We start from the raw sequence: 110,643 nt of genomic DNA, 5'->3' as shown, positions 1-110,643 counted from the left end.
ACCTCGGCGTCCTCGCCCAGCACCCGGGCGGTGTAGCTCGTCTGCTCGACGCTGGTGGCGGCGTTGATCTCGCCGCCGACATTCTCGATGTCCTCGGCGATCTGGCGGGCCGAGCGGGTCGCCGTGCCCTTGAACGCCATGTGCTCGATCAGGTGGCTGAGCCCGTGCTCCTGCGGCCGCTCGTTGCGCGACCCGGCCCCGACCCAGACCCCGAGGGTCGCGGTGGCGACGCCGGGCATCGCCTCGGTGGCGACGGTCAGGCCGTTGGGCAACCGGGTGACCTTGAGGTCGGGCGAGGCGCCGAGCGTCGCGAAGTGCTGGTTCACGCGACGCTCCTCAGGATGCGGGCCCGCTCGCGGATCGCCCGCTCGACCGCCGCCTCGTCGTTCGGCAGCACGGTGAATCGCTCGCGCCGGTCCAGGAGGTCGGCGAGATGCGGCGGCAGGGCCGGGCGGATGCCGGTCGCGGCCTCGACCGCGTCCGGGAACTTCGCCGCATGGGCCGTCGCCAGCGCCACCACCGGCGTCGCCGGATCCTCGGCCACGAGCCGGCGGGCGGCGCGCACGCCGATGGCGCTGTGGGGATCGATGATCTGGCCGGTGCCCCGGTAGACGTCGCGGATCTCGGCCACGACCTCGTCCTCCGGCACCGCCGCGGCGTCGAACTCGGCCCGGATCCGCTCGAGCGTCGCCGGGTCGAGGGTGAAGGCGCCGGACTGCTTCAGGCCCGCCATCAGCCGGTTGACGGCGGACGCGTCGCGGTCGAGGGCCTCGAACAGCAGGCGCTCGAAGTTCGACGAGACCTGGATGTCCATCGACGGCGAGGTGGTCGGCGCCACGCCCCGGACCTCGTAGGACCCGGTGGCGAGGGTGCGGGCCAGGATGTCGTTGGCGTTGGTGGCGATCATCAGCCGCCCGACCGGCAGGCCCATGCGCTTGGCCGCCCAGCCGGCCAGGATGTCGCCGAAATTGCCGGTCGGCACCGAGAACGAGACCGGGCGGTGCGGGCTGCCGAGCACCACCGCGCTGGTGAAGTAGTAGACCGCCTGCGCGGCGACCCGGGCCCAGTTGATCGAGTTGACGCCCGAGAGCCGTACTTCTTCCGCGAAGCGCGGGTGCTGAAAGAGCGCCTTCACGATCGCCTGGCAATCGTCGAAGGTGCCCTCGACCGCGAGCGCGTGGATATTGTGCGCCTCGACCGTGGTCATCTGCCGGCGCTGCACCTCCGACACCCGGCCGTGGGGGTAGAGGATGAACACGTCGACGTTGTCGAGGCCGCGGAACGCCTCGACGGCGGCGCTGCCGGTATCGCCCGAGGTGGCGCCGACGATCGTTGCCCGGCTGCCCCTGGCCTTGAGCGCGTGGTCCATCAGCCGGCCGAGGAGCTGCATCGCCACGTCCTTGAAGGCGAGCGTCGGGCCGTGATGCAGTTCGAGCAGGAACAGGTTGTCGCCGAGCTGGGTCAGCGGGCAGACCGCCGGGTGCCGGAAGGTGGCGTAGGCCTCGTCGATCATCCGGTCGAAGTCGGCTTCGTCGATCTCGCCGTCGACGAGGGGCGCGAGCACGGTCTTGGCGGCGTGCGCGTAGGGCCGGCCGGCGAGGCCCGCGATGGTCTCGAACGGGATCTGAGGCCAGTCCTGCGGGATGTAGAGGCCGCCGTCGCGGGCGAGGCCGGCGAGCAGCGCGTCGGTGAAGGTCAGCGGCGCGGCGGCGCCGCGGGTCGAAACATGGAGCACGGTGATCTGTCCTGAGGCTGCCGCAGGCCCTACACGAAACCGCGAGCCCCGTCAGCCGATCCCGGCGCGGGTCAGGTCAGGCGCCCACGCCCGGGGCCTTTCGCAGGCGGCAGCCGGTGATCTGCCACGCGCCGTCCGCCCCGCGCTCCAGGGTATAGAGCGCCTCCCAGTCGGTGCCGTCCTGGTCCTGGATGCGCACCCCCTGCGCCAGGCTGCCGTCCGGCAGCTCCTCGTCGGCCCCGAACTCGAAGCGGCGGTTGCGGTAGACCGGGGCGTAGCCCTGGCGGACCATGCCGATGAAGGTCTCGGGGCTGCCGAAGATCGACCGGATGGCGGGTGCCGCCTCGGCATAGGCGGCGGCCGCGTCGTCGTGCCGGAACGCGTCCTGCTGGCGCAGGATCACCGCGCGGGCCGCGTCCCGGTCGTCCGTGCCGGCGGCGAGAACTCCCGGGCTGATGGCGAGGAGGGTCATCAGGGCGACGAGCGTGCGCACGGGCCGGGCCCTCCGGAGCGGATGCCTCAAGGTATCAGGCCGGTGTCGTGCGCACAACTTCAAGTCGTCCCACCCCTGATGGACGAGAGCAGGTGGCGGGGCCTGTTCTGAGGGGGCCACGTGGCTGCGCCGATGACGGACGATGCGGCGCGAAAGGCCCTCTCGGAGAGCAGGACCTGACGGCATCCCCCCGGCCCGGCGCGGGCGAGACATGTGCGGCAGGCACCACACCCGCGCCGCCAGCGTGGGCCGCCGGCGCGGCGAGGGCGAAGCCGGCATAGGCCGGCGCCGGGGCCTGGGTCTCCATGTCGCAGGCCGGAAGCCCGATCCCGCCGATCAATCGCCGTGCTCATCCTCGCCGGGTGCCTTGACGACCGACACGCCTCGCCATGTGCTAACAAACTTGGGCGTTGCCGACGGCCGGCCGTCTTGTCCGGTCACCGGCAGACGCCCGCCATCCGATGTGAATGCCGGAGAGCATTCCGCGAGGGGGGAGACGAATGGGCGATCTGACGCGTCGCGCGTGGCTCGGCGGCCTGTCCGCGACAGGAATCCTGACCGCGACCGGTGTCGCGCGGGCCGCGATGGGCCCGAACGACAAGTTCGACCTCGTGATCAAGGGGGGCGAGGTCCTCGACCCGAGCCAGTCGCTGCGCGCCAGGCGCGACGTCGGCATCCGCTTCGGCGTGATCGAGGCGCTCGACCCCGAGATCCCGGCCACGCGCGCGCAGCGCGTGCTCGACGCCTCGGGCAAGCTCGTCCTGCCCGGCCTCGTCGATCTTCACGCCCACACCTATCCCTACGGGTCGGCCATCGGCATCCCGGCCGACGAGACGGTGCCGTTCTCCGGGGTGACCACCGTGGTCTCGGCCGGGGATGCGGGGGCCAACAACCTCGCGGCCCTGCGCCGGCACATCGCCGCCCAGACCCGCACGCGCATGTTCGCCTTCGTGCACATCGCCAATAACGGCCTGTCGGCCTTCCCGGTCGCGGAACTCTACAACATCGACCACGCCCAGGTGGAGGCCTGCGCGCTGGCGCTCGCCGAGAACCCGGACTTCGCGCTCGGCGTGAAGGTCCGCATGTCCGAGAACGTGATCTTCAAGCACGGCGTCGAACCGCTCAAGCGCGCGATCCAGGCCTGCGAGATGTCCGGGCGGCCGGCCAAGATCATGGCGCATATCGGAGGCGTCGAGACGGCCGAACTGATGAGCCGGATCCTCGACCTGCTGCGGCCCGGCGACATCCTCACCCACTGCTATTCCGGAGCGCCGAATATCGGCGGCCAGTTCACGAACATCGTCCAGGGCGGCAAGCTGCTGCCGGCCGCCCTCGAGGCCAAGCGGCGCGGCGTCGTGTTCGACATCGGCCATGGCGGCGGCTCGTTCGATTTCACCGTGGCGGAGGCGGCGATCGCCCAGGGCGCCCCGCCGGACACGATCTCCTCCGACCTGCACGTCTTCTCCGGCAACACGCCCGGCATGCCGTTCCTGCCCTGGGTGATGAGCAAGTTCCTGCCCCTCGGCTTCACCCTCGAGCAGGTCGTGGCGATGACGACCGCCGCCCCGGCCCGGGTGATCGACCGCGGCGCCAAGCTCGGCACGCTCCAGGTCGGGGCGCCGGGCGACGTGTCGGTCATGGAATGGGTGGAAGGGCCGGTCGGCTTCGTCGACACCCGCAACAACACCCGCAGCGGGAGCGCCTATCTCAAGCCGGTGCACACGGTGAACACCGGGGTGGTGTTCGGGCGGCCGTTCCAGTCGCCCTTCGCCGTCCGTTAGGACGGCCGTCAGGGCCGTTCCGGCGGAGATCTCGCGGAAAAGACCGCCGACCGGGGTGCCGGTCGTCCCGATCCGCCGGGTCCCGGTCTGCGGTTTCCCCTCCACCTCAGGGAGGGAAGGCGCGTTCCGATGACGGGACGAGATCAGGCAGCCCCGTCGTGGGAATGCGGCAGCCCGCAGGGGAGAGGGGATCCCGCGCCTCTTCGTCGAGAGGGTCGCGCTGTTCGCACCCGGCCGCGCCGCGCGACCGCCGATGCTCACTCTCACGCCGCCGCCTTGTCCGCCGGGACGACGCGTCCGGCCGGCGCCTCCGCCAACGCCTCGTCCGGCACCGCGTCCATCTCGCCCTGCCAGCGGGCGACCGCCGCGGTGGCCAGGCCGTTGCCCAGCACGTTGGTGACGGTGCGGCCCATGTCGAGGATCTGGTCGACGCCCATGATCAGCAGGATGCCGGCGGCGGGCAGGCCGAACATCGGCACGGTGGCAGCCACCACCACCAGCGAGGCGCGCGGCACGCCGGCGATGCCCTTGCTCGTCACCATCATGACGAGGAGCATGGTCAGCTGCTCGGTGAGGCCGAGTTCGATGCCGAAGGCCTGGGCGATGAACAGCGAGGCGAGCGCCTGGTACATCATCGAGCCGTCGAGGTTGAACGAGTAGCCGAGCGGCAGCACGAAGCCGGTGACGCGGGGCCGCACGCCGAACCGCTCCAGCACCTCGACGGTGCGCGGGAAGGCGGCCTCGCTGCTGGCGGTCGAGAAGGCGACGATCATCGGTGTGCGCAGGAGGCGCAGCAGCCGCAGGGTGCCGTTGCCGAGCACCAGCCAGCCCGCGCCGATGAGGAGCGCCCACAGGACCGCCAGCCCGAGATAGAACACGGCGATGAACTTGCCGTAATCGATGAGCACGCCGAGGCCCTGGATGGTGACGACCGAGGCCATGGCGGCGAAGACCGCCAGCGGCGCGACCTGCATCACCGCGTCGGTGACCTTGAACATCACCTGCGCGAGCCCGTTCAGCAGGTGGACCATCGGGTCGGCGTAACGCCGGTCGATCGCGCTGAGGCCGAAGCCGAAGAACACCGAGAAGACCAGGATCTGCAGCACCTCGTTCGTCGCCATCGCGGACACGATGCTGGTCGGGAAGACGTGGGTGATGAACTCGCGCAGGTTGAGCGAGGCGGCCTTGAGGCCGGTCTGTGCCGAGGCGTCCGGCAGCGGCAGCCCGAGGCCGGCGCCGGGCTGGAAGAGGTTGGCGACGAGGAAGCCGAGCGACAGCGAGACGATCGAGGCTGTGAGGAACCAGCCCATGGCGAGGCCGGCGACGCGGCCGACCGCCTTGGTGTCGCCGAAGCTCGCGATGCCCGACACGATGGTGGCGAAGACGAGCGGCGCGATGATCATCTTGATCAGCCGCAGGAAGATGTCGGTGCCGATGGTGAAGTATCCGGCGATCTCCTTCGCCTCGGCGGGACCGGCCGCCATGCCGTGCAGCCCGGCGCCGACGACGACGCCGAGGGCCAGCCCGATCCCGGTATAGAGCGTCAGCCGGCCCGAGCGTCCGGTCGGTTCAACCTGTGCCATGTTCCGTGTTCCTCCCTGGGATGAATGGATGAGCGGAAGGTCCCGGACACGACGGCGCCCGGGTTCTTCCGCGATTGTCGGCGTTTCCGTGCGAGACTCGGCGACGGGCCTTCAGGCCACCGTCAGGGCCTGCGGGCGCGTCAGACGGTCGGGTTGCAGCACCTGATCGAGCTGGTCGCGGGCCATCAGCCGCTTCTCGAGCACGAGGTCGTAGACGCCCCGACCCGTGGCGTGCGCCTCCATCGCGACAGCGGTGGCGTTGCGGTAGCCGATATAGGGGTTGAGGGCCGTCACGATGCCGATCGAGTTCTCGACGCTGGCGCGCAGGCGCTCGCGGTTCGCCGTGATGCCGCGCACGCAGTGGAGGTCGAGGGTGCGGCAGGCCGCCTCCAGGTGGGCGAGGCTGCGAAACAGGCTGTAGGCGATCACCGGCTCGAAGGCGTTGAGCTGGAGCTGGCCTCCTTCCGCCGCGAAGCTGATCGTGACGTCGTTGCCGATCACCTCGAAGGCGACCTGGTTGACGACCTCCGGGATCACCGGGTTGACCTTGCCGGGCATGATCGACGAGCCGGCCTGGCGCGCCGGCAGGTTGATCTCGCAGAAGCCCGCCCGCGGGCCGCTGGAGAGCAGCCGCAGGTCGTTGCAGGTCTTCGAGAGCTTGACGGCGACGCGCTTGAGCACGCCGGAGACCTGCACGAAGGCGCCGCAATCCTGCGTCGCCTCGACGAGGTCCTCCGCCGTGATGAGCGGGATCCCGGTGATGGCCGAGAGCCGCTCGCGCACGAGGCCGGCATAGAGCGGGTGGGCGGTGATGCCGGTGCCGATCGCGGTCGCACCGAGGTTGATCTCGCGGATCAGGAGTTCCGCCTCGCCCAGCCGCGCCTCGTCCTCGGCGAGCATCCGGGCATAAGTGCCGAATTCCTGGCCGAGCGTCATCGGCACGGCGTCCTGCAACTGGGTGCGGCCCATCTTGAGCACGTCGCGGAACTCCTCCGCCTTGGCCTCGAAGCTCCCGCGCAGACGCGCCATGGCGTCGACGAGGCGGCGGATCGCCCCGATCCCGGCGATCTTGAGCGCCGTCGGATAGACGTCGTTGGTGCTCTGGCCCATGTTAACGTGCTCGTTGGGGTGGAGCCGGCCGTAATCGCCGCGCTCCGCCCCGAGGATCTCGAGCGCCCGGTTGGCGATCACCTCGTTGGCGTTCATGTTGGTCGAGGTGCCGGCCCCGCCCTGGATCTGGTCGACGACGAACTGGCCGTGCAGGGCGCCCGACCGGATCTCCAGGCAGGCCGCCACGATGGCGTCGCAGCGCGCACCGTCGAGGAGCCCGAGTTCGCGGTTGGCGAGCGCCGCCGCCTGCTTGATCGCGGCGAGCGCCCGGATCAGGTCGGGGCAGGTGGCGAGCGTCGTGCCGGTGATCGAAAAATTCTCGACGGCCCGCAGGGTGTGGATGCCGTAATAGGCATGCGCCGGCACCTCCCGGTCGCCGAGAAGGTCGTGCTCGATGCGGGTCGATAGGGCGGTCACGGGACGACTCCTGGCGTGAGGCTTCTGGCGCGCGGGCGCGATCCGGCACGCCGGATGGCGGGCCGGCGGCGGGGCCGCGTCAGAGGGATGGATCGGGCCGGGGTCGGGCCGGTTCCTGAAAAACCGTGGCGCCGTCACCGGATGGCGGCGGGATAATCCCGGGGCTCGCGCCGCGCCAATGCTATGTTCGCCAGGAACTATTCCGCATCCGAATAGTTTGGCGGGTCCTCCGCCGCGACGGCCCAGACCTCGTCGAGAAACGACCGGTGCCGCTCGGCGCTGCGGAAGAGCCGGATCTCCATCGGCATCTCGCGGCCGAGCACCGTGAGCGCCCCGGCGCGGATCTCGGGCGCCACCAGGCTGCGCGGCAGCCAGGCGATGCCGTGGCCGCCGAGGGCCATCGAGCGCAGGGCCTCGGCCATCGAGTTCTCGTTGGTGTGGACCGGATAGGTCGCCGGCGCGTCGTCGGCTTCCTGCGCGATGCCCGCGAGGCGGCCAAGGAAGGAGCCGCGGGAATATTGCAGCAGCGGCAGGCGGCCGCGCGCGTCCGGCACCAGGCCGCGCGGGGCGGCCACCGCCGCCAGGCTGTCATGCCCGACGACCCGGAAAGGGTAGCGCTCGGGATCGAGCGGGATCGGGATGCCGGGATGGTGGTAGGTCAGGAGCAGGTCGTAGCCGCCCTCGACGAGTGCCTGGACGCAGATGTTGAAGTTGTCGGGCAGCACCCGGCTCGCCACCGGCCCGAGCGCGTCGCGGATCCGGCTGAGCCACCGCGGCAGGAACGACAGGCACAGCGAGTGCAAAGCCGTGATCGTCACCACCGGCAGCCCGGCGCCGTCGCTGCGGGCGCGGAAGTCGGCCCGGCTCAGGGTGAGGAGCCGCACGACCTCCTCGGCGGTCTCGAGGAACTGGCGGCCATCGGCGGTCAGGGTGATCGGATAGGTGCTGCGGTCGAGGAGCGCGGCGCCGAGCCAGACCTCCAGGGAGCGGATGCGCCGGCTGAAGGCCGACTGCGTGACCGCGCGCAGTTCCGCCGAGCGCGAGAAGCTGCGGGTCTCGGCGAGGCTCAGGAAGTCCTCGATCCACTTGAGTTCCATCGCGGTCGTCCGTGCGGGCGGGGCTTGCCGCCCCGATCTCGCTTCTTCCTCGCTCCCATCGTACGGCAAGGCGAGGGCCGGGACAGCGGCCCGAACCGCTTCGGGTGTACCGGGACCGGTTCAGGCCACAGCCGACGGGCTCCGGTGCTGGGTGCGGGATCGGACGATCCGGGAACCCGCCCGCTGCCGCGCCGATCCGCCCGCTGCGTCGAGGCGCCGGTTCCCGGCCGCCGGGGAATGACCTACATCGGGTCACCGGCGCCACGCCGTCCGCCGCCGCACCCTCGAGCCGATGACCGACCCGCTGCTCTCCGTCCAGGACCTCTCCGTCGTGTTCCGTCAGGGCGGGCGCGAGACCCGCGCCGTCGACCGGGTGTCCTTCGCCATCGCGCCGGGCGAGACCGTGGCCCTCGTCGGCGAGTCGGGCTCGGGCAAGTCGGTGACCGCCCTGTCGATCCTGCGCCTCCTCGACGGCGCAGGCCCGGAGGGCCGCATCCGGTTCAAGGGCCGCGACCTGCTGACCCTGTCCGAGCCCGAGATGCGGCAGGTGCGCGGCGCGGACATCACCATGGTGTTCCAGGAGCCGATGACCTCCCTGAACCCGCTCCACCGCATCGCCGACCAGGTCGGCGAGGTGCTGCGGCTGCACAAAGGGATGAGCGGCGAGGCGGCCCGGGCGCGCACCCTCGAACTCCTGAACCTCGTCGGCATCCGCGACGCGGAAAGCCGCCTCGGCGCCTACCCGCACGAGCTGTCCGGCGGGCAGCGCCAGCGGGTGATGATCGCGATGGCGCTCGCCTGCGAGCCCGACCTCCTGGTCGCCGACGAGCCGACGACGGCGCTGGACGTCACCGTGCAGGCCCAGATCCTGGCGCTGCTCGCCGACCTGAAGGCGCGGCTCGGCATGGCGATGCTGTTCATCACCCACGACCTCGGCATCGTGCGCCGCGTCGCCGACCGGGTCTGCGTGATGCTCCAGGGCCGCATCGTCGAGGCCGGCCCGGTCGCCGAGGTCTTCTCGAACCCCCGCCACGACTATACCCGCCGCCTCCTCGCCGCCGAGCCGAAGGGCCGCGGCAACCCGGTCCCGGACGGCGCTCCGATCCTGGTCGAGGCCGGGCCGATCCGCGTCCACTTCCCGATCCGCACCGGGCTCCTCCGGCGCACCACCGGCCACGTCAAGGCGGTGGACGGCGTGAGCGTGCGCGTGCGCGAGGGCGAGACCGTCGGGGTGGTGGGCGAATCGGGCTCCGGCAAGACGACGCTGGGCCTGGCCATCCTGCGCCTCACCGCGTCCGAAGGGCCGGTCGTCTATCTCGGCCGGCGCATCGACGGGCTGTCGGCCGGCGCCATGCGCCCCCTGCGGCGCGAGATGCAGGTGGTCTTCCAGGACCCTTACGGCTCGCTGTCGCCCCGCATGTCGGTGGCCGAGATCGTCGCCGAGGGGCTCGCGGTCCAGGACAAGGGACGCAGCGACGCCGAGCGCCGGGACATCGTCGCCCGGGCCCTCGACGATGTCGGGCTCGATCCCGCCGCCATGGACCGCTACCCGCACGAATTCTCCGGCGGCCAGCGCCAGCGCATCGCCATTGCCCGCGCCATGGCCCTCGATCCGCGCTTCGTCGTCCTCGACGAGCCGACCTCGGCCCTCGACATGTCGGTGCAGGCCCAGATCGTCGAGCTGCTGCGCGAACTCCAGCGCCGGCGCGGCCTCGGCTACCTGTTCATCAGCCACGACCTCAAGGTGGTGCGCGCGCTCGCCAACCGCGTGATGGTGATGCAGGGCGGCCAGGTGGTGGAGGAGGGCGCGGCCGAGGAGATTTTTTCCTCACCGCGCACCGCCTATACCCGGGCCCTGTTCGCCGCCGCTTTCGACCTCGCGGCGGCGCCCGCCGGGGCGGTGAGCGAATGAGCCGGGCGCTCCTCATCGTGCTCGATTCGGTCGGCATCGGCGGCGCGCCGGATGCCGGCGATTTCGGCGATGCCGGCGCCGATACGCTCGGCCACATCGCCGAGGCCTGCGCCGAAGGCCGCGGCGACCGGGCGGGGCTGCGTCACGGCCCCTTGCGCCTGCCCCATCTCGCCGCGCTCGGCCTCGGGCTGGCCGCGGAAGGGGCGAGCGGCCGGCTGCCGCCCGGCCTCGCGCCGCCGGGGCCCGTCGAGGGCGCCTTCGGGAACGCGGTCGAGTGCGCGCGCGGCAAGGACACGGTCTCGGGTCACTGGGAGATCGCCGGCGTGCCGGTGGACTTTGCCTGGGGCCACTTCCCGGCGACCCGGCCGGCCTTTCCGCCGGAACTGACCCGGGCCCTGATCGCGGAGGCCGGGCTGCCGGGCCTCCTCGGCGATTGCCACGCCTCCGGCACCGCGATCATCGAGGAGCTGGGCGACGAGCACCTCCGCACCGGACGACCGATCGGCTACACCTCCGTTGACAGCGTGTTCCAGATCGCCGCCCACGAGGAGGCGTTCGGCCTCGACCGGCTCTACGCCGTGTGTGCCATCGCCCGCCGGCTCTGCGACCCGTACCGCATCGGCCGGGTCATCGCCCGGCCGTTCACCGGCGACGCGAGTACCGGCTTCACCCGCACCGCGAACCGGCGCGACTACGCCGTGCCGCCGCCCGGCGACACGCTCCTCGACCGCCTGGCCGCGGCCGGCCGGCCCGTGGTGAGCGTCGGCAAGATCGGCGACATCTTCGCCCATCGGGCGACCGGCCGCGAGGTCAAGCCCGGCGGCAACGACGCCTGCCTCACCGCGTCCCTGGCGGCCCTGGCCGATCTCCCCGAGGGCGGGTTCGTCTTCGCCAACCTCGTCGAGTTCGACACCGAGTACGGCCATCGCCGCGACGTGCCGGGCTACGCCGCGGCGCTGGAGCGCTTCGACGCCCGCGTGCCGGAGATCCGCGCCGCCTTGCGCCCCGGCGACCTCTGCCTCGTCACCGCCGACCACGGCAACGACCCGACCTGGACCGGCACCGATCACACCCGTGAGCAGGTGCCGGTGCTCGCCTTCGGGCCGGAGATCGCCCCCTTTCCCCTCGGCCGGCTCGGCTTTCCGGCGATCGGCCGGATGATCGAACGCCATCTCGGCTTGGCGGTGGCCGGCGGCGGGCCGCTCGCGTAAAGCTCGGTCTTGCGCATCATTCCGCCGGTCGCGAACGACCGCTGCCGAAGCGGTCACCGGTTCGGCGGTGAAAACGATGCCAAAACAAGAAGCTAGGCAGAGTTGCGCCATGCCGCTCCGCTGAAGCGCCACCGAAGGATCCGCTTCTCGATGATGGCTTCCGGCACGCTGACCCCCGACGCTCACGCGCCGCCGGTGCCGGCCCTCGCCGAGCGGGTCGGCTGGCTGCGCCTCCTCGGCGCCTTCCGGCGCAACACCCTCGAGGCGTTCCCCCGCGCCTGCCTCGACGAGCCGGCGGTCACGATCCCGCTCCCCGGCGGCGGCCGGATGGTGCTGTTGTCGACACCCGCCGGCGCCCGCCACGTCCTGCTCTCGGCCACCGACGACTTCGTGCGCCTGCCCGCCGGCCGAAGGGTGATCGGGCCCATCGCCGGGCGCGGCCTGGTCCTGGCCGACGGCGAGGCCTGGCGCCACCAGCGAAAAGTGCTCGCCCCCGCCTTCACGCCCCGAACCCTGCCGCTGATGCTGCGCTTCGTCGCCCGCATCGCGGAGGAATCCTGCCGCCGGCTCTCGGCGGATCCCGGTGTGCCGGTGGATCTCCGCTCCGAGATGCAGCGCGTCGCCCTCGACATCGCCACCACCTCGATGTTCTCCCTCGAGACCGGGGCGCTCGGCGCCGAGATCCGGGCGCTCGTCTCCGGCTACCTCGACCGGTTGGGCCGGCCGACCGTGGCCGACTTCCTCCTGCCGCCGGGCTGGCCGACCCCGTCGAGCCCGCGCCGGGCGCTGTTTCGCCGCCGCTGGCTCGCGATCGTGCGGGCTGTGCTGGAGGCGCGACGCGGGCAGGGCGCCACGGGCGCCCCGCGCGACCTGTTCGACCTCCTGGTCGAGGCCCATGGCGACGCGCCGGGCGGGCTCTTGGCCGACGAGGTCGGCACCCTGATCGTCGCCGGCCACGAGACCACCGCCTCGACCCTGTTCTGGGCCTGCACGCTGCTGGCGCGGGAGCCCGCGCTCCAGGACGCGCTGGGCGCGGAAGCGGCCGGGCTCGACCTGTCGGAAGCGGGCGCCGCCGCGTCCCTGCCGAACTTGCGCCTCGCGAAGGCCGTGGCGCAGGAGACGTTGCGGCTCTACCCGCCGGTCTACGTCATCGCGCGGCGCGCCGCGCGGACGAGCATCGTCGAGGGGGCCGAGATCCCGGCCGGCAGCATCGTGATGATCCCCACCTGGGTGCTCCACCGCAACCCGCGCTGGTGGGACCGGCCGGAGGCGTTTCGCCCGGGCCGTTTCCTCGACGGGCCGGAGCCGGACCGCTTCGTCTACCTGCCGTTCGGCGCCGGCCCGCGGATCTGCATCGGCGCGCAGCTCGCGCTCTCCGAGGCGACCCTGGTGCTGGCGCGCCTGATGCGCGACGTTCGGCTCTCCCTCGACGGCGACCGGCCGGTCCTGCCGGTCGCCACCACCACGGTGCGGCCGGACCACGTGCCGCGCTTCCGCCTGGAGCGGCGCAACGGCTGAAAAGTCTCCGCCGCTTCGGGAAAATGCTCTATGGGCTGCGGGGCGGCCGGCCTGAAGCCCCGCGAAAGAGTAACGACACGGTGCGACCCTGGCGCAGCGGCCCGTCCGACCGGCGCGGCTACCATCACGGCAACCTCAAGGAGGCCCTGATCGAGGCCGCGCGCCGCTTCATCGCGGAGCGCGGGATCGGCGGCTTCACCCTGGTCGACGCGGCGCGCCTCGTCGGCGTCTCGCCGGCCGCGCTCTACCGCCATTTCCGCGGCCGCGAGGCCCTCCTGGAGGAGGTGGCCGAGCGCGGCTTCACCGAGCTCGCCGCCCGCCTCGCCCGGGCGCTGCGGGGGCCCGGCACGCCGCTCGAGCGCTTCACCCGCATGGGCGAGGCCTACCTGACCTTCGCCGAGGAGGAGCCGGGCTACTACGCGGCGATCTTCGAGGCCCGGCCGGTCGGGCCGGACGATTGCGGGCCCGACGGTGCGCCGGTGCGGGGCCAGCGCGACCGCGACGCCTTCGGGCTCCTGGTCGAGGCCCTGCGCGCGACCTTCCCGGACGGCTTTGCCGCCGGCGTCGACCCGCGCTTCGTCGCCCTCGAGGTCTGGGCCCTCTCCCACGGCATCGCGACGCTCGCCGCCGCCGGCCGCCTGCCGACCGGCCCCGGCCTGCCGACCAAGTACGACCTCCTGCGCGCCGGCGTGCTCGCCATGGTGCACGGGGCGATGCCGCGAGCGACGTAGGGACGCGTCTCCCGGAAAGACGAGGGGCGCGGCTCCCGCCGCGCCCCCCAAGCGGAGGTGCATCACAGTCCACGCCACTGCCGATCTGTCTGCGGCGACGCATCCCCAACCCACACCCTCATCCTGGGGTGACCGGCGATCGAAGATCGCTGCGCGTCGGCGTGACTCCGGCGAATGATGCTTGGTCGTCGGTGCGCGCCGGCTCAGAACCGGTAGGTGAAGGTCCCCTTCACGGCGTGGTCCTCGGCCCGCGACCCGACCTGGCCGGTATACGACACGCCGAGCGTCGCCGCCGCCGAGACCCGCAGGTCCACGCCCGCCGAGGCGATCAGCGCGTCCCGGGTGATCGGGATGCCCGCCGTCACGAAGCTCGGGCCGCTGCCGTAGGCCAGGAGCGCGGTCGGGATCACGTCCCCGAAGGCGCGTCGGTAGCCGACGAGGCCGTGCAGCGACACCGGCGCCCCGAAGCCGAGATCCACCTCCGTCTGTCCGCGCACGCCCACGGTCAGGGTCGGGATCTCCGAGAACCACGACGCGCCCGAGAGCGCCGCGACGCCTCCCGTCTCCGCGAACCGGTCGCGGTCGATGCCGACGTAAGCGCCGCCGACGAACGGCTCGATGTACGACACCGACGCCGGCACGACCGGCGCCAGCGGGTCCTTGCTCACGATCCCGGGCGTGGAGCCGAACACGAACCGGTAGCCGATCTCGCCGAAGCCCTGCACCGTCGCGCCGCCGTAGCGCGACGCCTCCGTCTCCGACAGGCCCGGGAACACCACGCTGCGGCGCAACCGGAGGCTGTTGTCGGCGTAAACGGCGCCGAGCCGCAGCGCGAACGGGCCGGCCTCGTAGCCGCCATAGACGCCCCCGAACCCGCTCTCGATCGTGCCGCTCGCCGTCCGGCTGGGCGTGTCGAGGTTGGTGGTGGTGTAGCCGCCGGCGACGCCGAGCCTGATGCCGTTCTCCAGCCGCAGGTCGGCGCCGAGCACGAAGCCGGCGGTGTCGCGGTTGAGGGTGACGGCGTTGCCGTGCGCGATGGCTCCGCCATCGCCCCTCGCCTGGCCGAAGCTGCCGAAGCCCTGGCCCCAGAGGCCGAACACCCGCGGGTCGAGCACCCGCACCGGCACCGGCGCCACGGGGGCGGCCCGGCCGGGCAGGTCGGCCGTGAAGGTGGCGGGCGGGCGGCCGTAGTCGCGGGTGCCGTCGCCGGACCAGCGCAGGCGGTCGAGGATCGCCTCGCGCACGAAGAAGGCGGTCTCGTAGGCGGCGGAGACCGAGCTGGCGTGGATGTCGCCGGTGAGCGCCTGGAAGGCGGTGATCGCCTCCGGCGTGGTGAGGCCGACCGTGCGGTCGTAGATTCCGGCCCCCGCGCCGGCGCCCTGGATCGCGGTGGCGACCGCCGCCTGGTTGCGGGTCCGGGCGATGGTGGCGAACGGGATGTCGTTGCGGGTCAGCGTGAGGTCGACCTCGGTCGGCTGGTAGCGCAAGGTCGGGGTCAGGAAGGCGAGGTTGGAGGAGACGCCCGCGAAGGTGCCGGTGACGCCGGCATTGGCCGACAGGATGGCGTACTGGGTGCGCGGGGTGTAGGCGCCGTTTTGCGCCAGCACCTGGACCGTGCCGCCCTGGAGGGTGGCGGAGCCGGTGGCGGCGAGGCGGTCGGATTGGCCGGCGGCGTTGGTCTCGACCTGGAAGGTCGAGCCCGCCGCGAAGGAGGCGTTGCCGGCGACCGTGAGGGTGCCGATGGAGTTGCCGGGGGCAACGGTGCCGCCCGATTGCGCCACCACCCCGCCGACCGTGCCGGTGCCGCCGAGGAGGCCGCCGGAGCCGACCGTGACCCGGCCGGTGATGGTGCCGTTGGCGTAGAGCGCGCCGGTGTTGCCGACCGTCACGTCGGTGGTCAGGCGGTCGGACGAGGCCATCTGCAGGGCGCCGATGACGTTGCCGAAGTAGCCGGCCGCCGCGTAGAGGTCGACGCGGCTCCAGTAGCTCAGCGGGGTCCCATAGAGCGCCGCGATCGCGTTCGACTCGGTGTTGACGACGATCTGGTTGATCGTGCCGGTCTGCAGGGTGCCGTAGAGGCCCCCGTTCGGGGCGATCGTCTGGGCCGCGCTCGTGCTGCCGCCGTAGAGCGGGGCGAGCAGGATCGAGGCGTCGGGCCCGCCCGCGGGCGCAGCCTCGCGCGGGGCCTGCGCGAAGGTGAGCGTCGGCAGGCCGAAGGTCTGGCGCTGCTGGTACAGAGTCTGGCTGGCCGCCGACGGGACGTAGGGGTTGTTGGCGGTGTTGGCCGCGCTCGCCGCGCATGCCGCGACCGAGGCGCCGCACTGGGCCGAGAGATAGCTCTGCATCTGGCCGTAAGCCTGGTTGTACAGGCTCGGCAGGTCGATGGCGGTGCCGGTGGTGGTCGCGTTGTTGATGTAGAGCGGGTTGGTGAAGGCCTGCGCCAGTTCGTAGTAGGACAGGGCCCGGCCGCCGATGATGTCGAGCGGGTAGTGCACGCCGAGCACGATGCGGCTCTCGCCGTACTCGGAGGCCCGCAGCACCATGCTCTGGTAGGCCTGCGGTGTCGTCATCGCGAGCAGCGTGCCGTCGGTGAAGCCGTAGGTGGCGTGGCCGCTCGGGAAGGACGGGTTGGTGGCGATGCCGTTCAGCGCCGTCGGGTCGAAGATGGTGTAGCGGCTCTGCGCGACCTGAAGCGGGCGCGACGAGCCGTAGACGTTCTGCCCGGGCTGCGTGTTGGTGACGCCGTAGGCGAGGTCGTAGACGCTGTCGCGGGTGTTGGGCAGGCCGTTGAAGGTCGGCACGCTGGTGCCGGCGGGCGCCACCGCCGGGATCGGCACGTAGCCCGCGGGCGTCGTGCTCGGGTTGGTGGCAGCCCCGTTGGCGAAGTAGTTCTTGGCGACGCCGAGGTCGTTGCCGGTGAAGGTGTAGGCCCGCGCGAGCAGGTTCACCACGTTGCCGAGTGGGCCGCTGGTGCCCGCGGCGCTGCCCGCGACGTAGATCGGGCCGAGCACCGGGCCGAGGCCGCCGACCGGCTGCTGCGGCGTGACACCGTTGATCACGGTCTGCGCCGTCAGGCCGCCCGCCAGGTTGGCGCCGGCGCCGTAGGTGCCGAGACCCACCGACGACAGGGTGTTGGTGGCCGAGCCGAGCAGGTTCTTGTCGCTGATCGCGAGCTGCTGCTGCCGCAGGGTCGCGGTGTTGTTGTAGAATACCGCCTGGTCGAGGTTCGACTGCAAGGCCGCCCGGCCGGTCGGCGTGGCGTTCAGGCTCAGGAACGGGCTGAGCAGGTTCAGCACGTTGGCGCTGGTCGGCGCGATGTTGGCGGTCTGGGCGCCGGCGCCCTCCGCCGAGAGCGACGCGGCGGCGAGCGCGATGATCGAGACGCTGTGTCGAAGGAGCATGGCGTGGTCCCTTGAAGCGGCCAGCCATCCGGCTCATCCGCCCGTGGCGCACGCTTAGGAAATGGTCACGCTGTCCGCATGTTCATAATCTCGTCACATTTATACTTCCAGCCGGATGTTGTTACGGCGACACGTTTTGTTGCCGAGATGTAGAAATTTCATTTCTGCTCGGCATGACGCTGCGGAAATATTTGCCGGCAACTTCTGGTTCTGCGATTGCAGGGCCGAGGCTGCGGTCGTGGTGGACGCGGCCTCGCACCGGCCTGCGGGGGAGGCGGAGAGCGGCGAGGCACGCGGAGATCGCTCACCGTGGCCCAGGGCGCCCGGTCGACGAGGCGACCTCGGGCAGCACCGGCGAGCTTGTCTTCCGCCGTCTACACCAATGACACGATCAATCGTCTCAATTGCGCGACATCGACATGGAACGGCTCACGATTGGGATTCGCTTTGGAGGAATTTTTTCCATAGATGACATGGTAGGATTGTTTGCGCGCGCATGCCAGATCCCAGAAGAAGGGATCGTCCCAACCCTGCACGGCCAAATGGACGACCGGAATGCCGGGCGAACAGAACATCGTGTTGGTCATCGCAGCGCCCATCACGCCGACGACGACGCGCGCATCCGCGAAGACGGCGATCTGCTGGCGGAACGTCATGAGAAGAGGATCGACGATCTCGAAGCCGAACTCGGACAGCATGCTCGCGACAGCATCACGATTGACCAATTTTCTGTCGTAATCCGAATGGCGTTCGACAAAGATCTTTCGGCGCAGGCCGCCCGGCCCCTTGTTCAGAACCGATCGGAGAAGGATCTTTATCCGTGGCTGAAGCGCGTAGCGCCGCATCTTGGAGGAAACAGATCGTAACGCCTCAGGAGACTTGATGACGGGCGGGACGGCAATCGGGCTTGCATAGTATAGTTCTTTGAAGGAACGCGCCTCTTCACGATTTATTCTCAATATCGAATAATTTCTGTCCGATCCCAGGAATGCCTTGATGGATTGCAGCCGCACCTGGTCGATGATCGGGTTGTAAGTCCGGAAGATGATATTGATGTGTCTGTTCGGAAATTTTTTTCGAAGAATGAAGAAAGCTTTCAATCGAGGAAGATCCTCGGTTATCCAGTGTCCATAGTTGAATGATCCCCCGCTGCTGAAAGCAAGGTTGATCCCATCGGGATGATCGTCGGTAAAATTGACGACCGGATCCGACAGCGAAAGATGCTCGAGATCCTGAGGTCTGAACGTTTCATAGACAGCGCATGTCGCACCGTCTTTATTCGTATAAATGCCGTTATCAAGAATGATTGCGTCACTTAACAGGAAAAGTGCGGAGGTGATCCCATTCCTCATGGACTTATTGAGATCGTTGAGAAAATTCACACGATCTTCTGCGTATTGCTTATCGGGCGCATAAATCGAAGACGGGAGCGGTCGCGCGTATCCCGGATTTTCGTAGATTTTGCATATAAATTTTGCCGCATTATTGCTTGAGGCTATTTGCCCAGATAAACTTCCGTCTTCGGAAAAGCCGCCATGAATATAGAGAAGATCCATATCGCAGGATGCATAAGTTATATTTTCCGATTTCAGCATTCTCTCAAACTGTGTCGGTCAGACGCATGGTCGTTTGCTGGCTGGCTGGCATGAGGCGCGTGCAGGCGAGAGGCGATGGCATGACATCAAGTCTGACCCGGTTGCGCCGTCACGCGGATCCTCGTGCTTCTCGCCTGAGCGACGCGCTCGCCCTCCGATGCGGAAGATCCGCTTCGCCGCCCGATCAGGCGGCCTCACGCCGATCGAAGGCCACACCCCCGGGTTCAACCCGCTTCGGCCGTGGCTGTCAACGGGTCGCCTCCGATGGCGGCCCAGGTCCGCGAGAGGGATCTGATTCCGATCACGCATCGTCGGGCTGCGGCCGGTTCTCTCCATGCCGGAGTGATCCGGGTCCACCTTCTGCCCGCGGGCGGACGTGACGGCCGGGATGGAGCAGCGTTCGACGCGAGCGTGCCGCGCAGGGAAGCCGCGTCGCCGTTCCCCGGACACCGTCCGGCCCTCCATCGTCGCCGGCGGCAAGCGGCTGCATTTCCCTGCCGTGCCCTCCTTGAAACCACCGGGGCGACCCCGCATGTAAATGTCGTTCACATTCACATCCTGCGGGAGATCGTGACGTGTCGTTTTCCTCTGCCCCCTGGTCGAGCGGCCGCGCCTGCCGCAATGGCCCGTTCCCGCGCCGTTCGCTCGAGATCGGCGCGATCGTCATCGGTTTCATCTACGCGTGGCCTCTGGCCGCCGCCTACGTGGTGTGGAAGCTCATGGGATACCCGGCCTTGAACGAGATGAAGTCCTTCGCCGAACGGTCGTTCCGGAACGGATTTTCGGGGTTCTCGGGCTTCGGTACCGCCCGCCGCGACAGCGGCAACTGGGCCTTCGAGGAGTATCGCCGCAAGGAGATCGAGCGCCTCGAAGAGGAGCGCCGCCGCCTCGAGGAGGAGAGCCGGGCCTTCACGGAGTTCGTCGACGAGCTGAAGCGCGCCCGCGACCGCGAGCAGTTCGACGCCTTCATGGCTCGCCGCCGCGCCGGCTCGAACTACTGATCGCCTCGCTGGAGGGCAGCCTGCCGCGAGGATGAGAGGCGCGCCTCGGCCTTGCGCTTGACGCGCCGAATCGCGCAAGGCTACCCTCCACAAGGTCAAGCACACGACAGGCTCCCCGCGGCCCCCGCGGGGAGCCTTCTCCGTTGAAGGACGGCGCGGCCGCATGACCACTTCGAACCGCTCGACGCATATCCGGCTCACCTCGCATCCGGAGCCGGGCGCCGCCCGCTGGCCGATCCGCTGGGGCGCCGCCGACCCGCGTGAGCGCGGACCCATCATCGGCACCGTGACCAACCCGGCCGACCGCAACGTCATCGGGGCCAATGGCGGCGCCTACTCGCTCTACCGGGCGCTCGCCATCGCGGGCCGGGCCCTCAACCCGATGGCGCGGCCGGACCTGACCAACACCCACCCGGTGGTCGGCATCGGCCCGCACCCGCAATGGGCCGACCCGGACAAGATCGTCTCCCTCGACCCCTGGGGGCATATGCCCGGCGAGGTCTTTCGCGAGGCGATCGCGTCCGGCACCGACATCCGCCCGACCATCGCGGTCACCAAGGCGCGCTTGAGCCTGCCCGAGATCCTGGCGGCGATGGGCGCGCACCGGCTGGCCGCGGACGGCACCGTGCTGCACGCGACCGGCGACATCTCGGTCACCAAGATCGCGGTCGATCCGGTCTGGTACCTGCCGGGCGTCGCCGCCCGCTTCGGTACCAGCGAGACGGCGTTGCGCCGCACCCTGTTCGAGCAGACCGGCGGCATGTTCCCGGAACTCGTGACGCGGCCCGACCTCCAGGTCTTCCTGCCGCCGATCGGCGGCTGCACCGTCTACGTCATGGGCGAGGTCGCCGGACTGTCCGACCCGCGGCGGCGCATCGCCTGCCGGGTCCACGACGAGTGCAACGGCTCGGACGTGTTCGGTTCCGACATCTGCACCTGCCGGCCCTATCTCACCCACGGCATCGAGGAATGCGTGCGCGAGGCGCAGGCGGGCGGCACCGGCGTCATCGTGTACAACCGCAAGGAGGGGCGGGCGCTCGGCGAGGTGACCAAGTTCCTGGTCTACAACGCCCGCAAGCGCCAGGAGGGGGGTGACTCCGCCGCCACCTACTTCGAGCGCACCGAGTGCGTCGCCGGCGTGCAGGACGCCCGCTTCCAGCAGCTGATGCCCGACGTGCTGCACTGGCTCGGCATCCGCCGCATCGACCGGCTGATGTCGATGTCGAACATGAAGTACGATGCCATCACGGGCTCGGGCATCGAGGTCGGCGAGCGGGTGCCGATCCCGCCGGAGCTGATCCCGCCGGACGCCTCGGTCGAGATGGAGGCCAAGAAGGCCGCGGGCTACTACGCGCCGGACGGCACCGCCGAGTCCCTGGAGGCCGTGAAGGGGCGCGATCTCGAGCGGTTCTGACGAACCGAGCGGTTCCGACGGACCGCCTCCGGCGCCCGCGCGACAAATACCTGTGGAGATGCCCGTGCCTGAGTTTTCGACCGCCCGCAGCCTGCTCTCGGCCCGGGCGGTGCGTGCCCGCGCCGAGACCCTGCTCAAGGCCGGGCTCGACGGGCGGCTCGATCACTTCGTCGTCGACCTCGACCGCCTCGGGCCTTGCGCCGACGCGGTGGTGGAGACCATCCGGGCGGCCTATCCCGACCTCGCGATTCCCTACCACGCCCGCTGGCGCCACTTCTCGGTCGGCGGGTTCGAGCGCTGGGGCTCCCTCGTCCACGCCGCACCCTTCGACGACGCGGCGGAGCAGGCCCGCGCCGCCTTCGACCTCGTGGTGGTGAGCGTGCTGCTCGATGCCGGCGCCGGCCCGACCTGGCGCTACGAGGAGGGCCGCACCGGCGAGACCTATGCCCGCTCCGAGGGGCTGGCGGTCGCGAGCTTCGACATGTTCGTGTCGGGCCTCTTCTCCTCCGCGCCCGAGGATCCGTTCCGGGCCGATGCGCGGGCGCTGGCGAGCCTGACGGAAGCGGAACTCGGCGACGGCTTCCAGGCCTCGCCGACCAACCCCCTCGTCGGCCTGTCCGGCCGCACCGCGCTCCTCAACCGCCTCGGCCAGGTCGCGGCCGCCGATCCCGAAGGGTTCGGGCCGCAGGCCCGGCCCGGCTTCCTGTTCGACCGCATCAAGGCCAGGGCCCGCGACGGAGAGGTCGCGGCCGAGACGGTGCTCGAGGTGCTGCTGACGCATCTCGGGCCGATCTGGCCCGGCCGCATCGTCCTCGACGGGGTCGATCTGGGCGACACCTGGCGCCACCCGCTCGCCGGCGGCACGGGCCCGACGGAAGGGCTGGTGCCATTCCACAAGCTGTCGCAGTGGCTGGCCTACTCGCTCCTCGAGCCGCTGGAGGAGGCGGGTCTGACCGTCACCGGCCTCGACGCGCTCACCGGCCTGCCGGAGTACCGTAACGGCGGCCTCTTCCTCGATACCGGCGTGCTGGCCCTGCGCCGCCCGGAAGAAGCATCGCAGCCGCACGAGGTCGGCTCGCGCCTCGTCGTCGAGTGGCGGGCGCTCACCGTGGCGCTGCTCGACCGGCTGGCGCCGCTGGTGCGCGAGCGGCTGAAGCTCGCGGACCCGGCCGAACTGCCGCTCGCCAAGGTGCTGGAGGGCGGCACCTGGGCCACCGGCCGGCGGCTGGCAAAATCCTTGCGGCCGGAGGGCGCGCCGCCGCTCGCCATCGCCAGCGACGGCACGGTGTTCTGAGGGCTATAGGGTAGTGGTGCAGGTGGACGCGATCGTGAACGGGGAGACGGCGATGCAGGGTGCGGGTGCGCGCGGGGAGACGGGGCTGGCGCCGGTCACGGTGGTCGATCACCCGCTGGTGCAGCACAAGCTGACCCTCATGCGGGACAAGGCCCGCTCGACCAAGGGCTTCCGCCAGCTCCTGAACGAGATCGGGACGCTGCTCGCCTACGAGGTCACCCGCGACCTGCCGCTCGAGCCGGTGGAGATCGAGACCCCCCTGGTGACGATGCAGGGCGCGCAGATCGCCGGCAAGAAGCTCGTCCTGGCGCCGATCCTGCGGGCCGGCGTCGGCTTCCTCGACGGGATGCTGTCGCTCCTGCCCTCCGCCCGCGTCGCCCATGTCGGGCTCTACCGCGACCCCGATTCGCTCGAGGCCGTCGAGTACTACTTCAAGGCCCCGTCCGACCTCGCCGACCGCACCGTGCTGGTCCTCGACCCGATGCTGGCGACGGCGAACTCGGCCGTCGCGGCGGTCGACCGGCTGAAGGAGCGCGGCGCCCGCGACCTGCGCTTCGTCTGCCTGCTCGCGGCGCCCGAGGGCCTGGCCCGGTTCCAGGGCGCCCATCCGGACGTCCCGGTCTGGACCGCCGCCATCGACAGCCACCTCAACGAGCACGGCTACATCCTGCCGGGCCTCGGCGACGCGGGCGACCGGATGTACGGCACGCGGTAGCTGTCGCCCGCGACCGGCAAGCGCGGCGGCCGGTCGGCACGGGCGACATCGACGCGGGTGCGGCACGGCACAGTGGCGCGCCCGCCGTCCTGGCATGGTTCGGATGTGGATCACACCGGCCACCAGGAGACGACGATGCTCAAGATCCAGACCAAGCCGACCCAGTCGGCCCCGACCGCGCAGGCCGCCCTGTCCGACGCCGATCTCGACACCGTGACCGGCGGGCTGAACCCGCAGCCGCTGCCGCCCAAGGAGTCGTTCAAGCTGTTCAGCCTGTCGGCCCTGAAGGTGCAGCCCTCGTTCTTTCTTCCGAGCGTCTTCCGGTTCTGAGCCACAGGCGTCGTGCGCCGGACCACCGTCACCCTCCCGGGAGGCGCGGCCTCGCGCAGGCACGGCTCGCGCGGGTCCGCGCCCCCCTTGCCGCCCCTCTTGCCGCCCCCCTTGCCGGATCCGAGCCTCCGCGGCAGGTAAGGGCGCTCACCCTGCCACGCGGAGCCGCCCCATGCCGTCGATCCCCGCCACCATGCGCCAGGTCCGCTTCAACGGGGCCGGCGGTCCGGAGGTGATCGGGATCGAGACCGCGCCGGTGCCGCGCCCGGGCCCCGGCCAGGTGCTGATCGAGGTCGTGGCGGCCGGCGTCAACCGTCCCGATTGCCAGCAGCGCGCGGGCAAGTACCCGCCGCCCCCCGGCGCGACCGAGGTGCCGGGCCTCGAGATCGCCGGCCGCGTCGTCGCCCTCGGGGAGGGCGTGACGGATCTCGCCGAGGGCCAGGAGGTCTGCGCGCTGACGATCAGCGGCGGCTACGCCGAGTACTGCGTCGCGGATGCCGCGCTCTGTCTGCCGAAGCCCGGCCCGCTCTCGCTGGTCGAGGCGGCGGGCCTGCCGGAGAATTACTGGACGGTCTGGACCAACGTGTTCGAGCGCGGGCGCCTGAGGCAGGGCGAGCGCTTCCTGGTCCATGGCGGGTCGAGCGGCATCGGCTCGACGGCGATCCAGCTCGCCAAGCGGTTCGGCGCCACGGTCTACGCCACCGCCGGCTCGGCCGAGAAATGCGCCTTCTGCGCGTCGCTCGGGGCCGACCACGCCATCAACTACCGCGATGCCGACTTCGCCGCCGAGGTGAAGCGCCTCACCGACGGGCAGGGCGTCGACGTGATCCTCGACATGGTCGGCGCCGCCTATCTCGAGCGCAACCTGAAGTCTCTGGCGCTCGAAGGCCGCCTCGTCATCATTGCCTTCCTGCAGGGCTTCATGGCCGAGAGCGTGAACCTGACTCCGGTGATGATCCGGCGCCTGACCGTCACCGGCTCGACGCTGCGCCCCCGCACCGTGGCCCAGAAGGCCGCCATCGCCGAGGGCCTGCGCCGGGAGGTCTGGCCGCTGCTCGAGGCCGGCACCGTCAAGCCGGTGATCCACGCCACCTTCCCGCTCGAGCAGGCGCGGGAGGCGCACGAACTGATGGAATCGAGCGCCCATCTCGGCAAGATCATGCTGCTGACGGGCCAGTAGAGCCCCCCTTGTCGGGCCTCCTTGCGGAGCCCCCCGCGGCGGGACGCGTCAGGAACCTCGGCCGAGCGGTGACGTTGGCTGCTCACAACGATCACGGCTCGGCGCGACCTTTCGCCGAGCGCCATCACCGAGGTGCCTCATGGAGACCAACCGCCCCGTCGAGACCCCGACCGCGGCCCGTCAGGGCGCGAAGGGCCGTCCCGTCCTCTACGTGCTGCTCGGCAGCCTCGCGCTGCTCGCGGTCGCCATGGTGGCGCTGCTGGGCTGGAACGGCGCCAACGCACCCAAGGATTACGCGAGCCAGAGCCAGGACGCCTCACGCCAGCAGATCACCGGCTCGCCGACCGGCAACGCCAACGGCACCTCGTCGTCGAACAGCGCCGGCGTGCCGGCCGGCAACCCGGCCTACCCGACCCCGGCCGAGCCGAAGTCGACGGGCTCGACCAACGCCAAGTAAGCCGACCAACGCCAAGTAAGCTCGGTCAACGCCAGGTAAGGTCGACCCCGGACCCGCGAAAGGCCGTCTCCCACCCGGGAGCGGCCCTTTCGCTTAAGCGGGCTTCTCCGCCGGACGACATCCTTGCACCCGCATCGCGATGGGCCGGCCGAGATCCCTGGGAGGTTTCGCACGGGAATGTGATTCCGTCGGGCCCGGCCCCTTCCATAGGGTGTCCAGCGCTGCCCGGGGGATGTTGTCGTAGCGATGCGACGCTTGATGAAGTTCCTTCACACGATGGGGGCGATCGGCCTGATGGGCGCGATGGCGTCCCTGATCGTGCTCCTGGGCCTCATTCCCCCGCCATCGTCCCTGTCCGGCTACGCATTGATCCGCGGCGCGATGGCGGCCGTGGCGACGTGGATCTTCCTCCCGTCCCTGGCGCTGATGCTCGTGGCCGGGCTGCTGGCCATCGCGCTCAACCGCGCCTTCCACAATGCCGGCTGGGCCTGGGTGAAGCTCGCGACCGGCGTGCTGATGTTCGAGTACGGCTTCGTGGGCGTCCAGGGGCCGATGCAGCGGGAAGCCGAGCGCAGCGCGCAGGCGCTCGCCGGCCGCCTCGACCCGGCGACGCTGGCCGAATCGCTCGGCGCCGAACGGGGAACATTGTGGGTGCTGCTCGCGGTCGCGACGGCGAACGTGGTGCTGGGGGTCTGGCGGCCGCGCATCCAGATCCGGGTCCGCTGACCCGGTCGCGTCGCCTCGAGACGTACCGCGTGCGAGCGGGAGCGGTCCCTCGCCCCCGGCTGACGGACGCTACTCAGCGGGTCGGAACCGGCTCCGCGCCGCGGTAATCGTAGAAGCCGCGCTTCGTCTTGCGGCCGAGCCAGCCGGCCTCGACGTATTTTACCAGGAGCGGGCAGGGCCGGTACTTCGAATCGGCCAGGCCCTCGTAGAGCACCTGCATGATCGACAGGCAGGTATCGAGGCCGATGAAGTCGGCCAGCTGCAACGGGCCCATCGGGTGGTTGGCGCCGAGCCGCATCGCGGTGTCGATCGAGTCGACCGAGCCGACGCCCTCGTAGAGGGTGTAGATCGCCTCGTTGATCATCGGCAGCAGGATGCGGTTGACGATGAAGGCCGGGAAGTCCTCCGACACCGTCACGATCTTCCCGAGCCGCTTCACGAAGGCCTTGGCCGATTCGTAGGTCGGATCCTCGGTGGCGATGCCGCGGATCAGCTCGACGAGCTGCATCACCGGCACCGGGTTCATGAAGTGGATGCCGATGAACCGCTCCGGCCGGTCGGTCGAGGCGGCGAGCCGCGTGATCGAGATGGACGAGGTGTTCGTCGCCACCATCGTCTCGGGCCGCAAGGACGGGCAGAGCGCGCTGAAGATGCTGCGCTTGACGGTCTCGTCCTCGGTCGCCGCCTCGATGACCAGCTCGCAGGGGCCGAATTCCTCGAACGAATCGACCGCCAGGATCCGCTCGATCGCATTCCGGCGCTGGTCGTCGGTGATGGCGCCCTTCGAGACCTGGCGCAGCAGGTTGCCGTTGACGGTCGCCAGGCCGTTCTTCAGGCGCTCGGGGTCGCGGTCGTTCATCCGCACGTCGAGCCCGGCCAGGGAGCAAACATGGGCGATGCCGCTGCCCATCTGACCGGCCCCGATGATCCCGACCGTCTTGATCTCGATGCCCATCACACTCCGCCTTCCCGCTCCGCCGTCCCGAGCGTTCATATCATCGCGCCTTCGCATCTGCGAAGGACTTCCGGCGCCGTGGCGCCGGCGCCCGGCCCCCGCCCCGCGCAATCCACGGCGCGGGGGCCGGGCGGTCAGCCGTCCCGATCAGCCCTCGGACGATCAGCCTTTGGCCTTCGCGATCTCCTGCTGCAGGTCCGGCACTACCTGGAAAAGATCGCCGACCAGGCCGTAATCGGCGACCTGGAAGATCGGCGCCTCCTCGTCCTTGTTGATGGCGACGATGACCTTCGAATCCTTCATGCCGGCGAGGTGCTGGATCGCTCCCGAGATGCCGACCGCGACGTAGAGGTCCGGCGCCACGACCTTGCCGGTCTGGCCGACCTGCCAGTCGTTCGGGGCGTAGCCCGCATCCACCGCCGCGCGCGAGGCGCCGACGGCGGCCCCGAGGGTGTCGGCCAGCGGCTCGATCAGCTCCTTGAACTTGTCCGCCGAGCCGAGCGAGCGGCCGCCCGACACGATGATGCGGGCCGCGGCCAGTTCCGGCCGGTCGGACTTGGCGATCTCCTCGCCCTTGAACGACGACTTCGCCTCCGAGGCGGCCGCCGCGGCGGCCGCCTCGACCGGGGCGGCCGACCCGCCCTCCGGCGTCGCCTGGAAGGCGGCGGTACGCACCGTGATCACCCGCTTGGCATCGGTCGCCTGCACGGTCTGGATCGCGTTGCCGGCGTAGATCGGCCGCTCGAACGTGTCGGGGCCCACCACCTTGATGATGTCCGAGACCTGCGCGACGTCGAGGAGGGCGGCGACGCGCGGCAGCACGTTCTTGCCCTCCGTCGAGGCGGCGGCGATCACGGTGTCGTAGGCGGCGGCGAGTTCCGCCACCAGCGCGGCGGTCGGCTCGGCGAGCAGGTGGTCGAGGGCGGCATCGGACGCCACCAGCACCTTCTCGACCCCGTCGAGCTTGGCGGCGGCCTGCGCCGCGCCCTGCGCGTCGGCGCCGACCAGCAGGGCGTGGACCGGGGCGCCGAGCTGCTTGGCCGCCGTAAGGGCCTTGGTGCTGGCGTCCTTCACGGCGCCGCCGGCATGCTCGACCAGCAGGAGGGTGGTCATGGCGTGTCGTTCCTTCCGTTCGAGGGAGGCGTGGGCGTCCTCAGAGGACGCCGGCCTCGACCTTCAGCTTGTTGACGAGCTCGGCGGCGCTGGCGACCTTGACGCCGGCCTTGCGGCCGCCCGGCTCGACGGTCTTGAGCACCTTCAGGCGCGGGCTCACGTCGACCCCGAGGGCCTCCGGTTCGACCGTGTCGAGGGGCTTCTTCTTCGCCTTCATGATGTTGGGCAGTGACGCGTAGCGCGGCTCGTTGAGGCGCAGGTCCGTGGTGACGATCGCCGGCAGCCTGAGATTCAGGGTCTGGAGGCCGCCGTCGATCTCGCGCACCACGTCGAGGCTGCCGTCCCCGATCTCGAGCTTGAACGCGAAGGTGCCCTGCGGCCAGCCCAGCAGGGCGGCGAGCATCTGGCCGGTCTGGTTCGAATCGTCGTCGATCGCCTGCTTGCCCAGGATCACGAGGTCCGGGCTCTCCTTCTCCACCAAGGCCTTGAGGAGCTTGGCGACGGCGAGCGGCTCGACGGCGGCGTCGGTCTTGACCAGGATGCCGCGGTCGGCGCCCATGGCGAGCGCGGTGCGGATCGTCTCCTGGGCCTGCTGCGGGCCGATCGAGACCGCGACGATCTCCGTGACCTTGCCCTTCTCCTTGAGGCGGATCGCCTCCTCGACGGCGATCTCGTCGAAGGGATTCATCGACATCTTGACGTTGGCGAGCTCGACGCCGGAGCCGTCCGGCTTGACCCGGATCTTGACGTTGTAGTCGACCACCCGCTTGACGGGCACCAGGACCTTCATGATCGTCGCATCCTTCAGGAGACGAAGGGACGATCGCGGCCGCGCCCTCCCTCGGCCGGCCCGCGATCATCCCTGATGGAGCAAGGTGGCGCGGACCGTAACGGCCGATTTTCCGAATTGTCAACGCGGGCCTCCGGGCCGCGCGCCCCGTCCGGTAACGGGGGGTCAGGTGCGGGTCTTGCCCGGCACCCACAGCACGTCCGCGGCACCGCCGTCATTGGCGACCCGGGCGGCGACGAACAGGAAGTCGGACAGGCGGTTGAGGTACTGGATCGCCACCGGCGAGACGGTCTCGCCGGGCGTCCCCGCGAGCGCCACGGCCAGGCGCTCGGCCCGCCGGCAGACCGTGCGGGCGAGGTGCAGGGCCGCCGCCGCGGCCGAGCCGCCCGGCAGCACGAAGGAGCGCAACGGCGAGAGGCCGGCATTGAGCGCGTCGATCTCGCGCTCGACCCGCTCGACCTGTGCGGCCACGACCCGCAGCGGCTCGTAGGCGAGGGGCTCGCCGGTCTCCGGGGTGGCGAGGTCGGCTCCGAGATCGAACAGGTCGTTCTGCATCCGCCCCAGCATCGCGTCGAGCTCGCCCGTGGTATGCAGGCGGGCCAGTCCCAGGCAGGCATTGGTCTCGTCGACCGTGCCGTAGGTCTCGACGCGCAGATCCGCCTTCGAGCGGCGCTCGCCGCTGGCGAGCGCCGTCGTGCCGGAATCGCCGGTGCGGGTATAGATGCGGTTGAGCACAACCACGGGCTTTCTCCCTCTGACGACGGGCCCGCGCGGGCCGCTCCCGGAACGGCAGCGGGGCCCCGCGACCCTATACCGGAACCGCCGGCCCCTGCCGAGATTCGGCGGTCGTCAGAAAGTATAGGAGATCTTGCCGCCGTAATTGGTCAGGCCGCGGTTCTCGACGCACAGGCCGGCATTCGACATGTGCTCGATCGTCGCCATCACGCTCCAGTGCTCGTTGAGGCGGAAGCCGATGGCCGCGGCCTCGCGGAACAGCGGCGAGCAGCCGAGCGAATTGTAGATTCGCGGCACGTAGAGCTTCGGCCCTGTATAGCCGTCGTGGAAGCCGGCGCCGAAGAACCCTTCGACGAAGATCCGGTCGGTGATGTCGATGGTCCAGGTCGCGCCGAGATAGGCGTAGCTGGTGCGGCCGTCGACGTTGTAGCTGCCGCCGACCGTCGGGCGCGGCACGAAGGCGGCCCAGAACCGGTCGAGGCCGGTCACCGGCTTGGCGAACAGCAATTCGCCGTTGATGTTGCTCGTGTTCTTCTCGTTGCTGCCCGGATCCTGGGCGGAGCCGCCGATGCGGAACTCCGAGACGATGCTCAGCGGCTGGACCGGCGGCCGGTAGGAGGGGACCAGGGCCGAGGGATCGGCGGCCTGAGCGGCCGGAGCGGCCGCCATGACGATCGCCGCGGCGAGGCTCGGAAGGGATACGCGCATCTGTCTGAACGGTCCACCGCCCCGTTGCTGGGACGCCCGGCACCCTAGACAACCGGCACGCGTCCCGTCTCGCCTCGCAATCCGTCCCGATCCGGTTTTCCACCCCGTGCGGCGACCCCGCCACAGTGCCGCTAGGTCACGCGCCGCGCCACCACAGCACTCCCATGATGACCACGATGGCGATGAACTGGAGCAGCACCCGCAGCCGCATCAGGCGCTGCGAGAGGTTGGCGCTGCCGCCGCGCAGCATGTTGCCGAGGCCGACGAGCAGCACCGCGGCGACGGCGAGGCAGGCGATGAGGACGATGGCGTTGGTGGACATCCGGGAGAGGCTCGCGAGGTGGAACGGCCTGATAGGGCGTATCGGGAGCGTCCGGCGAGGCGGCCCCGCGACGCAGGCGCGGGCCAGGGCCGCCGCGTCAACATCATCGCCACCTCCAGTCGAAACAAGTGACGGAAGGCGAATGACCTTTGGGCAGTTCGGGTATTGAGGATTGCCTCATGTTGAATTTTCTTTTTCTGTGTTGCCAAAATGCAATAGACCCGGACGACCCGACGTGGTTGTTTGCCAGGGCTGGACGGCTCCCGATCTGAGCCCTCGTGCATCGGGCGAGTTTCGGAGCGGGTCCGGAACGAACTCTTGTTCGAGACCTGGCTGCTGTGCTGCCGGGGCCAGACGAGGACATCTTTGGGGGTCAGTCACGTGAAGTCCACCCTGCTCGCGGCCGCCAGCCTGTTCGCGCTGATGGGCGGCGCCCAGGCCGCAGACCTGCCGCGCCGCGCCGCGCCGCCGCCGGTCATCGCTGCCCCGCCGGCCTTCACCTGGACGGGCTTCTACGCCGGCGTGAACGCGGGCGGCGCCGTCGGCGGCGATTTCCGCGTCGCGACGACCGCCCCGCGCCCGGCCGCGCTACCGCCGTCGCGGGCCGAGGTCTCGGCCGCCGGCTTCGAGGCGGGCGGCACCGTCGGCTACAATTACCAGTTCACGCCCAATGACGGCTTCGTGGTCGGCGTCGAGGCCGATGCCGGCTACTCGGACCTCCACAGAGCGTACCGCGTCTCGGCGGGCGCCACCCAGACCGCCATCGGCGGCATGAAGACCGACACCTACTTCGTGACCGTCCGGGGACGCGTCGGCTATGCCTGGGGCCCGCTCCTCGCCTACGTCACCGGCGGCTGGGCCTTCACCGAGATCGGCGCGCGCGGCACCGTCGCGGCGCCGGGCCGGATCCCAACGACGCCGTTCAACACCACGATCCCGGTCGACGGCTACACCGTCGGCGCCGGCCTCGAATACTTGATCACCCCGAACCTCTCGGTGAAGGGCGAGTACCTCTACGCCGACTTCGCGCGCGACATCCGCTTCCGGGCCTTCGGCACCCAGTTCGGCGTGCGCACCGGCCTCGACGTCCACCAGCTGAAGATCGGCATCAACTACCACTTCAACCTGTTCAACTGACCGCGAAGGAGGAGCGCGGCAGCGGCCGGGCTCCGCCTCAGCGGACAGTTCGGTCACGGCGCGATCCCGGCGGATCGCGCCGTTCGTCTTTGATGGCCCGGATCAGTTCCGCCGCAGCAGGCGCTCGAAGTAGTCGAGTTCCTCCGCCGGGCGGCTCGGGTCGCCGAGCTTGCGCCGCAGTTCCTCCAGGATGCGCCGGGCCCGCTCGACGCCGGATTCCTCGGCGGTCGGCACGCGGACGCGGCCGTCGGAGAAGTCGCGGCTGCGGGTCGGGCGGCCGAGGGGGTCGTTGTCGCGGGCGCCCTGGCGGCCGGGCTGGTTGGGGTTGCCCTGGCCCTGCTGCCCGTCGGCGGCCTGCTGGCCCTCGCCGTCCTGGCCCATCTGCTGCATCTGCTGGGCCATGCCCTGCGCGCCGCGCTGCAGCCCTTCGAGGGCGCGGCCCTGCGCGTCCACGGCGGAGCCGTCCTGGCCCTGGCCGAGGGCGTTCTCGGCCTCGCGCATCGCCTGCTCGGCGTCGGAGAGGCCCTGCTCGCCCTGCATGCCGAGCTCCTTCATCCGCCGCTGCAGGTCCTCCAGGCGCTGGCGCAGGGCCTGCTGGCGGTCGCCCAGGCCCCCCGGCTGACCGCCCTGCTGGCCGCGCTGGCCGGGCTGCTGGCCGTCCTGTCCCTGGGGCTCGCCCCCGCGCTGTCCCTGCTGGCCGCGCTGGCCCGGCTGACGCTGCCCCTGCTGGCCCTGCTGCGGCTGGCCGCGATTGCCGAAGCGGCGCTCCTGACCCTGCCGGAAGGTCTCGTCGCGCAGGCCCTGCTGCTCGCGCGCCATCGCCTCGAGATCCTGCATCTGGCGGTTCATCTCGCGGGCGGTGGGGTCCGACATGCGCGAGTTCGGCTGGGCGGTCTGCAGGTTCTCCAGGATGCCGCGAAGCTGATCGAGCAGGCGCTGGGCCTCGGCCACGTCGCCGCGCTTCATCGCCTCCTGCATCTGGTCGAGCATCTTCGAGAGGTCGTCCGGCGTCACCGTGCGGTCGGCCTGCTGGTTCTGCTGCCCGGGATTCGGCGGGTTCTGCTGCTGGCGCTGGGCGAACTCCTTCAGGAAGCGGTCCATCGCCTGGCGCAGCTCGTCGGTGAGCTTGGCGATCTCCTGATCGGAGGCGCCGCGGTCGAGCGCGTCCTTCAGCCGGTCCTGGGCGGCGCGCAGGGCCTTCTCGGCGTCCGAGAGGTCGCCCTCCTCGATCTGCAGCGCCATGGTCCAGAGGAGGTCCGCGACCTCGGTCAGGGCCTCGTCGGTCCTGGCCGCCCGCAGGCGCCGCGCCGCTTCCTTGAGGCCGAGGAAGACGCCCCATTGCGGCGTGAAGCGCTCGGGCGCGATCAGGAGCGCATCGAGGGAGGTCTCGACACGGGCCCGGCTCCCGTCCGGATCGAGGACGAGGCGGCGGCGCTCCTCGGCCAGCGACCGCGCCAGGGGCTTGGTGAAGAAGCGGCCCGGCAGCGTGAAGGCGAGGGGGGCGGAGCGTCCCTCCTGGCCCGCCTCGTCCCTGGCCACCAGGGTCAGCAGCACCTTGGCGCCGGCCCAGGGGTTGTCGGTGAGGTCGATGAGCGTGCGGGTGTCGGTGTTGCCCTGCGGGTCGGTCGGCAGCGAGAGGGTCAGGCGGGGCGGCGGCACCAGGCTGCGGCCCTTCGCCTGCGGCTCGACGAGGCCTTCCGCCGAGGCGAGGCCGTAATCGTCCTTGGCCCGGTAGGCGAGGGTGAAGGTCCCGCGCCCGTTGGTCTCAGGAGCGCCCGCGAAGGCGATCTCCGGCGGGCGGTCGGGGATGGTCTCGACGGTGAGGCGGTGGGTGCTGGCGAAGCCCGTCTGCACCGCGACCTCGGCGGTGCCGCCGGTCAGCGTGAAGCGCTCCTCGCGCAGGTCGGGCCTGGCCGGCGTGGTGGCCGGCAGGGCCTTCAGGCCGGCCCCCGGCGTCACCGTCGCGTCGGAGGCGCCGGCGATGCGCACCACCAGGGTCGCGTTCACCGGGGCGCGCAGGCGCTGACCGGCCTCCGCCAGGGTGACGATCAGGGGCGGCATCCGGGTGTAGAGCGGCGGGTCGATCCAGCCGTCGACCCGGAACGCGGGTGCCGCCGCCGGCGGCCCGCGCCAGTCGAAGGCGGCGCGCAGCCGGTCGCCCGCTTCCGGCCCGGCCACGAAGGCGCCGGCCACCGCGGCCAGGATCGCGCCGGCGCGCAGCGCGAAGGGGTCGCGCCGGGTCATCCCGGGCCGCGGGCCGGACACTTTCAGGCGCGCCACCGTGGCGGCCGCCCGGCGCCGGTGCAGCGCCCACAGGGCCTGCGCCCCGGGATCGTCGCGGCCGAGAGCCAGCGTGTCCTCGAGGGCGCGGGCCGGCCGGTGGCTCAGGCCCGCATCGCGGTCGATCCGCGCCAGCGCCTGGGTCCGGGCGAGCCGCCGCAGGCGCACGAGCGGCGCGAGCGCGGCCAGGAGCGCGATCCCGAACGCCGCGACACCGGCCATGCGCAGGGCCGGCCCCGCATCGAGCCACAGGCCGAGCCACGACGCGGCGAGAAACAGCAGCACGACCGCCAGGCCCCGCCACAGGATCGGCCAGGCCTGCTCCCACAGCGTCACCCGCCCGGCGCGAACCACCAGCCGGTCGAGCCCGGCGCGCACCGGATCGGGCCGGTGGTCCGAGGCGGGGCTGCGTTGCGCGGTGTCCGGCTCGGCTTTCGTCATGCCCTGCTCCCGCTGGGGCCCGTCCGCGAACGGGCGAAGGAGGCAGGCTAGCACGCCGGCCGGACCCGGCCAGCGGGTCAAATCGGCTCAGGCCGGCCGGCGGGTCCGCGGCCGGTCCGCGGCCTGCGGCACGTCGTCCCCGCCCCGCCGCGTCGCGACGTCGCGCAGGGGCTGCACGGCGATCCGGGCCTGGGCCAGGGCGGAGTGATGCTCCGCCGCGATGCGGTACGCGCGCTCGACCACGGCCTCGGCGCGGGCGAGAAGATTGCCTTGAGGCGCCATCGCTTGAGGTACTCCCGGTGACATGCCGGGACGCTACCGCGCGAGGACTGGCCGTCCGGTTCGGAAATTCGGTCGAATTTTAGCGATCGACCGGTCATCGATCAGCCCGCCAGCCATTCCGGAACCCTGTCGAGCCCGATCAGCTCCTCGTAGCTCTGCCGCGGCCGGATCACCGCGTGGTCGGGGCCGCGCACCAGCACCTCGGGCACCAGCGGCCGCGTGTTGTAGGTGCAGGCCTGCACGGCGCCGTAGGCGCCGGCCGACATCACGGCGATCAGGTCGCCGGGCTTGACCTCCGGCATCTCGCGGGCGAGCGCCAGGTAGTCGCCGCTCTCGCAGACCGGGCCGACCACGTCGGCGGTCAGGCGGGCCGCGTCGGGGCCCGGCTCGGCCACCGGGCGCAGGGCATGGTAGGCCTCGTAGAGCGTCGGGCGGATCAGGTCGTTCATCGCCGCATCGACGATCACGAAGGTGCGGCCCTCGCCGTGCTTTACATACAGGACCCGCGTCACCAGCACGCCGGCATTGCCGGCGATCATCCGGCCGATCTCGAAGACGGGCCGGAGGCCGAGCGGCCGGAAATGCGGCCGCAGCACCGCCGCGAAGGCGGCCGGGTCCGGCGGGGGGGCGTTGTCGTCCCGGTACGGGATGCCGAGCCCGCCGCCGAAATCGACGTGGTGCAGCCGGTGGCCCGCCGCCATCAGGTCGCGGGCGAGGCCGCAGAGCAGGGCGGCGGCGTTGTCGTAGGGCGCGAGGTCGGTGATCTGGCTGCCGATATGCATGTCGACGCCGACGAGCGACAGGCCCGGCAGGCGGGCCGCCCGGTCATAGACCTCGCGCGCCCGCGAGATCGGGATGCCGAACTTGTTCTCCGACTTCCCGGTCGAGATCTTGGCGTGGGTGCGGGCGTCGACGTCCGGGTTGACCCGGATCGAGACCGGCGCCGTCGCGCCCCTGGCGGCGGCGACGCGCGAGAGCTGCTCCAGCTCGGGCTCGCTCTCGACATTGAAGCACAGGATGCCGGCCTCGAGGGCGGCGGCCATCTCGCTCTCGGTCTTGCCGACGCCCGAGAAGACGATGCGCTCGCCCGGCACGCCGGCGGCGAGAGCCCGGCGCAGCTCCCCCTCCGAGACGATGTCCATGCCGGCGCCGAGGCGGGCGAGCGTGGCGAGCACCGCCTGGTTCGAGTTCGCCTTCATGGCGTAGCAGACGAGGGCGTCGTCGCCCGAAAACGCGTCGGCGAAGACCCGGTAGTGCCGCTCCAGGGTGGCGGAGGCGTAGCAGTAGAAGGGTGTGCCGACCGAGCCCGCGAGCCGTGCCAGGTCGACGTCCTCGGCGTGGAGCACGCCGTCGCGGTAGCTGAAATGGTGCATGGGTGGCTGACTGACGGTCCGGGGCGCGCCATGCGGCGCGTCGCGCCCTCTACACGAAAGCCGCCGCCCTTTGCACCCTCGGTTCCCGGCACACGGAGTTCCCGGGCGACCGGGATCCCCCCGTCAGAGCAGCGGATCGAGGGGGAACGGCTCCTTGGGGATGACGTAGCCCTTGCGGCGGCGCGAGGAGGATTCGGTCGGGGCCGGGATCCCGGTCGGCGGTGCGACCGCGGCGGAGGGCAGCTCGTCGGCGTCGTCGGGGGCGTTGCCGCCGGCCTCGAGCCCGACGCCGCCCGGCAGGGTATTGACCGAAGCGGCCCCGGTCCGCGGCCGCGCGGCCGCCCCGCCGGCCGGCGGCTTGCCGGCCTGCGGGCCGGCGGCGGCGCCGGCCGGGGCTGCGGCGGGCGGCGGTTCGAGCGGACCGCGGCGGCCGCAGGCGGTCGTCGCGAGGGCGATCAGGCCGAGGATCACGAGGGTACGGGTACGGAGCACGGGCGGGGTCCGGGCACGGGCGCGGTCCGACGACGACGCGGAAGCCGGTTCGTCGCGGGGCATCGCGGCACGATCAGAAACCTGGAGCGGCGCCGGGCCGCACGACCCGGTCCCCGCCCTAAGCGTGGCGGCAGCACCATAGCGGCCCGCGTCCCGCGAGGCGAGCCCGGCGTTAGGGGCCGTTGCGCGGCATTCGAGCGTGGCCGTTAAGGACCTGTTCGACCGCCTGCCGGAAGAGTGCGGCCAGGAAATGGAGCCGGGGCGCCGGCGCCGATGCCCGGGCGACACACCCGAACGGACAACGGCGACCCGCGGGACGCCGACGGACGGGACGGCGATCGTTTCGCTCGCCAAGCCGTTAATGAACAGTTAAGCTTCACGCCGATCGCCGCGTCGGCTTTCCGCCGCGTTTGTGAGTGTCCCGTGAGCCTATCGACGGTGCGGCTGCACCAGCTCCTCGTCGCCGCGGCTTTCCTGGTGCCGTGCGTCGTCCTGGTGGGCGCGGCGTGGTGGAACCGGGCCGAGGTCCTGCGGGAAGAGGACAGCGCGGTCGTGCGGACCGCCGCGGTGATGCACGAGCACGCCTCGAAGGTGTTCGACACCGCCGAGCTCGCCATGGACCGGGTCGACGACTACGTCTTCGACCGGAGCTGGAGCCAGATCGCGGCGCCCGCCACCGGCGGCTTCCTGGCGAGCCTGAAGGCGCCGCTCGCCCAGGCCAAGGCGGTCTGGGTGGTCGACCCGCAGGGGCGGGTGCAGGCCTCGAGCCGCGAGGGCGACCTCAACCGCGACGTCTCGGGGCGGGACGTTTTCTCGGTTCACCCGCCGCGGGACATCGGCATCTATGTCAGCCCCGCCGTGCGGGAGGCGGACGGCTCCACCGCCTTCATGGTCAGCCGCCGGCGCTCGACCGATGACGGGCGCTTCGACGGCGTGATCGTGATCGCGCTCGGCACCGAGTACTTCGCCCGCTTCTACGCCGAGATCGCCGCGCCGACCGACCACCGGGCGATGCTGCTGCGCGCCGACGGCGCCATCCTGGTGCGCGAGCCGCCGGGCCCGCAGGTCGACGAGCGGCTGGCGCCGGCCGACCCGCTGCTGCGGGCGATCCGGGCCCGGCCGCAGGGGGGAGCCGCCACCGGCACGCCGCCGGCGGAGGCCGAGCGGCTCTATGCCTGGCGCCGCATCGGCGACTACCCGGTCCAGGTCGCGTTCTCGGTCGAGACCGCGGTCGCCCTCGACCGCTGGTACGACAACCTGCGGGTCTACGGTCTCGTCGCCACCGTCTCGGCCCTGACCCTGGTGCTGATGGCCTGGCTGGCGCTGGCCCGGGCCCGGGCCGAGCAGCAGGCGCTGGCCGACCTCAAGCGCGAGCACGCGCAGAGGCTCGCCGCCGAGAGCCAGCTGCGCCAGTCGCAGAAGATGGAGGCGGTGGGCCAGTTGACGGGGGGCATCGCGCACGACTTCAACAACCTGCTCGCCGTCATCACCGGCTCGCTCGAACTGGTGCAGCGGCGCATCGCCCGGGGCGACACCGATGTCGGCCGCTTCATCGCCGGCGCCCTCGACGGCACCGACCGAGCCGCCAAGCTCACCCACCGGCTCCTCGCCTTCGCGCGCCAGCAGCCGCTCGAGCCCCGTCCCACCGACCCGAACCGCCTCGTCGCCGGAATGGTCGACCTCCTGCGCCGTACGCTCGGCGAGACGGTGCGGGTCGAGACGCGGCTGATGGCCGATCCGCCGGCGGTGTTCGTCGACCAGAACCAGCTCGAGAACGCGATCCTGAACCTCGCGGTCAATGCCCGCGACGCGATGCCGGGGGGCGGCAAGCTCACCCTGGAGACGGCCGTCGGCACCCTCGAGGACGGGACGGCGGCGGTCTGCGTCACGGTGCGCGACACCGGCACCGGCATGCCGCCCGACGTGGTGGCGCGGGCCTTCGAGCCGTTCTTCACCACGAAGCCGCAGGGGCGGGGCACGGGCCTGGGCTTGAGCCAGGTCTACGGCTTCGTCACCCAGTCGGGCGGCCGCGTGCGCATCGACAGCCGGCCGGGGGAGGGCACCGCCATCGAGCTGACCCTGCCGGTGAGCCGGGACGGCGTGCCGGCCGAGGCCGCCGCGCGGACCCGCCTCGCGGCGGCGGCGCCCGGACGTGCGGCCCGGACCGTGCTGGTGGTGGAGGACGATTCCGCGGTGCGGCTCGCCAGCGCCGAGACGATCGGCGAGCTCGGCTACCGCACCCTGACGGCGTCCGACGGCGCGGCGGCGCTCGCCATCCTGGACGGCGGGCGCGAGGTGGCGGTGCTGTTCACCGACGTGGTGATGCCGGGCATCGACGGGCCGACCCTCGCGGCCGAGGCGCGGCGGCGGCGCCCGGACCTGCCGGTGATCTTCGCCACCGGCCATCCGCGCGACGACGCCCAGGAGGGGCCCCGGCCGGCGCCGGGCGAGACCGTGCTGCGCAAGCCCTTCACCATCGAGGCCCTGGCCGAGGCGCTGGAGGCCGCGAGCCGGGCCGAGGCCTCCGCCTGAGGCGGCTTGCGGAGCGGGTGGGCCTCCGCCCGGGACCGCTACTTGTGGGTCTGCTCGTAGTACTCGATCGCCTTCTTGCAGTTGACCGAAATCTTCTTCATGTTCTTCTCGAAGCAGCGATCGACCTCAGGACTCTCCGGCGGCAGATTCCCGCAGTAGGTCATGTAGTCGCCCGTGCAGTACTTCTTCAGGTTGGGGTCGTCGCGCTGGGCCGAAGCCGGGACGGCGAGCAGCACGAGGCTGCCGGCGGTCAGGAGGGCGAGCGACATCGGCCTGAGCATCATGTCTGTCGAAGCCTTGCAGAGGGATGGGAGTCGCAGCGACATGGCCCGAAACCCGCAGCCTGACAAGGGTCGCGGGACGCCTGAGACCCGATCGAGACCGTTGCGGGGGCCCGCCGGGGCCACCGGCCGAAGCAGGAAAAGGCTGCATCACGAACGGGTTAGATGATGTTTCCGCGCCGTTTCCGGGTCGGCTCGTCGCATCCGGGGACAGGCCGTGCCGGTCGCGATGTGCCGCAGGGCACATCGCCGAGCCGTCACCCCGCGGCGACGGGCGTCGGCACCTGCGCCGGCAGGGACGTCGCCTGGGGCATCCGCGGCTCCGGGCGGCCCTGCGCCTGCATCAGGGCGTCCGCCACCTCGGCGATCCGGCGCTCCAGGGCGGCGTTCTCGGCGGCGATGCGCTCGGGAGGCGGAGCGCCGGCCTGCGCGGCCGCCCGCAGGGCGGCGATCTCGGCCCGGGCAGCCTCGATCTCGGCGGCGTGGCGGGCATTGAGGTCGGAGAGCGCGTCCTCGAGCGCCTGGATCTGCTCGCGGGCGGCGCTGGCGATGCCCTCGCCCGCCGCCGCCACCCGGCCGCTCGCCGCGCGTGCCCGCTCCTCGGCGACGCCGCGGGCGGCCTCGGCCTCCGCCTGGCCGCTTCGCAGCGCCTCGACCTCGCCCCGCAGCGCGGCGAGGTCGGCCAGGGCCCGCTGATAGGGGCCTTCGAGGGCCCGCATCGCCTCCTCGGCCGCCGCGCGGGCGGTTCGGGCCTCCGCGATCTCGCCCTGGATCTGGGCGAGGCTGCCGCGGGCCGCGACGAGGTCGCGCTCGATCTCGGCGAGGCGGGTATCCCGGCGCTCGATCTCGGCGGTGAGCATCCCGATGCGGACGGTGCGCCGGCCCATCTCCTCCATCTCGGCCTGGCGGGCGGCCATCGCCTCCTCGACCCGGCGCTCGAGCTGGCGCTCGCGCACCGCGAACTCGGCCCGCAGATGGTCCTTCTCGGCGGTGAGCTCGACGATCGACATCGGGTAGAGCGCCTCGAGCCGGCGCCGCGTCAGGCGCTCGGCCCGGGCATTGAGGGCCGGCAGGATCAGCAGGGCGCACAGGCCGGCCCCGAGGAAGCCCAGGGCCGCGAACATCAGGGACTCGATCACCCGGGCGATACTCTCTCGGCGTCCGGGCGCGGCCTGCGGCCAGGCCCCCGGACGAGGGGACACGGTGGACGGCCGCCCGCGACCGGGCGCGGGCGGCGCGGGCCGGACCCTGCCACGGGACGGCCCCGAGGACCAGCGCGGCCGCGCGACGGCCGCCCGCTCAGAACGGGTTCCAGGTCGGCGAGTCGGTGAACTTGAGATAGCCGACATTGATCCCGAATCGCGCCCCGACGCCGGCACGGATCGGCACCACCACGATGTTGTCGGAGGTGACCGCCGACATGCCGAAGCCGCCGACCACGTAGGCCGAGCCGTCCATGCCGACGAAGCGGCGGTAGAGCGCGTCGACCCGGGGCAGGTTGTAGACCAGCATCATGCTGCGGGCGCCGTCGCCGCCGACGTCGAAGCCGAGGGACGGCCCCTGCCAGAAGACCTTGCGCTGGCCGGCATTGCGGGTGAACAGCGTGCCCTCGCCGAAGCGCACGCCGCCGATGATGGCGCCGGAGGCCTCCTGGCCGAGGATGTAGCCGTTGGGCTCGCCCCAGCGGCGCGTCGCCTCCTGCACCGTGAGGGCGAGGCCGCGCGACACCGAGCCGAAGAACTGGTGCCCGGAATCGATGATCTCCCGCGGCTGGAACGTGCCGGGATCGCCGGGGCGCCGCCCCTGCGCCGCGGCCGGGACGGGATGAAGGGCCGCCGGCAGCGCGGCGAGCGCCGGGGGGCCGGCGAGGAGGGCGGCCAGGACGGCGGCCGAGCGGCGCCGGCGCGGCGTTCCGGAGGTGTGCCGCCGGATGTCCTGCCTGGCCGAGGGGGCGGGAGGGGCTGAGAGCATTCGTTAGGCGTCCCGGCTTAGAAGGTCGGAGCCGGCTCGGCCGGCTCGGCCGGCGAGACACCGGCGCGGACGGGCGGCGGGATGCCACAGATGCTGCGGATATGGGCAAGATCTGGTTAACGCGGCGCGGCCTGCTGTCGCTGCTCGCCGCCGCGGTCGCCGCTCCGGCCCGCGGCGAGACGCCGCTCGGCGTGCCGGCACTCTACGCCGCCGATTCCCTGACCGGGCTCGCTCTGCGGGGTTTCGACGCCGTGTCCTACCGGCTCGGGCCGGAGCCGCTCCCCGGCTCGGGCGCGCACGAGGTCACCTGGTCGGGGCTCGTCTGGCGCTTCGCCGGACCGGCGAACCGGGCGGCCTTCGCGGCGGCACCCGAGGCCTATGCGCCGCGGCTCGGCGGCTACGATCCGGAGGGCGTGGCGGCCGGGCGCCTCGTCGAGGCCGATCCCCTGGCGGCGGCCCTGCATGGGGACCGGCTCTACCTCTTTCGCGGCGTGGAGCGGCGCCAGCGGGCCGGGCCCGCTCTCCTCGAGGCGGCGGAGGCGCGCTGGCCGGTGCTGCGGCGCGACGCCGCGCTCGGCGGGTGAGCCGGACCCGTCACGCCTCGCACCGACGACTTGCCCTGACAACTCGCCCCTACGCCTACTTGGCCGGGCGCGACGCCGGCAGCACGATCCGGCCGGCAAAGGACGGATCTCCGAGGGCCGCGAAGGGCCCGTTCCGGTACTGGTCGGGATGGCGGCCGTAGGCGAGGGGCGCGCCGTCGGGGCCGATCAGGCAGCCGCCGGCCTGGGTCAGGATGTGGTCGCCGGCGGCCGTGTCCCACTCCATGGTCGGGCCGCAGCGCACGTAGACGTCGCCCTCGCCGCAGGCGAGCAGCCCGAACTTGAGGGCCGACGACGCGCCGCGCCGCCGGGCGACCGGCAGGCCTGCGAGGCATGCCTCGTCCGCCGCCTCGCCATGGCTGCGGCTCACCAGCGCCGTCATGCCATCGGCGGGCGCGGGCCTCGCCCTGACCGCTCCGAACGGGCCGGGGCGGCCCTCGACGATCGGCGCCTCGCGCGCATCCGCTCCGGCGGCCCAGACCCGGGCGAGGACGGGCGCGGCGAGCGCCGCCGCCACCGGCCGCGCGCCGGCCACGAGCGCGATGTTGACCGTGTACTCGCCGGTGCCCTTGAGAAAATCCTTGGTCCCGTCGAGGGGGTCGACCAGGAAGAACAGGGCGGCGGGGGCGGCCTCCGCCGCGGTCTCCTCGGCGATCACCGGGATGCCGGGCCAGTCTCGCGCCAGCGCCGCCACGATCTGTTCCTCGGCGGCGAGGTCGGCCTGGCTCGTCGGCGAGCCGTCCGCCTTCAGGTGGTGGCGGCACCCGCCCAGTTCGAATCGGCGCAGGATCACGCCGGCCGCAGTGGCGATCTCGGCGAGCCTGAGCGCGATGGCGTCGCGCTCGGCGGGATTGGGCACGCTGCCGGGTGCCAGGGTCGTCGTCATGCCGCTGTCATGCCCCGCGTCCGCGGGTTTGTCGATCCGTGCCGGGGCAGACGGGCGGGCGCGATCGCCTTTTCAAACCGGCGCGCGGCGGCTATCCGTGCCGGCAAACCGTGGCGGGAGCCGCCGCGACCCCATCGAACCGGCCCCGCGGAGCGCGCCCCCATGACCCTCCCCACGACCGCCACCGTCGACCTCGACGCCCTCGACCTCTCGGCGCTGCTCTGCTCACGGGTCTGCCACGACGTCATCAGCCCGGTCGGCGCCATCGTGAATGGCCTCGAGGTGCTCGAGGACGAGGACAGCGCCGAGATGCGCGACTTCGCCCTCGACCTGATCCGCAAGAGCGCCAGGCAGGCCTCGGCCCGGCTGCAATTCGCCCGCATCGCCTTCGGGGCGGCGGGCTCGGCGGGCGCGAGCATCGACCTCGCGGACGCCGAGAACGTCGCCCGCGGCATGTTCGGCGACGACAAGACCCAGCTGACCTGGAGCGCGCCCCGCGCGCTGTTTCCGAAGAACAAGGTCAAGCTGCTCCTGAACCTCGTGGTGATCGCCGTCACGGCGATCCCGCGCGGCGGCGTCATCGACGTCGCGGTGACCGGGGAGGGCGAGGCGCCGGTCTTCGTCCTGACCGCCAAGGGCTCGCACGCCCGCATCCCGGCCCATGTCGAGGCGCTCATCGCCGGCGCGCCGGAGAGCGGCACCGTGGACGCCCACGCGATCCAGCCCTTCTATGCCGGCCTGGTCGCCCGGGCCGCCGAGATGGCCGTGCGGTTCTCGATCCAGGGCGACACGGTCACGATCCGGGCCGAGCCCGCCGGTCCGGCCGCCGCGGCCGAGACCGACGCCTGACGAGCGCTAACGGCATCTAACCCCGCGGCGGACCGGTGACCGGCCTTTTTTCCTTTGGATCCGAGGCAATTGCGGCCCGCTCCGCCGAAACGTGACGCTGTCCGGAAACGGATCATAAAGGCTCGCGTGGCACCGTGGACACTGCGCAGAGATCCTGCGTGGATCGACGAGTGGCCGCGATGGACGATTTGTTGCGTGAGTTCCTGACAGAGACCGGCGAGCACCTGGACACTGTCGACCTCGAACTCGTCCGATTCGAGCAGGATCCCAACAACCAGACGATTCTGCGCAACATCTTCCGGCTGGTGCACACCATCAAGGGCACCTGCGGCTTCCTCGGCCTGCCCCGCCTCGAGGCGCTGGCGCATGCGGCCGAGACCCTGATGGGCAAGTTCCGCGACGGCATGCCGGTGACGAGCCCGGCCGTCAGCCTGATCCTGCAGACCCTCGACCGGATCAAGCTGATCGTGGCCGAACTGGAGCGCACCGCCGCCGAGCCGGCCGGCATCGACGAGGACCTGATCGGCGCCCTCGAGCGGATGTCCGAGGCTCCGGCTCCGGCCCCCGAGCCGGTCGTGGCCCCGGCCCCGGCCGCGCCCGCGATGACCGCCGGCACTCTCGTGCCGCAGATCCTGGAGCGGGCCCTGAAGCCTGGCGAGGTTTCCCTCGACGATCTCGAGCGGGCATTTCGCGAGACGGCCGTCGATGCGGAGGCCGATGTCGCGCCGCCCGGCGCCGTCGTGGTGCCGCTGCCCGTCGCCGAGCCGGCCCGGCCGCCGGTCGAGGCGCGCCGCGTCGAGCCGACCCGCCCCGATCAGGGGCGGCCCGATCAGGGGCGGCCAGAGCCCGCCCGCGCGGAGCAGGGGCGGCCTGACCAGACCTCCGAGGCCGAGGGCGCGCCGGTCAGCAAGGTTCAGACGATCCGGGTGAACGTCGACACCCTCGAGCACCTGATGACGATGGTCTCGGAGCTGGTGCTCACCCGCAACCAGCTTCTCGAGATCGCCCGCCGGCACGAGGACGGCAACTACAAGGTGCCGCTGCAGCGCCTCTCCCACGTCACCGCCGAGCTGCAGGAAGGGGTGATGAAGACCCGCATGCAGCCGATCGGCTCGGCGTGGCAGAAGCTGCCGCGGGTGGTGCGCGACCTCTCGTCGGAACTCGGCAAGAAGATCGACCTGCTGATGCAGGGCGCCGAGACCGAGCTCGACCGCCAGGTGCTCGAGGTCATCAAGGACCCGCTCACCCACATGGTGCGCAACTCGGCCGATCACGGCATCGAGTCGGGTGCGGAGCGCAAGGCCGCCGGCAAGCCCGAGAAGGGCACGATCCGCCTCAACGCCTTCCACGAGGGCGGCACGATCACCATCGAGATCGCCGACGACGGCAAGGGCCTCGACCTGCAGGCGATCCGCCGCAAGGCGGTCGAGCGCGGCGTCGCCACGGACGCCGAGGTCGAGCGGATGACCGACGCCCAGGTGGCGAAGTTCATCTTCCACGCCGGCTTCTCCACCGCCAAGGCGATCACCTCGGTCTCCGGCCGCGGCGTCGGCATGGACGTGGTGAAGACCAACATCGAGCTGATCGGCGGCACGATCGACATCCAGACCCAGCTCGGCCGCGGCACCACCTTCACGATCAAGATCCCGCTGACGCTGGCGATCGTGGCGGCGCTGATCGTCTCGGCCCGCGAGCAGCGCTTCGCGATCCCGCAGGTCTCGGTGCTCGAGCTCGTCCGGGTGCAGCCCGGCACCGACCACGCGGTCGAGCGCATCAACGGCTCGCCGGTCCTGCGCCTGCGCGACCGCCTGCTGCCGATCGTGCCGGTGGCCGGCATGCTCGGCCTCGACGCCGCCGACGCCCCGGTCTCCACCGACGAGGGCTTCGTCGTGGTGAGCCAGGTCGGGCGCCAGCGCTTCGGCATCCTGGTCGACGGCGTCTTCCACACGGAGGAGATCGTCGTCAAGCCGATGTCCTCGAAGCTCCGGCACATCCCGCTCTTCTCCGGCAACACGATCCTCGGCGACGGGGCGGTGGTGCTGATCATCGACCCCAACGGCGTCGCCAAGATGGTCGGCTCCGGCACCGCGAGCGGCCAGCCCGGCGAGGCCGAGGCGGAGGCCGAGGGCGAGGAGACCGGTTCCGATCAGGCGGTGACGCTGCTGGTGTTCAAGGGCGGCGGCGATGCGCTCAAGGCGGTGCCGCTCTCCCTCGTCACGCGGCTGGAGGAGATCGACGCCGCGAAGATCGAGTGGGTCGGCGGGCGACCGCTGATCCAGTATCGCGGCCGGCTGATGCCGCTCGTCCCGGCCGATCCGGCCCAGGCGATCCGGCGCGAGGGCGCGCAGGCGCTGGTCGTGTTCTCCGACGGCGAGCGCTCGATGGGACTCGTGGTCGACGAGATCGTCGACATCGTCGACGAGGTGCTGGACGTCGAGCTCGTGACCGAGCGCTCCGACCTGATCGGCTCGGCGGTGGTGCGCAACCGGGCGACCGAGATCGTCAACATCGCCCATTACCTGCCGCTCGCCCACGACGATTGGGGCCAGCCCTCGCACCGTGCGGTCCCGAAGGCCCCGAGCCTGCTCCTCGTCGACGACTCGGCCTTCTTCCGCGAGATGCTGACGCCGGTGCTGAAGGCGGCGGGCTTCCGGGTGATCCCGGCGGCGGATGCCGAGGAGGCGATGCGCCATCTCGGCGGCGAGGCCCGCATCGACCTCGTGGTCTGCGACCTCGAGATGCCGGGCCGCTCCGGCTTCGACCTGATCGAGGCGATGCGCAAGATCGGTGGACGGCTCGCCGCGATGCCGGTGGTGGCGCTCGCCGGCACGATGGCGCCCGACGCCATCGCCCGCGCCCGCGCCCTCGGCGTCGCCGATTGCGTGGCGAAGTTCGACCGCACCGGCCTGGTGGCGGCGGTCAACGAGATCACCAGCGCGCCCCTCGTGGCGGCGGCGTAAAGGCCCCGTCGATCCGGCCGTCCGGACGCTCCGAGCGCCCGGATGGCTCACCACCGCCCGATACGTCCTCTCGACTCCCGAGCCCCGCCCATGATGGCCGCCAACACCAACACCGCCGGAACGCCTGCGCCGTCCACCGGCGAGACCACCGACTACGTCACCGTGCTGCTCGGCGACGAGCTGTTCGGGCTGCCGATCGACCGGGTGCACGACGTCTTCATCGCCACCAACCTCACCGACGTCCCGCTGGCGCCGCCGGAGATCAAGGGCCTGCTCAACCTGCGCGGGCGGGTCGTCACGGCGCTCTGCCTGCGCCGGCGCCTCGGCCTGCCGGACCGCACCGGCGACGGCCGCAACATGGCGGTAGGCCTGGAGCATGGCGGCGAGGCCTATGGGCTCCTGGTCGACCAGGTCGGCGAGGTGATGAAGCTCGCCGCCGACACCTACGAGCCGAACCCGGTCCATCTCGACACCCGCTGGCGCGCGATCTCGCGCGGGGTGCACCGCCTCGACGGACGCCTGCTGATCATCCTCGACGTCGAGGCGGTGCTCGCCTTCGGCGACGCGCGGCCCACGGCCAGCGCCGCGTGATCCCGGGGACGAGGCCGAGGACGACGGCGAGGATGACGGCGAGGATGACGGCGAGGATGACGGAATGAGAAGCTTCCTGATCGTCGACGACTCGGCGGTGATCCGCAAGGTGGCGCGCCGGATCATCGAGGGCCTGGGCTTCCGGGTGGCGGAAGCCGAGGACGGCCGCGAGGCGGTCGAGCAGTGCCGGGCGGCCATGCCGGACGCCATCCTGCTCGACTGGAACATGCCGCACATGGACGGGTACGAGGTCCTGCGCGCCCTGCGGCGGCTGCCCGAGGGCGACCACCCCAAGGTCCTGTTCTGCACCATCGAGAACGACGTCGCGTCGATCGCCCGGGCGCTGCATGCCGGCGCCGACGAATACATCATGAAGCCCTTCGACAAGGACATCATGACCGCCAAGCTCCAGGCGGTGGGACTGACCTGACGAACCGCCACGCCGTCGGCCCCGCCAAGGGGCCGACCGTGCGGCTGCCTCAGGCGTCCCATCTCCCTTCGCCCGTCCTCCGGCGGGCCCGATCCCTGCTCGCCCGCCGGAAGCGGCGCATCGACCGAGACACTTCATGGCCGCATCCGCCGCACCCTCCAGCCCATCCCCGAGCGCCGGCCCGCGGATCCGCGTCCTCGTCGCCGACGATTCCGTGGTGGTGCGCGGCCTCGTCTCGCGCTGGCTCGAGGAGGCCGGCTGCGAGATCGTCGGGACCGCCGCGAACGGCCGCCTCGCGCTCGACGCCCTCGACCGGGTCCAGCCCGACATCGTCCTCCTCGACATCGAGATGCCGGAGCTCGACGGCACCCAGGCGCTGCCGCGGATGCTGGCCAAGCGCCCCGGGCTCCAGGTCGTGATGATGTCGACCCTGACCCAGCGCAATGCGGAGATCTCGCTCCGCTGCCTGGCCCTCGGGGCGATCGACTACCTGCCCAAGCCCGAGGGCAACCGCGGCGTCACCACCCAGGCGAGCTTTCGCGAGGACCTGGTCCAGAAGATCCGGATGCTCGGCGCCGACCTGCGCAACCGGCCGCGGGCCCGCCCCTCCGCTCCGTCGGAGCGGCCCGGCCTCGCCGCACTGCCTGAGCGCCCGGCCGCCGTCGCGGCCGCCCCGGCGCCGCGGCCGGCTGCGGCCCCCGTGACCGTTCGCCCGCGTCCCTTGCGGGCGAGCCCGCCGCGGTGCCTGCTCGTCGGTGCCTCGACCGGCGGTCCCCGCGCCGTGGGAGAGGTGCTCGAGGGCATCGGCGCCGCGACCCTGCGGCGGGTGCCGATCCTGATCGTCCAGCATATGCCGCCGGTCTTCACCGCGGTCTTCGCCGAGCATCTCGGCGCCCGGATCGGCCTGCCGGCGGCGGAGGCCAAGCACGGCGAGCCGGTGCGGCCCGGCGTCGTCTACGTCGCGCCGGGCGGCCGCCACATGGGGCTCTCGGGCAACGCGACAGAAGCGGTGATCCAGCTCAACGACGGCCCGCCGGTCAATTTCTGTCGCCCGGCCGTCGACGTGATGTTTCGCGACGCCGCCGAGGTCTACGGTGCCGCCACGCTCTCGGTGGTGCTCACCGGCATGGGCTCGGACGGCACCAAGGGCGCCCAGGCCCTGGTCGAGGCCGGCGGCGTGATGCTGGCCCAGGACGAGGCGACCTCAACCGTCTGGGGCATGCCCGGCAGCCTGGTGCGGGCCGGCTACGCCCACGAGATCCTGCCGCTGCCGGCGATCGGCCCCGCCCTGCGGGCCGCGATCGCCGGCCCAGGTGCCGGTGCGGGCCTTGGTGCGGCCCACTGATGGGTATCCTGCCACGGCCCCCGGGGAGGATGCCGCGTCGATGACCGAGACCGAGTTCGAATTCCTCCGCGGCTACCTCAAGCAGCGCTCCGGCCTGGCACTCACGGCCGAGAAGCGCTACCTGGTGGAGAGCCGCCTCGCGCCGGTCTGCCGGCGCTTCAACCTCGCCGGGCTCACCGAGCTGATCGGCTGCCTCCGGGTCGCCCGCGACGGCGCGATCGAGCGTGCGGTGGTCGAGGCGATGACCACCAACGAGACCTTCTTCTTCCGCGACCGTACGCCGTTCGACCTGTTCCGCGACGTGCTGCTGCCGAACGCGCTCGCGGCCCGGGCCGCGCAGCGCCGGCTGCGGATCTGGTGCGCCGCCGCCTCGACCGGCCAGGAGCCGTACTCGCTGGCGATGCTGCTCGCCGAGGCCGCGCCCCGGCTCGCCGGCTGGCGGGTCGAGATCGTCGCCACCGACCTCTCGACCGAGGTCCTGGAGAAGGCCAAGCTCGGCCTCTACAACCAGTTCGAGGTCCAGCGCGGGCTCCCCGTGCAGCTGATGCTCAAGCACTTCACCCAGGTCGGCGAGCAGTGGCGCATCGCGGACGCCCTGCGCCAGATGATCGACTTCCGGCCGCTGAACCTGCTGCAGCCGTTCGAGCATCTCGGCACGTTCGACATCGTGTATTGCCGCAACGTGTTGATCTACTTCGACACCGCGACGAAGGCCGACGTGCTGCGGCGCATCGCCGACCAGCTCTCCCCCGACGGGGCGGTGCTGCTCGGCGCCGCCGAGACCGTGATCGGCATCACCGAGACGCTGGTGCCCGATCCCGAGCATCGCGGCCTCTATCGCCACGGCCGCGCGGCGGTGCCGGCCGGTACGACGGCGTCGGCCCTCGGAACGCCGGCCGCCGCTGCGGCCCAGCCCGGCCTGCGCTGGGCGGCCCGCTGAGGACGGGAACGATCGCCCGCACGCCTCGCCGCGCACGTCGGACCGTCCGGCGGTGCGATCCGGGTGGTGCCGGCGCTCCCATCGGCAGGGGCGACATCCTCCTTGTCATCCGGTGGCCGCGCGGCGGAACCCGGGATCCATGATCGCTGGTGCACCACGATGAGGCGGGGGCTTGCCCGCCTTGGCCTGGATCGTCAGCGGTGCCGGATCCCGGGTTCCGCTGCGCGGGCACGGGAGGCCATGCCAGGCGACGACGCAGGACGACGGGGTCGTCGCCGGCCGCCGATCCCCACGGCCCACGAACGAAAAAACCCCGCCGGAGCGGGGTTCTTTCGTCGTCCCGACCGGGCCGTCCGTCAGACCGCGATGCGATCCTCGTCCTCGGTCGGCTCGCGCAGCACGTAGCCGCGGCCCCAGACCGTCTCGATGTAGTTCTTGCCCTGACTGGCATTCGCGAGCTTCTTGCGCAGCTTGCAGATGAACACGTCGATGATCTTCAGCTCGGGCTCGTCCATGCCGCCGTAGAGATGGTTGAGGAACATCTCCTTGGTCAGTGTGGTGCCCTTGCGCAGGCTGAGGAGCTCCAGCATCTGGTACTCCTTGCCGGTGAGGTGGACCCGGGCGCCCGAGACTTCGACGGTCTTCTGGTCGAGGTTCACGATCAGGTCGCCGGTGGTGATCACCGACTGGGCGTGGCCCTTCGACCGGCGCACGATCGCGTGGATTCTCGCGACCAGTTCATCTTTGTGGAAAGGTTTGGTGAGGTAATCATCGGCCCCGAAGCCGAGGCCCTTCACCTTGTCCTCGATCCCGGCCATCCCGGAGAGGATCAGGATCGGGGTCTTGACCTTGGCCACCCGCAGCGAGCGCAGCACCTCGTAGCCCGACATGTCGGGGAGGTTCAGGTCGAGCAGAATGATGTCGTAATCGTACAGCTTGCCGAGATCGACACCTTCCTCCCCGAGATCGGTCGTATAGGTGTTGAAGTTCTCGGACTTGAGCATCAGCTCGATGCTCTGCGCGGTCGCGCTGTCGTCCTCGATCAGAAGTACCCGCATCTCAGGTCCCCAAGCCCTGGCCCTCAAGGGTTAAGGCAAGCCCCCGCCGCCCGTCCTCCACCGGCCCGTGGGGGACGCCCGTTATCTTCCGAATCGCGACGCTATGCCGTAACGGTTAACAAACCCTGTCCGTGTCCCGCAAGCGGTCGTGAAACCGCGAACCGGGACGGCCCCTTGCGGGTTTGCGTTCCGTTCTGGCCGAATCGCGATAGCATACCTGCATCTCGCTCCCGCAAGTCATGCCGAAATGGATGGCACCATGACGGCATGCCGGCGATGTTGCGCCCGAGACACGATCCCGGAGAACCTCCGGGAGCCCGTCCCGGATCCCATGCACCTCAGTGTTAAGGAGACGGGTAAATGGATCGTTGATGGAATGCGGCAATGGCAGCGGCACGGTTCGGGAAACCGCCTCGTATCAACAGGATGATGCCGTGACCGGGCCGGACGCGCCCGGCCGCCTCTCGGCCGCGCAAGGGGCGCTCGCGGCCGTGGAGGACGTCGAGGTCTTCGGCCGGGTCGCGGCGGTCCGCGGCCTGCTGATCGAGGTCGCCGGCCCGGTGGCGGCGATGCGCCTGGGCGGCCGGCTCGACATCGTGGTGAACGAGGCCGCGGGCGCCGCCGTGCCGTGCGAGATCATCGGCTTCTCCGGTCCCCACGCGCTGGCGATGCCGTTCGGCTCGCTCCAGGGGGTGCGCCGCGGCTGCCCGGCCCGGGTGCGGGCGGAAGGCGCGGGCGCGATCCGGCCGAGTCGGGCCTGGCTCGGCCGGGTGATCGACGCGCTCGGCCGGCCGATCGACGGCAGGGGCCCGCTGCCGCAAGGACCCGTCCCGTACGGACTCCAGGCCGACCCGCCGCCCGCCCATGCCCGCCGCCGGGTCGGCCCGCCGCTGGATCTCGGCGTGCGCTGCATCAACACCTTCCTGACCATGTGCGCCGGCCAGCGCATGGGCATCTTCGCCGGCTCCGGCGTCGGCAAGTCGGTGCTGCTCTCGATGCTGGCGCGCTACACCGCCGCCGACGTCGCGGTGATCGGCCTCGTCGGCGAGCGCGGCCGCGAGGTGCAGGAATTCCTCCAGGACGACCTGGGGGAGGAGGGCCTCGCCCGCTCGGTCGTCGTCGTCGCCACCTCCGACGAGCCGGCGCTCATGCGCCGCAACGCGGCCTACGTCACCTTCGCCCTCGCCGAGCATTTTCGCGACGAGGGCGCGCAGGTGCTGTGCATGGTCGACTCGATCACCCGCTTCGCCATGGCCCAGCGCGACATCGGGCTCGCCGCCGGCGAGCCGCCGACCGCCAAGGGCTACACCCCCACGGTCTTCTCCGAACTGCCGCGCCTCCTCGAGCGGGCCGGGCCCGGGACCGGGGAGGGGGCGATCACAGGCCTGTTCACCGTGCTGGTGGAGGGCGACGATCACAACGAGCCGGTCGCCGACGCGGTCCGGGGCATCCTCGACGGGCACATCGTGATGGAGCGGGCCATCGCCGAGCGCGGGCGGTACCCGGCGATCAACGTGCTGCGCTCGGTCTCCCGCACCATGCCGCGGGCCTGCGACCCGGACTACCTCGACGTGGTGCGCCGGGCCCGCCGGGTGCTCTCGACCTACGCCGACATGGAGGAGCTGATCCGGCTCGGCGCCTACCGCCCCGGCAGCTCGCCGGAGGTCGACGAGGCGATCGGCCTGATGCCCGATCTGGAGGCTTTTCTGGGGCAGGGTAAGGAAGAAGCAACCTCCATCCGCGAGGGTTACGAGCGCCTCGCCGCGATCGTCGGCGGGCCGTGAGGGCCGGCCGTGCGGTCCGCCCCCCGGCCGCGCGCCGCCGCGCGGCGGGCGGGGCTCGTCCGCACGCCGCTGTCGGGAGTGGAGTAACAATGAAGTCGCGGGACACGCTCATCCGGCTGCGCCGCTTCCAGGCCGACGAGAAGCGCCGCAAAGTCGCGCAAATCGAGGCGATGATCGCCGATTTCGCCCGCATGGCCGCCGATCTCGACCGCGAGATCGGCCAGGAGGAGCAGCGGGCCGGGATCTCCGATCCGGCCCACTTCGCCTATCCGACCTATGCCCGCGCGGCCGCCCAGCGGCGCGACAACATCCGCCGCTCCGCCGAGGACCTCGACGCCCAGCTCGCCGAGGCCAAGGCGGCGCTGGCCGAGGCCTTCGAGGAGCTCAAGAAGGTCGAGATCCTCGACGACCGCGAGCGCACGAGCGAGAAGGCGGCCGAGACCGCCCGCGACCAAGCCGCCATGGACGCGATCGGGCTCGGGCGCGCCCGGGCCTGACCCGTCATAAGAAATTCGATTGATCGCGTCGCGATGCGGATTTCGGGGCCGCTCAGGCATGCGGAGCGAAGCTCCGCCGTCGCGGGCTGGTGAGACAGGATCCGGACGTGATCGTCCGGATCCTGTCTCACTCCCCCAGGAGCGGGATCTGCCCGGCCGCGTCGCGGGGCAGGTCGCCGGTCAGCCGCGGATCCGGCGCGACCTCGATCGCCCGCGCGTAAGGGCGGAAGCCCGAGCGCCGGTAGAAGTCGATCGCGCCCGGATGGTCGAAGGTGCAGGTATGCACCCAGAACCGCCCGATCGGGCGGGCGAAGGCCCGGCGCAGCGCCTCCTCCATCAACCGCCGACCGACGCCCCGGCCGACCGCCTCCGGGACGAGCCCGAAATAGACCAGCTCCGCCTCGCCCGGCTGACGCCAGTCGAGCTCGAGGAGTCCGACGTCGCGCCCGTCCTCGACGAGCGCCAGCGCCTCCACGTCCGGATCGCCCAGGATCGCGCAGAGCGCAGCGTCGGTCAGGCCGGCACGGCCGAACCACAGCCACGGCAGGCCGACGGCGCGGTAGAGCGCCCGGTAGCGGACCAGGTCCGGGCCGATCGGCGCGAGGGCCAGGGGCTCCCGCCGCGGCCCCGGGGGAGGGGGCTCCCGCATCTCCAGATACGTCACCACCGTGGCGACGTGGGTCGGCGGGACCGCGGTGATGCCGTCGAGGCACAGGCGGGGTCCGTCGGTCGAGTGGTCGCTCACGGCGAAAGGCGTCTCCTGGCGGGGCGGGACGCCGCGAGGGGGCCGGCCCGTTTCCCCATTGTCAAGCTTTGTCGCGCGATACTGGTTCGCAGGCAGCTTTTCGTCGTCCGGGCGACTGGGCGGACGGGGCTTGTCCTTTACATACCCGACGGGCCGCCCGCCGAGACCGCTGAGGGGCACGAGCATGCACGACGCACACGCGCGGGACCGGCGCCGCTTCACCGTCGTCACCGAACCGCGCGCCCGGCTGTCGCGCCGGATGCTCGAGCGCCGCGGTGGGCCGGCCCTCGAATGGATCGAGGCCGAGCCGGCCGGCGAGCCCCGCGGCGCGCCGCTCCTCTTCGTGCACGGCGCCTTCGGGGGCGCCTGGATGTTCGAGGAGATCTTCCTGCCCCACCTCGCCCGGCGCGGCCGCCGCGCCGCCGCCGTGAGCCTGCGCGGCCACGGCCGCAGCGCCGGCGGGCGGGATCTTCGCGCCGCCTCCCTCACCGATTACGCCGCCGACCTGCGCCTGGCCGTGTCGCAGTGGCGCGAGCCGCCGGTGCTGGTCGGGCATTCCCTCGGCGGCCTGCTCGCGCAGCGCCTTCTCGGCCGGGTGCCGCTGCGCGGCCTCGTGCTGATGGCTTCGCTGCCGCCGGAGGGCCTCGGCATGGTCGGCCCGCGCATCGCGATGACCGATGCGGGGTTCTGGGTCGAGGCGCTGGCCGGCTCGCTGCTGCCCGGGCGCGAGCCCGCGGTGGCGCTCGCCCGGCACTGGCTGTTCTCCGAAGGACTGCCGCTGGAGCGGGCGCAGGCCTACGCCGCCCGGATGTCGGCAGAGAGCCCGGTGGCGCTCGCCGAGGCGCACTGGCCGAACCTGCCGCTGTCGGCGGCCTTCGCGGGCGTGCCGACCCTGGTGCTGGGCGGCGCCGACGACCGCATGATCTGGCCGGCGACGACGTGGCGCACCGCGCTCTATCACGGCGCCGAGCACCGCACGGTGCCGGGCATCGCCCACTTCCTGCAGCTCGATCTCGGCTCCGAGGGCGTCGCCCGCCTCATCCTCGACTGGCTCGAGTCCCGGGGCGCCTGAGGGCGCCCGCCGGCGGCCGGACGGAACGGCATACGCCCCCGGCCGGCACGAAACCGTCACGATCCCATGAAAGGAGGGGGCCCGCCGGCGCGGCGCCGTCCTTGCGGTTGGCCGCAGGGTCGGGCAGAAGCGCGCGCGAGAATGGGGACGCGACGAGACCGCGATGAAGAAGATCAAAGATTTCATCTGGCCGGTCATCGGCCTCGGGGCCGTCGTGGTGTCGGTCTACCTGCTGTGGCACCTGCTGAAGGGCCTGTCCTTCGCCGACGTGAAGGCGAGCCTCGCGGCGATCCCGCCGCACCGCTACGCCCTGGCGGTGCTCTCGACCCTGGTCGCCTACGGGGCGCTGGCCTGGTACGACCGGATCGCGCTGCTGCATCTCGGGGTGAAGGGCATCTCCTGGCTCTTCGTCTCGGTCTGCTCCTTCACCACCTACGCGCTGTCGCACAACATCGGCGCCTCGGTTTTCTCCGGCGCCGTGGTGCGCTACCGCGCCTACACGTCGAAGGGCCTCTCGCCCGCTCAGGTGGCGGTGCTGGTGGCGCTCTGCTCCTTCACCTTCGGCCTCGGCACCGCCTTCCTCGGCGGCCTCGTGCTGGTGCTCGAGCCCGAGCTGCTGCAGCGCGTGGCGAGCCTGCTGCCGGCGGTGCTCGCGAGCCCGACCACCGCCCGCCTCGTCGGCTTCGGCCTGCTCGGCTTCGTGGCGCTCTACGTCATCGGCTCGATCCTGCACTTCCGGCCGATGCACATCCGCTCGTTCAAGATCGAGTATCCCCGCCCCAACATCATGGGCCGGCAATTGATCGCCGCGCCGCTCGAGCTGCTGGGTGCCGCCGGCATCATCTACTTCGCCCTGCCGGAAGCCGGGAACCCGGGCTTCCTCGTGGTGCTCGCCGTGTTCCTCGCCTCGTTCTCGGTGGCGCTGGTCTCCAACGCGCCGGGCGGCATCGGGGTGTTCGAGCTCGTCTTCATCACGGCGATGCCCGACCTGCCGAAGACCGACGTGCTCGCCGCCGTGCTGATCTTCCGCCTGTTCTATCTTTTGGTGCCCTTCGCCCTGGCAATCGGCGTGGTGCTGCTGTTCGAGCGCGGCCGCCTCGCGGAGGCCCTGCGCAACAAGGCGACGTCGCCCGCCCACTCCCCCAATCATGTGCCGCCGCCGCCGGTCGACGGCCCCGGCATCACCCCGGACCTGCGCGAGGTCCAGGCGCGCGACATGCAGGTGCGCAAGGCGGTATGACCCGCGCCCGCCTGCGCCGCGCCGGGCTCGGTCTCAGCACCCTGCTCGGCTTGCCGACGGGCGGCTTCCTGATCCCGTACCGACACGCCGGTGCGGCACGGGCGGAGGGCTACCCGGCCCTCCGCCCGCTGTTTTCCGCGGCCGAGCCGGAATTCCGGGCGGTCCTGGCGGCGATCGAGGCGCACGGCCCCGACCTCGCCCGCATCGCGGCCGGCGGCCCGGGCCTCGTCGGCGCCCGACCGGCGCGCTTCACCCAGGACTGGTTCCCTCGCCTCGACGCGGCCGCCGCCTACGTCCTGGTGCGGCGGGAGCGGCCGGCCCGCATCGTCGAGATCGGCTCGGGCCACTCCACGCGCTTCCTCGCCCAAGCCGTCCGCGACGGCGGCCTCTCGACCGCGATCACCTGCATCGACCCTTCGCCCCGCGCGCCCCTCGATGGCCTCGGCCTGCGCCACGAGGCACGGCTGTTCGGGCCCGGGGATGCCGAGGCCGCGGCGTCGCTCTCTCCCGGCGACCTGCTGTTCATCGATTCGAGCCATGTCGCGATGCCGGGCACCGATGTCGACCGGCTGCTGCTCGACGTGCTGCCGCGGCTGCGTTCCGGCGTGCTGGTGCACCTGCACGACGTGTTCCTGCCCGACGCCTACCCGGACGCATGGGCCTGGCGCGGCTACAACGAGCAGCTGATGGTCGGCGCGCTGTTGCAGGGCGGCGCCTACGCGCCGCTCTTCGCCAGCCGCTACGTCGCGGTTCGGACCGGTTGGCCGATGGAGGGCATCCTCTCGCGCCTGCCCCTTCCGGAGGGTGCTTTCGAGACCAGCCTCTGGCTGCGCAAGCGCTGAAAAATCCGCGCGTATCCATCGAATGCCACCGATCCGCTTAAGCGGCGGATCAAGACCGGCAGGCGATCCTCATCCGGCGCCCGACCGCTGGGGGCGGCGGGAAAGAGGGACGACCGCGATGCGTGCAGGTCTGGTGTTCGGGCTGGCCGCCCTGGGGGCTCTGGCGGTCTCGGCGCCCGCGGAGGCGAAGGGGCGGCGCGGCGGCTTCTTCTTCATCAGCCACAGCCATGCGGCTCCCGCAGCCCCCAAACCCGTGGACCGGGCTCCGGCCGAGCAGCCCCGGATCCGTACGGCGGCGGCCGAGGCGCCGGAGCCGATGACCACCGGCACCGCCACGCCGGCGCCGCGGCGCGAGGCCGTCCCGGCTCCGGCGCCCGCGCCGGTTCCGGCCAAGCCCTGGTGCACCGGCCGGGTGTTCGGCTCGGGCGCCGGCTTCTGCGCCATCAACTGATCAGGGTGCCCGGCGCTCAGCGCGCCGCGAGCAGGGCGTAGAGATCGGTCACCGGCACGGATGGATCGCCGTAGGTCTCCCAGTTCAGGCCGACCGGCGCATGGCCATGCTCCACGACCCAGTCGGCCAGGACGCGCCAAGCCTGAGGGAGATGCGCGTAGGGCCCGGCGAGGCGCAGATGTGCCGCGCGGCCGCCGGGGATCTCCTGCAGGGTCACGCCGCCGGTCGCCCGGAAACCCCCGGCGATGATCGCCCCTGCGGCGATGCGGATGCGCTCGCCCGTGGGCGGGAGGGAGAAGGTGATCTCGGGCCCGGCCTTCCCGACGCCCTGTGCGGCGAGCGCCGCATCGACCCGCGCGCGGGCCTCGCGCTGGAAGCGCGGGATCGCGGCGAAGGTCGTCTCGCCCCACTCGACGGCGGTGACGCACGGCGACACCAGCACGATCTCGGGTTCACCGATGCCGCTCACGGCCGAATCCGGCATGCCGTCCTCCCAGATCCCTCGCCAGATCCCCCGCGCAGGATCGCCCGATGCACCGATGCGGAGCGGGCCTTCCGCGCATCGGTCATCAGCCTACCGCCGGCCGCGGTCGATGGACAGGGCAGGTGCGTCCGTCGTCGGCGGTGATCCGGTCTGCGGGACATGACGAGGCCGGCGTCGGGTCCCCTCATGGCCTCGCGGATCCGCCCAGGCCGTCGGGTGCTGGCGGCGCCGGACCGGTGACCGGAGGCGGTCTCGCGAGACGATCGGCCCTCAATGCCCGCTGGGCTGCACCGGCCCGGAGAGGCGCTCGACGTTGTTGCGGACGTGCTCGCGGTAGCGGTCGATCACGGCTTCCGGGGTGCCGCCGCCGAGCAGGGTGCCGGTCGCCTCGAGGGCCGCGCCGATCTTCTCGCTCACCATGCGCTGAGCCTCGATCTGCCCGGCGACGCCCCCCCAGGCGAGCTTGAACAGCCGCAGCTCAATGACCTTCTGGGACTCCATGGCGAGCATCGCCGTCGCGTACCAAGCGTCCAACATCCGTGTCTCCTTCTGCGTGTGCGGGTCGCGGGCAGGCCGCGGCGCGCGCTTGACCTGGTGGCCGGCACCGGGTCCGATGCCGGCCGGAGACCGCGTCAGGCGGCGCGGGCCCGGGGCGGCGTGAAGGCGCGCAACCGCCCCATCTGGCGGGCAAGGTCGGTCCAGCAGGCGAGGGCGGCATCGAGCGCCCGGCTCATCTCGGCGGCCTGCAACTGTGCGAGGTCCCCCGGGGAGCGGGCCGCCAGCGCGGCCATCCAGAAGACCAGGGCGGCCTGGCCCTCGCCTTGCAGGAAGGCGACCAGGCGGCCGTTGATCTCGATGAAGCCCTGCATGGCGGCGAGCGGGACCTCCCCCCGGTCGGTCGCCGCGGATCGCTCCGGCGCGGCCGGCGCCGGCGCATGGGCGGTCTCCGCTGCCTCGGCGAGGGGTTCGACGACCGGCGGCTCCTCTGCCTGATCCTGCCCCGCGAGGGTCTCGGCAGCGTCGTCGGGAGCGGCCTCGTGGCTGGAGGCTTCCTGCTCGGCAGCGTCTCGGCCGGTCGGCTCGTGTCCGGCGACCGCCTCGACCGGAACGGAAGCCTCGACGACGGGCTCCTGCGTCACGATGTCCCCGACCGCGAGCGCGGCCGGCTCCGCACCGCCGTCGATCGTCTCGTCGACGGCCGCATCCTCCGAGGCCTCGACCTCCGGGACCTCCACGGCCTCGGCGGTCACTGCGGTGGTCTGCGGTGCGGCGAGGGTCTCGGTGCCGGCCTCCTGCTCGGGCTCGGACGCGGTCCCGCCGGACGTGATCTCGTCGGTCTTGGGCTCGTCGGACTTGATTTCGTCGGACTTGATCTCGTCGGACTTGGCGTGACCGTCCGTCCGCGCGGCCGCCCGGACGGGGGCGCGGCGATTCGGCGGCTTGCGGGTCTTGTCGGTGCGGCGCGTGGTCATGGCTCGGCCTCCTCGGATAGGCGGGCGCCGCGTCCCTGGCGCGGCGACCGGCAGGCGCGCGGCCCCCACCCGATGCGGGGGCCAACGCGCGGAGCCGGCGCGCCGGCAGGCTCGTCCGGGGCACCGGCATGTCGGCGCGGGCGTTGCCGCGCGGCCATCCGCGGCGCGACCTGGCGCGCCGCCATCTCATTCGCGTCAGGGGCGGGATGCTGCCCCAGGGGCCAGCTCCGAATGGGCCAGCTCCGCATGGGCCGTATCCTTACGGCCGATGCCCGCATCGGCCCGGCATTCCGGGCCGGGCTCCCCCGACCACCCGGCCGCCATCGGATCGAGGCCCGGAACGCTTCGGGTCCGGGTGTCCGAACCCCGGCCCGGATCCACGCCTTGTCGCTTGGGCCTTATCTGTCGTTCAGGCCTTGTCCTGGGCCTTGTTGAGGTCGGCCTTGATCGACTCCGACAGGGTGGCGAACTCCTTCGCCTGGCTCTGCAGCGCGCTCATCTGGTTGCGCATGTACTCGCCCTGCAGCTCGAGCGCCTCCTTGACATCGCGGGTGCGCACCAGTTTCTCGGCGAGGTCGAAGGTCGCCGTGGCGTGCTGCTCGGTGTAGTCGAAGCCGCGGGCCACGGCCGCGCCCATGCCGGTCTGCGAGGTGTTGGTCGAGGTCTGCACGGTCTCGGCGAGCTTGCGGGCCGAGCCCAGGAAGGTGCCGAATGCCGTGCGGACGGTCTGGACGCCCTTCTCGGCGAAGTCGCGCATCTCGGCCGGGATCTCGAAGGGCTTCTGGGTGCTGCTCATGGTCGTTCCCTCTGGCAGTCGCTAAGCGCGCCGCCCGGGCGGATTGTGCGACGCAGCAAATACGATGCTGCAACGCAGCGCGAGTGTCAACGGGGTCGCGTCCCCGCGGCCGCGCCTACTGCGTGAGCCGGAACTGGGCGATCGAGCTGCCGATGCTCTGGAACGCCGGCTTGAGGTCGTCGGCCGTGATGACGTTGTAGAAGAACCCATCCTTGGTCGCGCAGGATCTCAGCACGTTGGTGTTCCCGTCGATCACCCGCACCGTATAGATGATGATGCCGGCATTCTTGGCCGCGCTGCAGGCCGAGAGGGTGCGGGCGTCGATGACACTGCCATCGACGCAGGGTGGATTGCTGAAGTAGTCGGAGAAGAAGTTGCCGGTGCAGGCCTTGTTCCAGCGGTTCTCGGTGTTCAGACCGTCGGTCAGCACGATCATGATCTTGGTGACGCGGTCATTCGAGAGGCTGGTCGCGCTGAGCGGGCCATAGGGCGTGAGCGCCTCCATGCCCCAGGCGACCCCGATCGTGACGTTGGTGTTTCCGCCCGCACTCATGCCGTCGATGGCGGCGCTCAGCGCGGCATAATCTGTACCGAGCGGGCGGATCGCGCTCAGCGTCGGCTTGCCGTTCAGGATCGAGTCGCAACCGTCCGCCGGGTAGGCGCCGGCGCCGGTGGGCTCGGCATTCGGGATCTGCACGTCGTAGGGCTGGTCGCGGTCGGCGATGCAGCCCTTCCAGCTCGTGCTGCTGACGGTGCCGAGCTTGCCGAAGGAGAGCCAGCCCGCACTGGTGGTCCCGGTGCCGAGATTGACCTGGGTCGAGAACGGGACCAGCGCGACCTTGGCGTCGGATCGGCTCACCACGACCTTGTCGAGATAGGTCAGGAAATCCTTCGCCGCCTGCTTGAGGGCCGGGAGCTTGCCGGACTCGTTCATCGAGCCGGTATTGTCGAGCACCAGCGCGATCTCGACCGCCTTGCCGCCGGACGTCGCCTGCGAGGTGCCGCTGACCTCGATCGGAGCCGGATGCATGAGGCGCCCGAGGGTCATGTCCACCTGGGCGGTGGCGGTGACCGTCACCTGGGTGCCGGCCCGGGCCGGCACGAAGCGCGTCACGGTCACGCCGTGCTGGGCCGGGAAGCCCGCGTCGAAATAGGCGCGGGCGCGGGCCTGGAAGGCCGCATCGGTGGTGAGGGTCGGGGCCTCGCGGATCACCGCCAGCGCCGCCGCGTCGGTGGCGGCCTGGATCTTCGCCCTGACCCCGGCGCCCCGGGCATAATCGACCCCGGCACCGACCAGGAACGTCACCGGGATCATCGCGAGCGCCATGATCACCGCGACGCCGCCGCGGCGGTCGGAGTGGAAGCGCACGAACGGCCGCTTCATCGAAGACGCGCCCCCCTGGTGCTCTCAGGTTGCTCTCACGGCAAGAGCTAACAACCGGGGGTTAAGCGTTCGGGACCGCGATGCCGTGGTATCCGGGCATGCTGGTGACGTTTCGTTAAGGTTTCGGCGAAGCGAATCGCAGCAAGGTCACGTTAACGAAGACCGGTCATAGTCCGTGGACAGTCGTGTTCCCGGCTCGGGGACATTCTCAACCGCGTTGCCGCGGCCCCACCCGTCCTGCGACGAGGACTGCCGATGCGTCCCCTGCGTTTCCGCCCCAACCCCGCCGCCCTGATGGCCGGCATCCTCGGCCTCGGCGCCCTCTCGGGCTGGGGGGCGTACGGCGTCTCCGCCTCGGGCAAGGGCGCGCTCCGGGCCCAGCTCGCCGAGACCGAGGGCCAGCGCGACGCCCTCGCGGCGCGCTTCAAGCAGTTCCAGGACGTCGAGGCCGAGCTGCGCGACCGCCAGGCCAAGATCGCGGCGGCGCGGGACGAGATTGCCCAGCTCGGCGCGACCCGCGACAAGGCGAAGGCGCAGCTCGCCGCCACGCAGCGCGACCTCGCCTCCCTGACCAAGCGCCTCGACCAGGCCAAGGACAAGGTGAACCAGACCGGCAGCATCACGCCGGCGGCGGCCGAGCCGGCCAAGAAGCCGGCGCGCTGACGCGAGACCTCGGTCGGACGGACGCCCGCGCCGCGACGGGTCTCAGGCCGGCAGGCGGTCCCGTTCCCGGGCGAGCGCCCGCGGGTGCTGCAGCGCCGTCTCGGCCTCCGGGCGGGAGAGGCACTCGACCAGGGCGGCCCAGCGCATGCCGACCTCGTGCCCGAGGGTGAGGCGGCCCGCCTCGTCGTAGCGGCGCCAGCCGCAGCGCGGCTCGCCGTCCGCCCCGACCTCGTCGTAGGTCTCGTAGCGGGCGACCAGGCGGTCGGCCGGGTCGAATTCCTGGTGGAACCAGCAGATCCCGAACACCCGGCCGCCGCGGCCGAGCATGCCGGCGCTCTCAAGCCGGTGCTCGCCGGGGATGCGGAAGATGGTCTCGAAGGCGGGGGGCGCGCAGGGCATCAGGACCTCCGTCGCGTGGCTGTCGAGGGAGCAGCGCCGAGAAGCCTGAGGGCGCCAAGTCGAGTTCGACGTCCTGGTCGGGGGACGCCGGCCCCGGCGAAGGCGCGGCTCCGGTTGCGTCCCCGCAGATCGTCCGTCACTTTCTGTTAAACAATTTGTGCGCCGCAACCATCCGGGGGTCAAGCCCGGATGGTTTGCGTATCCCGCGGCATCCCGGCCCGCCCGCGCGGCCCGCTCTACTGTCCCCTCGCCGCGATGGTCTCGGCCCAGGCGACGGCGCGGCGGGCCATCGGGATGTGCTGGCGCTCGAACATCCGCCCGTTGATCTGGATCGCGCCGCGCTTCGCGTTTTCGGGCCGCTCGAAGGCCTCGATCACCGTGCGGGCGACCGCCACCTCGTCCTCCGTCGGCGCGAAGGCGGTGTTGGCGAGCGCGACCTGGCTCGGATGGATCAGCGTCTTGCCGTCGAAGCCGAGGATGCGGGCCTGGCGGCACTCCTCGCGGCAGCCCTCGAGGTCGGAGAAGTTGTTGTAGACGCCGTCCAGGATGGCCAGGCCCTCCGACCGGGCGGCGGCGAGCGCCGTCATCAGCCAGGGCATCATCGGGGCCCGGCCGGGCACGATCTGCGTCCAGGTGTCCTTGGCGAGGTCGTTGGTGCCGAGCACGAAGCAGGTCAGCCGCGTGCCCGGGTTGCGCCGCGCCGCCGCGATCGCCTGGATGTTGAGGATCGCCGCCGGCGTCTCGATCATCGCCCAGATCTTGATGCCGGGCGGGGCGTCGAGGGCCTCGAGCCGGTCGGCGATGTTCTCGAGCACCGCCGGGGAGGACACCTTCGGCATCAGGATCGCGTCGGGCTCGGCCTCGATCGCGGCGCGCAGGTCGGCCTCGCCCCAGGGCGTCTGCGGGGCGTTGACCCGGATGATCAGCTCGCGCTCGCCGTAGCCGCCCTGGCGCACCGCGGCGCAGACCTGGTCGCGCGCCACGTCCTTCGCGTCGGGAGCGACCGCGTCCTCGAGGTCGAGGATCAGGGCGTCGGCCGCCAGCGAGCGCGCCTTCTCGAGGGCACGCTGGTTCGAGCCCGGCATGTAGAGCACGCTGCGGCGCAGGCGGAGGTCGGTCATCGGGGGTTCCTCTACGTCGGCGGAACCTCCCGGCCGTTCTCGCCGGGACAACCGCCGGGGTGTCTCGCGAGCCCTGCTTAGCCGATCGGGACGGCCGCGCCAGCCTGGCGATCGTCGAGGGCTCAGCGACTCGGCGGCCCGTCTACTCGGCAGCGATGCGCCGGGGGCCGAGGTCGAGGGCGGCCTCGCCCAGAGCCGCCGCCACCGCCGTCAGGGTCCGGGACAGGGCCTCGAAGCCGGGCCGGGGCAGGAGCTTGCGCTCGTCCATGTAGAGGGCGCGGTTGACCTCGATCTGCAGGGCGTGGCGGCCGAGCGCCGGCTCGCCGTAATGCTCGGTGATGAAGCCGCCCGCATAGGGCTTGTTGCGCACCACCCTGAGCCCGTGGCCGCGGAACGCGGCCTCCGCGCAGTCGATCAGGTCCGGCGCGCAGGACGTGCCGAAGCGGTCGCCCAGCACCACGTCGACCGCGGGTCCCTCGTCGCGGGCGAGGCTCGTCGAGGGCATCGAGTGGCAGTCGATCAGCACAGCGTGGCCGAAGGCCCGGGCGGTGCGCGCCACCAGCTCCTTCAGGGTGCGGTGATAGGGCTTGTATAGCTCCTCGATGCGCGCGAGCGCCTCCTCGACCGGCAGGCGGCCGCGATAGATCTCCTGCCCGTCCGCCACGACCCGCGGCACCGTGCCGAGGCCGCCCGCCACCCGCATCGAGCGCACGTTGGCGAAGGCCGGCAGCCGCCCGTCGAACATCCGCGGGTCGAGCTCGTAGGGCTCGCGGTTCACGTCGAGATAGGCACGCGGGAACGAGGCCTGCATCAGCGGCGCGCCGAGCCCGACCACGGGCGCGTAGAGCCGGTCGACGAAGGCGTCCTCGGAGCGGCGCAACGCCACCGCGTCGAGCCGCGAGGCGGCAACGAAGGAGGCCGGGTAGACCGCGCCCGAATGGCCGGTGTTGAAGACGAACGGCAGGGTCTGCCGCTCCGGCTCGTCCACCCGGAAGGGCGGCGTGAACAGGCTGGCCGGAGAAGCTCGGCTCATCCGGCCGCCCGGGAAAGGGGGCCGGGGCTCGGGACGGGAGCGGGAGGCGGTCGCACCATCATCCGGCTAATCTGGCGCCCCGGCCTCGGCCTGTCCACTGGGAACGGCGGAGGTTGCCCCCCGGATCCGGGGATGCGGCGGGCGCGCATCAACACTCTGTTTACCAAGGCGCCGCTTTATGGAATGAACGCTTCGAATCGGTATCCGGGACTTTCGTTCATGAAGATCCTCCTCGCGGAAGACGACAACGACATGCGTCGCTTCCTCGCCAAGGCGCTCCAGAACGCGGGCTACGACGTGGCCTCGTTCGACAACGGGCTCTCGGCCTATAACCGCCTGCGCGAGGAGCCCTTCGAACTCCTCCTGACCGACATCGTGATGCCGGAGATGGACGGCATCGAGCTGGCGCGCCGCGCCACCGAGCTCGACCCGGACATCAAGGTGATGTTCATCACCGGTTTCGCGGCGGTGGCGCTCAACCCCGACTCGAAGGCCCCGAAGGACGCCAAGGTCCTGTCGAAGCCCTTCCACCTGCGCGAGCTGGTGACGGAGGTCGAGAAGCTGATGGCGGCCTGAGCGCCGCCGTCATAGCTGCTCTCTCATGCCTGCCCTCTCGTGGCCGCGCGAGGCCGCTCGCTGGCGGCGCGTCGCCCGGGCGCCTATATCGGCCGTCTGACTTCAGCGCGCGAGCCGACGGATGCAGCCGGTCACGATCTACACCACCAGCTGGTGCCCCTATTGCGCGGCGGCCAAGTCGCTGCTGCAGGAGAAGGGCGCCGCCTTCACCGAGATCGACGTCGAGGCCAAGGCCGGCGCCCGGCGCGAGATGGTCGAGAGGGCCGGCGGGCGCACCAGCGTGCCGCAGATCTTCGTCGGGCAGACCCATGTCGGCGGCTGCGACGACCTCTACGCCCTCGACCGCTCCGGCCGCCTCGATCCGCTGCTTGCCGGCTGATCCCGTGGCCGGCCTCTGGCGGCGCGGCACGGTTCCGGCGTAGTCTCCTCCGGGTCTTCCCGGAGGCCTTCCTCATGACCGCACCCCGCTTCGTCGCCGCCTGCGTGCAGATGCGCTCCGGCCGCGACCCCGCGCGCAACCGCGACGCCGCGGTGGCGGGCATCCGCGAGGCGGCGGAACGCGGCGCCCACTACGTGCAGACGCCCGAGATGACGTCGCTCCTGGAGCGCGACCGGGCGAGCCTGTTCGAGAAGATCCGCGAGCCGGAGCACGATGCGACCCTGGGCGCCCTGCGGGACGTCGCCCGCGAGCGCGGCGTGGTGGTCCATGTCGGGTCGCTCGCCGTGAGGAACGGCGACAAGGTCGCCAACCGGGCCTTCGTGATCGACCGCGAGGGCGCGATCGCGGCAGCCTACGACAAGCTTCACCTCTACGACGTCGACCTGCCGAACGGCGAGAGCTACCGCGAATCCGCCACCTACACGGGCGGCGCCCGGGGCGTCGTCACCGACCTGCCCTGGGGCCGCCTCGGCGTCGCGATCTGCTACGACGTGCGCTTCCCGGCGCTCTACCGGGCGCTCGCCGAAGCCGGGGCCGAGATCCTGTCGGCGCCCGCCGCCTTCACGCGGCAGACCGGCGAGGCGCATTGGCACGTGCTGCAGCGCGCCCGGGCGATCGAGACCGGCGCGTTCATGATCTCGGCCGCGCAGGGCGGCCGGCACGAGGACGGCCGCGAGACCTACGGCCACTCGCTCATCGTCGACCCCTGGGGCCGGGTGCTGGCCGAGGCGGACGGCGCGGAGCCCGGCATCGTCCTGGCCGAGATCGACATGGCCCTCGTGGCGGAGGCGCGCGCGCGCATCCCGGCCCTGCGCCACGCCCGGACCGTCACGGTCGAGGTGGCGCGGGCCTGACCGGACCGGGCCGAGGGCATCTCGGTGTCGAATTTCCGCCACAGGGCGCGGCTCTTGCGTCCGGACAGCCCTCGCAATCGCGCCTGGGCCCACCGATATCCCGCCTCATGATCCGCTACGCCCTGTCCTGCGATTCCGGCCACAGCTTCGAGAGCTGGTTCCCGTCGAGCGATTCCTACGACGAGCAGGTGCGGGCCGGTCTCGTGACCTGCCCGTTCTGCGACAGCGCGAAGGTCGCCAAGCAGATCATGGCGCCGTCGCTGGGCCGCACCGCGACCCTGGCAGCTCCGGTCGAGGCGCCGGCTTCCCCGCCCCCCGCCGAGGCGCCGGTGAGCCTCGTCTCCGAGCCCGAGCGGCACTTGCGCGCCATGCTGCGGGCCCTGCACGAGCACGTCGCCCGCACCGCCGACCATGTCGGCGAGAACTTCGCCACGGAAGCGCGGCGGATGCATTACGGGGAGATCGAGCACCGGGCGATCTACGGCGAGGCGAGCCTGACCGAGGCGCGCTCGCTGCTGGAGGAGGGGATCGCGGTGCAGCCGCTGCCGGTGCTGCCGGACGACCGGAACTGAAACGCAAACCTGATTTAGCGATAGTTTGCAACTCAACGACGATGCCATGCTTATGACGAGTGATTTTCCAAATAGAGAATTCATTGATCGATTTAAACAATTTTGTCTGTATATAAGTTTACACTGAGAACATTCTATGGAGAAGTATGATTATTGTCTTTTATCTTCCTTAATGTCTTGCTTGTCTGAATTGTAATTTTTCGTACTGATTTCTATTTTCTTTAAATATCACCCCGAGTCTTCATCACAATAGAAGTGTTAACTCTTTAATTTTGTTGCAAATTATGTCTCATATGTCTATCCTTGATCATGCTCGATAGATGGTCTCAGTATCGATCTTAATATATGCTAGGGATGGACAAAGAAATAATATTAGATTTGGGAAAAACATGGAAACAGCAAAAGAGATAGAACATATCGCAAAGTCAGTAGCACATGGTTTCTGTCCAGAAGATACGAGAGAGGTAGAACAGAGGTTAACAGTATTTTTTAATCGACTAAAATAAAAAACAACCTTGATATTTTTCAAATGTAATGAGTAAAATTAAGACCTTTATCCAGTCACTTTCTTCCAATAAATCATCAAAACGGCAAATATAGATCACTATAAGGAAGAATGATAAAGTTAGATATGTCATTATAGTTGATTTAGACTCGATAATTCCATCTTTAATCCCTCGAGAATGGAGTAGAAATGTGTGACGTAATGGTCAGTATTATATGTCTATCATTGAAGCAGTTTGCGCAAAAAAGTCGACATATTAGTGGTGCAGTCCTATCGTGTCCCGACGGTCCGTTTAACACTCACGTTGCTAAGACATTCGTTTTGTTTAACAATCAGAATCAAATAGACTGAGAGGGTAAGAAATTTTTCACGAAATTGGTTAGTTGAGCAGGGCTTTAGAGAAACATCAAGCAACAATCTAGCAAATGAAGAACACAGGAGAAAAAAATGGTGATTCTAAAGCACTTGAGCGACATAGAAATCATGAAACTTGTTGAATTAGCAAAATCGGATAATTTTTTTTGGAAAAACTTTAAAGACGAAGAACGGCGATGTATGTATGTTTATGATGTAAATGACGAAAATGCGGTCAGAATATTAGATCCGATTTCGATGACTCGCGAATTTCTTGCGGAAAGAAAAATCGACCATTCATACTGGCCGATGTCTCAACTTGTAATCGAGCTTCGTGGAGTGGCTAGGCAAGAAATCAAAGAGGAAAATTCAAATGTCTGATTTTATTTATGGTACCCAGTTTATTATGAAACCACGAAGTGGAGTTCTGCTTATAGATTATAATATATTAATTAACTTGAGCAAGATGGATCTCGCATCCTATAATCCAGCTGGCTATGATTAAATATACTTAATAAATCTAGTAGAACTTTAGTTGTTACACAAACAATATTAGATGAAGCAACTGCTAATATGACTTATGATGACAGTAAAAAGATTGATGATTGGGTAAAATCCGGAAATGTAGTAGTAGTTGATGATCCGTCATGGCCAAGATTTGCTGCTAGAACCAATAACGGCGAGTTATCAATCCAATAATATATTGCTAAATGTTCTTCTAGTGAAGACATCAGAATAATTACAGATGACAATCCATGGATGGATAATGGTATTCATTCTCATCCTCCCGCGCGCTACTATCCTGGAACAAGTGGACCTAATCTTCGGACCGACGAATAAAAAATGATCTTATGTTAACCGGTGAAATTACCCCGTATGATTATACTCTATTACATTTACATTGCTAAGACATTCGTTTCGTTTAACAATCAGAAACAAATAGACTGAGAGCATAAGAAATTTTTTCACGAATTCAGGTAGTTGGGCAAGGTTTTAAAGAAAGATCGAACAACAATCTAGCAAATGAAGATCACAGGAGAGAAAAATGGTAATCATAAAGTTCTTGAGCGACATAGAAATCAAGAAGCTTGTCGAATTAGCAAAGTCGGATAATATTTTTTGGACGAATTTCAAAGACGAAGAGAGGCGATGTATGTATGTTTATGATCTAAATGACGAAAATGCGGTTAGAATATTAGATCCGCTGTTGATGGCTCGCGAATTTATTGCGGAAAGAAAAATCGACGATTCAAGTTGGCCACTTGGTCAACTTATAATGGCGCTTCGTGGAGTAGCTAGGCAGGAAATCGAGGAAGAAAATTCAAATGACTGATTTGATTTATGGCACTCAGTTTATCAAAAAAGCAGGCAGTGGAGTTTTGCTTATAGATAATAATGTGTTTGTTACCTTGAGTAAGATGGATCTCGCATCCTTTAGTGAGCCTGAACGAGGTACGCCCGCTCCTGGAGGAGGGGATCGCGGTGCAGCCGCTTACGGCGCTGCCGGACGACCGGAACTAGGATTGATCGTTAAAATCGAACAAGTTCGTAATGATCTTTTTCGATACATTTGTAAACACAGAAAGTTTGTGAAACCCATGTAGAACATATCTTTTCATAATAAAAAAATACTTTTAAAATGAAATTTTGACTGAAAAAATGTGAAAGAAATATTTGTTTATGACTTAATCAAAGATTGAATTTTATGGTATATTAATGATTCGATGCAATCAGACGATTGACCAATTGGCCAGAAAATGGCTGCTAATGCATTGTTTTATACTTAATTTGGTTTGTTATTTCTAAAAAAATTGCACACTGTGGTGCTTTCTTGTTACGAAATTTATCCACGTGACAATATGCTGCGCCACGCAGAAAATCCAGAGGATTATGAGCTCAAAATAGTGGCGTTAATCAAAGTGACACACGAAGTCGACAGGCTAAATGGAGGATAAAGTGATAATATTAAGATCTCTAACCGATCAAGAAGAAGTATATCTCTCTAATCTGGCCCGATCTGATAGAGAATTTTGGACTGAATTTAAGGAAGAGGAAAGGAGATGTATGTATTTCTACGACCTTGGAGGCGATGAGAACGTAGTGCGTATAACTGATCCAGTTGAAATATTAGAGAATTTTTTAAAGAAGAATGAGATAGATCATACCGTTTGGTCGTTGAGCGGTCTTCTCATCCTTTTGCGAGGCATTGCTCGAGAAGAGATTGAAGAGACTAAATAAATGTCTGATTTAATTTACGATAATGGCCTCATAAACAAAAAAATAAAAGTCATATTATACCTGGGCGGTCGCAATGTTTTTTCGCGAAATAGGGAAAATTGCTAATTTTCAACTTAACATCGAGGAATAATCAAACGAAGATCGTTATTGTAATCGATGCTGATGCGCTTGCAAAGCTTAGTGAGGCTGGTCATCTTGATTTTTGACAAAAAATGCCGGTGTGTAGTAATTACCCATGGAGTGTGAGAACGGTGCGGTTCAGGCACGGCTTAGACCAGATAACAATCGTAGCCCGCCAATGTGTACGGAGCGCCGATCCCGTTTGCAGGCCGGGCGTAAGGAGATCGCAACGGATACGCGCCTAGGCTCCCGGGTGGTCAACCGTGTCGAGTTCCTGGCCGTGTCCCTGCGTACCAACCTCACCCTCGCGACGATCGCCGCCCTCGGCTTCGCCACCGTCTGCGCCGTCTGCTCGGCGCAGCTCGATCGGGAGCCGCCGCGGCCTCTTCTCGTCGCCGCGGTCAAGTCCGTCCCCCTCGAAGACCCGGTCACCACGGGCTCGATCGTGCCGACGCTGCCCGCTGCCAGGGCCGCCCGGCTGGCCAGGGTCGAGCCGAAGCCGGAGCCGAAGAAGGAGGCGAGGCCGAAGCCCGAGCCCGCCCTCGATTCCGAGCGCCTGGCCGCGCTGCTCGCCGAGCCGACGGTGATGAAGCCGAAGCGCTAAGGAACGGGTCAGCCGCGGCGCAGCGCCCGCGTGGCCGCGATGCCGGCGAGCCCGGAAAGCCCGAGGGCGATCAGGGCATTGTAGCCGGCGAGCGAGATCCCGAGGAAGCGCCAGGCCGCCTGCGTGCAATCGACCGGGCGGGTCTGCTCCAGGGACTTGAGGAAGTCGTTGACGCCGGCCGGCGCCGGCCCGGCGCCGCCGCCGCAATCGCTGGGTCCCGGCCAGAAGCCCCACTCGGCCCCGGCATGATAGGCGCCGAGCCCGGCCCCGACGAGGAAGATCACGGCCACCAGCGCCAGCAGCCCGCCCGCGAGGCGGCGCGGCAGCAGGAGCGCGGCGGCCAGCAGCGGAAGGGCGAGGTAGTAGGGCTGGCGCTCGGTCAGGCAGAGCTTGCACGGGACGTAGCCGAGGCCGTGCTGGAACACCAGGGCGCCCCCCACCGTGGCGGCGGCACAGAGGAGCACCAGCAGGGCCGCCGGCCGGGGCGCGGTGAGCCGCGCGGCGAGGGCGTGGGCCATGGTCCCGTCTCCTTCTAGAACAGGTAGCGGAAGCCGACGAAGCCGAGCACGCCGACCGCGACGAACACCGCCGCCACGGCGTTCAGGTGCCGGTCGAGGACGGTACGGATGCCGACGCCGTAGCGGCCGGTGAGCCCCGCCAGGATGTAGAACCGTGCGCCGCGGGTGATCAGCGACAGGACGACGAACCAGAACAGGTCGTAGCCGGCGAAGCCCGACGTGATGGTGACGAGCTTGTAGGGGATCGGGGTCAGGCCCTTGAGCAGGATCACCCAGTGGCCGTAATGCGCGTAGGCTTCCCGGAAGGCGTCGGCCCCCTTGTCGAGCCCGTAGAGACGGAAGAGCCAGGCGCCGACCGAATCGTAGAGCAGCGCCCCGATGGCGTAGCCGGCGAGCCCGCCGAGGACCGAGGTCAGCGTCGCGATCAGCGCGTAGGTCCAGGCCCGGTCGGGCCGGGTCACCGCCATCGGCACCAGCATCACGTCCGGCGGGATCGGGAAGAACGAGCTCTCGGCGAAGGAGACCGCGCCGAGCGCGTAGGGAGCCGAGGGGCGCGCGGCGAGCGCGAGGATCCACTCGTAGAGGCGGCGCAGCATGCTGGGGAAGAACCCGTCTGGCGTGATGTCGCGCCCTTTGAGCACAGGATTGCGGCGCTGGCGAGGGCGCCGGCGCCACCCTCGGGCGCCATGGTGGCCGGCCGGCGATCGCGGTGGGACACGGCAGGCGGGCCGGCAGGACAACACGGCCGCCCGATCTGCCCGAATCAACCATCTCGGCCGAAAGGATTAGGCCGTGTCGTGACCGCGGGTTTCTGCTTGACGGAACTGCCAGGATCCGTCCGATCTCCACGACGATTCTTCGTTACCTCTCGACCAAGATGACTAAGAGGCTCCGCGTGATGTCGCCCCTGCATTCGTCCCTGCTCGCCGTGCTGCTCGTCGCCGGAACGGCACCCGCCGCGGCCGCCGGCGACCTCGTCGCGCGCTGGCAGCGGGCCGACGCGGCCTGCGCCCTGCCGGCCTCGCCGCTCGCCAACCAGGCCTGCGAGGACCGCGACCGCTACGCCACGGCCCTGCGTCGCCAGGGCTGGTGCGAGTCGCGCGCCGCGACTGCCTACGATCACTGGGGCTGGCAGCGTTGCGCCCCCGCCGCGATGACCGGCGCCGCCCCGCGGCGCCGGGCCCGACCCCACGCCTGACGCCCCGACATCCTGCAAATGGAGGATGCGGCGGCCGGGCCGACGCCCGTAAGCTCGGCCTCCTGGACCTCGACTTGATGGCCCCGCCCAGCCCCCGCCGCGGCGGGGCCTTTCTCATGCGGGATCGCGGATCAGAAGAACGACCGCACCAGCCCGCTCACCAGCAGGTTCCAGCCGTCGATCAGGATGAAGAACAGCACCTTGAACGGCAGCGAGATCACTGTCGGCGGCAGCATCATCATGCCCATCGACATCACGATGGTCGAGACGATCATGTCGATGACGAGGAACGGCAGGGCGATCAGGAAGCCGATCTCGAACCCGCGGCGCAGTTCCGAGATCATGAAGGCCGGGATCAGGATCCGCAGGTCGATCTTCTCGCCCTCCTGGGCTTTCGGAAAGGTGCGGCTGGCGAGGTCCTGGAAGGTCTGCAGGTCCTTCGGCCGCACCTGGGCCGACATGAACTCGCGGAACGGATCGGTGATGCGGGTGAACGCCTCCTCCTCGCTGATCCGGTTCTCCTGCAGCGGGCGCACGCCCTCGTTCCAGGCTCGGTCGAAGGTCGGTGCCATGACGTAGAAGGTCATGAACAGGGACAGGCTAACGAGGAAGAGGTTGGCGGGCGTGCTCTGCAGGCCCAGCCCCGAGCGCAGGAACGAGAACGCCACGGCAAAGCGCGTGAAGCTCGTCACCATCACGAGCAGCCCCGGCGCCAGCGACAGCACCGTGATCAGGGCGACGAGCTGGAGGATGCGCCCGCTCGCCGCGCCGTTGCCGGGCGGCAGGAGCGCGTCGAGGCCCGGGATGCCGGTGACGCCACCGCCGCCCGCCGCACCCTGCGCCAGGGCGGCGCCGGCGGGCAGCAGCAGGAGGGCGAGCGTCCCAAGGGCGAGAAGGGTGCGCCGGCTCACGGGACCGCCATTCATTGCACCACCAGCGCCTCGACGATCAGCTCGCGGATCGCCCCCTTGGTGCGCAAGGCGACGCGCTCGTTGAGGTCCTCGCGCAGGTGCTGGAGGCCGCTCGCCCCCTCGATCTGCGCCGTCGAGACCGTGCGCAGGTAGGCGATGATGTCGGTCTTGATCTCCGCCACCGTGATGTCCGGCGTCGGCAGGCTGCCGGTCTTGAACACCACCGAGGATTCGAGCCGGATCCAGGAATCGGCCGGCTCGGCGAGGTTCGTCACCACCGAGCCGACGCTGCGCAGGGTGAGCTCGCCGGTGTAGTTCAGCACCTTGGCGGCCTTCTCGTGCGCCTGCGCCTCGCGCGTCTTCTGGTCGACCGCCTTCTCGACGCTGGTCATCAGGTACAGCCCGAGACCCGCGCCGGTGCCGACGGCCACCAGGGTGCAGAGAGCGAGCGCCCCGATCCAGGCCTTGGCCCCGCCCTTCTTCTCGTCCTTGTCCGCCATCGCGGGTCCCCGGGGTTTGAGGCCGTCAGAACGGCGCGAGGGTCTCGAAGACCTGCTGGCCGAGGGTCGGCGCCTGCACGTCGGTCAGGCGGCCGCGGCCGCCGTAGGAGACGCGGGCCTCGGCGATCTTGTCGTAATCGATGGTGTTCTTGCGCGAGATGTCGCGCGGCCGGACGATGCCGGCGACGTTGAGCACCCGCACCTCGTTGTTGACCCGCACCTCCTGCGAGCCGCTGATCAGGAGGTTGCCGTTCGGCAGCACCTCGGTGATCACCGCCGCCACCGACAGGCTCAGGGTCTCCTTGCGGTCGATGGTGCCCTGGCCCTTGGTCTCGGTGCCGGAGCGGATGCCGGCGTCCGCCGTGGCCGAGTCCTTCATCCCCGAGACGCCGTAGCCGAAATCGAAGCCGAGGCTCGACTTCTGGCTGCGCGAGCGGTCGCTGGCATTGTCGAACTGCGCCTTGTCGTTGATCAGGATGCTGACGGTGAGCACGTCGCCGATGTTGCGGGCGCGGGGATCCTGGAACAGGTCGGCGCTCGCCGGCGACCAGGTCGAGTGATAGCCGTGGCGGCTCTGCAGCGAGCCGAAGGTCGACGGCAGGGCCTCGCGCGGAGCCGCGAGCCCGGTGCCGATCGGCGTCAGGGTCGGCGGACGGCCGAACTCGTCGAGGCGGCTCTGGCAGCCGGCGAGAGCCAATCCGACGAGGCAGAGGGCCGGAGCGAAGCGCGTCATCACGATCTCTCGTTGTCCTTGCGGCGGCCGGCCTCGGCCATGCGGCGGGCGAGCGACGCGGCGCGGGAGGCCTCCATCTCGGCGAGCACCGCGCTCGCCGTGCGGGCGCTGAGCTTCACCAGGATCGCCGCGGCGTTGTCCTCGGGCATGTTGGACAGCTGGAGCGCCGCCGCGTCGGCCCGCATCTTGGCGTAGACCGCCACCACGCTCTCCTCGGCTTTCGCCAGGAACTCCTTGCGGCGCTGGACCACCGCCTCGTACTCGGCGCGCTTCTCCTCGAGGCGGCGGATGCGCTCCTCGACCTGCTTCTCGAGGGCGGCGAGCTGATCCTTCTGCCAGGCGAAGCGGGCATCGGCCGCCGCGTCCGCGATGGTGGCGCAGTAGCCGGTCTTCCCGGGCTCCTTGGCGATGAAGTCCTGGGCGGTCGGCTCCTTCGGGGCGTCGCGGGCGGCGATCGCCCGCATCGCCGCGTCCTTGGCCGGGTCGCTCGCCGCGCCGCCATGGCCGTCGCCGGCGGCCAGCGCCGGGCCGGCGAGGCCCGGGACGAGGGCCGTGAGGAGGAGAGCCGTGAGGAGGGTCCGGTTCATTGCACGACGAGCTCCGCCTGAAGGGCGCCGGCGGTCTTCACCGCCTGGAGGATCGCGATGATGTCGGTGGGCTTGAGCCCCACCTGGTTGAGGCCGCGCACCAGCGTCTGCAGGTCGGAGCCGCCGATCACCGCGAGCCTCCCCTGCTCCTCGCGGGCCGACACCTCCGTGCGCGGCACCACCGTGGTCTGGCCGTTGGAGAAGGGCGCGGGCTGCGACACCTCCGGCGTCTCGGTGACCCGCACCGTGAGGTTGCCGTGGGTGACCGCCACCGTGGAGATCTGCACGTTGCGGCCGATCACCACCGTGCCGGTGCGCTGGTCGACCACGACCCGGGCCGGCACGTCCGGGTGGATGGTCAGGTCGCCGATCTCGGCGACGAGGCGGGTCAGGACCATGTCGCGGGGGCGCTGCAGCACCACCGAGCGCTGGTCGCGGGGGCTTGCGATGCGGTGGCGGAAGCGGCCGATCGCGTAGACGTTGATGGCGTCGGCGATCAGCGTCGCGGTCTTGAAGTCGGGGTTCTTCAATTCGAAGATCAGCTCGGGCAGGTCGCGGAACGCGCCCGGCACCTCGCGCTCGATCAAGGCGCCGTTCGGGATCCGGCCGGCGGTCGGCACGCCCTGCGTCAGCTGCTCGGCCTGGCCCTGGACCGAGAAGCCGGAGACCGCCATCGGCCCCTGCGCGGCGGCGTAGACGTTGCCGTCGCCGCCCGAGAGCGGGGTCATCAGCAGGGTGCCGCCGCGCAGGGAGGTGGCGTCGCCGAGCGAGGTCACCGTGACGTCGATGCGCGAGCCGGCGCCGACATAGGGCGGCAGGTCCGCCGTCACCATCACGGCGGCGACGTTGCGGGTGCGCAGGCGCGCGTCGCGCACGTTGATGCCCATCCGGTCGAGCATCGATTGCAACGCCTGCTCGGTGAACTGCGCGTTGCGCAGGGTGTCGCCGGTGCCCTGCAGGCCGGTGACGAGGCCGTAGCCGACGAGCTGGTTGTCGCGCACGCCCTTCAGGCTCGCGACGTCCTTGATCCGGGTGCCGCCGGTGGCGACGACCGGCGGCGCCGCGAGCACCGGGTGCGCCGGGACGGCGATCCCCGAGGCCAGCACGGCCAGGATGACGCGAAGGGCCCGCCGCATCAGAAGCCGCCGATCTTGATGCGCCCGTCGGCCATCACGGTGCCGAGCACGATGCGGTTGGTGTCGGTGTTGCGCACCCGGATGGTCTCGCCGAGCCCTCCGTTCTGCAACGGCGACCCGACCGCCGTGATGACGAGGCCGTTCTCCTCGAAGATCATCTGGGTCGGCGCGCCGCGGCTCACGAGACGCGGGTCGTCGACGGCGTTGACCGGCACCGGCTCGCCCGGCAGCAGCATCCGGCGGGCCGTGCGCCCGACCATCGCGAGCGGCGCGTCGATCACCGCCGCCCGGGCCCGGAAGGTCTGCGGGTAGGCCTGGAGCCGCAGCATCGACTCCTTGATCGTGTCGCCCGGGTAGATCGTCACGGTCGGCACCGGCAGCATCATCTCGTCGGCCGCGAAGGCCGCCGGGGCGAGGACGAGGAGGGCGAGCAGCAGGAGGGAACGCATGGGTGTGTGGCGCCGGGAGGAGGGGCGCCGCCGGATCCGGCGGCGAGGCAGTCTCACCGTGGTCGGGCTCACCGGATGCCCTTGGAGATCGTGCCCGCCATCTCGTCGGCGGCCTGGATCACCTTGGAGTTCATCTCGAAGGCGCGCTGGGCGGTGATCAGGCTGGTGATCTCCTTGACGGGATCGACGTTCGAGCCTTCGAGGTAGCCCTGCTGGATCTTGCCGTAGCTCACGTCGCCCGGGTTGCCGATCACCGCCGCGCCCGAGGCCGGCGTCTCGCGGTAGAGGCCGTTGCCGAGGGGCTCGAGCCCGGCCTCGTTGGCGAAGTTGGCGATGGTGAGCTGGCCGATATTCTGCTGCGCCACCTGGCCCTCGATCTTGGCGAAGACCTGGCCCGACTGGTTGATGGTGACCTCGGTGGCGTTGTTCGGGATCAGGATCGCAGGATCGACGGTGTAGCCCTCGAGCGTGACGAGCTGGCCGGTGGCGTTCTTGTTGAAGGCGCCGGCACGGGTATAGTTGATCTCGCCGCTCGGGCTCGTGATCTGGAAGTAGCCGCGGCCGTTGATCGCCAGGTCGAGCTGGTTGGCCGTGTTGCTGAGCTGGCCCTGGCGGTGCAGGTTGCGGATCGCCGCGGCGCGCACGCCGAGGCCGAGCATCGCGCCCTCGGGGATCGCCTCCTGGCCGGACTGGTTGGGCACGCCCTGCTGCCGCTCGGCCTGGTAGAGCAGGTCGGTGAACTCGGCCCGCGCCCCCTTGAACCCGGTGGTGTTCAGGTTGGCGATGTTGTTGGCGATGACCTCGAGGTTGAGCTGCTGGGCGGACATGCCCGTTGCGGCGACGGCGAGCGCTCTCATCTGCTAAAAATCCTCAGATCGCCATGCGGCTCAGTTCGAGGTAGGCGGCCACGACCTTGTCGCGGATCGCGACCGCGGTCTGGAGGCTCTGCTCGGCGGACATCACCGCCTCGACCACCTGCTGGGTCGAGGCCTTGCCCTGGATCCCGGCGATCGCCGCGGCCTCGCCGGCGCGCAGGTCGTTGCGCACGCCGCTCGCGAAGCTCGCCATGATCTGTCCGAAATCGGCGGGGGTGGCGGCCTCCACGCCCGGCAGCGCCGCCCCGGTCACCGGGGGCAGCACGGCCCGCTGCACGGAAGCGGGGCCTTCAGGCCGGGCGGAGGCGGCGGCCCGGTCGAAGGCCGAGAGGGTGAGGGCCTCGATCATCGGTGGCTCATGTCCTCAGGAGGTCGATCACGCTGGCCACCATCGCGCGGGCCTGCTTGATCACCTGCAGGTTGGCTTCGTAGGAGCGGTTGGCCTCGCGCATGTCGGCCATCTCGATCAGGGCGTTGACGTTCGGCAGCTTGACGTTGCCGTTCTGGTCCGCCGCCGGGTTGCTCGGGTCGTGCTCGACCCGGAACGGGGTCTTGTCGGTGTCGATGTCGCGCACCTTGACCGAGGCGGCGCCGACCGCCCGGTCGAGCTCGGCCTTGAAGGTCACGGTCTTGCGCGAATAGGGGTCGGAGCCCGGCTCGGTCCCGGTCGACTGGGCGTTGGCCAGGTTCTCCGACACCACCCGCATGCGCAGGGACTGGGCCTCGAGGCCCGCGCTCGCGAGGCGGGAGGCGGCCAGCAGGGGGTCGATCACGATCCGCTCCTCACGGCCGACATCAGCATGCGGTGGAAGCTCTTCACCACGCCGACGTCGAGGTTGTGCTGGCGCGAGACCTCGCTCGCCTTCAGCATCTCCTGCTCCAGGCTGACGCCGCTCGCGGTCTCGAGCACGTCCCAGCCGTTGCCGTCCTGGCGCACCGGGACGCCGAGGCCCGGTGCGTGCAGGTGGGCCTGCGCGGTCGTCGCCATGTCGGTGCCGCCGGCCCGGGCCAGCACCTGGGCGAAGGGCACGGTGTCCCGGGCGTGGAAGCCCTGGGTATTGGCGTTCGCCACGTTGCCGGCGATCGTCGCCTGGCGCACCGACAGGTAGCGGCCGTGCAGCGAGGCGAGCTCGAACAGGTAGACGCCCGTCACGCGAACTCCTCCATGCCCGTCACTCCTTGCCCGTCCCGAAACGACCCGATGCCCGGGCCCTGCCGCGTAACCGCGGGTTTAGGAGCGCAACCTTGCCCGAGGCTGGCGACGCTGGCGGGCAGGCGGGCGGAGGAGGAGCCGGGTGCGCTCGCGCGGGTGCCTTGACAGGGGCGTCCCGTCCCCGGCACTGGCGCGGGGTCCCCTCCCGTCCTGATGTGTCACCCCCGCCATGCTTCCGGCCCTGCCGCCCTCCGAGCCGGTCCTTCTCCCGGTCCAGGCCCGCTACGCGGGCGGGGCGGGGCAGGGCTCCCGCGAGGGCGAGCATGCCATCACCGCCAACAACCGCTGGTCCCGGGTGCTCCTGACCTTCCGCGACCTGCCGGCGGGGGCCTGGTGCTGCCTCGAGGCCGTCCTCGCCTGGGCGCCCGGGGAGGAGGGAGGGCAGGCCCTCGACTTCGCGCTGGCGGGCTTCGATTTCCTGGCCGGCGACGGCTCGAGCCTCGACGCCGAGCACGTGCCGGGCCTGTCCCGGACCCTGCTCGATCCCCACAGCGCCTGGATCGCCGGGCCGGCCTGCCAGCCGGTCGGCACCGAGCTGATCCGGGCGGCACCGGTGCGGGTGGCCTTCGGGGTGCCGCCCCAGGCACGCGGCCTCGCCCTGACCCTGCGCTCCTGGCGCAACACCGAGGGGTTTCGGATCGCGGATCCGCGCCTGCGCCCCGGCGCGCCGCTCGGACCGGGCGTGTTCCGCCGCCGCCGCCTCGGGCCGGCCCCCGAGCCCCTGCGCCACGGCCTCGTGCCGGGCCTCGGCCTCCTCGTGCGCGGGCAGATCCATGCCGGGCGGCCCGACGAGCACGCCGCGCGGGCGAGCCTCGTCTATCGCGACCGCGACGGGGCCGAGATCCCGCCGCCCTATCCGGGCACCGTCTCCGTGCCGGGCGCGGAGGGCAGGCCGGGCCTGGGGGCGACCATCAACCTGCCGGCCCAGCCCCAGGCGCGCCGCTTCACCCTCGACCTGACGCCGCCGCCCGGCGCCGCGACCCTCGACCTCGGATTCTGCACCTGGGAGGAGGAGGGCGAGGCGCTGCCCGCCGTGGAACTCCTCGGGCTCCCCGAGATCGCCCTGGAAGACCGCTTCCGGCTCGAGAGCCTGTGCGGCGACGACCTCCTCGACGCGCCGGGCTTCCTCGCCCGTCTCTCGGCGCGGCTCGGCCTCGATCCGGGCGCCGAGGCCGCCTGGATCCCGGGCCCGGCCGAGGCCGGTGCCGCCCCGCTGCCCCTCGCTCGCGCCCGCGCCTTGCGGGGCGATTCCGAGCGCCCGGTCCTGCTCCGGCCGGATGGCGGCCTCACCCTGCGCCTGGCCGGCGCCCCGGACTGGCCCCTGCCGGAAACCCCGAGCTTCCGCGAGGACCCGTTCCGCGCCGTCCCGGTCCGTGCGGTGCCCTGGCGCCTCGCCTACCAGTCCCTCGGCTGGCTCCTGGCGCTCTCCGAGACGGCGCCCGCCCGGGCGCTCGCCCTGGCGCAGGCCTGGTCGCGGGCCAATCCGTGGGGCCAGCCGGCCGATCCCCTGAGCCTGCATCCGGCGGCCTTGCCGGCCCGGGCCGAGGCGTGGATCGGGCTCCTCGCCCTGCCGGGCGCCGGGGCGGCGGCGCCCGTCCTGGTCGGGGAGGCGGTGCGGCACGGCTTCGCCCTGGCGGAGATCGTCGGCCAGAACACCTTCGGGCGCAGCCTGCACCAGCTCCAGGCCGCCGCCGTGCTGCTGGCGCTCGCCCGCGCCCTGCCGCGCCTGCCGCTCGCCGGCCACTGGGAGGGGCTCGCCCGAGAGAGCCTGCGCGACGGCGTGCCGGCCTTGCTGCCGGAGGACGGGCATGGCGCCGAGTCGTCGCTCCACCGCCGTCTCGACCTCGTCACCCTCGGGCGGGCGTTGAAGGACGCCCTCGGGGATGCGGTGCCCGGCCCCCTCGTCGCCGCCCGGACCGACGCGGCGCTCCAGGATCTCGCCGGCCTCCTCGATCCGGGCGGCCGGCTGCCGCCCTTCGGCGAGGTCTTCTCGGGCAGCGACGATGCCGGCTGGATCGCCCGGCTGCGGGGCGGCGCGGGGCTCGTGGCCCAGCGCAAGGCCGCGGCCCCGGCCGCCGCGTCCTCCATCCTGCTGCCCGACGGGCTCTCGGCCCGCCACGAGAGCGCCGGCCGGGGCTGGGCGCACTTCGCCTGCACCTTCGCCGAGACCGCGCCGCACGGTCACGCCGACTGCACCTCCTACGTCTATGCCGCCGGCGCGACCCGCTGGATCGTCGAGGCCGGCGGATCGGAGCAGGCCGAGACCGGAGCGGCGCGCCACTACCTGCTGTCGGCCCGCGCCCACAACGTCGCGGTGCCGGACGGGCGCGAGCCGGTGGCCGGGCGCGGCCTCTACCGGGGCAGCCTGCCGCTGCCCGGCGCCACGGCGCACGCGGTCGAGACGAGCGTGCACGGGCCGGGCTGCCGCCACCTGCGGGTCTTCGTGCTGCCGCACGACCTGTCGGGCCTCGCGGTGATCGACCGCTTCGCCGCCCTGGACGGCGGGCCTCTGACCTTCGAGGCCTACGCGCATCTCGCGCCCGAGAGCCTGGTCGCCCTCGAGGGACCGCGCCGGGCGCAGGCCCGCCAGGGCGGCCGGCGCCTCGGCCTGGTGCCGTTCGCGATCGCCGGCCGGGTGGCGGGCCTCGAGGCGGTGATCGCCCGCAGCGACCGCCCCGGCACCCTGCAGGGCTTCGTGGTCGGCCGCCCCGGCACCCTCGAGCCCGCCTGCACCATGCGCTACGCGGTCTCGGGCCGCGGCACGGTCTGCGGCGGCCTGCTGATGGCGGTCGACGGTCCGGCGGAGGATTCCCTCGCCCGGGCGCTGGCGCGGGAGGAACTGACGGAGTTCATGGCGCGGCCGTGAGCGCGGCCGATCGGGCACCATCGACACCTTGACTGTCGGATCGGACGACGACGTCTTCTCGTCAGCTCGTGATCGCGATTAACCTGATCTTGAGCGCAGGGCTGCATCAGTCGGCAGCCGGTCGGGGATCGTCCGCAGGACAGACCATGGTGAAGCGGTGCGGTCGCGCGAGAGCGACCTCGAAGGATGCCGGCCTGTCGCAGACGATGCAGACCCGTCAGAAATCCGGAGTGCCGCGGGGGCGCCGCTCCGTCTTCGTGGCCGCGCTCGCCGTGGCGCTGCTCGGACCGGCCCGGGCCACGGAGCCGCGGGGCGGGACGCAGCCCGACACGCAGACCAGTCAGCAGATCACTCGGCAGATCATCTGGCCGGTCTACGACGCCGCGCCCTTCATGATGACCGAGGGCGAGGACCGCGACGCCGGCATCTTCGACCGGATCCGCCGCCTCCTGAGCGCCCGGCTCACCGGCTACGCGCATTCCACCCTGACGGTGCCATTCCCGCGCATCGTCACCTCGCTCCGGAACGGCGAGGAATGGTGCTTCGTCGGCGGCGTGAAGACCCCCGAGCGCGAGGGCTTCGCGGTGTTCTCGCGCCCGGTGGCGATGTTCTATCCGCTGCGCATCGTGATCCGCGCCGACAGGCGCGGGCTTTTCGCGGCGCTCGAGCCCCTGTCGCTGCGCGGCCTTCTCACGGAGCGCCGCGACCTGCGCACCAGCATGCTGCGCAACCGCGCGATGGCGCCCGCCGTCGACGCGCTGCTCCGCCAGCACCCGCCGGGCCAGAGCCATTCGGAATTCGGCGAGGCCTTCCGCATGCTGCTGAACGACCGGCTCGACTACCTCGTCGAGTTCTCCAGCATCGCGGCCTACAACGCCCGCCTGCTCGGGAAGCCGCAGGCCTTCCTGGGCCTGCCCTTCGCGGAGAGCCCGGAGCCGGTCTTCGCCCGGGTGATGTGCGCCGGCACGCCCTGGGGGCGCGAGGTGGTGGCCCGCATCGACGCGGTGCTGGCGGCCGAGCGGCCGAGCCCGGATTACCGGCGCATCGTCGAGGCCTGGGCGGCGGAGGAGGACCTGCCGCGGATCCGCGCCGTCTACGACGCCTTCCTGGCAAGCGACTGAGCCCGGCCGGCGGCGTCAGGCCGCCAGCGCCTCCCGGCCCGACACGGCCCGCCTCACGAAGGGCTCGACCCAGACCCGCCGCCCGGTCAGGTCGTGCACGCTCACCTGCCACGCGGCCCAGTCCGCCCCCGCTCCGAGGTTGCCCTTCGCCGCCTCGGCGACCTCGCGGGCGCGGCGGGCGAGCGCCTCCGGACCGCGCACGAGGCTGCCCTCGGCGTCGAGGATGCACTCGGACCCGTTGGTGCAGTGGAAGCGGTAGCGCGTCATGCCGGTCCTCTCTCGCCGATCCTCGTCCGTCCCATTACCGGGATCGTCACGGTTAATGTTCACTATATGTTCTGGTTCGGCAAGCCGGCGAGGGCGGGGGCGCGATGCCGCAGCCCGCGCCGGTCGGGGCGGGCGCGTCCCGCACCGGCAGGGGGACGGGCGATCGTGCCAGGCGACGTCGGGCGGGCAGGGCAGCCTGAGCGGAACGGCATGACGCAACTCTGCTGAGGCTCCTGTTCTTGCATCATTGTCGCTGGTGCGGTCCTTCGGTTCGCCGCCGAACCGGTGGCCGCCTCGGCACCGGTCGTTCGCGACCGGCGGAATGATGCTTCGGCCGTTGTCCTCGTGCCGACGGGCCGGATGCGGCCGGACCGGGCCGCCCGCGAAATGGGCTCGCCGCCGGCCCGAAACCCTGCCAGATTCGCCGCCTTCGGCAGCGCGGAGGCCTCGATGGCCGGCACCTTCGACCCGATCCTGAACTGGCGGCTGCTGCCGGGCTCGCACGCCTTCCCGGGCCCGGACGGCGGCACCTGCATCAACGAGGCGGCGGTCGTGGCAGCGGGCCTGCCCTACCGGGCGATCCGCTCCTCGGACGATTGCCCGCCCTGCTTCTCGCGCCCGCTCGCCACCTACGCGCTCGGCCTCAACGACGCCATGCCGGATGCGGAGCGCCCGCGGCTGATCGCCTTCGTGCTGCGCCTGTCCGGCTCCGCCGACATCCCGGCGGTGGAGGCCGCCCGGACGAGCCATCTCGTCCGGGAGGGCGTGCGGCGCCTGCTGCCGCCGGTGCTGGAGCGGGCCGGGCTGCCGCGTCACGCCGCCGCCTGCCGCGCCGCCGAGGACCTGGACCGCGCGGTGGTCCTGGCCCGCCACGCCGCCTGGTCGGCGGGCGCGCTCGCCGAGGCGGCCGGGCGCCAGGGAACCTGGGTCCGGGGCGCCCGCGCGGCTGCGGCCGCCCGCACCGCCATCTTCGCGGCCGAGATCGACGCCCGCACCGCCGCCGACGCGGCCGAGGCCGCCGCCCTCTTCTGGCCCGGCGCCTGGGCCGAGGCGGTGGCCATCCTCGACGAGGCCCTGGGCATCGGCCAGCAGGCGCCGGCGCTCGTCCCGGACGAGGCCGGGCTGCGGATGGACGCCGCGAAGGCGGAGCGGCGGGCCAAGGCGATCACGTAGCCGCCGCGACGCGGCCGCGATCGGGTCCGCGGCCCGGCTCGCCGTGGAAGCAGGCGGCGGGACCGCACGATCGCCCGCAGGACGGTCTGCCGCCCGGAGCGGACCGATCACGGGCCAGCCGATCCACACCAGCGGCGTCTGTACGCGTAGGTTGTCGGCACGATCCGCGATCTCAGCTGATGAGGCCAAGACGGAACGATGTCCTGTCAGGACGATGCGCCGGATACAGCCTCGCGAAATGGCCCGAACCTTCGGAGGTTGATGGTCATGCGACGACAGCGTCGTCACCGCGGTGCCACTGTTTCCGACTTTACGGTTAGAAGCGTTACGTCAGGCGGCGGGCGAGGCCCGCGGTAAGATTTTCCGTGCGACACGTCAGGCCGTCATGGCGCCGCTCGGGAGTGCCTGTCGATGGTCCTGCCGCCCCGCCTGGCGCGACGGCTCCGTTCCACCCGCACCTGGATCGCGCTCGGCGTCCTGGCGCCCCTCGGCATGCTCGTCGTGTCGGGGCTGATGCTCCTCGACCTGCGGCGCGACGCCTGGGACAAGGCCGAGCAGACCTCCCGCAACCTGCTGCAGGTCCTCGAGCGCGACATTGCCCGCAACCTCGGGATCATCGACCTGAGCCTGCAGGCCGTCATCGACCACCTGAAGGCACCCGGCGTGGCGGAGGTCACGCCGCAGATGCGGCAGCTCATCCTGTTCGACCGCGCCGCCACCGCCCGCGACCTCGGCGTCATGCTCGTCCTCGACGAGAACGGCGACAGTCTCGTCGACGCGGCCGGCTGGCCCCCGCGCCGGCTCAACAATGCCGACCGCGACTACTTCCAGGCGCACCGCGCCGATCCCGGGCTGGGCCTGCTCATCAGCAGGCCCCTGGTCTCCCGCCTGACGGGCGCGCGCATCGTGGTGCTGAGCCGACGCATCAACAAGCCGGACGGCTCCTTCGGCGGCGTCGTGCTCGGCAGCCTGAACCTGGCCTTTTTCAGCCGCCTGTTCGACCAGATCGGACTCGGCCGGGACGTTGCGATCGACCTCTACGCGCAGGACGGCACGCGCCTCGTGCGCTACCCCGCCGACGCGTCCGACATCGGCGCGACCATCGCCGGCACGCCGGCCTTCGACCGCCTCGCGCGCGAGCGCGGCGGCACCTTCCTGGGCCCCGCCGCGCATGACGGGGTGGAGCGGCTCTCCACCTTCACCCGGGTCGGCGAGTGGCCGCTCGTGCTCAACGTCGCGCTCTCCACCCGCGAGATCGAGGCGGGGTGGCGCGGCAAGGCCCTCGTCATCAGCCTGATCGTCCTCGTGCTCTGCGGCCTGACGATCCTCCTCTCGCTGCTCTACGGCCGCGACCTGCGCCGGCGGGCGGCGCTGCAGGCCGAGCTCGCCCGGCTCTCGCGCACCGATGCGCTGACGGGCCTGCCCAACCGGCGCCGGTTCGAGCAGGTGTCCGACCGTCTCTGGACGATCGCGAGGCAGACGGGCAGGCCGCTCGCGCTCCTCGTGGTCGATGCCGATCACTTCAAGCGCTGCAACGATCGATACGGCCACGCCGTCGGCGACGAGGTGCTGCAGGGGCTCGCGCGCTGCCTCTCCGCCTGCGTGCACCGGCCGGACGACCTCGTGGCCCGGGTCGGCGGCGAGGAATTCGTGGTGCTGCTGCCGGAGACCGAGGCGGAGGGCGCGATGCGGATCGCCGCCAAGGTCCACGAGGCGGTGGCGGCGCTCGGCTGCCCCTCGGCCGGGATCGTCCCCGGGGCCGTCACGGTGAGCATCGGCCTCGCGGTCGGGCCCGCCGCGGGCGAGGCCGGGTGGGGCGACCTCTACCGCAGGGCCGACGCCGCGCTCTACGCGGCGAAGGAGGCCGGTCGCAACTGCACCCGCCCCGCCGCCGACACGGGCCTCGCGATGCTGCGCCTCACCGGCACCTGATCCGGGAATGGCGGTCGCGCAGCGGGCCTCGGGTCGGAACCCGATCCGCCTGCCCCTGCAGGGGGCTGCTTTCGGCCCTCGGTCGCCTTCGCGCGTTCACGCTGACTGAGCTGGGGTCCCAGCACCGAGGATCCCGCCCCGCCGCCTACCCGGTAGACGGGTCTTCGATGACGGTGATCGTCGCGTCCAACGTGCGAAGTCGGGCGCAGATGCGATCGGCAAGAGCAGGGGTGAGACCCCGCACAATCACCGTCACGGTCGATGGTGGTCCACGACGGACCGCGACATGGCATTGCAGGCCTTCTTCGATCAAAGAGCCTAGCAACTCGACAACCTGTCCGACGCTCACCTCGCCCTTGCTGCGAACGGGTTCATCTGGATGCACGATGGCCTCCGGTCTCGGAATCCCGATGACGGTCCCGCGCGGCGACTCGGGACGAGGATCAGCCGCCATCCAGTCGGCGCTGGATCCACGCCTGCGCCTCGTCCAGGTCGGCGAACTTCGGCTGGCTTGGGTCATCAACCCGGCCGAACCCCGCCTCCAGGAACCACATGCCTGCCTCGTCCCCGTGATCGTCAGAGAGGCGCACCAGCACCGCCACCAGGAAGCCATCGGCAAACACCAACTGGCTCTCTGCATCGTTGCTGTCCGTCGCGATCGGTACCGGCTGAAGGTGAAGGCTCATGCTGCGCGGCGTTCCAGATGCAGGTACGTGGGATCAAAGTCACACAGGTGGGCGAGTTCCCGCCAGCCGTTGATCTCCAGCCTGCCGCCGTGCAGCGTGATCCATCCCTTGCCGCGCAATTCCTTCAGCACACGGTTGATGTGGACGTTCGACAACCCGAGCGCATCCCCGAGATCTGCTTGCGTGAGCGGAAGCCGGTATGCGTGATCCCGCGCGAGCCCCACGGCCTCAAGCTTGACGTACAGCTCGCAGAAGAGGTGGGCGACCGCCTGCAAGGCCGTGCGCCGTCCGATGCCGGTCATCCACTCCCGGAAAACCGCCCCATCCACGAGCGTGTCGCGCCAGAGGATCGCCGCGATGCCGGGGAAGGTGGCCGTCAGTTCGAGCAGCGCCTCGTGCGGGATGAACGCCACCGTGGCCTGAGACTGCGTGCAGACGCTGTGATCCATCACCTTCAGGTGCAGGCTCTGGAGGTCGGGGATGTCGCCCGGGATGTGGAACGAGAAGATCTGGCGCTTGCCCTTGCCGAGGATCTGGTAGCGGCAGGCCCAGCCCTCCAGGAGGAGGCAGCACTGCGACGGGCGGTCCTTCTCGCGCACGATGTCCTGCCCTGCATTCAAGGGCCTGACCGTCACGGGCAGATGCCCGATCGCATTCTTCTCCTCGTCGGACAGCCGCGCGATGCTCTCCAGCTTGCGGATCAGCATGTCTATGGAATGGTTCGGTGTGGGGCCATCGCGACTCCCCCTTTGCGTTTGCAGGTGGAAGCGCACGGCTCTCCCGGCCATCGACACCTGTCTCGGATCCGTCGATGATAGGATCGATCTGGATCATATGCTGATTTTTACAAGCAACATGGATTAATAGTCGCACAAATAATTTTCGTGGGCGCCATGCGTTCACAGCGGATTTTACTCCGCGGCGGCTCCAGATCTTTCCGGGCGGCGTGGAGGGCTGCTTTCCACCCTCGGCGGCGCTTCCTACGGTCAAGCTGAGCGGGCTCCGGCTCTCGGGCCCGCGAGAGGTCGCCGGGATGCGCTCGCCTTCTCCGCCTGCCTGCGTTTTCCAGGTCGCCACCTGGGGAGGCGGCGAACTCCGGCGCGGGCTGCGCGACCGCGACGCCGGTCTGGCGCATCCGAGAAAAGGTCTGGTCGAGGCGGGGGCAGACCGCCGCCCGTCCGGCGCATCTCGGTCCCGGCGGCGGCTCGGGCCGGCGGCAGGGCGGCGAACCGCAGGGCTCCCCAGCGCGAGCGGAGGCACAGGCGACGCGATGCGTCGCTCTCCCGATCCGGGCCCCCGGGCGCTAAGCCCCGATCCGCGACACCGCCGTCACGCCGTCGACCGGATCCGGAACGATCGAGCGCATCTCGGCGACGAGCCAGCGCTCAAGCGCCCGCAGGTCGGGACGGTCGCCGAGATGGCCGGCGATCCAGAGCTTCAGCGCGCGCTGGCCCGGCACGAAGCCGAAGGGCGCCACCAGCCGCCCGGCCTTGACCTCGCCGATCACCAGCATGTGCGGCACCACCGCGACGCCGAGGCCGCAGGAGGCGGCCTGGATCATCAGGTAGAAGTGCTCGAAGCTCCGCCTCGGCGCCGCCGCGAGGTCGGGGTGGCCGGAAGCCGCGCACCAGTCGCGCCAGGCCTCCGGCCGGGTCCGGGTCGCGAGCAGCGCCGCCCCGCGCAGGTCCTCCGGCCGGCGTAAAGAAACCTCCCGCAGGTAGTCCGGCGCGCAGACCGGGCCGATCCATTCCCTTCCGAGGTCGCGGATCAGGGCGTCCCGCGGCGCCGGGATCGTGCTGCTGCGGATCGCCGCGCTGATCCGGTCGCGGCCAAAATCGACCCGGTCGTAACTGGCGTCGAGCTCCACCGGCACGTCGCCGTGGGCGGCGTGGAAGGCCGGCATCCGCGGAATCAGCCAGCACAGCATGATCGAGGCCGAGCAGGACAGGGTGAGCGGCCCCGGCGCGATCTCGGCCAGGGTGGCGGCGATCTGCCCGAAGGCCGTGCCCAGGCCCTCGGCCAGGCGCGCGCCCTCCGGCGTCGGCTCGGAGGCGACGCCGCCCCGGCGCAGGAGCGGCACGCCGAGGGCGGCCTCGAGCGCCTTGACGTGCCGGCTCACCGCCCCGTGGGTGACGCACAGCTCGGCGGCCGCCCGCGTCAGGCTGCGGTGGCGCGCCGCCGCCTCGAAGGCGCGCAGGGCCACGAGCGATGGCAGCCGCGCGGGCAGGGGCTCGACCATCACGCGTCTCCAGCGGCATAGGCCGTGAGTTTAGCTCACGGCGACGGGACGACAAATCGCTTGTCGCGCCGGCGCGGCGCCGCCACTCTCCGGCCGCCGTCACGGCCCGAGAAGAGGCGGACGGCGCGCCCGGGAGAGGAGCACGCCATGACCGAGACGATCGCCCTGTTCGGGGCCGGCGGGAAGATGGGCATGCGTCTCGCCCGCAACCTCGTCGACTCGGAGTTCCGGCTCGCTCCCGTCGAGGTCGGCGAGGCGGGACGCCGGCGCCTCGCGAGCGAGCTCGGCCTCGCCTCTGTCGAGGCGGATGCGGCGCTCGACGGGGCCGGGGTGGTGGTCCTGGCGGTGCCCGACACGCTGATCGGCCAGGTCTCCCACGCCCTGGCGCCGAAGCTGAAGGCCGGCACGATGGTGGTGATCCTCGACGCCGCCGCACCCTTCGCCGGCCACCTGCCGGAGCGGCCGGACCTGACCTACTTCGTCACCCATCCCTGCCACCCGCCGATCTTCAACGACGAGACCACGCCGGAGGGCCGGCGCGATCATTTCGGCGGCATCGCGGCCCGCCAGTCGATCGTGAGCGCGCTGATGCAGGGGCCGGAGGAGGCCTACGCCCTCGGCGAGCGCGTCGCGCGGGCGATCTGGGCGCCGATCCTGCGCTCGCACCGCGTCACCGTGGAGCAGATGGCGCTCCTCGAGCCCGGCCTGTCGGAGACGGTCTGCGCGACCCTGCTCGCGGTGATGCGCGAGGCGATGGACGAGACCGTGCGCCGGGGCGTACCGGAATCGTGCGCCCGCGACTTCCTCCTCGGCCACCTGAACATCCTGGCGGCGGTGACCTTCGGCGAGGTCGACGGTGTCTTCTCGGACGCCTGCAACAAGGCGATCCAGTTCGGCAAGCCGCGCCTGATGCGCGACGACTGGCTCGGCTGCCTCGACGACCAGGAGATCGCCGAGAGCATCCGGCGGATCACCTGAGGCGTCCGGCGGTCAGGTGCGGGGCGGTCCCGTTGATCGGCGAGGCTGGTGTCACCGCCCCCAGCGCAAAACCGCCGCGTCGAGGCTGCGGGCGATCTCGATCAGCCCGGCGCGCGTCGCCGGATGCGGCAGCTCGAGCGGCGCCCGCACGGCGTCCGAGCGGATGATGCCGCCCTCCTTCATCAGGATCTTGGCCGCAGCCAACCCGGTCTGGCGGTTCTCGTAGTTGATGAGCGGCAGCCAGCGGGCGTAGGCCCGGACCGCCTCGTCGCGGCGCCCGGCGAGGTAGGGGTCGATGATCTGCCGGATGCCGTCCGGGTAGCCGCCGCCCGTCATCGCGCCGGTGGCGCCGGCATCGAGGTCGGCGAGCAGCGTGATCGCCTCCTCGCCGTCCCACGGGCCCTCGATCGCATCGCCGCCGAGTTCGAGGAGCGTGCGGAGCTTGGCCGCCGCCTGGGCGGTCTCGATCTTGAAGTAGGAGACTTGTCCGACCTCGCGGGCGAGGCGGGCCAGGAAGGCGGCCGAGAGCGTGGTGCCGGAGACCGGCGCGTCCTGGATCATGATCGGGATCGAGATCGCATCCGAGACGGTGCGGAAGAACCGCTCGATTCCGGCTTCCGTCACCCGGATCGTCGCCCCGTGATAGGGCGGCATGATCATCACCATGGCGGCGCCGAGGTCCTGCGCGCGGCGCGAGCGCTCGGCGCAGATATGGGTGGCGAAGTGCGTCGTCGTCACGATCACCGGCACGCGCCCGGCGACGTGTTCGAGCACTGCTGTCATCACCTCCTCGCGCTCGGCATCGGTGAGGACGAACTGCTCGGAGAAGTTGGCGAGGATGCACAGGCCGTGCGAGCCGGCCTCGATCATGAAGTCGATCGCCCGGCGCTGGCCGTCGAGGTCGAGGGTGCCGTCCTCGTGGAAGATCGTCGGCGCGACCGGGAAGACGCCGCGATAGGGGCGGGGAGCTGTGGTCATGGCGTAAGCCTCCTGTTCGTCTGTCAGCCCGCCGCGCCGTGGCGGCGCAGGCCGTTATGGATCACCGCGGTGATGGCGGCGGCGGCCGCCGCCGGGTCGCGGGCGCGGATCGCCGCGACGATGTCCGCGTGGGCCGCGAGCGTCGCCTCGCGCTCCGCCGCCTCGACCGGGGCGCTGAGCTGGAACGAGGCCCTGAGCGCCACCTCGATCACCCCGCCGATCGAGCGCATGAACGGGTTGCCGGAGGCGACCGCCACCGCGACGTGGAGCGCGAGGTCGCCCTCGGCGAAGCCGTCGGAATCGGACGGCGCGGCCCGCATCCGCGCCAGGCCGGCCTCCAGGGCGGCGAGGTCGGCCTCGCCCCGGCGCTCGGCGGCGAGCGCCGCCGCCGCCGGCTCCACCGCCAGGCGGATCTCCGCGAGGTCGCGCAGGAAGCGCCGGTCGATCCCGGCCTCGAGGTGCCAGGCCAGCACGTCGGGGTCGAACATGTTCCAGGCCGCGCGCTCGCGCACGACGGTGCCGACCCGGGCCTTGGTGGTGAGGAGTCCCTTGGCCACCAGGGTCTTGACGCTCTCGCGCAGGACCGGCCGCGACACCCGGAAGGCGGCCAGCAGCTCGCCGTCCCCCGGCAGCTTGGCGCCGGCGCCGTAGCGGCCGCCGATGATCGCGGTGCCGAGGCTGCGCGCCACCTCGGCGTGGTTGGAGCGCGCCCGTCCGGACGGGATCACCACCAGGCCGGCCCCCGCGGGGGCGCTGCCGGGATGGCGGGACGGGGCGAAGGGTTCGCGCATCAATCGGTCCGCAAGGCGCCTGCCGGCGCCGACTAGACCCTTACAGCACGCCGATGCCCGGTTGAATAGTCATACTGTTTGACTGTTACGGTCTCGCTTCCTCGCGGGCCTCCGCCACCGCCTCGGCGCCCTCCCGGTGATCCTCCGCATCCGCGGCGGGCGGCTCCTGCACACCTTCGGCCCGTTCGTCGCGGCAGAGCGCGATCAGGATCGGGAAGTGGTCGGAGCCGATATCGGGCAGGCGCTCGAGCCGGGAGAGCAGGAAGTGCTCGGTGAAGAAGACGTGGTCGAGCGGCCAGCGCAGCATCGGCCAGCGGGCATGGAAGGTCGGGTAGGCGCCGCGCCCGACCCGGGGATCGAGAAGGCCGCCGATGGCCTGGAATAGCCGCGTGGTGCGCGACCAGGCGACGTCGTTGAGGTCGCCCGCCACCACGGCGGGGCCGCCGTCGCGGGCGACCTCGCGGGCGACCAGGATCAGCTCGCCGTCCCGTGTCGCGCTGCTCTGGCCCGGATGCGGCGGGCGCGGATGCACGCCGTGGAAGGTGAACCGCTCGCCGGAGGGCAGCGTGACGCGGGCGCGCACCGACGGCACGTCGTCCTCGACGAGGAAGCGCACCCGCACGTCGTCGAGGGGGAGGCGGGAATAGAGCAGCAGCCCGTAGGTGTTGTCCTGGGGCTGGTCGGCCCCGTGGGGATAGCGCGCCCGCAGGTGAAAGAGCGCGTCGCGCCAGCCCGCATCGGTCTCGAGCGCCAGGATCAGGTCGGGATCCGTCTCCGCCACCAGCGTCAGCAGCCGGTCGTAGTCGCGATTCGACTGCAGCACGTTGACGATCAGGATCGCCACGCAGGCCCCCGGCGCCGGATCCGCCGGGGCGGCGCGGGCGGACGGCCGCGCCAGGCGGGTGAAGGGCAGGATGTGGCGCAGCTGCAGGCCCAGCGCCGCCAGGAGCCCGGCTCCGAGCGCGAGCGAGACGGGATCGTGCCCGGCGACCATGAGCAGGATCAGCACCGGCGGGATCGCGGCGGCGATCTGGAAGCGCGGGAAGTCGAAGGTGCGCACCAGCCCGGCGCGGCTGCGCCAGAACGGCAGCAGGGTCATCACGACGAACGCGGCGGCCAGCGCCTGCGCGACGAGGGACAGGGTCGAGACCGGCACGTGCGCTTCCCCCCGCGGCCTTCCCGCCGCCTTCCGGCGACGAGATAGGTCGCGCCGGCCGCTGCGTCACCGGTCGACCGAGAGGTCGGGTGCGGGACGTCAGGCGCTCGCCAGGGGGTGGAGGTCGCGCACCATCTGCTTCAGGCGCTCGTCGAGGACGTGGGTATAGATCTGCGTCGTCGAGATGTCGGCGTGGCCGAGGAGCTCCTGGATCACCCGCAGGTCGGCGCCGTTCTGCAGCATGTGGCTGGCGAAGGCATGGCGCAGGACGTGCGGGCTGATCTTGTCGGTGCGGATCCCGGCGGCGGCGGCCACGGTCTTCAGGTCGCGGGCGAAGGCCTGGCGGGTGAGGTGCCCGGTCTCGCTGTCGGCGGGAAACAGCCAGGGGCCCGGCGCCGTCAGGGTGGCGAGGTGGTCCGCCATCGCGCTGCGGGCGACCTCGGTCAGCGGCACCAGGCGCTCGCGTCCGCCCTTGCCGCGCACCACCAGGAAGCGCTCCTTGGTGGAGCCCGCCGCCCGCGGCAGGGCCACGAGCTCGGAGACGCGCAGGCCCGTGGCGTAGAGCAATTCGATCAGGCAGTGCATGCGCCCGGCCCGCGCCGCCTCGGCGGGGTTCGGAGCGTTGAGGGCCGCCTCCTTGGCGACGGTGAGGAGCCGGTCGACCTCCGCCACCGACAGCACCTTCGGCAGGCCCCGGCCGCGCTTCGGCCCGGAGACGGGCGCGGTGGGATCGCTCTCGGCCAGGCCCTCCGCGTAGAGGAAGCGGTGGAAGCCGCGCACGCAGGAGAGTCGCCGGGCCGCCGACGTGCTCTTGAGCCCGCGTGCCTCCAGTTCGACGAGGTAGGCCCGCACCCCCGCGGCCTCGACGGCGCCGGGATCGAGGCGCCTGGCCGCGAGATGGGCGAGGTAGTCGTCGAGGTCGCGCCGGTAGGCCGCGAGCGTGTTGGCGGCAGCGCCCCGCTCGGCCGCCAGCATGTCGAGATAGGCGTGCATCAGGCCCTGCGGGCCCGGACTGCTCATCGCGGACTGCTCATGGCGGGCCGCTCATTTCGGCTGCAGCTTCGAGTTCGGGATCGTGACGGAGATCTCGCGCGGCGTCGGCTCGACGAAGGTGGCGAGCGCGAACATCGCCGCGAAGGCGAGCCCGGCCAGGATCGCCACCACGGCCAGGAAGCGGAAGAGGGTCGGCACGTCGGACGGGCCCCGGGACTACGCGTGACAACGATCGGTGCAGGCGCAGCGCACCGGCCACCTTGGCTGCCGGTTCGACCACGCGCCGCCCCCTCAAGGCAAGGCCGCCCGGCGCCGCGGGAACGGAATGCCGGCGCCTGTTGCGCGGGTGCCGAGCCGGGTTGGCCGGGCGCGCAGTTTTCCCCGATATCCGCCGTTTCGCCCTGCGCGAAAAACAGGCTAAACAACGCCGCATGAACCAGCATCCCGCCCAGGACCCGTCGATCGAGGCACGCGTGCGCCGGGGCCTCGGCCTGCGCTCGATCGTGCTGGTCGGGCTCATGGGCGCGGGCAAGAGCACCGTCGGCAAGCGCCTGGCCGGGCGCCTCGGCCTGATCTTCAAGGATGCCGACCACGAGATCGAGGCGGCGGCCGGCCTGACCATCCCGGACATCTTCGCCATCTATGGCGAGCCGAGCTTTCGCGACGGCGAGGAACGGGTGATCGCCCGCCTGCTGCGCGAGGGGCCGATGGTGCTGGCCACCGGCGGCGGCGCCTTCATGCGGCCGGAGACCCGCCGGCGCATCGCCGAGGCCGGGGTCTCGGTCTGGCTCAAGGCGGAGCTCGACGTGCTGATGCGCCGGGTGCGCAAGCGCCCGGGACGGCCGCTGCTCCAGAACGAGGACCCCGAGGGCACGATGCGCCGGCTGATGGACCTGCGCCATCCCGTCTATGGCGGGGCCGACGTGGTGGTGGTCTCCCGCGACGTCTCCCACGACCGGGTGGTGCAGGACGTGCTCGAGGCCCTCGACGCCTACATGGCAGGTGACTTGGCAGGCGACCTGGCGGGCGACCTGGCGGGAGAGCCGGCGGGCGACGTGCCCGGGGAGGGCTCGGAGTCCGGCGGCACGCCCGAGCCCGCCCGCCACGGCCTCGCGGCCCAGTGAGCCACCCCGCTTTTTCGGATCCGAGCACCGTGCTGACCGAGACCGTTCACGTGCCCCTCGACGGGGGGCGGGCCTACGACATCCTGGTCGGCCGGGGGCTCTTGGCCGAGATCGGCCCGCGCGTTGCCGCCCTCGGGGCCCGGGCCGTCGGGGTGGTGAGCGACGAGACTGTCGCGGCCGCGTACGGTGCAGCCGTCACCGCCTCGCTGGCGGAGGCGGGCTTGCGCACCGCGCTGATCACGGTGCCGCCCGGCGAGGGCTCGAAGAGCTATGCCGGCTTCGCCCAGGTCTGCGACGGGCTGATCGCCCACCGGATCGAGCGGCGCGACCTCGTCCTGGCGCTGGGCGGCGGCGTCGTCGGGGACCTGGCAGGCTTCGCCGCCGCGTCCCTGCGCCGGGGCGTGCGCTTCGTCCAGGCGCCGACGACGCTGCTCGCCCAGGTCGATTCCTCGGTCGGCGGCAAGACCGGCATCAACTCGCCCCACGGCAAGAACCTCGTCGGCGCCTTCCACCAGCCGAGCCTGGTCATCGCCGATACCGCCTCCCTCGACACCTTGTCCCTGCGCGAGATGCGCGCCGGCTATGCCGAGGTGGCGAAGTACGGGCTGATCGACGATCCCGCCTTCTTCGCCTGGTGCGAGGCCAACCTCGCCGGGATCTTTTCGGGCGGTCCCGCCCGCGAGGCGGCGGTCGCCTCGTGCTGCCGCGCCAAGGCCGGCGTGGTGGTGCGCGACGAGCGCGAGGACGGCGAGCGGGCGCTGCTCAACCTCGGCCACACCTTCGCGCATGCGCTGGAGCGCCTGACCGCCTACGAGTCCGCCCGCCTCGTCCACGGCGAGGCGGTGGCGATCGGCCTGTGCCTCGCCTTCCGGTTCTCGGCCCGGCTCGGCCTCTGCCCGGGCCAGGACGCCGGCCGGGTCGCCAACCACCTGGCGCTCGCCGGCTTGCCGACCACCTTGGGTCAGGTCCCGGGCGGATGCGGCGACGCCGACCAGCTCCTCGACGCCATGCGCCAGGACAAGAAGGTCCGCGACGGGGCGCTGACCTTCATCCTCGCCCGCGGGATCGGGCAGAGCTTCATCGCGCCGGGGATCGAGGCGGGAGCGGTGCGGGAATTCCTGGTGTCGGAACTGGGGTAGGCCTCACACTCCGATCGATGACGAAGAACCGAGCGGCAGGGCAATGACCACGCGAAACAGACCGCCGGCACCTCGTCCCTCCGCGTCGCAAGCGCTCGAAGGCCGGAGCATATTCCCAACCTTCGCCGTGAACGTGCCGATGCCCAGCGGGACGGCGGCTCCCGCTCCGGCTGCGCCGCAGCCCTCGTCCAATGCCGGAACCGAAAGCCCGCCACCGCGCCAACCGACCCGGTAGGCACCGGGTTGCAGGGGTTACGCTCTCACCGAGCGAGCGGGGTATCGTCGTAGATCGTGTCGAGGGTCAGCGTGACGCCGATCTCCGGCAGGTCGAGCACGTCCGTGCAATCGGCGGCCGAGAGGCCGCCGTCGGGGTTCCGGTGATGCACGGTCACCGCACGCCGGTCCTGACGCACCAGCACGACGCTCGCGATCGACGGGACGGCGGTGGTGGCCGCGAGCTTCGCCGCTTGGCGCCGCGGCCTGTCGCTCGGCGACAGGACCTCGAACACGACGAGCGGTGCCGGCGTGATGCAGAGGTCGTCGCGGCCGTCGTCGAGGGCCACGAGGACGTCGGGCGCGACGGTGCTGGCCCGGCCCGGTACCGGGACCTGGCTCGGGCCGGAGGGGCGCCAGGGGCTGGCGTGCACGCGCCAATGCTGCCGCAGGGCCTCGAGGATGTTGGTCTGGATCCAGTCGTGCCGCCGGGTCGGCTGCGGGTTCATCAGCGGCACCCCGTCGTCGAGTTCCCAGCGCTCCCCGTCCGGCCGCTCGGCCAGGAAGGCCAGGAAGCCGTCGAGATCCATCGGAGGGTCGCGCGTCTCGGCGGCACGCATGGCGGTCGCTCCCGGGTCTTCGCCGCGATCCTACCACGGGTCACGCCAGCCGGAACGCCCGCACCAGCACCGCTTCTCGCGCCGGCCGCAGGCTGGTCAGGGTGCCGACCAGCACCAGCCGGTTGAGCCAGGCATGCGGACCCTCCGGCGCCGTGACCTCGATGGTCGAGAAGCGGTAATCGGGCGCGCCGTCGCGGCCGGGATCGATCAGCACCTGATTGCGCACGGTGAGGATCGCTCCGTCCTCGGCCTGCATCTCGTAGAGGGCGTCGAGGCGCCGGACCCCGTCCTTACGCACGAGCTGCCGGTCGGCGCCGCCGGGCAGGACGGTGCCGCGGATCCGCGGGCCCTGGAAGCGCCCGCCGGTGATCGGCACGATGCGCCGCTCGCCGAGCGGGGAATCGCCCAGCGGCACCAGCGGGGCGATCTCGACCACGGCCTCGTAGACGAACTCCGTCCGCGGCGGCACCAGCGGCAGGTCGGTGAGGGCCCCCTCGGGCGGGGCGCCCTCGGCCGCGGCCGTCCCGCCGAGGGGGAGGCCGGCCCCGGCAAGGCCGGCGCCTGCAAGCAGCAGGGTCCGACGGGCAAGGATCGGGGGCTCGTGGTCTGACATGACGGAGATCCTCCCGAATGGTGTTGTGCGACGATCATGCCCCCGGCCCGCCGGCGGCGACAGGGGGCAGGGCGCCCGCTGCCGCAGCGTTTCGCGACGTCAATCGCGCCGCATCGCTTGACGGCCTGCGCCGGCCGGGGCCGATTGGCGGACATCATGATGGCTGGACCCGCTCGGCTCCGGCGGATCTCCGGGGGAGGCCAAGGTCATGGCGCGACACGTCACGCGGGGCGCGGTGCTCACCCGTCCGATCGTTGGCCTGTCCGCGATCCTCGCCGGGCCGGCGCTCGCCGACCCGCTCGCCTGCGGCGACATCGCCAGCCTCGCCAGGCCCGACCTGCGCATCGCCCGGGCCGAGGCGGTGCCCGCCGGGACCCTGCCGTCCGACAACCCGGGCCGCGCCGCCCTGACCGGGGCCGCCCGTGCCAAGGCCGCGCTTCCAGCCCACTGCCTCGTCGAGGGCACGATCGACCCGCGGGTCGGGGCCGGCGGCGTGGCTTACGGCATCGGCTTCCAGCTGCGGCTGCCGGAGGCGTGGAACGGCCGCTTCCTGTTTCAGGGCGGCGGCGGGCTCGACGGCGTCGTCGGCGAGGCGCTGGGTGCGATACCGGTGTCGGGGGCGACGGCGCCGCCGGCCCTGCTGCGCGGCTACGCCGTGGTCTCGACCGATTCCGGTCATCGCGGCCGCGACAGCAGCGACGCCTCCTTCGGCCTCGACCAGCAGGCGCGCGTCGATTTCGCCTACGGGGCGGTCGGCGCCGTGGCCCGGGAGGCGAGGGCGCTGGTCACCGCCCGCTACGGCCGCGCCCCCGCCCATGCCTATTTCATGGGCTGCTCCAATGGCGGCCGCTCCGCCCTGATGGCGGCGACGCGGTTTCCCACCGCCTTCGACGGGATCGTGGCCGCCGCCCTCAACGACCCGACCGGCACCTTCCTGTCGACCTTCACGGCGAAGGGGGGCCGGCTCCTCGTCTACCAGGGCGTCGCCGACCCGGTCTTCTCCGCCCGCGACCTTGCTGCGCACTGGCAGGACCTCGCCCGCCACAACGGCGGCGGCGCGGCGCTCGCGGACTGGGCGCGCCTGTTCCTGGTGCCGGGCATGACCCATTGCGGCGGCGGACCGGCCCTCGACGACTTCGATCCGCTCACCGCGTTGGAGGCCTGGGTCGAGCGCGGCGAGGCGCCCGACCGGATTGCCGCCCGCGGCGCCGCCTTCCCGGGCCGGACGCGGCCGCTCTGTCCGTTCCCGCAGGAGGCGCGCTACCAGGGCGGCGAGGCAGACCGGGCGGAGAGCTTCGCCTGCCGGGCGCCTTGAGGCGTACTGCAATCAAGCCTTCGCGAGGCACAGCCCCGGCGGAGCCGGAAAGGTGCCGCCATCGCCCTGCGTCGTCGCGCCAACCTTGCCTTGCGGTGCGGAAGGGATCCACACTCGCGGATCCCCGACAGGGCCCGCAGGGCCCCCGGACGATGACGAGGACCCCGCATGACCCAAGCCAGCGCGCCGGCCGCCGCGACCCCGATGGATGACGGCATCGTCGCCGCCGCGGAGGCCTGCCTCGCCAGCGTCGGGCGCGCCCGCGAGGCGATCCACGGCGTCATCTTCGGGCAGGAGACGGTGGTCGACCTCGCGCTGGTCACGGTGCTGGCGGGCGGCCACGGGCTGCTGGTCGGCCTGCCGGGCCTGGCCAAGACCAAGCTCGTCGAGACCCTCGGCACCGTGCTCGGGCTCGACGCGCGCCGGGTGCAGTTCACCCCCGACCTGATGCCCTCCGACATCCTCGGCACCGAGATCCTCGACGAGGACCAGGACCGGCACCGCTCGTTCCGCTTCGTGCGCGGGCCGATCTTCACCCAGCTCCTGATGGCCGACGAGATCAACCGCGCCAGCCCCCGGACCCAGTCGGCGCTGCTGCAGGCGATGCAGGAGCGCTTCGTCTCGGTGGCGGGCGAGCGCCACGACCTGCCGCGGCCGTTCCACGTCCTGGCGACCCAGAACCCGATCGAGCAGGAGGGCACCTACCCGCTGCCCGAGGCCCAGCTCGACCGCTTCCTCCTCGAGATCGACGTCGGCTATCCCGACCGCGCCGCCGAGCGGCGCATCCTGCTCGAGACCACCGGCGCCGAGGAACACCGGCCGCAGCCGGTGATGGACACGGACGCGCTCCTCTCGGCCCAGCGCCTGGTGCGGCGCCTGCCCGTCGGCGAGGCGGTGGTGGAGGCGATCCTCGACCTCGTGCGCGCCGCGCGCCCCGTCGGGGGCGACGCGGCAATCGCCGACAAGCTGCTCTGGGGTCCCGGCCCCCGCGCCAGCCAGGCCCTGATGCTGGCGGTGCGCGCCCGCGCGCTGATCGAGGGCCGGGTCGCTCCGTCGGTCGACGACGTCGCGGCTCTGGCCGAGCCGGTGCTCAAGCACCGCATGGCGCTCACCTTCGCGGCCCGCGCCGACGGCGAGACGATTCCCGGCCTGATCGGCCGCCTCGTCGGGCGGCTCTGACCCGGTGGCCTCGACGCGCGTCCTCGACGCGGCCGCCCGCGCGCCCGGCCGGCGGGAGACCGAGACCGCCCTCTCGCTCGCCGAGCGCATGCCGCGCCTGATCCTGGAGGCCCGCCGGGTCGCCGCGACCCTGGCGCACGGCCTGCACGGCCGGCGCCGGGCCGGCCCGGGCGAGAGCTTCTGGCAGTTCCGCCCCTTCGTCGCCGGCGAGGCGGCGGGCCGGATCGACTGGCGCCGCTCGGCCCGGGACGACCGGCTCTACGTCCGCGAGCGCGAATGGGAGGCGGCCCACACCGTCTGGCTCTGGATCGACCGCTCGGCCTCGATGGGCTTCGGTTCCTCCCTCGCCCAGGCGCCCAAGATCGAGCGCGCCCTGGTGCTCGGCCTCGCCCTCGGCGACACCTTCGTGGAGGCCGGCGAGCGGGTCGGGCTGCTCGGCCTGTCCCGGCCCCAGGCCACCCGCACCATCGTCGAGCGGATGGCCGAGACGCTCACCGCCGACACCTCCGCCCTCGACGAGGACCTGCCGCCGCGCGCGCCCGTCGGGCGCTTCGACGAGGTGGTGCTGATCGGCGACTTCCTCGCAGCCCCCGACCAGGTGCGGACCTCGGTGGCGGCCATCGCCGCCGCCGGCAGCCGCGGCCACCTCGTCATGGTGGTCGATCCCGTCGAGGAGACGTTTCCCTTCGCCGGTCAGGCCGAGCTGCACGACCTCGAAGCCGGTTTGTCGCTGCGGGTCGGCGATGCCGCGGCCTGGGGCGAGGCTTATCGCCGCCGGATCCGGGCGCACCGCGACGCGTTGGCGGAGATCGCCCGCGCGCAAGGCTGGACGCTGACGCTGCACCGCACCGACCGCCCGGCGAGCGAGGCGGCGCTCCGCCTCGTCACCCTGGTCGCCGCCGCCCGCGGCGCGGGCTGAGGAGCCTCGTCGATGCTCGGACTGCCCCTCAGCTTCGCCGCCCCCGCCGCCCTCGCGGCGCTCCTCGCCCTGCCGGCCCTCTGGTACCTGCTGCGGGTGACGCCGCCGCGGCCGCGCCGGATTGACTTCCCGCCCCTGCGCATCCTCGCCGACCTCCTGCCGGAGCGCGAGACGCCGGCCCGCACCCCGCCCTGGCTGCTCGCCCTGCGCCTCATCGCCGCCGCCTGCCTGATCCTGGCGGTGTCGGGACCGGTCTGGAACCCGACGCAGCAGGGCGCCGGCGACGGCCGCACGCCCTTGCTGCTGATCCTCGACAACGGGTTCACCGCCGCGCAGGACTGGCGCGACCGGGTCCGCGTCGCCACCGCCGAGGTCGAGGCGGCGGCCCGGGCCGGGCGGCCCGTGGCGCTCCTCGCCACCGCGTCGGCTCCGGCCGGTCTCGAGGCCACAGGCCCCGGCCCGGCGCTGGAGCGCCTGCGCGCCATCGAGCCGCTGCCGCACCTCGCCGACCGCTCCGCCCATCTCGCGACGCTCTCGGCCTTCCTGGAGCGTTCGCCGGGCTCGGCGGTCGTCTGGGTCCATGACGGGGTCGCGGGACCGGACGGCGACGCCTTCCCGGCCGGTCTCGCCCAGGCCGCGGCCCGCGGCCGCGCCGACGTCACCGTGCTCAAGGCCGAGCGTCCGCCGGCGCTGGCGCTCGCCGGACCTGATTCGTCGGGCGGCCAGCTCGGCGTCAGCGTGGTGCGGGCGGCGGAGAACGGGCGCGATACCGGCACCGTGCGCGCCCTCGACGCCAAGGGCTTGCCCCTCGCCGAGACGAACTTCGCCTTCGCCGGGAGCGCCGACGCGGCGCCGGTCCGCTTCGACCTGCCGGTGGAGCTGCGCAACACCATCGCGCGGTTCGAGGTCGCGGGCGAGCACTCCGCGGGCGCCGTGGTGCTCGCCGACGAGCGCGGCCGGCGCCGGCGCGTCGGCCTCGTCTTCGGCGGCACCGCCGACCAGGCCCAGCCGCTCCTCTCGCCGACCTATTATCTCTCCCGGGCGCTCACCCCCTTCGCCGACGTGCAGGAGCCCCGGGCTGGGCGCGGCGTCGCCGAGTCGATCGGCCAGATGCTCGACCAGCAGGTCTCGGTCCTGGTCCTCGCCGATGTCGGCGCCCTCGACCCGGCCACCCTGGAGCGGGTCGCGGGCTTCGTCGAGAAGGGTGGGCTGCTCCTGCGCTTCGCCGGACCGCGGCTTGCCGCCGGCAGCGACGACCTCGTGCCGGTGCGCCTGCGCCGCGGCGGGCGGACGCTCGGCGGCACCCTGTCCTGGGACAGCCCGCGCACCCTGGCGCCGTTCTTGCCCGAGAGCCCGTTCGCGGGCCTGACGCCGCCGGCCGATATCGGCGTGCGGCGTCAGATCCTCGCCGAGCCGGACGGCGATCTCGCCCGGCGCACCTGGGCCGCCCTGCAGGACGGCACTCCGATCGTCACCGCCGCCAAGCGGGGGGAGGGCATGGTGGTTCTGGTCCACGTCACTGCCGACACCACCTGGTCGAACCTGCCGCTGTCGGGCCTGTTCGTCACCATGCTGCGCCGGGTCGTGGCGCTCGCCGGCACCACCCCGCCGACGACCGGCGCGGCGCCGGGCGCGCCCCCGCCGGTGCTGGCCCCGCGGCTCACCCTCGACGGCTTCGGCGCCCTGAAGGCGCCCCCGGCCACCGCCCGGGCGGTGCCGGCGACCTGGACCGAGCGGGCGACGCCCGATCATCCGCCGGGCTATTACGGCCCCGGCGATGGCGGCCTCGCGGTCAACGCGCTGACGGTCGACGACCGGCTGAAGGCCCTCGACCTCAAGGCGCTGACGGGCGCCCGCTTCGGTGGGCTGGAGGAGGCGCGCACCCGCGACCTGCGCGGGCCGTTCTTCCTCGCGGCCCTGGTGCTGCTCGCCCTCGACACCCTGGCGAGCCTGTGGCTCGGCGGCTTCCTCGGGCTGATGGCGGCGCGCCTGCGCCGCCGGCCGGCGGCGGCGGCCCTCGTCCTCGGTCTTCTGCTGCTGGGCGCCGCGCCCGAGACCGCGCGGGCCGCCGAGCCCGCCGCCAACCGGCCGACCGGCATCGAATCGGCGCTCATCACCCGCATCGCCTACGTGGTGACGGGGGACGCCGCGGTCGACGAGACCAGCCGGGCGGGCCTCACCGGCCTGACCCAAATGCTGGCGAGCCGGACCGCGCTCGAACCCGGAGAGCCCGCCGGCGTCGACCCGGCCCGGGACGAACTCGCCTTCTACCCGCTGATCTACTGGCCGATCGTGCCGAGCCGGCCGCAGCCGGGCCGGGACGCGATCCGGCGCATCGACGCCTTCATGAAGAACGGCGGCACGGTGATCTTCGACACCCGCGACGCGATGACCGCCCGCCCCGGCGGCCCGCCGACGCCGGAAGCGCTCTACCTCCAGCGCATGCTCGCGACCCTCGAGGTGCCGGAACTCGAGCCGGTGCCCCGCGACCACGTGCTCACCAAGGCCTTCTACCTCGTCGACGGCTTCCCGGGCCGCTACGCCACCGGCCAGACCTGGGTCGAGGCCCTGCCGCCGGCAGGCGAGGGCGGCGAGCGCCGTCCGGCGCGGGCCGGCGATGGCGTCTCGCCGATCGTGATCACGGGCAACGACCTCGCCTCGGCCTGGGCGGTGGGCCGGCGCGGCGAGGCGCTCTATCCCCTCGTCGGCGGCGACCCGCGCCAGCGCGAGATGGCCTTCCGCGGCGGCGTCAACCTGATGATGTACGCCCTCACCGGCAACTACAAGGCCGACCAGGTTCACGTACCGGCGCTCTTGGAGCGATTGGGACAGTAAAGAACGTGCTGGACGCAACGTCGTACGAGAAAGGCGCGGGATCTCCTCTCCCGTGTGGGAGAGGGGTAGGGGCGATCGAAGATCGCGCGAGGGTGCTACGGTCCTGAGTCACGCTCTGACCGTCCCGCTACCAGCACCGCGCTCAGCGTTTCACACTGAAGCGTGTCACCCTCACCCCTACCCCTCTCCCACACGGGAGAGGGGATCCCGCGCTCTTCTGAACATATGCTGGGCTCTTGATACGCATCGTCGCAGAGGAGCAGACCAAATGGCCCGAGAGCCGAGGCAGTTCGTCAGGGCCTTGCGTCGGCAGATGACCTCGGCCGAGGATCGACTCTGGACGGTGCTGCGCGGACGGCGCTTCCATGGGCTGAAGTTCAAGCGGCAGGTTCCCCTTCTGCTCTACACGGTCGATTTCCTTTGCCCCGAACGCAGGTTGATCGTCGAACTCGACGGCCAGCAGCACGAGTGGCACCGCGATTACGACGCCAAGCGAACGGAGGAGACCGAACGCCTGGGCTTCTGCCTGCTGCGCTTCAAGAACGAGGACGTGCTGTCGGATCTCGACGCCGTTCTGAAACGCATCACGGATGCAGCATTCCCGGGGGGTGAGGGCATCCCGCCTACGCTGTCCGCTGCTTACGACCTCCACGACATGCGGCCGCCACGGCGAGACCGCATCACCGAGACAATCCTATGCTGAGCCTGAGCCTCGCCCCGCTCGTTCCCGCCCCGGTCCTCTGGGCCCTGGGCGGACTCGCCGCGATCCTCGCCGTGGTCGCCTTCGTCGCCCGCGGGCCCGTGGCGCTGCTGCGCGTCCTCGTCCTCGGCCTGGTGCTGCTGGCGCTCGCCAACCCCTCGCTGGTCCAGGAGGAGCGCGAGCCGGTCAAGGACGTGGTCGCCGTCGTGGTCGACCGCTCGGGGTCGCAAGGTCTCGGCGACCGCCCGGCGATGACCGACCGGGTGCGGACGGAGCTGCAGCGGCGCCTCGGCACCCTCAACGAGATCGAGCCGCGCTTCGTCGAGGTGCCGGAGGCCGGCGGCGACGAGGGCACGCGGCTGTTCACGGCGCTCGCGAGCGCGCTCGCCGACGTGCCGCCGGACCGCCTCGCCGGCGTGGTGATGCTCACCGACGGCGTCGTTCACGACATCCCGGCCAACCTCGCCTCGGCGAGCTTCAAGGCGCCGCTCCACGTGCTGGTCACCGGCCGGCCCGACGAGCGCGACCGGCAGATCCGCCTGATCGAGGCGCCGCGCTTCGGCATCGTCGGGCGCGACCAGACCATCCGCGCCGAGGTGATGGAGCGCGGCGGCACCGGCTCGGCGGTGGTCACCGTCCGCCGCGACGGCGAGGAGGTGGTGCGCCAGTCCGTCCGCACCGGCCAGCCCTTCGGCCTGACGCTCCGGGTCGAGCATGGCGGGCCCAACGTCGTCGAGATCGAGGCCGAGGCCCTGCCGGGCGAGCTCACCACCGCCAACAACCGCGCGGTGCTGCCGATCGAGGGCATCCGCGAGAAGCTGCGGGTGCTGCTCGTCTCCGGCGAGCCGCATGCCGGCGAGCGCACCTGGCGCAACCTGCTCAAGTCCGACGCCAATGTCGACCTCGTCCACTTCACCATCCTGCGTCCGCCCGAGAAGCAGGACGGCACGCCGATCTCCGAGCTGTCTCTGATCGCCTTCCCGACCCGCGAGCTTTTTCAGCAGAAGATCAAGGATTTCGACCTCATCATCTTCGACCGCTACGCCAACCAGAGCGTGCTGCCGTCGAGCTACTTCGACAACATCGTGCGCTACGTGCGCGAGGGCGGGGCGCTCCTGATCGCGGCCGGTCCCGAATTCGCCTCGGCCGCGAGCCTCGCCCGCACGCGGCTCGCCGCGATCCTGCCCGGCGAGCCGAACGGCCGCGTGGTCGAGCGGCCCTACAAGGCGGCGCTCACCGGCAGCGGCCAGCGCCACCCGGTCACCCGCGACCTGCCGGGCTCGGAGGCCTCGCCCCCGGCCTGGGGCGACTGGCTGCGCCTGATCGGGGCCGAGGTCCGGCCCGGCGTCACCCCGATCATGGCCGGCGCCGACGCGCTGCCGCTGCTCGCCCTCTCCCGCGAGGAGAAGGGGCGGGTGGCGCTCCTCCTCTCCGACCATGCCTGGCTCTGGGCACGGGGCTACCAGGATGGCGGGCCTCATCTCGACCTGCTGCGCCGCCTCGGCCACTGGCTGATGAAGGAGCCGGCGCTCGAGGAGGAGGCGCTGCGGGCCTCCGCCACCGGCCACGGCCGCGAGGTCCGGGTCGAGCGCCAGACCATGGCCGACACCGCGGAGCCCGTCACCGTGACGGCGCCGAACGGCCAGACCCGCACCCTGACGCTCAACCCCGACAAGCCGGGCCTCTTCGCCGCCACCTTCGAGGCGGACACGCTCGGGCTGCATACCCTGCGGGCCGGCAGCCTCGTCGCCTTTGTGAGCGTCGGTCCTGCGAACCCGCGGGAACTCGTCGACGTGTTCAGCGACACCGAGCGCCTGCGCCCGATCGCCGAGGCGACCGGCGGCTCGGTGCGCCGCCTCGCCGATGCCGCGGGCGGTCTCGCCGTGCCGCGGCTCCAGGTCGCCCGTTCCGGGCGGCTCGCCGGCTCCGACTGGATCGGCTTCCGGCCGAGCAACAGCGCAGTGGTGCGGGGCGTGTCGGTCTACCCGCTGGGCTTAGGTCTGGCCGCCCTCGCGGCCCTGGCCGCCGCCGTGCTGGCGATGTGGCTGGTGGAGGGGCGGCGCGGGCGGGCGTGACCGGCCGATCCCCGGCGGGACCCGGACCCGCCTCGGGCGCAGGGCTGCGACCCTTGCGCCGCTCGTCACGCTGACCCAAAGCGGCGGTCGCCGGCGCCCCGCCCGGCTCCGGCGCCGTCCCCCATGCAGGCAGTCCTCAACGCGGCCCTTCCGATCTTCGCCCTGATCCTGGCGGGGTTCCTGGCCGGCCGCACCGCCCTGTTCGGTCCGGCGGCGGCCGACAGCCTGAACCGGTTCGCGATCTACCTCGCGCTGCCTGCCCTGATGTTCGGCGCGATGGCGAAGATCACGCCGGACCAGGTCGCCCAGGTCGGGTTCGCGGCGGGTTTCGCGGGCGGCATCGCGGCGGCCTTCGCCGTGGCTTTCGTGCTCGGGCTCGGGCGGGGGCTTCGCAGCGCCCAGGCCTGCATCGAGGGGCTGGATGCCGGCTACAGCAATGTCGGCTTCATGGGCATTCCGCTCTGCCTGCTGGTGTTCGGGCCCGCGAGCCTGCCGGCGGCGGTGATCACGACCCTGTTCACCGCCTGCGTGCTGTTCCTGTCCGCGATCGTCGTGATCGAGCTCGACCTGCAGAAGGGCGCCGGGCGGGCCGGCACCGCCCGCAAGGTGGTGCTGGCGCTGGTGCGCAACCCGCTGCTGATCGCGCCGCTCGCCGGGCTCTCCGTCGGGCTGACCGGCCTGTCCGTGCCGGGGCCGATCGAGCGGTTCGCCGCCCTCCTCGGCGGGGCCGCCTCGCCCTGTGCGCTGGTCTGCATCGGCCTCTTCCTGGCGCAGGAGCGGGTGGTCCTGTCCGACATCCGGCCGATGGCCGTCCTCGTCGTCCTCAAGCTCGTGCTGCAACCGGCGGTGACGGCTTTCCTCGTCTACGAGGTCTTCGCGGTGCCGGACCTCTGGGCGCGGACGGCGGTGCTGCTGAGCGCCCTGCCGATCGGCTCGGGGCCGTTCACCCTCGCCAAGCTCTACGGGCTCGAGGCCGGCGTGACCTCGGGGGCGATCCTGCTCTCGCACCTCGCCTCGGTCGTCACGGTGTCGCTGCTCGTCGCCTGGCTGGCCTGAGCGCGCGGGGCCTTTCGGCCGCGTGCGTCCGGCGAATGGCTGCGCTGCCGGTGACCGGCGGACGAGGCCGCCGCGGCACCATCCGCCGCGAGCGGTCAAGGACGCGCACCGTCCGTCCCCACCGCCACGGCCTGCCCGCCCGAGCGCCGGCCAAGGCCCTGCGCGTGTCCGCCACCCGTCCGTCCCAGCCCTCACGCCGGAGGATGCCGGCTCCTCTTCTCGACCCTCGCCCAGCTCGCGGCCTGCCCGGCCCTGGCCTGGCGCGTTGCCGGCATGTCCTTTACCACCGTGCCGATCGTGCTCCCGTGGCTGCTTTTCCTTTACGGCAGCGAGGACGGCGCGATAGTGGCGGGGCTGACAGAGATCGTCCCGGCGAGCGTGCGCACCGCCGGCTGGTCGCTGGCCGGCCCGCTCGCCACGGCCTTGTTCGGCGGCTCCACCCCGCTGGTCTCGGCCTCGCCGACAGAGGCGACGGGTAGGGGCGGCGCCGGCCCTCCGGCCGGTCATCGCGCCTGTCGGCGACGCTGCTGATCGAACCCGGGAAGAGCCCGTGACGGCGGGCCTCGCCCGGGACGTCGCGGCGGCGTGACCGTCGAAGCCTCGAGGCCGCGGCCGGGCGTTCATCCGGCCGCTGCCCTGCGACAGCCAAGATCCGGGTGCCGATGGGGCCCCGACAACCGTTCTGGGAGGAAACCCGTGATCCGCTTCCGTGCCCTGTCCCGCGTCCTCGGCCTCGTCCTGCCGCTCCTCGCGGGCGCCGCGTCCGCCGCCGAGGTGCGCGTCGTCAGCTCCGGCGGCTTCGCCGCCGCCTACCGGGCGCTCGCCCCCGAATTCGAGCGCCGCACCGGCCACACGCTCGTGACGGAGTGGGGGCCGTCCATGGGGCACACGCCCCAGGCGGTGCCCGCCCGTCTCGAGCGTGGCGAGCCGATCGACGTCGTCGTGATGGTGGGCTACGCCCTCGACGACCTGATCAAGCAGGGCAAGGTGCAGGCCGACAGCCGCACCCCCCTCGCCCAGTCCGGCATCGCGCTCGCGGTGCGGGCCGGTGCGCCGAAGCCCGACATCGCGACCGACGACGCCCTGCGCCGCACCCTGCTCGCCGCCAAGTCGATCGCCTACTCGGACAGCGCGAGCGGCGTGTACATCGAGAAGGAGATGTTCAAGCGCCTCGGCATCGCCGCCGAGGTCAAGGACAAGGCCCGAATGATCCCGGCCGAGCCGGTCGCCAAGGTGGTGGCCCGCGGCGAGGCGGAGGTCGGCTTCCAGCAGCTCAGCGAGCTGAAGCCGGTGCCGGGCATCGAGATCGTCGGCATGCTGCCGAAGGACGTGCAGCTCTACACGGTGTTCTCGGCGGGCCTCGTCACCGGCAGCCGCGAGCCGGAGGCGGCGCGGGCCCTGATCCGCTTCCTGGCCTCGCCCGAGGCCGCCGCCGCGGTGCGCGAGAGCGGCATGGAGCCCCTCGGGGCCGGCGTCGGGAAGTGACGCCGGGCTGAGCTGCGCGGCCTGCCGCCGGATGGTCCCGCGCGCCGGTGTCCTGGGCCGTGCCCCGGGGCAGGGTCGCCGGCGGGGCTGTCCCACCGGCGACTGGCCGCGCCCTAGGATCATCGATCACCCGTGCGGTCACGGCCGCCAGATCCCGAACAGCGCCAGCCCGCCCGCGACGACCCCGCCGATCAGGGTCAGGGCCATGACGGGCAGGAGCGGGATGACGAGCCAGCCCGTCACCATCATCGTGTGGAGCAGGCCGCCGATGTCGAGGCCGGCCACCCGGCAGGGATTCGAGCGGGCCTCGTTGACCTCGCACCCGGTCAGGCGGGCGAGGATGAGCGCGACGGCGAGCAGGATGGCGGGCGTCCAGACGATCAGCACGACGAGGAGGAGCATGCGGCGTGTCCCTCCGCCCCGGGACCAGAGACGGGCTCGCGCCGGGCTCACCGCCCGGTGCCGGTGCAGGGGCGCCAGACGCGCTGGTAGCCGGCATCGCCCGGCCGGCCGTAGCACCAGCCCGCCGCGGTGAGCCGCTGATGCAGGACGTCGCGACGCTCGCACGCGGCGAGCGTGGCCGGATCGTCGCCGCTCCCGCCCCGGCAGGTGCCGTTCTGGGCGGTCCAGTCCCGCAGGAGGCGCGGGACATCCGTCGCCGGGCCGGCCTGCGCGGCTCCGGCCGGGCCGAGGAGCGTGGCGGCGAAGAGCGCAACGGAGGGGATGCGGCGGAGCACGCGCGGACGCACCGTCACCGCATCGCCACCGAAGCGGCCACGCGCTCGGCGCGGGCGAGCGCCTCGGGCTGGTCCGTCCGTGCCAGGCCGAGGACCCGCAGGTAATTCGGCCCCTCGAACCGGATCACCTGCGTCACGGCCATCGGGCGGCCGGTCTTCGCGTCCGCGCCCGCGGCGCGCAGGCGAACGACCACCGCGCCGTCGCGGATCGCGCGGCTCTCCTCGGTGATCGTGACGTCCTTGATCTCCCGGAAGGTGGCGAGCGCCCGGCGGGCGAAGGCGCCCTCCTGGCCCTCCGGGACGGCGGCCCGCCC

The 110,643-nt window shown here is 71.1% G+C and carries 112 protein-coding genes (2 of these 112 only partly in view); 54 read left to right on the top strand and 58 right to left on the bottom strand.

The features are described 5' to 3' along the window. The 3 genes from EU555_RS04060 to EU555_RS04050 form a co-directional block, all read right to left on the bottom strand. Positions 1-326, bottom strand: the 5' portion of a protein-coding gene (locus EU555_RS04060; protein ID WP_135413209.1) for a M16 family metallopeptidase. The gene continues 970 nt to the left of window position 1, outside the view; the window shows 326 of its 1,296 coding nt (coding positions 1-326); the start codon lies at positions 324-326; its stop codon lies off the left edge, out of view. Beyond that, on the bottom strand, positions 323-1,735 hold the full coding sequence (thrC, locus tag EU555_RS04055; protein ID WP_135413208.1) for a threonine synthase: 1,413 nt from the start codon (positions 1,733-1,735) through the stop codon (positions 323-325). Before thrC ends, EU555_RS04060 begins: the two co-directional genes overlap by 4 nt. A 76-nt stretch (positions 1,736-1,811) precedes the next feature. Continuing rightward, positions 1,812-2,228: a DUF4864 domain-containing protein gene (locus EU555_RS04050; protein ID WP_425375079.1), complete on the bottom strand. Its 417-nt coding sequence runs from the start codon at positions 2,226-2,228 to the stop codon at positions 1,812-1,814. Positions 2,229-2,728: 500 nt separating this feature from the next. Between EU555_RS04050 and EU555_RS04045 the strand changes: the two genes are divergently transcribed. Then, positions 2,729-4,009, top strand: coding sequence for an amidohydrolase/deacetylase family metallohydrolase (locus EU555_RS04045; protein WP_135413206.1), 1,281 nt, complete (start codon positions 2,729-2,731; stop codon positions 4,007-4,009). 263 nt (positions 4,010-4,272) lie between these two features. Here the strand turns inward: EU555_RS04045 and EU555_RS04040 are convergent, their stop codons facing one another. The 3 genes from EU555_RS04040 to EU555_RS04030 all read right to left on the bottom strand — a co-directional run bounded on the left by EU555_RS04040 (position 4,273) and on the right by EU555_RS04030 (position 8,216). Next, on the bottom strand, positions 4,273-5,592 hold the full coding sequence (locus tag EU555_RS04040) for a dicarboxylate/amino acid:cation symporter (protein WP_135413204.1): 1,320 nt from the start codon (positions 5,590-5,592) through the stop codon (positions 4,273-4,275). A 111-nt stretch (positions 5,593-5,703) separates the two neighbouring features. Then, on the bottom strand, positions 5,704-7,119 hold the full coding sequence (aspA, locus tag EU555_RS04035; RefSeq protein WP_135413203.1) for an aspartate ammonia-lyase: 1,416 nt from the start codon (positions 7,117-7,119) through the stop codon (positions 5,704-5,706). A 197-nt stretch (positions 7,120-7,316) separates the two neighbouring features. Beyond that, a complete protein-coding gene (locus EU555_RS04030; protein ID WP_135413201.1) occupies positions 7,317-8,216 on the bottom strand; it encodes a LysR family transcriptional regulator in 900 nt (299 codons plus the stop codon). Positions 8,217-8,508: 292 nt separating this feature from the next. On the opposite strand from EU555_RS04030, the gene EU555_RS04025 reads away from it, so the two are divergent. From EU555_RS04025 to EU555_RS04010, 4 genes are all read left to right on the top strand, one after another. Continuing rightward, positions 8,509-10,128 carry an ABC transporter ATP-binding protein gene (locus EU555_RS04025; protein WP_135413199.1) on the top strand — a complete coding sequence of 540 codons (1,620 nt, stop codon included), beginning with the start codon at positions 8,509-8,511 and terminating at the stop codon, positions 10,126-10,128. Next, positions 10,125-11,339: a phosphopentomutase gene (locus EU555_RS04020; protein WP_135413198.1), complete on the top strand. Its 1,215-nt coding sequence runs from the start codon at positions 10,125-10,127 to the stop codon at positions 11,337-11,339. Before EU555_RS04025 ends, EU555_RS04020 begins: the two co-directional genes overlap by 4 nt. A 150-nt stretch (positions 11,340-11,489) precedes the next feature. Next, on the top strand, positions 11,490-12,857 hold the full coding sequence (locus EU555_RS04015; RefSeq protein WP_205820759.1) for a cytochrome P450: 1,368 nt from the start codon (positions 11,490-11,492) through the stop codon (positions 12,855-12,857). An 80-nt stretch (positions 12,858-12,937) separates the two neighbouring features. After that, positions 12,938-13,588 (top strand): TetR/AcrR family transcriptional regulator, encoded by a 651-nt coding sequence (locus EU555_RS04010; RefSeq protein WP_135413196.1) that lies wholly within the window; start codon positions 12,938-12,940, stop codon positions 13,586-13,588. Between the two features lie 203 nt (positions 13,589-13,791). Here the strand turns inward: EU555_RS04010 and EU555_RS37445 are convergent, their stop codons facing one another. Beyond that, positions 13,792-16,989: an autotransporter family protein gene (locus EU555_RS37445; RefSeq protein WP_135413194.1), complete on the bottom strand. Its 3,198-nt coding sequence runs from the start codon at positions 16,987-16,989 to the stop codon at positions 13,792-13,794. A 374-nt stretch (positions 16,990-17,363) separates the two neighbouring features. Beyond that, on the bottom strand, positions 17,364-18,584 hold the full coding sequence (locus EU555_RS04000; protein WP_135413192.1) for a glycosyltransferase family 61 protein: 1,221 nt from the start codon (positions 18,582-18,584) through the stop codon (positions 17,364-17,366). A 575-nt stretch (positions 18,585-19,159) separates the two neighbouring features. On the opposite strand from EU555_RS04000, the gene EU555_RS03995 reads away from it, so the two are divergent. The 8 genes from EU555_RS03995 (at position 19,160) to EU555_RS03960 (ending at position 25,701) form a co-directional block, all read left to right on the top strand. Further along, complete coding sequence (locus EU555_RS03995) at positions 19,160-19,585, top strand: DUF2852 domain-containing protein (protein WP_135413190.1); 426 nt, start codon at positions 19,160-19,162, stop codon at positions 19,583-19,585. A gap of 163 nt (positions 19,586-19,748) precedes the next feature. Beyond that, the gene (locus tag EU555_RS03990; RefSeq protein ID WP_135413188.1) at positions 19,749-20,999 is read left to right on the top strand and encodes a GTP cyclohydrolase II; all 1,251 of its coding nucleotides are present in this window, start codon (positions 19,749-19,751) and stop codon (positions 20,997-20,999) included. A gap of 64 nt (positions 21,000-21,063) precedes the next feature. Next, entirely contained in the window at positions 21,064-22,293 is a 1,230-nt protein-coding gene (locus EU555_RS03985; RefSeq protein WP_245524130.1) for a URC4/urg3 family protein, read from the top strand. Positions 22,294-22,345: 52 nt separating this feature from the next. Continuing rightward, positions 22,346-23,008: a uracil phosphoribosyltransferase gene (gene upp / locus EU555_RS03980; protein ID WP_135413480.1), complete on the top strand. Its 663-nt coding sequence runs from the start codon at positions 22,346-22,348 to the stop codon at positions 23,006-23,008. 135 nt (positions 23,009-23,143) lie between these two features. Beyond that, complete coding sequence (locus tag EU555_RS03975) at positions 23,144-23,338, top strand: hypothetical protein (RefSeq protein ID WP_135413185.1); 195 nt, start codon at positions 23,144-23,146, stop codon at positions 23,336-23,338. 172 nt (positions 23,339-23,510) lie between these two features. Then, positions 23,511-24,518 (top strand): NAD(P)H-quinone oxidoreductase, encoded by a 1,008-nt coding sequence (locus EU555_RS03970; protein ID WP_135413183.1) that lies wholly within the window; start codon positions 23,511-23,513, stop codon positions 24,516-24,518. Positions 24,519-24,657: 139 nt separating this feature from the next. Further along, complete coding sequence (locus EU555_RS03965; RefSeq protein ID WP_135413182.1) at positions 24,658-24,975, top strand: hypothetical protein; 318 nt, start codon at positions 24,658-24,660, stop codon at positions 24,973-24,975. Positions 24,976-25,221: 246 nt separating this feature from the next. Further along, a complete protein-coding gene (locus tag EU555_RS03960) occupies positions 25,222-25,701 on the top strand; it encodes a hypothetical protein (RefSeq protein ID WP_135413180.1) in 480 nt (159 codons plus the stop codon). Positions 25,702-25,774: 73 nt separating this feature from the next. On the opposite strand, the gene EU555_RS03955 is transcribed toward EU555_RS03960, so the two are convergent. The 6 genes from EU555_RS03955 to EU555_RS03930 all read right to left on the bottom strand — a co-directional run bounded on the left by EU555_RS03955 (position 25,775) and on the right by EU555_RS03930 (position 30,324). Further along, a complete protein-coding gene (locus tag EU555_RS03955) occupies positions 25,775-26,656 on the bottom strand; it encodes a 3-hydroxybutyryl-CoA dehydrogenase (RefSeq protein WP_135413178.1) in 882 nt (293 codons plus the stop codon). A 162-nt stretch (positions 26,657-26,818) separates the two neighbouring features. Next, complete coding sequence (locus EU555_RS03950) at positions 26,819-27,769, bottom strand: electron transfer flavoprotein subunit alpha/FixB family protein (RefSeq protein ID WP_135413176.1); 951 nt, start codon at positions 27,767-27,769, stop codon at positions 26,819-26,821. 40 nt (positions 27,770-27,809) lie between these two features. Then, complete coding sequence (locus tag EU555_RS03945) at positions 27,810-28,559, bottom strand: electron transfer flavoprotein subunit beta/FixA family protein (RefSeq protein ID WP_135413174.1); 750 nt, start codon at positions 28,557-28,559, stop codon at positions 27,810-27,812. 165 nt (positions 28,560-28,724) lie between these two features. Next, entirely contained in the window at positions 28,725-29,300 is a 576-nt protein-coding gene (locus EU555_RS03940; protein WP_135413172.1) for a cob(I)yrinic acid a,c-diamide adenosyltransferase, read from the bottom strand. Positions 29,301-29,408: 108 nt separating this feature from the next. Beyond that, positions 29,409-30,002 carry an acyloxyacyl hydrolase gene (locus EU555_RS03935; protein ID WP_135413170.1) on the bottom strand — a complete coding sequence of 198 codons (594 nt, stop codon included), beginning with the start codon at positions 30,000-30,002 and terminating at the stop codon, positions 29,409-29,411. Between the two features lie 136 nt (positions 30,003-30,138). Then, positions 30,139-30,324, bottom strand: coding sequence for a twin transmembrane helix small protein (locus tag EU555_RS03930; RefSeq protein ID WP_135413168.1), 186 nt, complete (start codon positions 30,322-30,324; stop codon positions 30,139-30,141). 381 nt (positions 30,325-30,705) lie between these two features. Between EU555_RS03930 and EU555_RS03925 the strand changes: the two genes are divergently transcribed. Further along, on the top strand, positions 30,706-31,461 hold the full coding sequence (locus tag EU555_RS03925) for an outer membrane protein (protein WP_135413166.1): 756 nt from the start codon (positions 30,706-30,708) through the stop codon (positions 31,459-31,461). A 102-nt stretch (positions 31,462-31,563) separates the two neighbouring features. Here EU555_RS03925 and EU555_RS03920 read toward each other — a convergent pair whose 3' ends face one another. From EU555_RS03920 to lptM, 4 genes are all read right to left on the bottom strand, one after another. Then, a complete protein-coding gene (locus tag EU555_RS03920; protein WP_135413164.1) occupies positions 31,564-34,182 on the bottom strand; it encodes a TIGR02302 family protein in 2,619 nt (872 codons plus the stop codon). A gap of 87 nt (positions 34,183-34,269) precedes the next feature. After that, positions 34,270-34,464: a hypothetical protein gene (locus tag EU555_RS03915; RefSeq protein ID WP_135413162.1), complete on the bottom strand. Its 195-nt coding sequence runs from the start codon at positions 34,462-34,464 to the stop codon at positions 34,270-34,272. A gap of 101 nt (positions 34,465-34,565) precedes the next feature. Then, entirely contained in the window at positions 34,566-35,837 is a 1,272-nt protein-coding gene (lysA, locus tag EU555_RS03910; RefSeq protein ID WP_135413160.1) for a diaminopimelate decarboxylase, read from the bottom strand. Between the two features lie 123 nt (positions 35,838-35,960). Continuing rightward, the gene (lptM, locus tag EU555_RS03905; RefSeq protein ID WP_135413158.1) at positions 35,961-36,329 is read right to left on the bottom strand and encodes an LPS translocon maturation chaperone LptM; all 369 of its coding nucleotides are present in this window, start codon (positions 36,327-36,329) and stop codon (positions 35,961-35,963) included. Between the two features lie 423 nt (positions 36,330-36,752). On the opposite strand from lptM, the gene EU555_RS03900 reads away from it, so the two are divergent. Continuing rightward, positions 36,753-38,861: a hybrid sensor histidine kinase/response regulator gene (locus EU555_RS03900; protein ID WP_135413156.1), complete on the top strand. Its 2,109-nt coding sequence runs from the start codon at positions 36,753-36,755 to the stop codon at positions 38,859-38,861. Between the two features lie 38 nt (positions 38,862-38,899). Here EU555_RS03900 and EU555_RS03895 read toward each other — a convergent pair whose 3' ends face one another. The 3 genes from EU555_RS03895 to EU555_RS03885 form a co-directional block, all read right to left on the bottom strand. After that, a complete protein-coding gene (locus tag EU555_RS03895) occupies positions 38,900-39,145 on the bottom strand; it encodes a 3',5'-cyclic-nucleotide phosphodiesterase (protein ID WP_135413154.1) in 246 nt (81 codons plus the stop codon). Between the two features lie 254 nt (positions 39,146-39,399). Then, entirely contained in the window at positions 39,400-40,281 is an 882-nt protein-coding gene (locus EU555_RS03890) for a hypothetical protein (RefSeq protein WP_135413153.1), read from the bottom strand. Between the two features lie 160 nt (positions 40,282-40,441). Then, a complete protein-coding gene (locus EU555_RS03885) occupies positions 40,442-41,113 on the bottom strand; it encodes a DUF1134 domain-containing protein (RefSeq protein WP_245524128.1) in 672 nt (223 codons plus the stop codon). A 101-nt stretch (positions 41,114-41,214) separates the two neighbouring features. On the opposite strand from EU555_RS03885, the gene EU555_RS03880 reads away from it, so the two are divergent. Then, on the top strand, positions 41,215-41,697 hold the full coding sequence (locus EU555_RS03880; RefSeq protein WP_135413151.1) for a hypothetical protein: 483 nt from the start codon (positions 41,215-41,217) through the stop codon (positions 41,695-41,697). 55 nt (positions 41,698-41,752) lie between these two features. Here the strand turns inward: EU555_RS03880 and EU555_RS03875 are convergent, their stop codons facing one another. After that, positions 41,753-42,601: a 3'(2'),5'-bisphosphate nucleotidase CysQ family protein gene (locus EU555_RS03875; protein ID WP_135413149.1), complete on the bottom strand. Its 849-nt coding sequence runs from the start codon at positions 42,599-42,601 to the stop codon at positions 41,753-41,755. Positions 42,602-42,763: 162 nt separating this feature from the next. Here EU555_RS03875 and chpT point away from each other — a divergent pair, with 162 nt between their 5' ends. From chpT to EU555_RS03845, 6 genes are all read left to right on the top strand, one after another. Further along, positions 42,764-43,450, top strand: a complete 687-nt coding sequence (gene chpT, locus EU555_RS03870; protein WP_135413148.1) for a histidine phosphotransferase ChpT — start codon at positions 42,764-42,766, stop codon at positions 43,448-43,450. Positions 43,451-43,629: 179 nt separating this feature from the next. Then, a complete protein-coding gene (locus EU555_RS03865; protein ID WP_135413146.1) occupies positions 43,630-46,410 on the top strand; it encodes a hybrid sensor histidine kinase/response regulator in 2,781 nt (926 codons plus the stop codon). 90 nt (positions 46,411-46,500) lie between these two features. Further along, positions 46,501-47,001 (top strand): chemotaxis protein CheW, encoded by a 501-nt coding sequence (locus EU555_RS03860; RefSeq protein WP_135413144.1) that lies wholly within the window; start codon positions 46,501-46,503, stop codon positions 46,999-47,001. A gap of 64 nt (positions 47,002-47,065) precedes the next feature. Next, a complete protein-coding gene (locus tag EU555_RS03855; RefSeq protein ID WP_135413142.1) occupies positions 47,066-47,431 on the top strand; it encodes a response regulator in 366 nt (121 codons plus the stop codon). 136 nt (positions 47,432-47,567) lie between these two features. Continuing rightward, positions 47,568-48,776, top strand: coding sequence for a protein-glutamate methylesterase/protein-glutamine glutaminase (locus tag EU555_RS03850; protein WP_135413140.1), 1,209 nt, complete (start codon positions 47,568-47,570; stop codon positions 48,774-48,776). 40 nt (positions 48,777-48,816) lie between these two features. After that, positions 48,817-49,716: a CheR family methyltransferase gene (locus EU555_RS03845; RefSeq protein WP_135413138.1), complete on the top strand. Its 900-nt coding sequence runs from the start codon at positions 48,817-48,819 to the stop codon at positions 49,714-49,716. A 356-nt stretch (positions 49,717-50,072) separates the two neighbouring features. On the opposite strand, the gene ctrA is transcribed toward EU555_RS03845, so the two are convergent. After that, on the bottom strand, positions 50,073-50,774 hold the full coding sequence (gene ctrA, locus EU555_RS03840; protein WP_048450105.1) for a response regulator transcription factor CtrA: 702 nt from the start codon (positions 50,772-50,774) through the stop codon (positions 50,073-50,075). Positions 50,775-51,208: 434 nt separating this feature from the next. On the opposite strand from ctrA, the gene fliI reads away from it, so the two are divergent. Next, positions 51,209-52,558 (top strand): flagellar protein export ATPase FliI, encoded by a 1,350-nt coding sequence (gene fliI, locus EU555_RS03835; RefSeq protein WP_245524127.1) that lies wholly within the window; start codon positions 51,209-51,211, stop codon positions 52,556-52,558. Positions 52,559-52,647: 89 nt separating this feature from the next. Further along, positions 52,648-53,055: a flagellar export protein FliJ gene (gene fliJ, locus EU555_RS03830; RefSeq protein ID WP_135413134.1), complete on the top strand. Its 408-nt coding sequence runs from the start codon at positions 52,648-52,650 to the stop codon at positions 53,053-53,055. Positions 53,056-53,182: 127 nt separating this feature from the next. Here fliJ and EU555_RS03825 read toward each other — a convergent pair whose 3' ends face one another. Further along, on the bottom strand, positions 53,183-53,800 hold the full coding sequence (locus EU555_RS03825) for a GNAT family N-acetyltransferase (RefSeq protein ID WP_245524126.1): 618 nt from the start codon (positions 53,798-53,800) through the stop codon (positions 53,183-53,185). Between the two features lie 184 nt (positions 53,801-53,984). Between EU555_RS03825 and EU555_RS03820 the strand changes: the two genes are divergently transcribed. The 4 genes from EU555_RS03820 (at position 53,985) to EU555_RS03805 (ending at position 57,405) form a co-directional block, all read left to right on the top strand. Then, positions 53,985-54,872: an alpha/beta hydrolase gene (locus EU555_RS03820; protein ID WP_135413132.1), complete on the top strand. Its 888-nt coding sequence runs from the start codon at positions 53,985-53,987 to the stop codon at positions 54,870-54,872. A gap of 163 nt (positions 54,873-55,035) precedes the next feature. Continuing rightward, positions 55,036-56,112, top strand: a complete 1,077-nt coding sequence (locus EU555_RS03815) for a lysylphosphatidylglycerol synthase domain-containing protein (protein ID WP_135413131.1) — start codon at positions 55,036-55,038, stop codon at positions 56,110-56,112. Continuing rightward, a complete protein-coding gene (locus EU555_RS03810; protein ID WP_135413129.1) occupies positions 56,109-56,954 on the top strand; it encodes a class I SAM-dependent methyltransferase in 846 nt (281 codons plus the stop codon). The genes EU555_RS03815 and EU555_RS03810 overlap by 4 nt, the downstream gene beginning before the upstream one ends. Positions 56,955-57,072: 118 nt before the next feature. Beyond that, positions 57,073-57,405, top strand: a complete 333-nt coding sequence (locus EU555_RS03805) for a hypothetical protein (protein ID WP_135413127.1) — start codon at positions 57,073-57,075, stop codon at positions 57,403-57,405. A 16-nt stretch (positions 57,406-57,421) separates the two neighbouring features. Here the strand turns inward: EU555_RS03805 and EU555_RS03800 are convergent, their stop codons facing one another. The 5 genes from EU555_RS03800 to EU555_RS03780 form a co-directional block, all read right to left on the bottom strand. Beyond that, on the bottom strand, positions 57,422-57,889 hold the full coding sequence (locus EU555_RS03800) for a GyrI-like domain-containing protein (protein WP_135413125.1): 468 nt from the start codon (positions 57,887-57,889) through the stop codon (positions 57,422-57,424). Positions 57,890-58,159: 270 nt separating this feature from the next. Next, positions 58,160-58,426, bottom strand: coding sequence for a hypothetical protein (locus EU555_RS03795; protein WP_135413123.1), 267 nt, complete (start codon positions 58,424-58,426; stop codon positions 58,160-58,162). Between the two features lie 95 nt (positions 58,427-58,521). Next, positions 58,522-59,361 carry a hypothetical protein gene (locus EU555_RS03790; RefSeq protein WP_135413121.1) on the bottom strand — a complete coding sequence of 280 codons (840 nt, stop codon included), beginning with the start codon at positions 59,359-59,361 and terminating at the stop codon, positions 58,522-58,524. A 409-nt stretch (positions 59,362-59,770) separates the two neighbouring features. Beyond that, positions 59,771-60,157 (bottom strand): phasin, encoded by a 387-nt coding sequence (locus EU555_RS03785; RefSeq protein WP_135413119.1) that lies wholly within the window; start codon positions 60,155-60,157, stop codon positions 59,771-59,773. Between the two features lie 115 nt (positions 60,158-60,272). Then, on the bottom strand, positions 60,273-61,541 hold the full coding sequence (locus EU555_RS03780) for a vWA domain-containing protein (RefSeq protein WP_135413117.1): 1,269 nt from the start codon (positions 61,539-61,541) through the stop codon (positions 60,273-60,275). A 255-nt stretch (positions 61,542-61,796) separates the two neighbouring features. On the opposite strand from EU555_RS03780, the gene EU555_RS03775 reads away from it, so the two are divergent. After that, a complete protein-coding gene (locus EU555_RS03775; protein WP_135413116.1) occupies positions 61,797-62,204 on the top strand; it encodes a hypothetical protein in 408 nt (135 codons plus the stop codon). A gap of 42 nt (positions 62,205-62,246) precedes the next feature. On the opposite strand, the gene EU555_RS03770 is transcribed toward EU555_RS03775, so the two are convergent. The 3 genes from EU555_RS03770 to EU555_RS03760 all read right to left on the bottom strand — a co-directional run bounded on the left by EU555_RS03770 (position 62,247) and on the right by EU555_RS03760 (position 64,757). Continuing rightward, positions 62,247-62,603 (bottom strand): hypothetical protein, encoded by a 357-nt coding sequence (locus tag EU555_RS03770; protein WP_135413114.1) that lies wholly within the window; start codon positions 62,601-62,603, stop codon positions 62,247-62,249. Positions 62,604-62,839: 236 nt separating this feature from the next. After that, positions 62,840-63,724, bottom strand: coding sequence for an HpcH/HpaI aldolase/citrate lyase family protein (locus EU555_RS03765; protein WP_135413112.1), 885 nt, complete (start codon positions 63,722-63,724; stop codon positions 62,840-62,842). A gap of 142 nt (positions 63,725-63,866) precedes the next feature. Then, entirely contained in the window at positions 63,867-64,757 is an 891-nt protein-coding gene (locus EU555_RS03760) for an N-formylglutamate amidohydrolase (RefSeq protein ID WP_135413111.1), read from the bottom strand. A gap of 219 nt (positions 64,758-64,976) precedes the next feature. Between EU555_RS03760 and cpdR the strand changes: the two genes are divergently transcribed. From cpdR to EU555_RS03720, 8 genes are all read left to right on the top strand, one after another. After that, positions 64,977-65,333 (top strand): cell cycle two-component system response regulator CpdR, encoded by a 357-nt coding sequence (gene cpdR / locus EU555_RS03755; RefSeq protein ID WP_048427828.1) that lies wholly within the window; start codon positions 64,977-64,979, stop codon positions 65,331-65,333. A gap of 121 nt (positions 65,334-65,454) precedes the next feature. Further along, a complete protein-coding gene (gene grxC, locus EU555_RS03750; RefSeq protein ID WP_135413110.1) occupies positions 65,455-65,712 on the top strand; it encodes a glutaredoxin 3 in 258 nt (85 codons plus the stop codon). 74 nt (positions 65,713-65,786) lie between these two features. Further along, positions 65,787-66,626: a carbon-nitrogen hydrolase family protein gene (locus EU555_RS03745; protein WP_135413109.1), complete on the top strand. Its 840-nt coding sequence runs from the start codon at positions 65,787-65,789 to the stop codon at positions 66,624-66,626. Positions 66,627-66,733: 107 nt separating this feature from the next. Continuing rightward, complete coding sequence (locus EU555_RS03740; protein ID WP_135413108.1) at positions 66,734-67,198, top strand: DUF1178 family protein; 465 nt, start codon at positions 66,734-66,736, stop codon at positions 67,196-67,198. A 952-nt stretch (positions 67,199-68,150) separates the two neighbouring features. Further along, positions 68,151-68,438 carry a hypothetical protein gene (locus EU555_RS03735; protein WP_135413107.1) on the top strand — a complete coding sequence of 96 codons (288 nt, stop codon included), beginning with the start codon at positions 68,151-68,153 and terminating at the stop codon, positions 68,436-68,438. Between the two features lie 664 nt (positions 68,439-69,102). Next, positions 69,103-69,390 (top strand): hypothetical protein, encoded by a 288-nt coding sequence (locus EU555_RS03730; RefSeq protein WP_135413106.1) that lies wholly within the window; start codon positions 69,103-69,105, stop codon positions 69,388-69,390. Further along, positions 69,383-69,661: a hypothetical protein gene (locus EU555_RS36000; RefSeq protein ID WP_167858425.1), complete on the top strand. Its 279-nt coding sequence runs from the start codon at positions 69,383-69,385 to the stop codon at positions 69,659-69,661. The genes EU555_RS03730 and EU555_RS36000 overlap by 8 nt, the downstream gene beginning before the upstream one ends. Positions 69,662-70,695: 1,034 nt before the next feature. Beyond that, positions 70,696-71,019, top strand: coding sequence for a hypothetical protein (locus EU555_RS03720; RefSeq protein WP_135413105.1), 324 nt, complete (start codon positions 70,696-70,698; stop codon positions 71,017-71,019). 8 nt (positions 71,020-71,027) lie between these two features. Here EU555_RS03720 and EU555_RS03715 read toward each other — a convergent pair whose 3' ends face one another. Continuing rightward, on the bottom strand, positions 71,028-71,537 hold the full coding sequence (locus EU555_RS03715; RefSeq protein WP_135413104.1) for a disulfide bond formation protein B: 510 nt from the start codon (positions 71,535-71,537) through the stop codon (positions 71,028-71,030). Between the two features lie 14 nt (positions 71,538-71,551). Continuing rightward, entirely contained in the window at positions 71,552-72,133 is a 582-nt protein-coding gene (locus tag EU555_RS03710) for a YqaA family protein (RefSeq protein ID WP_135413103.1), read from the bottom strand. A 302-nt stretch (positions 72,134-72,435) separates the two neighbouring features. On the opposite strand from EU555_RS03710, the gene EU555_RS03705 reads away from it, so the two are divergent. After that, positions 72,436-72,735 carry a hypothetical protein gene (locus EU555_RS03705; protein WP_135413102.1) on the top strand — a complete coding sequence of 100 codons (300 nt, stop codon included), beginning with the start codon at positions 72,436-72,438 and terminating at the stop codon, positions 72,733-72,735. A 131-nt stretch (positions 72,736-72,866) separates the two neighbouring features. Here the strand turns inward: EU555_RS03705 and fliP are convergent, their stop codons facing one another. The 10 genes from fliP to EU555_RS03655 form a co-directional block, all read right to left on the bottom strand. Beyond that, positions 72,867-73,661: a flagellar type III secretion system pore protein FliP gene (gene fliP / locus EU555_RS03700; RefSeq protein ID WP_135413101.1), complete on the bottom strand. Its 795-nt coding sequence runs from the start codon at positions 73,659-73,661 to the stop codon at positions 72,867-72,869. Then, complete coding sequence (locus EU555_RS03695; RefSeq protein WP_135413100.1) at positions 73,658-74,146, bottom strand: flagellar basal body-associated FliL family protein; 489 nt, start codon at positions 74,144-74,146, stop codon at positions 73,658-73,660. Before EU555_RS03695 ends, fliP begins: the two co-directional genes overlap by 4 nt. 25 nt (positions 74,147-74,171) lie before the next feature. Then, a complete protein-coding gene (gene flgH, locus EU555_RS03690; RefSeq protein ID WP_135413099.1) occupies positions 74,172-74,879 on the bottom strand; it encodes a flagellar basal body L-ring protein FlgH in 708 nt (235 codons plus the stop codon). Beyond that, entirely contained in the window at positions 74,879-75,466 is a 588-nt protein-coding gene (locus EU555_RS03685) for a MotE family protein (RefSeq protein WP_135413098.1), read from the bottom strand. The genes flgH and EU555_RS03685 overlap by 1 nt, the downstream gene beginning before the upstream one ends. Next, on the bottom strand, positions 75,463-76,602 hold the full coding sequence (gene flgI, locus EU555_RS03680) for a flagellar basal body P-ring protein FlgI (RefSeq protein ID WP_135413097.1): 1,140 nt from the start codon (positions 76,600-76,602) through the stop codon (positions 75,463-75,465). The genes EU555_RS03685 and flgI overlap by 4 nt, the downstream gene beginning before the upstream one ends. Then, positions 76,602-77,051: a flagellar basal body P-ring formation chaperone FlgA gene (gene flgA, locus EU555_RS03675; RefSeq protein ID WP_135413096.1), complete on the bottom strand. Its 450-nt coding sequence runs from the start codon at positions 77,049-77,051 to the stop codon at positions 76,602-76,604. The genes flgI and flgA overlap by 1 nt, the downstream gene beginning before the upstream one ends. 68 nt (positions 77,052-77,119) lie before the next feature. Beyond that, positions 77,120-77,908 (bottom strand): flagellar basal-body rod protein FlgG, encoded by a 789-nt coding sequence (gene flgG, locus EU555_RS03670; protein ID WP_135413095.1) that lies wholly within the window; start codon positions 77,906-77,908, stop codon positions 77,120-77,122. Between the two features lie 13 nt (positions 77,909-77,921). Continuing rightward, positions 77,922-78,275 carry a flagellar hook-basal body complex protein FliE gene (fliE, locus tag EU555_RS03665; protein ID WP_135413094.1) on the bottom strand — a complete coding sequence of 118 codons (354 nt, stop codon included), beginning with the start codon at positions 78,273-78,275 and terminating at the stop codon, positions 77,922-77,924. 7 nt (positions 78,276-78,282) lie between these two features. After that, positions 78,283-78,699, bottom strand: a complete 417-nt coding sequence (gene flgC / locus EU555_RS03660; RefSeq protein WP_135413093.1) for a flagellar basal body rod protein FlgC — start codon at positions 78,697-78,699, stop codon at positions 78,283-78,285. Further along, the gene (locus tag EU555_RS03655) at positions 78,696-79,079 is read right to left on the bottom strand and encodes a flagellar basal body protein (protein ID WP_135413092.1); all 384 of its coding nucleotides are present in this window, start codon (positions 79,077-79,079) and stop codon (positions 78,696-78,698) included. Before EU555_RS03655 ends, flgC begins: the two co-directional genes overlap by 4 nt. Before the next feature lie 229 nt (positions 79,080-79,308). On the opposite strand from EU555_RS03655, the gene EU555_RS03650 reads away from it, so the two are divergent. Further along, on the top strand, positions 79,309-82,005 hold the full coding sequence (locus EU555_RS03650; RefSeq protein ID WP_135413091.1) for a heparinase II/III domain-containing protein: 2,697 nt from the start codon (positions 79,309-79,311) through the stop codon (positions 82,003-82,005). 146 nt (positions 82,006-82,151) lie between these two features. Continuing rightward, complete coding sequence (locus EU555_RS03645) at positions 82,152-83,126, top strand: transporter substrate-binding domain-containing protein (protein WP_135413090.1); 975 nt, start codon at positions 82,152-82,154, stop codon at positions 83,124-83,126. 15 nt (positions 83,127-83,141) lie between these two features. Here EU555_RS03645 and EU555_RS03640 read toward each other — a convergent pair whose 3' ends face one another. Next, entirely contained in the window at positions 83,142-83,393 is a 252-nt protein-coding gene (locus tag EU555_RS03640) for a DUF6894 family protein (protein WP_135413089.1), read from the bottom strand. A 450-nt stretch (positions 83,394-83,843) separates the two neighbouring features. On the opposite strand from EU555_RS03640, the gene EU555_RS03635 reads away from it, so the two are divergent. Together EU555_RS03635 and EU555_RS03630 are read left to right on the top strand one after the other, a co-directional pair. Next, positions 83,844-84,566: a hypothetical protein gene (locus EU555_RS03635; RefSeq protein WP_135413088.1), complete on the top strand. Its 723-nt coding sequence runs from the start codon at positions 83,844-83,846 to the stop codon at positions 84,564-84,566. Positions 84,567-84,977: 411 nt separating this feature from the next. Next, positions 84,978-86,498 (top strand): sensor domain-containing diguanylate cyclase, encoded by a 1,521-nt coding sequence (locus tag EU555_RS03630; RefSeq protein WP_135413087.1) that lies wholly within the window; start codon positions 84,978-84,980, stop codon positions 86,496-86,498. 443 nt (positions 86,499-86,941) lie between these two features. On the opposite strand, the gene EU555_RS03625 is transcribed toward EU555_RS03630, so the two are convergent. The 3 genes from EU555_RS03625 to EU555_RS03615 all read right to left on the bottom strand — a co-directional run bounded on the left by EU555_RS03625 (position 86,942) and on the right by EU555_RS03615 (position 89,423). After that, the gene (locus EU555_RS03625; protein ID WP_135413086.1) at positions 86,942-87,184 is read right to left on the bottom strand and encodes a hypothetical protein; all 243 of its coding nucleotides are present in this window, start codon (positions 87,182-87,184) and stop codon (positions 86,942-86,944) included. Then, the gene (locus EU555_RS03620) at positions 87,181-87,891 is read right to left on the bottom strand and encodes a Crp/Fnr family transcriptional regulator (RefSeq protein ID WP_245524125.1); all 711 of its coding nucleotides are present in this window, start codon (positions 87,889-87,891) and stop codon (positions 87,181-87,183) included. Before EU555_RS03620 ends, EU555_RS03625 begins: the two co-directional genes overlap by 4 nt. Positions 87,892-88,487: 596 nt before the next feature. After that, on the bottom strand, positions 88,488-89,423 hold the full coding sequence (locus EU555_RS03615; RefSeq protein ID WP_135413084.1) for a LysR substrate-binding domain-containing protein: 936 nt from the start codon (positions 89,421-89,423) through the stop codon (positions 88,488-88,490). A 147-nt stretch (positions 89,424-89,570) separates the two neighbouring features. Between EU555_RS03615 and EU555_RS03610 the strand changes: the two genes are divergently transcribed. Continuing rightward, positions 89,571-90,401, top strand: coding sequence for a phosphogluconate dehydrogenase C-terminal domain-containing protein (locus tag EU555_RS03610; protein WP_135413083.1), 831 nt, complete (start codon positions 89,571-89,573; stop codon positions 90,399-90,401). A gap of 51 nt (positions 90,402-90,452) precedes the next feature. Here the strand turns inward: EU555_RS03610 and EU555_RS03605 are convergent, their stop codons facing one another. From EU555_RS03605 to EU555_RS03585, 5 genes are all read right to left on the bottom strand, one after another. Next, on the bottom strand, positions 90,453-91,379 hold the full coding sequence (locus tag EU555_RS03605) for a dihydrodipicolinate synthase family protein (protein ID WP_135413082.1): 927 nt from the start codon (positions 91,377-91,379) through the stop codon (positions 90,453-90,455). A 23-nt stretch (positions 91,380-91,402) separates the two neighbouring features. Next, positions 91,403-92,170, bottom strand: coding sequence for a FadR/GntR family transcriptional regulator (locus EU555_RS03600; protein ID WP_135413081.1), 768 nt, complete (start codon positions 92,168-92,170; stop codon positions 91,403-91,405). A gap of 85 nt (positions 92,171-92,255) precedes the next feature. Further along, positions 92,256-93,326, bottom strand: a complete 1,071-nt coding sequence (locus EU555_RS03595) for an endonuclease/exonuclease/phosphatase family protein (protein ID WP_245524124.1) — start codon at positions 93,324-93,326, stop codon at positions 92,256-92,258. Between the two features lie 99 nt (positions 93,327-93,425). After that, positions 93,426-94,346 (bottom strand): site-specific tyrosine recombinase XerD, encoded by a 921-nt coding sequence (locus EU555_RS03590; protein ID WP_135413080.1) that lies wholly within the window; start codon positions 94,344-94,346, stop codon positions 93,426-93,428. A gap of 24 nt (positions 94,347-94,370) precedes the next feature. After that, a complete protein-coding gene (locus EU555_RS03585; protein WP_135413079.1) occupies positions 94,371-94,517 on the bottom strand; it encodes a histidine kinase in 147 nt (48 codons plus the stop codon). Positions 94,518-94,750: 233 nt separating this feature from the next. On the opposite strand from EU555_RS03585, the gene EU555_RS03580 reads away from it, so the two are divergent. Together EU555_RS03580 and aroB are read left to right on the top strand one after the other, a co-directional pair. Then, positions 94,751-95,443, top strand: coding sequence for a shikimate kinase (locus EU555_RS03580; protein ID WP_167858424.1), 693 nt, complete (start codon positions 94,751-94,753; stop codon positions 95,441-95,443). A 29-nt stretch (positions 95,444-95,472) separates the two neighbouring features. Further along, entirely contained in the window at positions 95,473-96,582 is a 1,110-nt protein-coding gene (gene aroB, locus EU555_RS03575) for a 3-dehydroquinate synthase (protein ID WP_135413078.1), read from the top strand. A 260-nt stretch (positions 96,583-96,842) separates the two neighbouring features. Here aroB and EU555_RS03570 read toward each other — a convergent pair whose 3' ends face one another. Both EU555_RS03570 and EU555_RS03565 read right to left on the bottom strand, forming a co-directional pair. After that, on the bottom strand, positions 96,843-97,415 hold the full coding sequence (locus tag EU555_RS03570) for a Uma2 family endonuclease (protein WP_135413077.1): 573 nt from the start codon (positions 97,413-97,415) through the stop codon (positions 96,843-96,845). Positions 97,416-97,455: 40 nt separating this feature from the next. After that, the gene (locus EU555_RS03565) at positions 97,456-98,028 is read right to left on the bottom strand and encodes a DUF3237 domain-containing protein (RefSeq protein ID WP_135413076.1); all 573 of its coding nucleotides are present in this window, start codon (positions 98,026-98,028) and stop codon (positions 97,456-97,458) included. A gap of 208 nt (positions 98,029-98,236) precedes the next feature. On the opposite strand from EU555_RS03565, the gene EU555_RS03560 reads away from it, so the two are divergent. The 9 genes from EU555_RS03560 (at position 98,237) to EU555_RS03520 (ending at position 109,592) form a co-directional block, all read left to right on the top strand. Next, positions 98,237-99,343 carry a tannase/feruloyl esterase family alpha/beta hydrolase gene (locus EU555_RS03560; protein ID WP_135413075.1) on the top strand — a complete coding sequence of 369 codons (1,107 nt, stop codon included), beginning with the start codon at positions 98,237-98,239 and terminating at the stop codon, positions 99,341-99,343. A gap of 168 nt (positions 99,344-99,511) precedes the next feature. Next, the gene (locus EU555_RS03555; protein ID WP_135413074.1) at positions 99,512-100,522 is read left to right on the top strand and encodes an AAA family ATPase; all 1,011 of its coding nucleotides are present in this window, start codon (positions 99,512-99,514) and stop codon (positions 100,520-100,522) included. Between the two features lie 4 nt (positions 100,523-100,526). Continuing rightward, on the top strand, positions 100,527-101,441 hold the full coding sequence (locus EU555_RS03550; protein ID WP_135413073.1) for a DUF58 domain-containing protein: 915 nt from the start codon (positions 100,527-100,529) through the stop codon (positions 101,439-101,441). 12 nt (positions 101,442-101,453) lie between these two features. After that, the gene (locus EU555_RS03545; RefSeq protein ID WP_135413072.1) at positions 101,454-104,276 is read left to right on the top strand and encodes a DUF4159 domain-containing protein; all 2,823 of its coding nucleotides are present in this window, start codon (positions 101,454-101,456) and stop codon (positions 104,274-104,276) included. 268 nt (positions 104,277-104,544) lie between these two features. Next, positions 104,545-104,979 (top strand): endonuclease domain-containing protein, encoded by a 435-nt coding sequence (locus EU555_RS03540; RefSeq protein WP_135413071.1) that lies wholly within the window; start codon positions 104,545-104,547, stop codon positions 104,977-104,979. Next, a complete protein-coding gene (locus EU555_RS03535) occupies positions 104,973-107,051 on the top strand; it encodes a hypothetical protein (RefSeq protein WP_135413070.1) in 2,079 nt (692 codons plus the stop codon). The genes EU555_RS03540 and EU555_RS03535 overlap by 7 nt, the downstream gene beginning before the upstream one ends. Before the next feature lie 123 nt (positions 107,052-107,174). Beyond that, positions 107,175-108,107, top strand: coding sequence for an AEC family transporter (locus EU555_RS03530; protein ID WP_135413069.1), 933 nt, complete (start codon positions 107,175-107,177; stop codon positions 108,105-108,107). Positions 108,108-108,380: 273 nt separating this feature from the next. Continuing rightward, positions 108,381-108,638, top strand: a complete 258-nt coding sequence (locus EU555_RS03525) for a hypothetical protein (protein WP_205820756.1) — start codon at positions 108,381-108,383, stop codon at positions 108,636-108,638. Positions 108,639-108,803: 165 nt separating this feature from the next. After that, positions 108,804-109,592 carry a substrate-binding domain-containing protein gene (locus tag EU555_RS03520; RefSeq protein ID WP_135413068.1) on the top strand — a complete coding sequence of 263 codons (789 nt, stop codon included), beginning with the start codon at positions 108,804-108,806 and terminating at the stop codon, positions 109,590-109,592. Positions 109,593-109,730: 138 nt separating this feature from the next. On the opposite strand, the gene EU555_RS03515 is transcribed toward EU555_RS03520, so the two are convergent. The 3 genes in view from EU555_RS03515 to EU555_RS03505 are tightly spaced (at most 47 nt apart) and all read right to left on the bottom strand, a layout consistent with a single transcriptional unit that may run on beyond the window. Then, positions 109,731-109,994 (bottom strand): hypothetical protein, encoded by a 264-nt coding sequence (locus EU555_RS03515; RefSeq protein WP_135413067.1) that lies wholly within the window; start codon positions 109,992-109,994, stop codon positions 109,731-109,733. 47 nt (positions 109,995-110,041) lie between these two features. After that, complete coding sequence (locus EU555_RS03510; protein ID WP_135413066.1) at positions 110,042-110,329, bottom strand: hypothetical protein; 288 nt, start codon at positions 110,327-110,329, stop codon at positions 110,042-110,044. A gap of 14 nt (positions 110,330-110,343) precedes the next feature. Then, positions 110,344-110,643 carry the 3' end of a hypothetical protein gene (locus EU555_RS03505; RefSeq protein WP_135413065.1) on the bottom strand. The gene runs 675 nt beyond the window's last position, so 300 of the gene's 975 nt are visible here — the last part of the coding sequence; the start codon falls outside the window, past its right edge; its stop codon occupies positions 110,344-110,346.

The organism is Methylobacterium nonmethylotrophicum (assembly GCF_004745635.1).
GTDB classification, from domain to species: Bacteria; Pseudomonadota; Alphaproteobacteria; order Rhizobiales; family Beijerinckiaceae; genus Methylobacterium; species Methylobacterium nonmethylotrophicum.
The sequence above is the reverse complement of the archived record's forward strand: the minus strand, read 5'-3'. Positions and strand labels throughout refer to the sequence as shown.

What these genes read in the sequence shown, in the direction of transcription:
- EU555_RS04045 (WP_135413206.1), top strand. Translation starts at nt 2,729, where the DNA reads ATGGGCGATCTGACGCGTCGCGCGTGGCTCGGCGGCCTGTCCGCGACA.
- EU555_RS04040 (WP_135413204.1), bottom strand. Translation starts at nt 5,592, where the DNA reads ATGGCACAGGTTGAACCGACCGGACGCTCGGGCCGGCTGACGCTCTAT.
- EU555_RS04030 (WP_135413201.1), bottom strand. Translation starts at nt 8,216, where the DNA reads ATGGAACTCAAGTGGATCGAGGACTTCCTGAGCCTCGCCGAGACCCGC.
- EU555_RS04025 (WP_135413199.1), top strand. Translation starts at nt 8,509, where the DNA reads ATGACCGACCCGCTGCTCTCCGTCCAGGACCTCTCCGTCGTGTTCCGT.
- EU555_RS04020 (WP_135413198.1), top strand. Translation starts at nt 10,125, where the DNA reads ATGAGCCGGGCGCTCCTCATCGTGCTCGATTCGGTCGGCATCGGCGGC.
- EU555_RS04015 (WP_205820759.1), top strand. Translation starts at nt 11,490, where the DNA reads ATGATGGCTTCCGGCACGCTGACCCCCGACGCTCACGCGCCGCCGGTG.
- EU555_RS37445 (WP_135413194.1), bottom strand. Translation starts at nt 16,989, where the DNA reads ATGCTCCTTCGACACAGCGTCTCGATCATCGCGCTCGCCGCCGCGTCG.
- EU555_RS04000 (WP_135413192.1), bottom strand. Translation starts at nt 18,584, where the DNA reads ATGCTGAAATCGGAAAATATAACTTATGCATCCTGCGATATGGATCTT.
- EU555_RS03990 (WP_135413188.1), top strand. Translation starts at nt 19,749, where the DNA reads ATGACCACTTCGAACCGCTCGACGCATATCCGGCTCACCTCGCATCCG.
- upp (WP_135413480.1), top strand. Translation starts at nt 22,346, where the DNA reads ATGCAGGGTGCGGGTGCGCGCGGGGAGACGGGGCTGGCGCCGGTCACG.
- EU555_RS03975 (WP_135413185.1), top strand. Translation starts at nt 23,144, where the DNA reads ATGCTCAAGATCCAGACCAAGCCGACCCAGTCGGCCCCGACCGCGCAG.
- EU555_RS03970 (WP_135413183.1), top strand. Translation starts at nt 23,511, where the DNA reads ATGCCGTCGATCCCCGCCACCATGCGCCAGGTCCGCTTCAACGGGGCC.
- EU555_RS03965 (WP_135413182.1), top strand. Translation starts at nt 24,658, where the DNA reads ATGGAGACCAACCGCCCCGTCGAGACCCCGACCGCGGCCCGTCAGGGC.
- EU555_RS03960 (WP_135413180.1), top strand. Translation starts at nt 25,222, where the DNA reads ATGCGACGCTTGATGAAGTTCCTTCACACGATGGGGGCGATCGGCCTG.
- EU555_RS03955 (WP_135413178.1), bottom strand. Translation starts at nt 26,656, where the DNA reads ATGGGCATCGAGATCAAGACGGTCGGGATCATCGGGGCCGGTCAGATG.
- EU555_RS03950 (WP_135413176.1), bottom strand. Translation starts at nt 27,769, where the DNA reads ATGACCACCCTCCTGCTGGTCGAGCATGCCGGCGGCGCCGTGAAGGAC.
- EU555_RS03945 (WP_135413174.1), bottom strand. Translation starts at nt 28,559, where the DNA reads ATGAAGGTCCTGGTGCCCGTCAAGCGGGTGGTCGACTACAACGTCAAG.
- EU555_RS03935 (WP_135413170.1), bottom strand. Translation starts at nt 30,002, where the DNA reads ATGCGCGTATCCCTTCCGAGCCTCGCCGCGGCGATCGTCATGGCGGCC.
- EU555_RS03930 (WP_135413168.1), bottom strand. Translation starts at nt 30,324, where the DNA reads ATGTCCACCAACGCCATCGTCCTCATCGCCTGCCTCGCCGTCGCCGCG.
- EU555_RS03920 (WP_135413164.1), bottom strand. Translation starts at nt 34,182, where the DNA reads ATGACGAAAGCCGAGCCGGACACCGCGCAACGCAGCCCCGCCTCGGAC.
- EU555_RS03915 (WP_135413162.1), bottom strand. Translation starts at nt 34,464, where the DNA reads ATGGCGCCTCAAGGCAATCTTCTCGCCCGCGCCGAGGCCGTGGTCGAG.
- lysA (WP_135413160.1), bottom strand. Translation starts at nt 35,837, where the DNA reads ATGCACCATTTCAGCTACCGCGACGGCGTGCTCCACGCCGAGGACGTC.
- EU555_RS03895 (WP_135413154.1), bottom strand. Translation starts at nt 39,145, where the DNA reads ATGATGCTCAGGCCGATGTCGCTCGCCCTCCTGACCGCCGGCAGCCTC.
- EU555_RS03885 (WP_245524128.1), bottom strand. Translation starts at nt 41,113, where the DNA reads ATGCTCTCAGCCCCTCCCGCCCCCTCGGCCAGGCAGGACATCCGGCGG.
- EU555_RS03880 (WP_135413151.1), top strand. Translation starts at nt 41,215, where the DNA reads ATGGGCAAGATCTGGTTAACGCGGCGCGGCCTGCTGTCGCTGCTCGCC.
- EU555_RS03875 (WP_135413149.1), bottom strand. Translation starts at nt 42,601, where the DNA reads ATGACGACGACCCTGGCACCCGGCAGCGTGCCCAATCCCGCCGAGCGC.
- chpT (WP_135413148.1), top strand. Translation starts at nt 42,764, where the DNA reads ATGACCCTCCCCACGACCGCCACCGTCGACCTCGACGCCCTCGACCTC.
- EU555_RS03865 (WP_135413146.1), top strand. Translation starts at nt 43,630, where the DNA reads ATGGACGATTTGTTGCGTGAGTTCCTGACAGAGACCGGCGAGCACCTG.
- EU555_RS03860 (WP_135413144.1), top strand. Translation starts at nt 46,501, where the DNA reads ATGATGGCCGCCAACACCAACACCGCCGGAACGCCTGCGCCGTCCACC.
- EU555_RS03855 (WP_135413142.1), top strand. Translation starts at nt 47,066, where the DNA reads ATGAGAAGCTTCCTGATCGTCGACGACTCGGCGGTGATCCGCAAGGTG.
- EU555_RS03850 (WP_135413140.1), top strand. Translation starts at nt 47,568, where the DNA reads ATGGCCGCATCCGCCGCACCCTCCAGCCCATCCCCGAGCGCCGGCCCG.
- EU555_RS03845 (WP_135413138.1), top strand. Translation starts at nt 48,817, where the DNA reads ATGACCGAGACCGAGTTCGAATTCCTCCGCGGCTACCTCAAGCAGCGC.
- ctrA (WP_048450105.1), bottom strand. Translation starts at nt 50,774, where the DNA reads ATGCGGGTACTTCTGATCGAGGACGACAGCGCGACCGCGCAGAGCATC.
- fliJ (WP_135413134.1), top strand. Translation starts at nt 52,648, where the DNA reads ATGAAGTCGCGGGACACGCTCATCCGGCTGCGCCGCTTCCAGGCCGAC.
- EU555_RS03820 (WP_135413132.1), top strand. Translation starts at nt 53,985, where the DNA reads ATGCACGACGCACACGCGCGGGACCGGCGCCGCTTCACCGTCGTCACC.
- EU555_RS03815 (WP_135413131.1), top strand. Translation starts at nt 55,036, where the DNA reads ATGAAGAAGATCAAAGATTTCATCTGGCCGGTCATCGGCCTCGGGGCC.
- EU555_RS03810 (WP_135413129.1), top strand. Translation starts at nt 56,109, where the DNA reads ATGACCCGCGCCCGCCTGCGCCGCGCCGGGCTCGGTCTCAGCACCCTG.
- EU555_RS03805 (WP_135413127.1), top strand. Translation starts at nt 57,073, where the DNA reads ATGCGTGCAGGTCTGGTGTTCGGGCTGGCCGCCCTGGGGGCTCTGGCG.
- EU555_RS03800 (WP_135413125.1), bottom strand. Translation starts at nt 57,889, where the DNA reads ATGCCGGATTCGGCCGTGAGCGGCATCGGTGAACCCGAGATCGTGCTG.
- EU555_RS03795 (WP_135413123.1), bottom strand. Translation starts at nt 58,426, where the DNA reads ATGTTGGACGCTTGGTACGCGACGGCGATGCTCGCCATGGAGTCCCAG.
- EU555_RS03790 (WP_135413121.1), bottom strand. Translation starts at nt 59,361, where the DNA reads ATGACCACGCGCCGCACCGACAAGACCCGCAAGCCGCCGAATCGCCGC.
- EU555_RS03785 (WP_135413119.1), bottom strand. Translation starts at nt 60,157, where the DNA reads ATGAGCAGCACCCAGAAGCCCTTCGAGATCCCGGCCGAGATGCGCGAC.
- EU555_RS03780 (WP_135413117.1), bottom strand. Translation starts at nt 61,541, where the DNA reads ATGAAGCGGCCGTTCGTGCGCTTCCACTCCGACCGCCGCGGCGGCGTC.
- EU555_RS03775 (WP_135413116.1), top strand. Translation starts at nt 61,797, where the DNA reads ATGCGTCCCCTGCGTTTCCGCCCCAACCCCGCCGCCCTGATGGCCGGC.
- EU555_RS03770 (WP_135413114.1), bottom strand. Translation starts at nt 62,603, where the DNA reads ATGCCCTGCGCGCCCCCCGCCTTCGAGACCATCTTCCGCATCCCCGGC.
- EU555_RS03765 (WP_135413112.1), bottom strand. Translation starts at nt 63,724, where the DNA reads ATGACCGACCTCCGCCTGCGCCGCAGCGTGCTCTACATGCCGGGCTCG.
- EU555_RS03760 (WP_135413111.1), bottom strand. Translation starts at nt 64,757, where the DNA reads ATGAGCCGAGCTTCTCCGGCCAGCCTGTTCACGCCGCCCTTCCGGGTG.
- cpdR (WP_048427828.1), top strand. Translation starts at nt 64,977, where the DNA reads ATGAAGATCCTCCTCGCGGAAGACGACAACGACATGCGTCGCTTCCTC.
- grxC (WP_135413110.1), top strand. Translation starts at nt 65,455, where the DNA reads ATGCAGCCGGTCACGATCTACACCACCAGCTGGTGCCCCTATTGCGCG.
- EU555_RS03745 (WP_135413109.1), top strand. Translation starts at nt 65,787, where the DNA reads ATGACCGCACCCCGCTTCGTCGCCGCCTGCGTGCAGATGCGCTCCGGC.
- EU555_RS03740 (WP_135413108.1), top strand. Translation starts at nt 66,734, where the DNA reads ATGATCCGCTACGCCCTGTCCTGCGATTCCGGCCACAGCTTCGAGAGC.
- EU555_RS03735 (WP_135413107.1), top strand. Translation starts at nt 68,151, where the DNA reads ATGGTGATTCTAAAGCACTTGAGCGACATAGAAATCATGAAACTTGTT.
- EU555_RS03730 (WP_135413106.1), top strand. Translation starts at nt 69,103, where the DNA reads ATGGTAATCATAAAGTTCTTGAGCGACATAGAAATCAAGAAGCTTGTC.
- EU555_RS36000 (WP_167858425.1), top strand. Translation starts at nt 69,383, where the DNA reads ATGACTGATTTGATTTATGGCACTCAGTTTATCAAAAAAGCAGGCAGT.
- EU555_RS03715 (WP_135413104.1), bottom strand. Translation starts at nt 71,537, where the DNA reads ATGGCCCACGCCCTCGCCGCGCGGCTCACCGCGCCCCGGCCGGCGGCC.
- EU555_RS03710 (WP_135413103.1), bottom strand. Translation starts at nt 72,133, where the DNA reads ATGCTGCGCCGCCTCTACGAGTGGATCCTCGCGCTCGCCGCGCGCCCC.
- EU555_RS03705 (WP_135413102.1), top strand. Translation starts at nt 72,436, where the DNA reads ATGTCGCCCCTGCATTCGTCCCTGCTCGCCGTGCTGCTCGTCGCCGGA.
- fliP (WP_135413101.1), bottom strand. Translation starts at nt 73,661, where the DNA reads ATGAATGGCGGTCCCGTGAGCCGGCGCACCCTTCTCGCCCTTGGGACG.
- EU555_RS03695 (WP_135413100.1), bottom strand. Translation starts at nt 74,146, where the DNA reads ATGGCGGACAAGGACGAGAAGAAGGGCGGGGCCAAGGCCTGGATCGGG.
- flgH (WP_135413099.1), bottom strand. Translation starts at nt 74,879, where the DNA reads ATGACGCGCTTCGCTCCGGCCCTCTGCCTCGTCGGATTGGCTCTCGCC.
- EU555_RS03685 (WP_135413098.1), bottom strand. Translation starts at nt 75,466, where the DNA reads ATGAACCGGACCCTCCTCACGGCTCTCCTCCTCACGGCCCTCGTCCCG.
- flgI (WP_135413097.1), bottom strand. Translation starts at nt 76,602, where the DNA reads ATGCGGCGGGCCCTTCGCGTCATCCTGGCCGTGCTGGCCTCGGGGATC.
- flgA (WP_135413096.1), bottom strand. Translation starts at nt 77,051, where the DNA reads ATGCGTTCCCTCCTGCTGCTCGCCCTCCTCGTCCTCGCCCCGGCGGCC.
- flgG (WP_135413095.1), bottom strand. Translation starts at nt 77,908, where the DNA reads ATGAGAGCGCTCGCCGTCGCCGCAACGGGCATGTCCGCCCAGCAGCTC.
- fliE (WP_135413094.1), bottom strand. Translation starts at nt 78,275, where the DNA reads ATGATCGAGGCCCTCACCCTCTCGGCCTTCGACCGGGCCGCCGCCTCC.
- EU555_RS03650 (WP_135413091.1), top strand. Translation starts at nt 79,309, where the DNA reads ATGCTTCCGGCCCTGCCGCCCTCCGAGCCGGTCCTTCTCCCGGTCCAG.
- EU555_RS03645 (WP_135413090.1), top strand. Translation starts at nt 82,152, where the DNA reads ATGGTGAAGCGGTGCGGTCGCGCGAGAGCGACCTCGAAGGATGCCGGC.
- EU555_RS03640 (WP_135413089.1), bottom strand. Translation starts at nt 83,393, where the DNA reads ATGACGCGCTACCGCTTCCACTGCACCAACGGGTCCGAGTGCATCCTC.
- EU555_RS03635 (WP_135413088.1), top strand. Translation starts at nt 83,844, where the DNA reads ATGGCCGGCACCTTCGACCCGATCCTGAACTGGCGGCTGCTGCCGGGC.
- EU555_RS03630 (WP_135413087.1), top strand. Translation starts at nt 84,978, where the DNA reads ATGGTCCTGCCGCCCCGCCTGGCGCGACGGCTCCGTTCCACCCGCACC.
- EU555_RS03625 (WP_135413086.1), bottom strand. Translation starts at nt 87,184, where the DNA reads ATGAGCCTTCACCTTCAGCCGGTACCGATCGCGACGGACAGCAACGAT.
- EU555_RS03620 (WP_245524125.1), bottom strand. Translation starts at nt 87,891, where the DNA reads ATGCTGATCCGCAAGCTGGAGAGCATCGCGCGGCTGTCCGACGAGGAG.
- EU555_RS03615 (WP_135413084.1), bottom strand. Translation starts at nt 89,423, where the DNA reads ATGGTCGAGCCCCTGCCCGCGCGGCTGCCATCGCTCGTGGCCCTGCGC.
- EU555_RS03610 (WP_135413083.1), top strand. Translation starts at nt 89,571, where the DNA reads ATGACCGAGACGATCGCCCTGTTCGGGGCCGGCGGGAAGATGGGCATG.
- EU555_RS03605 (WP_135413082.1), bottom strand. Translation starts at nt 91,379, where the DNA reads ATGACCACAGCTCCCCGCCCCTATCGCGGCGTCTTCCCGGTCGCGCCG.
- EU555_RS03600 (WP_135413081.1), bottom strand. Translation starts at nt 92,170, where the DNA reads ATGCGCGAACCCTTCGCCCCGTCCCGCCATCCCGGCAGCGCCCCCGCG.
- EU555_RS03590 (WP_135413080.1), bottom strand. Translation starts at nt 94,346, where the DNA reads ATGAGCAGTCCGGGCCCGCAGGGCCTGATGCACGCCTATCTCGACATG.
- EU555_RS03580 (WP_167858424.1), top strand. Translation starts at nt 94,751, where the DNA reads ATGAACCAGCATCCCGCCCAGGACCCGTCGATCGAGGCACGCGTGCGC.
- EU555_RS03570 (WP_135413077.1), bottom strand. Translation starts at nt 97,415, where the DNA reads ATGCGTGCCGCCGAGACGCGCGACCCTCCGATGGATCTCGACGGCTTC.
- EU555_RS03565 (WP_135413076.1), bottom strand. Translation starts at nt 98,028, where the DNA reads ATGTCAGACCACGAGCCCCCGATCCTTGCCCGTCGGACCCTGCTGCTT.
- EU555_RS03560 (WP_135413075.1), top strand. Translation starts at nt 98,237, where the DNA reads ATGGCGCGACACGTCACGCGGGGCGCGGTGCTCACCCGTCCGATCGTT.
- EU555_RS03555 (WP_135413074.1), top strand. Translation starts at nt 99,512, where the DNA reads ATGACCCAAGCCAGCGCGCCGGCCGCCGCGACCCCGATGGATGACGGC.
- EU555_RS03545 (WP_135413072.1), top strand. Translation starts at nt 101,454, where the DNA reads ATGCTCGGACTGCCCCTCAGCTTCGCCGCCCCCGCCGCCCTCGCGGCG.
- EU555_RS03540 (WP_135413071.1), top strand. Translation starts at nt 104,545, where the DNA reads ATGGCCCGAGAGCCGAGGCAGTTCGTCAGGGCCTTGCGTCGGCAGATG.
- EU555_RS03535 (WP_135413070.1), top strand. Translation starts at nt 104,973, where the DNA reads ATGCTGAGCCTGAGCCTCGCCCCGCTCGTTCCCGCCCCGGTCCTCTGG.
- EU555_RS03530 (WP_135413069.1), top strand. Translation starts at nt 107,175, where the DNA reads ATGCAGGCAGTCCTCAACGCGGCCCTTCCGATCTTCGCCCTGATCCTG.
- EU555_RS03525 (WP_205820756.1), top strand. Translation starts at nt 108,381, where the DNA reads ATGTCCTTTACCACCGTGCCGATCGTGCTCCCGTGGCTGCTTTTCCTT.
- EU555_RS03515 (WP_135413067.1), bottom strand. Translation starts at nt 109,994, where the DNA reads ATGCTCCTCCTCGTCGTGCTGATCGTCTGGACGCCCGCCATCCTGCTC.